This window comes from Prauserella muralis (assembly GCF_003202285.1).
In the GTDB taxonomy this organism is placed as follows: domain Bacteria; phylum Actinomycetota; class Actinomycetes; order Mycobacteriales; family Pseudonocardiaceae; genus Prauserella_B; species Prauserella_B muralis.
The window spans coordinates 892077-1005664 of sequence record NZ_MASW01000001.1 but is presented as its reverse complement, the minus strand read 5'-3'; the positions used below and the strand labels follow the sequence as shown (position 1 = coordinate 1005664).

Sequence of the window (113588 nt, the reverse complement as noted above, 5' to 3'; positions counted from 1 at the left end):
GGTCAGGGGCTGCCTGCGCAGGTACAGGGCCAGGTTGTCGACCAGTTCCACGTGTGGGATGGGGGTGTCGGCCAGCAGTTCGGCGAGGCGGTGGTGGACGGCTCGCTCGTGGTCCGATTCGTGCGGCAAGATCCGGTGGTCGGCTTGATCGTTGATCACGTGGTCTCCCTCGGTGGTGCCCACAGCTGGGCGGGGGCAAGGCGGAAGTCGCTGGCGTAGCCGAAGATGTCGGCGGGGTGGCGGTAGCCGTGGTGCAGGGCGGCGAGGGCGCCGATGAGCAGCCGGTGCGACACGATCAGCACGGGGCCGTGCTGGGTGGCGAGGTCGCTGGCGACGGTCGCGGCTTCGAGTGCGCGTTCGGCAAACGCCCGGAGGCTTTCGCCTCCGGGCAGGGCGCTGTCCGGGTTGTCGGCGCGCTGTTGCCGCCAGTTGATGTAGTCGGGCGGGTACTGGTTGGGGGCGAGGCCCAGCACGCAGTGCGGGGCGCGCCATTCGGCGAACGCGCTGATCGGTTCGGCAAGTCGGCTGTCCGATACGCGGGCGACGATGGCGGCGGTCTGGCGAGCGCGGCGCACTGGGCTGGACGCGATGAGTGCCGGTTGCCAGCGATGGTCGCGCAGCTCGCGGGCGGTCAGTTCGGCTTCGACGGTGCCTGCGATGGTGAGTGGGCTGCTGGGCCGGGCGTGGGCGCCGGGGCGGCAGAGTCCGTCGTCGCAGGTGCCGTGGCGCATCCAGAGCGCGGCGGGGGTCATGTCATGCACCAGCCCCCGTCGATGGTGAGGCACTGGCCGGTGATGAACCCCGCGTCGGAGGAGGCGAGGAAGTCGACGGCGGCGGCGATGTCGTCGGGGTGTCCACGGCGTTTGACGCACTGGCGTTCGAGTTGCCGGGTGATCATCGCGTCGTGGTCGGGGACGACGGCGTGTTCGGCGGGTACTTCGATGGAGCCCGCGCGGACGCAGTTGACGGTGACGCCGTGTGGTCCGAGTTCTCGGGCCAGGGCGCGCACGAGTCCTTCCAGGCCGCTCTTGGCCGCGATGTAGGCGGCGAGGTCGACGCGGCCGAGTTGGGTGAGCACCGAGGACACGGTGATGATGCGGCCGTGGCCGCGCGTTGTGAGGGACGGGGTAACGAGCTGGGCACACGCCGCGTGCGTGATCAGATTGACCTCGATCTGCTCGCGGAAGGTGTCCAGGTCGAGGCTGGTCCAGGGGATGCGCGGATAGGCGCCGGCGTTGGACACGAGGACTTCCAGCCGGTCGGCGGCGTCCTCGACTTCGTGTGCGAGCGTGTCGATCGTCATCGGGTCGGTGAGATCGCCCGTGATCGCCGCTGTGGCAGCCCCGCGTTGTTCAACGGTGGCCAGCACGTTGTGCAGATCCGGGTCGTCGTGGAGGTGGGTGAGGATGAGGTCGTAGCGGTCGGCGAGGCGTGCGGCGATGGCCGCGCCGATGCCGGAACCGGCTCCGGTGACGATGGCGACGGGACGGGCCACGGTCAGTTGACCTCCGCATCTGATGGTGTGAGGGCGAGGAAGTCCGGCAGGGTGGTGTCCGGGTCCAGTGCCTGGGCGAGCAGGGCCAGCGACAGCGCGGCGTCGCGGGGTTCGAGGTCGGCGAGGTGGTAGACGGCGAGCAGCCGCATCACCAGGTACGTGCGCATCCACGCCATCAGGTCGTCGATGCCGAGATGGCGGGCGATGGGCCGGATGATCTCGTCGAGGTAGCGGCGCAGGACATGTCGACGGGCTCGGTTGGGCGTGTGTCGATAGTCGATCACCAGCGATGAGCCGGTGTGTTCGACTTGGACGACGGGCTCGGCGAGGCTCGACGGGGTGAGCGCTGAGGGGTGATCGTCGAACGCGGTCCGGTTGTAGTGCGGGGTGAGCCATGCGCCGTGGAGGCGTTGGTAGAGCAGGAAACAGGCGAACTCGCCGGGTAGCGCGTTGAGTCCTCCGGTGTCGTAGTCGAACCACACCGGTCCACCTGCGGGCGACCAGCCGATGTTGATGTCGGTGGGATCGCCCTGGGTGATGGCGGCCCAGACCGGGCTGTGGCGGGCGAAGTGGACCCGCAGCCTCGTCATTAGTTCGGCGAAGTCAACGGCGTGCTCACGGCCGTTGACGACCAGTCGCACGTTTGCCAGATCCTGTGGGCGGACTCGCCGGTTTCCATTGGTGATCGGCCACGGTGCATTGGGTCTGTAGTACTGGTCGAGGCGGCCATCGGGAGCGGCGCGGTCGCCGTAGAGCTTGCTGATCGTCTCCCCGTTGGTCGTGCGGCGAAGGGTGCCGCCGATGACGTGCTGGTAGTGGCGGAACACGGCAGTCAGGCAGGTGTCGAGGCGCACCATGTCGCCCGTGAGGTCGGCGTGGGTGATCTCGTCGAGCAGTAGGCCGTGATCGTGGCCGAGGTGCGGCCACCGGTCGTAGGCGAGCACGGTCCAGCGGGCGACCCGTCGCGCGCCACGCAGCCCTGGTACGGGGTAGAACTCGCGGATGCGCGCGTGTCCTGCGCGTTCGGCGCGGGCCTCGTCGTGGTTCGGGTTGGCCTTGACGAACAGCGCATGTCCGGCCCAGTCGACGTGCCAGGTGTGGTTGGCCGTGAAGCGTCGGTGGTTGGCGATCCTCAGCATGAGCGGTCACCACCAACCGGCGAGGTCGCTTGCGAACTCGGCAATGATCTCCGCCGGAAGGTCGGCAAAGCTCGCCGACTGTGACCACAGCGCGTCGTCCAGGTGGTCGCGCACCGGGCAGCGGTCGGCGAGGGCCAGCATCTGGGAGAACGTGGTGGCGATGGCGTGGTGACGTGCCCTCCCGGTGGTCCACTTGGTGTAGGCGTGGCGACCGTAGAGCCCCACGACGTGCGGGCCGGTTCCGTCTGGGCGTTCGGTGAGCGCGGCCAGATGGGTCAGGCCCGTGTCGTTGCCGATCACGACCTCGGCCGACGCGAACACGTCCAGGCAGTCCACCGCATCCAACCCGGACAGAACCTTGACGCCGTCGAAGGCCATCGGCTCGGCATCGCTACTGGTGATCAAGGTGAACGTCCACGGCGCCGGGAAGCGCTGGGCGAGGACAGCCGCGATGCGGGCGAAGCCGCTTGCACCGTAGTCCTTCCGGCTTGGCCAACTGGTCGCCGAGACGAACACGACGTGGAACGGTCGTGCCCGCTCCGTCGACATGAACGTCGGAAGCGGCGCGCGGTCGGCGGGGAGGCGGACGCCAAGGGCTTGTTCGGCGGCGAGGTAGTACCGCATCGGCAGAGCGGCGTGGACCTCCACGAGTTCGTCGTCCAGGATGTCCAGCCACGCCTGGGGCCGTTCGGGGATCGCGTGGAAGGTGAATCCCTTGCCGTGCCTGGTGCTAACGGTGTGCGGGCCTTGGGTGTGGCTTGTGCTCCACGGCAGCCGGCAGCGTTGCATCAGGTGTGGACGAGGCCCCTCGTAGTGGAGTTCGGCGTCGCGCCCGGTCCCGTCGGTGAGGGCCTGGACGAGTCCGAGCGCGAGCAGAACATCACCGAGGCCGCGGTCACCGAGGACCACCGACCAGCCGCGTTCGCCGATCATGTCCGCGCCACTGGTGTAGGACGGGAGCTCCCCAGCCGCGCGCCGGAAGGGCAGCGCGCGAGCCAGGGGTGCGTGCTGACGGGGGACGATGACCCGCCCGCCGCGTTGCAGCGTCACCGGCTCGATCGTCCACGGGCTCACAGTTGCGTGAGGGTGCACAGCGGTACTCCCAGCGATTCCAGCAGCGAACGGGCGTTGCCGGCGGTGTCCTCTATCAAGCAGGCGATGCCGGTCACCTCCACGGCCGATTCGCGGAGCACCGTGATCAGGTTGGCCAGCGTGTTCCCGGTGGTGATCTCGTCATCGACGATGAGCACGCGGCTTCCCGCGAGGTCGCCGTAGGTGAAGACCTCGGTGCGGCGGGCATGGGGTTCGGTGAAGCGCCGCTTGTCGGGCAGGTCGAGGTCGAGCTTCCAGGCCAGGCGGTACGGCAGGTCGCTGGCCAGTGCGACGGCGACGGTGGGCAGGATGCCGCCCGCGTCCAGTCCGAGCAGCACATCAGGGGCCGTGAAGTCCGGGTGGCGCGACCACGCCTCCCACAGCGCGCTACCGGTCCGCAGCAACGTCGCGGGGTGGACCTGGTCGAGGATGCCGTCCAGCTCGTGGACGATCCGGACATCCCGAGTCTGCGGGGGCACGCCGAGACGGCGGATGCGCCGGGCCTGGTAGGCGAGGTCTTCGGGAACTGTGGTCATTCGCTGATCCTCACGATGTGGTCGAGTCGGTCGAGGTAGGTCAACAATCGGTCCGTCGCGTCGACGAGTTGCCCGCGCAGGACCGGATCACTGGGGCGGCGGATGAGGTCGGACAGCTCAGGCGGTGCGCATTCAGCGGCGGGGTGAAACTCGCGGAACGCGGCGAGCACGTCATCGGCGTCGTGGAGGTCGTATCCGTCGGCGCGCAGCACGATCTTGGCGAGCAGCACCAGGTGCTTGTGCACGGCGCGCACGTCCAGCTGATCGGCGGCGAGGAGGCGGCGGGTGGTCATCAGCACGAGTCCCAGCTCGCCCCGGCTGGTGCGATCGCCGTGTGCGGCGGCCGGCACCGGCAGCAGATGGCCCGCTCGCCGGTAGAGCACGCCGACCCCTTGGGCGGCGCGGCGCAGCGACTGCACGACGCGCGGTGGCACCCGCAGCGCGTCGATGTCGGCGGTGGTGAAGACGCTGAGGCCGACCTTGATGCCGTCGGGCGAGGAAAGGGTGCCCGCCACCTCCCGCAACCATGTGGCGGGCGCGGTGTCACGAACCACGAGCAGGTCAAGATCGCTCCAACCGTCCCGCCAGCTCGTCGTCCCAGTGCTGCCCGTTGCGAGCACGAGCGCGACCTGCTCGTCACACACGTGGTCGACTGCCTGGCCCAACCACCCGCTCTGAGTCACCGGCCCACTCGCGTGGAGCGTCACCCTGGGCAGGTCCACGGTCGACGCGATTCGGCTCACGGCGAGCTTGAGTGCGCTCAGCGGCCCGGAGTTGTCGATGAGGTGATCGGCGATCTCGGCGATCCGGTCCGCTCCGCGTTCGCGCTTGGTCGCGTCGCGGCCACGCAACCGGGACTCGCTCTCCGCCGCGCGGCTCGCCCGGACGGTCATATCCGCATCGACGTAGACGACCTGGCAGCGGTCACCCCAAACCCGTTTGAGGTGCGCGGTCGCCTCGAAGCGGTGCGCGCTCTCCAGGCTGATCGTGCGTGCCTTGGTCGTCTCGGCAAATCGCAGGATTTCGTCGGTGAGCCGCTCCGCCTGCTCCCGCTCCGACCAGTGCTCGTACGGGTCGGCGACTCCAGCCCGCATGGCGGCGACTTCCACCAGGTAGCCGATCTTCAACCTGGTCACGCCGTGCTCGTCGCGCAACAGTTCGCCGACTGTGCTCTTGCCGCTCTCGGACATGCCGCCCAGCACCCACAGCCGGTCCAACACGTCGTTCGGCAGCGGTTCCACGTTGACACCCGCGTCAGCCAGGCGACTCCGGAGCGTTCGCTGGACCTCCAGGATCGGGGCGTCGCCGACGTCGAGCACGGCGTGGTAGTCCCCGCGCTCGACCTGGACGGCCAGGACGTCCGCGAGCGTGCGCTGGTAGGCGGCGTACCGTTCGTTGGCTGGCTTTGGCTCGCGCCGCAGCGCCTCGGCCGCTTCCCGTGCGGGGTCACCGGACCGGCGTAACAGCACGTGGAATTCGCACCGAGGTGCGGCGGCCAGCAGGTCGGCGGCGAGGCGGTCCACCAGCCGGAGTGCCTTTGTCGGAGACAGTCCGTCCTTGAGCGCTGCGGTGGCGGCGCAGGTCGCTCGGAGCATGGGCAAGCCGCGGTCTTCCAGGGCCAGCGACCCGCTCGCGTCGCGGCGGGCGACGTGGCTGCCCAGCATCAGCCCAACGTGCTCGGCCGTGGTGGAGCCGACGAACCACCAGTGGGCGAAGTTGCCCGCAGCAACCTCGCGCCATCGGGAATCCCAGGAATCCACAGTGCCTACGAGGTGGGCATCGGGCATCCCACGGTGAAGCCAGGCGAGTTGCGTGGTCTTCCCGACGTTGTCGACGCCGTTGAGCGACACCGACAGGTCCTGGTGTGCCTCTGCGGTCATGATGCGCTCCGGTAGGTCTTCAGGGGCCGCCACGCCGGGAGCCGTCGGTGGCCGGTGGCGACGTCGCGGATCAGGTCGTCGTAGGCGTCGGCCAGCTCGGCGAGCTGCCGCAGAGCCAAACGGGCTCGATCCCGGGCGTCGTTGGTGTTGATCAGGCTGTTCGCACGGACCCACGCGATCGCCAGGCGGTCGACGACCGAGCCGAGGGTTTCGGTGTGTAGGGAGGCGTCCGCACGGCTGTGGACTTGAGCCGACACCCACTCGTCGATCCGTTCCACCAGGGTGACGCGTTTGGCGTTGAGGTCGTCGATGAGCCGCTTGCTTTCGGCGATGGCGTCGACGGACGCGCCGGAAGCGCGGCTGACATCCTCGGCTTCCCACTGCTGCTCGTGTTGGGCGGCCAGCTCGTTCGCCGTGTCGAGGACGAGTTGGCCGGGATGATCTTTGCTCGTGGTGTCGCGGAACGCCTCGATGATCGAGGCAGATCGCGGCAGGATCTCCCGCACTCGTGTCACGTGTTGTGTGACCTGTTCACCGCTGTCAGCCATGATCGGCGCCTCCCCTTCGGTCGATTTGGGCATGGGTGCGCCTGCGCCGAGGGCGGTCGGGGCATCCTCGGCGCAGGCGCGGCTTACTCAGGCGAGGCCGGGCTGTGCGCCGCTGGGTTGACGGCTGAGCGAAGCGACCAGCACTCGTTGAACCTCGGCCGAGGCGGGTAGCGCCCAGCCGACGGTGGACGGGGGCACCCGCCAGCGATACGGCAGGCCGTCACGGGCCGTTGGTGGGATGGGCAACCACGCCCCGCTCGCGTGCAACTGCGCATGTGCGTTCGCGGCCAGCTCAGGACGCAGCGGTTCATCGCCGCTGCGCACGAAGAACAACCACGAACCGAAGGGCGTGACGGCGACCGGACCACGCCGGGCCGGCGAGAGCTGCCCCAGCGCGCGTTGACCGTGGACGGCGGGTACCTCAACCCCGTCGACCCCGGCTCCGCACGCCAGCAGCACCGAGTACGGCCGCCGTGTCCACCACTCCATCGCCACTTCCGGGTTGGTCGTCGTGGCCAGTTGCCACAGCGCGGCGACCGGTTCCAGCCCGGCCGCGCCGGACCTGCCCAGCCAGGCCCCGTGCTTGGCAAGCTGGTAGGTTCCCGGCAACACGGGCCAGCCGTGCTGCGCCAGGTCGACGGCGGCGGCACGCGTTTCGGCCCAGGCCAGTCCCGGAATGCCCGGCACCAGAGGTGCGCTCGTCGGTCGCCGAGCGGCGTCAATACGATCACTCACTGGTAGTCGCCTCCGCCTGACGTAGTGTAACTACGTCTACGAGTTCACCAGCCAGCAGGGACGAACACGACCACAGCGAGTGCCCACACTTGGGCCAGATCGGGGACATTGGGGGGACATTCCTGATCTGCGGGTGTGGCACGCCCTACCGTTGGTCCTGTGTCACCCGATGAGCCTCGCGTACCGAACACCGTGCTGATCGCCCTGCGCGAGCGGGGCGGGCTGTCCCAGCAGGACCTGGCTGACGAGCTGACGAGCCTCGCCACCCGGTACGGCAAGCACCCGCAAATCACACGCAAGACCATCGGTCGATGGGAGCGCGGTGAAGTCGTGTGGCCCCAGCCCTTCTATCGCCGGCTGCTCGCCGAGTTCTTCGGTTGCGCGGGCGACGAACTCGGTTTCCGCAGGCCGCGCACTGTCCGACCCGAGCAGGAGCAGACCGAGCCCTTTTCCGCGCCGCTCACGTTCGCCTCCGTGCCCGCAACGGCCGAGCCGCATGTCGAGCGCGACCAGGACGAGTGGCGCCAGGTCCGTTCGGCCTTGGGCAGGCATCGCCGCGATCTCGCGGTGCTCGCCGAGTCGCTGTACCGCGATCATCGCGTGCCAGGACTGAAGAACACAGGCGTCATCAGCGCGCCCAACTGGATTCCTGCCGAGCCCGTCCCGCTGGACGAGATCACACTGACGCTGGACTCCGTGGTCGCCGAGCCCGCGATTACCGGACAAGAACCCGAGAGCGCCCCGGTTCGCCCGCTGACCACCGTCGACGCTCGTTACCGCAGCTACCACGACGCCATCCGCGACCTCGCCGCGCCCCGCCTGTTCGAAAATCGGCTGTGCTTCCGCCTACTCGAACTCGACTGGGCGCAGCCGAGCATGCACTTCGGACAGATGTGTTTCTTCGACGCGGTCGACACCAATGAGGCGCTCGCCCACGAATTCGCCGCTCACCACCTCGCCATCGACAGCGCCCGGGAATCCGTCATGCCGCGCGCCTCCATGCGGCGGCTGACATTCCGCAAGCTGATCGCAGACCCGTTCGACCTCGGCCGCCGACCGCTCATGGGAGCGATCGGCACCCTGACCATCAGGGGCGGCGACAGCCCCAGCGTCGTCCTTCACGAGCGTGACTCCGCCAGCGTCTCAGGCGGCGGCGGTATGGCACACCTGCTGCCCGCGGGTATCTTCCAGCCCTCCTCCGTCATCCCCGCCGCTATCGCCGCCGACTTCTCGATCTGGCGCAACATCCAGCGCGAGTACGCCGAAGAACTGCTGGGCCATGACGAGTACGACGGCTCCGGTAAGCCGATCCGATACGACAAGCTGGAACCGTTCACCACGATGGACGAGGCACTGCGCGACGGTCTCATCCGCCTGTTCTGCCTCGGCGTCACTCTCGACGCGCTCACACTTGCCGGCGACATTCTCACCGTCGCGGTCATCGCCCCGGACACCTACGACGCGCTGTTCGCCAACGCCGTCGAGACCAACTCGGAGGGCTCGATGCCCGCGCGGGCCTTTCCGTTCGAGGAGAACACCCTGACGTGGCTCAGCGAGTCCAAGCGCCTCTCTCCCGGTGCGGCGGCGGCGTTGCACCTTGCCTGGAGCAATCGCAAGGTCCTGCTCGCCTGAGACCGCAATCACTGGGCAGTCGGTGGGCCACTCAGCAGGCCACTGACCGGCCAGTGAGCGGGCCACCTATCATGACTGGCCCGCTGACTGACTCCGCATGGTTCGATGTTTCCGCAGATCAAGAGCCCTACGGACCAGTCAAGCGCCTCGCCCGACATCTGTAGATCCGACCGTTGCGACCAGGAGCGCGATGGCTGCGCACGGCGGCCGATGCCCGCTGCGGCTCGTGCGGCGACGGGTGGTGCTGTGGGTAACAGCCTGGTCTCAGTCGGGTGGGTTGGTGTCCAAAACCGGCCGAAAAATCGGCCTTCAGTAGTGCAGGGGTTCATGGCACGATGGAAGGGACGGTCGATCATGGTCACCACTCGCCGAAGGCGGCGAGATCACCGATCACAACGCGCCGGTCACGGCGAGATCACTTCACGGTCACAATCCACCAGTTTCCGGTCACGTTTTGGTTACGGGCCAGGATTTTGGGGCCGAAATCCGGAGTTCAGGGGTGCCGGGGATCTCTCGGCTGCTCCGGCCGGAAGGTGGCGGTGATCATGGTGGACGGTACTTACCGTGCTGGTGGTCGTGGTGTGGTGGGTGCGGATGGGTTGGCGTCTCGTTCCGCGTCTGGGTCGGCGGGGGCTCGGCGTTCTGAATCCGCCGACCAAAACGCCGAGGCCGCTGGTACTAAGTCCGCTGGTCAGCGGTGGTATCGGCGGGAGAGCGTGGAAGGCCGACTGAGGAGTGATCCTCACCCATCCGCACATCGGGGGCGCGCGGGGCGCGGCGGCCGGCGGGCCGGGGAGCCTGACGCAGCGCTGTGGTTCCGGCTGGTCGACAGGGACCGGCGACTGCTGGCCCTGCTGGCCGAGCACAAGGTGCTGACCACCAACCAGATCGCCGCGATCGAGTTCCTGTCGGTGCGGCGCGCTCAGGATCGGCTGCGGCACCTGCGGGAGCTGGGGGTGGTGTTCGCGTTCCGCGAGTCCTACGTGCGCGGCGGGACGAGCCAGACGCGTTACGCGCTGGGCTACCTCGGCGCGCGGCTGATCGCGGCGCAGCGCGCGGAGAAACCACCGTCGCCGAAGGCGTACACCGAGAGCCTGGAACGGCTCGCGCTGTGGCCGAAGCTGGATCACCAACTCGGCGTGAACGACTTCTTCTGCGCCCTGGCCGCCCACCGCAACCCCGCCCGGCTACGTGAGACGGGCCGCGACGGCGAGGTGAGCGGCCTGACGCAGTGGTGGTCCGAACGCCGCTGCACCGAGTTCTTCTGGAAATACCAGGGCGGCGGCCGGGAAACCCGGCTGCGCCCGGACGGCTACGGCTGCTGGGAAGATGCGGGCCGGACGGTGCGGTTCTTCCTCGAACACGACACCGGCACCGAATCCCTGGCGAAGGTCACCGGCAAGCTCGACGACTACGCCGCCTTCCCGACCGACGCCTTCGGCGTCCTGCTGTTCTCAGTGCACTCGGCCCGGCGGGAGATCGCCCTGCGGGCGGCGCTACGCCGCGCCCTCGGCGGTGGAGATCCTGGGTTTGTGATCGCCACCGCGGCCCGCGACGGCAACACCTTCGGCCACGCCGACGGCCCGGCGGGGCCGGTCTGGGGCCTGTGGACGCCGCAGAGCGGTGACAACGCGCCGCGCCGGTACGGCTTGGCTGAGCTGCCCCAACGTGGCCCCTCCGTCGAACACAGCGCCTCGAACACCGACCAGCCGCTCAACGAGGCCGCGTTCGACCGTATGGACCCGGAGATGTCGCGCCGCATCGACGCACCCCAGCCCGAACCAGCCGACCTCGCGGGCTATGCGGACGACGATGACGACCTCGACGACGTGACGCTCTACGACGACGCGGACGATGACCACGTGTACCGCGCGCCGGTAGCCCCGGCGCGGCCGGACGCGCTGCGGTCCCGGCGGACGCGCTGGGCCGCCTGAATCCGTCTCCCCGCAAGGGGTTCTGCACGCTTTCGCCTGCCCGGAGGAGGTGACGATGATGACGTGATCCCGTGCGAAGGACAGCGACGACGGCCGTGCCGGTCCGCTTGACCTCGGCCCGTCTCTTACGCAGCAGGGAAATCTGAACCCGTTGTACGTCGAGCTGTCCACTCGTCGTCCCGTACCTGGCGAGACCGCACCGGGACACGGAGACGAGCCGAGACACCGAGACCACGACGAGACCGGCGAGACACCCAGTCTCGCACCAGGTCTCGCGGTCCCGGCGGCGGTCTCGCCGAGTGTCTCGGATGGACAGTGGGAAGGGTTCAGTCGACCGGTGATCGCTGGCCCCGACGGGTGCTACGGCAGTCGGGGAGTCGAAGCGGCACAATGGTTGGAGCAGTTCAGACCCAGCCGGTTCTTGAATCGCGCGTAGCGGCGCGGCCATCACCCCCACCACGAACCCTCCCGTGTGGAGGCTTCCGGGGTGCTGGTGACCAGAGGGCCGGCGGGTCCTGCTGATCGACGGTTGCCCAGTGACCGCCCGAACAGCCGCTCGCGACCTCCCGCCCCGTGCGGGCTCGCGGGCACCCGAGGTGCACCCATGCCCCAGCACACACCCGACCACACCGAACACGACGCCGACAACGGTGGCGATGACGCCACCGTGCTCCCGTTCCGCACCACACGATCAGCCACACAGGACACCTGGCGCGTGGAGCGGATCGACACCGAACCGATGACCGCCCAGCAATACGACCTCGCCGTCACCACCCTCGCCACGCTCATCGGCCGGTGGCGAAACCAGGAGAATCCCAAGAAGGGCAACGAAAAAGCCGCGTAGAACGACGCTGTCCCGCTTCCCTTACCGCGCTCGATGAGCGATAATGGAAGCACGACGCACCGTCTGTGAGCTGCGGTTTTAAGTCGACGTTAGTAGTGATCTAGTAGCCGCGTAGTCGCCCTGTAGTAGCCGGAGAAACCGCTACTACAGGGCACGCGGAAATACCGAGCAAGGGGGTCGGAATAATGGCGCGATCGACGACCGCGCAGCGCACCAAGAAAGCCGCGATGACCACACTCGGCGACGACGTGCGGGTGGGAATCTACGTGCGGCGCTCCACCGACGACGAGCACCAGCCCTACTCGATCGAAGCCCAGGACACCCGCCTGGACGCCTACATCGGGTCGCAGCCCGGCTGGCGGCTCGTCGCGCGGTTCCCCGACGACGCCTCCGGCGCCACCACCGAACGCGACGGGCTGCAACGCGCGCTCGCCGCCGCCCGCGCCGGGCTGATCGACGTGCTGCTCGTCTACCGAGTGGACCGGTTCTCCCGCAACCTGCGGGACATGGTGATGCTGCTCGACGAACTCGACTCCGCCGGGGTCGTGTTCCGCAGCGCCACCGAGCCGTTCGACACCTCCACCCCGATGGGCCGGATGCTGGTGCAGATGCTCGGCATGTTCGCCCAGTTCGAGCGCGACACCATCATCGACCGGGTCATCGCCGGGATGGAACGCAAGCACGCCAAGGGAAAGTGGAAGGGCGGCAAACGCCCGTTCGGCTACCAGGTCGACAAGACCACCCACACACTGATCGTCGACGAACACGAGGCGGTGATCGTCAGGTTGATCTTCGACCTCTACACCAAAGACCGGCTCGGCTCCCGCGCCATCGCCAAAGTCCTCAACGACCGGGGCCACCGCACCAGCTCCGGCGGCAAGTGGTCCGGCTACCAAGTCATCCGCGCCCTGAACAACCGCGTCTACCTCGGCGAACTGACGTTCCGGGAGACCACCGTGACCGACACCCACGCACCCATCATCGACCTCACCGCCTGGGAGCAGGCCCAAGCCATCCTCGACGCCCGCGGCGAGTCCCACGCCCACCGGGCCGCGTCCGGCTCCGACTACGTTCTCACCGGCCGCCTGCGCTGCCCCCAGTGCGGCAAGGCCATGATCGGCACACGCGCCACCGGGCGGAACCGCACCTACCGCTACTACACCTGCTGGAACCTCGCCCGCTACGACGCCAGCAAGTGCGACTTCCGCCGTCTCAACGCCGACGCCGTGGACGCAGCAGTTCTGGACGCGCTGGCAGGCTTCTACCGCACCCGGCACGACCTCATCGCCGACGCCATCGCCCACGAACAGAAGCAACATCGAGCGGCGCACGCCGACCGGCACGCCGAACTCGCCACGATCGAGAACGAGATGACCAAGACCGGGGTGGCTATCGACCGGTACCTGACCGCGTTCGAGCGCGGCACGATGGACGAGGAACTGGTCGCCGACCGGCTCACCGAGCTGCGAGCCAAGAGCAAGCAACTCCGCGTTCGCCGCGACGAACTGACTCTCGCGCTGGACGACGAACCCGTCATGCCCGAGCCCGCTACCCTGGCGGCGGTGGCTGATCAGATCGCCGAGATCATCACCAACGGCACCCACAACCAGATCAAGGCACTCGTCGAAGCCCTGGTCGCCAAGGTCACCATCACCGGCCCCGACCGGCTCATCCCGCTCTTCCGCATCCCTCAACCCCGCAACAACGACGGGGCCGCACCCGCCCTACCAGCGGAAACGGCCCCGAACGGAGTGGTTCGCACAATGACTAAATCGGTGGAGCTGAGGGGAATCGAACCCCTGACCTCCGCCTTGCAAAAGCGGCGCTCTACCAATTGAGCTACAGCCCCTGGCCGCGGGCGTCGCCGTCCGCGGGAAGTGAGTCAGTTCCTGCTCGCGGAATCCGAGTTCGCCTTCGTGGGCGTGCTGCCGTTCGAGGACACGGCACCCAGCGGACGCTCGGTCGGTGCGGTGGCCTCACGCCACAGGTCCGCCTCGGCCTTGGCATCCCGGTTTCGCTTGATCACGAAGAATACGCCACCCGCGACGGCCGCGAGTGCCAACAGCTTCTTCACGGTGAATGCCTCCTCGACAACCGGCTGACCCTGCTGAGGCGATGCTACTGCACCGCGCGGCGCCGGGACCAAGCGGCCGGGGGACGGTTCCACGTGGAACAGTGGTCAGAAGTCCCTCGCCGTTTCCGCTGGTCCGTGGGGGTTGAACCGGCGCAGGTACACCCGCCGGTGGAGCCGGATCGCCGGGCGGATCAGCAGCTGGACGCTCCCGAGCAGGAACAGCCAGGTGCCGATCACGGTCGTCGACTCGAAGAAGAACAGGACGCTCCCGACGGCGAACCACACCGCGACGAGCAGGTCGTTGGCAATGCTCAGCACCTCGTAGCGCTTGCGGACCACGAGTTCCTCGTGGCCGATGTGCAGCAACACCGCCCCGCGCTCGCGGCGGGCGAGGACTCGGAGTTCTGACTCGACATCGCACCTACCGTGCCAACAGCCGGCCGGTTCCGCAGCGCAACGCCGACCCGTCGCCCTGTCATGATCGGCGGCATGGAGGACAGCGCGTTTCTCGATCACGTCGCCGGCCGGCTCGCCGCGCTCCCCCGCGTCCGCGCCGTCACACTCGGCGGTTCCCGCGCCCAGGGACACCACCGCCCCGACAGCGACTGGGACCTGGCCATCTACTACCGCGGCCCGTTCGACCCGCAGCATCTGCGCGACGTTGGCTGGCAGGGCGAGGTTTCCGGCATCGGTGAGTGGGGTGGCGGCGTCTTCAACGGTGGCGCGTGGCTGCGCATCGACGACCGGCGGGTGGATGTGCACTACCGCGATCTCGACGTCGTCGAGCACGAACTGGCCGATGCCCGTCGCGGACGGTTCCGCATCGAGCCGCTGATGTTCCACCTCGCGGGTATCCCCAGTTACCTGGTGGTCGCGGAGCTCGCCCTCAACCAGATGCTCCGCGGCGAGTTGCCACGGCCGGAGTTTCCCGCCGCGCTGCGCGAGCAGGCGCCGCAAGTGTGGTGGACCAACGCCGGGCTCACCCTCAGCTATGCGGAGACCAACCACGCACCCCACCGCCGCCTGGCGCAATGCGCGGGGCTTGTCGCGCAGGCGGCGTCACAGGCTGCCCACGCGGTACTGGCCGCGCGTGGCGAGTGGGTCACCAACGAGAAGACGCTGCTCACCCGGGCCGGGCTGCGCCCGGTGGACGAACTCGTCGCCGCCGCCGGGCCGGACGACCTGGCCACGCTGGTCGCCGAGACGCGCTCGCTCTGCGCCCGCGCCGTCGAGCAGGCCACACACGCCGGCTGACGCGGCTACAGCTCCTCGGCGGGAACGCCAAGGTATCGCTCCTGGAGTCGCCGCAGAGCCTGGTGTTGTGCCGGCCAGGTCGTGTCCCCGACCGAGGCAATGGCGCGGACGCCGCTCACGGCGTTCGTCGCGAAGGCCGCGTCCATCGACGACAGGTCGGCCTCCGTCAGCGGTTCCGTCGTGCCCGGCCGGTCGAGGGCATCGTCCAGCAGCGCGCTCGTGACGCCGGGCAGGTGGTCCGAACGTGGCCAAAAGACCCGGCCACCGCGCACGAAGCCGATGTTGGACGTGCTGAGTTCGGAGATCGTGCCGTCCGGGTTCACGAACAGCACGTCGTCGTATCCCGCACGCCGGGCTGTCCGGCGCTGGGCGAGCGCGCCGAACAGCCCCACGTGCTTCACCTCCGGGAGATCGCGGCGGTACTGCACGGCCCGCAGCCGCAGCGGCGTGGGCGTGCCTCGCGGAGCAGGCCTCACGGTCACGAGAACGTGCGGATCGGCGTCGGAACCGATGGCCCCGAGATCGAGGCACGGGTCGTAGACGGTGACCCGCACGACGACCGGCTCGGTCGCGTCCTCGACCGCGCGGCGCACGTACTGCCGCACGCGGCCGCTGTCCAGTCCGGCCCCGAAAAGCTTGCGGCAGTCCGCGGCCAGGCGGCGCAGGTGCAGCGAAAGACCCCGGACCCGCCCGGCTTCGACCAGCATCGACGTGAAATGCCCGTAGTTGGTCAGCGCGAGCGCCGCGAGGTGCTCGGTGCCTGCTGGCGCCCCGTTCAGCTCCATGGGACACCAGCCTGCCAGCTCAGGCCGCTCCCTCGGACACCGCGAGATCCTCGCGCGCCACGGCGAGGGCGGTGTCGCGATGGGCATCGTGCTCGGCAAGGCGGGCGACAAGCGACGCCCGCACGTCACGATAGGTGTCGGGGCCGAGCGGCAGGCGCAGCGGGCGCTTGCCGCCGTCCACCAGGTCGACCATCGCCCGGACGACCTTCTCCGGGTCATTGACGAGAGCGAACGTGCCGTCCGCGATGGCCCGGCGCGTGTCGCCCGCAGGCCCCGCGTCGTACTCGGGCATGATCGGCGCGGTCGCGAGGGCGGAGCCGAACCCGGTGGGTGCCGCGCCGGGTTCGACGATGGTCAGGCCGATGCCGAACGGCTCGATCTCCTGCGCCACGGTCTCGCAGAACCCCTCGATGCCCCACTTCGACGCGTGGTAGTAGCTGAAGTTCGGGTACGTCGTCTGCCCACCCGCCGTCGAGACCTGCAGGAGGTGCCCGTGCCCCTGCGCCCTGAGGTGGGGCAGCGCGGCCCGGATCACCGAGATCGACCCCACCAGGTTCGTGTCGATGACCTGCCGGATCTGCTCGTCACGGGCCTCCTCGACGGCGGCGAACACCGCGAACCCGGCGTTGTTGACGACCACGTCGATCGTGCCGAGGTCGGTGAAGGCCTCCGCCATCACCGTCCTCGCCTGCTCGGCGTCGGTAACGTCGAGCAGCCTCACCCACAGCCGGTCGCCGTGGGCCTCGCGCAGCTCGTCAAGTACCTCCGGCCTGCGCAGGGTCGCGGCCACGCGATCGCCCCGCTCCAGGAGCCGCTCGGTCAGCAGGCGGCCGAAACCCGACGACGAGCCGGTGACGAACCATGTCTTGGTCATTGTCTTTCCTTCCATCGCTGTCACCGATCGACGCTATGAGTTAGAGCCGACTCGAAGTCAAACTCGTAGACTGGTCGACATGACGACCGCGCAGGACGCCACGCTGAGCATCGGAGAGGTCAGCGAGCTGACCGGACTCTCGGCACACACGCTGCGCTTCTACGAGCAGGAGGGCCTGTTCGTGGAACCGGTGCGGCGCAACGCCGCCGGCCGAAGGATGTTCACGCAGCAGGAGGTCGGCTGGCTGCGGGTCTGCGCGAAGCTGCGGTCCTCCGGCATGGCGTTGCCCGACATCCGGCGCTACGCGGAGCTGGTGCGCGAGGGCCCGGGCACCGAGGCAGAGCGGTTCGAGATCCTCAAGCGGCACGAGGCCAAGGTGGCGCAGCAGGTGGCCGACCTGCAGTCGGCCCTGGACGTCATCCAGGGCAAGGTCGCCCTCTACGCCGAGCACCTGGCGGCCGGCTCCGCCGACTCACTGTGGCGCGACGGGCCCACGTGCCCCGCGACGGCCCCCGCCGAGGGCCAGGGCTGACGCCACGACGTTCGCCGGACAGCGAAAGGCTGTTCCGATTTCTCCAAGCCAGCCGACGCGGCAGCTGTGATGCTGGGACCGTGATCGACAGAATCCTCTCCTACGCCGTCGGCGACGACCTGGCGGCCTCGCGTGAGTTCTACGCCGGCCTGTTCGGGCTGGACGTCGCCATGGAAGATCCGGTTCTGGCCCTGCGTTCGCCGGCGAATCCCACGGCCCAGGTTCTGGTCCTGCCCAAGGGAATGGACCGGGTCGCACCGAATCTCGGCATCGACGTCGGTGAACCGGCGAATGTGGACGCGCTCCACGCCGAGGTCGTCCGTCGCGGGCTGGAGGTGGTGTATCCGCTCACCGACGAACCGTGGGGCGTGCGCCGGTTCTTCGTGAGGGACCCCGGCGGCACGGTGGTCAACGTGCTCGCGCACCTCCGCTGACCCACGGCGGGAAGCCGGCGCGGGCAGGGACACCCGAGGCGCGAAACCTCTCCGCCGCCCGCACCGAATCGCCTAATCCGAACGAGCCCCGCCAGGCGCATCGACGGACCGACGCCGCCGTTGCCGGCGCACCGCGAAAGTCACCCACCAGACAACAGCCAACGCGCACCACACGACGGCGAGCAGCACAGTGAACAACCCGGGCTCAAGCAGGCACGCCGCCACCCACAGCAGAGCCACGACCGTGTTCGCGACCGCAAGCCCCAGGTGCCAACGCTGACCGCGCACAAGCTCCACACTCGGCATATCACGCACCCTCGCACAGTCCCGCCGGCCGAGCGGCGTGGCCGCTCACACAGTGCACGAAGGCCGGCTGACTCATTCGTCAACCGGCCTCTGAAGTGTGTGGGCCCAGGAGGACTTGAACCTCCGACCTCTTCGTTATCAGGGCAAATCGGGCGGTTGTTGACCTTGGCGTATGGCCTCTGACCTGGCGTTTCGGGTCCATCAATGTCCGCCAGTGTCCCCAGCAGAACCGCCCCTGTTGTCTCCCACTTTGTCTCCCACCCGAAAGTGTCCAGAAAGGACGGCTGGAACACTCGGGGCGCGAGCGCGAGCGCAACCCCCAGTGTTCCAGCCTCTTGCCCGTGACTGGAGTGACATAGAAAGAGAGTGGGAAGTGACAGCCAGCCACAGGTGTCACTCCTCTGTCACTCACGTTTCCGCAGGTCAAACAGTGAAGAGTGACAGAGTGACAGGTGTGACAGTCGCGAGGTTGCGCGTGCTATCACTCCCGTCGCGGCGGACCCATCGATAGACGCGCGGCTGAGTTGGCCTGCACGAGTTGCGCCCGTGCGAACACACTGCCTCCCCCGTGGCTGTGCGCCTACGGCCAGCTCAGGGCGCCGTTTTGCGGGCGTTGCTGGCGCTCAGTTCACGCCTGAGAGGTCGGGCTTCGTCGCCCACCAAAACCCCGGAGAGTGCTATTCGAACGTCTCAGGAGGGGCTACGCAGCGAAAACCAGTGTCGTCGTCGCACATCGTCTCCGCTGCATCGTTGAACGTCGACGGCGTGCAGCGCTCGAATGGCGTGGTCCACGAGCCACCCTTGAGTTCCCGCCTGCCGTGCTTCGACTCAGTCGAACACCACTCCCAGACGTTGCCGCAGAGGTCGTACACGCCGTACGGGCTAATCCCGGTCTGATAGCAGTCCACGGGTGTCGTCGCTCCGACGCCGTTCTCTCGGACGTTGCACTTGGCCGGGGTCGGCTGGTCTCCCCACGGATACACGGTGCCGCGCGTCCCGCGCGCAGCCTTCTCCCATTGCTGGCTGCTCGGGAGCACCTTACCGGCCCACTCCGCATACGCGTTCGCGTCGCGCCACGTCACGAAGACCACGGGGTGATCATCGAGCCCATCGGGATACTTGCCTTCCTGCCAGCGCTCCGGCGCCTCACGGCCCGTCGCAGCGAGGAGCCGGGCGTACTGAGCGTTCGTCACCGGGTACACGTCGATGTAGAACGCCGGGACGAATTCCGGCTGGTTGCTCGGCCCTGACAGGAAGACGTTGCCTTCAACCTTCACCATCAGACTCGCGTCGTTGGGATGACGTACTTTGCCCTGGCCGATCATCGGCGGCTGATCAGCAGCCTCGGCGGACGGAACGAGCGAATCCTTGGTGAGGAACGAAAAGCGCGCCTGCGTATCCGGGTCAGACCTGCTCAGACACGTATCCAGAGCAGCCTGGTTCACCGGTCGGGGCTTGATGTTCTCGCCGCCTGCTTCCCACTTCGAGATCATGCGCTCGCTGATACCGAGGTGAGCGGCGAACTCCCGGATGCTCATCCGCTTCGCTTCGCGAAGTGCACTCACCTCGACACCTGACCAGCGCTGAACCGTTGCCACCTGCTCATCCCCTCGCACGAACTACGACGTGCCTGAGCGTATCGGTCCGTAACCGCTCCCTCACACAGTTTCGGCCGGAATGTCCGCATACAGCTCGCGGAGCTGCTGCAACACCTTGTGTTCGGTCGGCCATTCGGTGGTGTCCACGGATGCGACGGCACGAATCCCACTCGCCGCGTTCGTCGCGAAAGCGGCCTCCATCGTCGGCAGGTCCGAGAGCGTCACCAGCTCGGTTGAAATTGGCTCATCGAGCCCCTGGTTGATCAGCGTCATCGTTATGCCAGGCAGCCACTCGGAGCGCGGCCACACGACCTGGCCGTCACGCACAAAACCGATGTTCGAAGTGGCGATCTCGGAAATCGTGCCGTCCGGGTTCAGGAAGAGCACATCGTCGTATCCCTCCCGCTGCGCGGCGCGCCGTTGATTCATCGCGCCGAACAGCCCGATGTGCTTCACCGCAGGAAGTTCACGGCGATACGAGGCGGCCTGCAACCGCCACGGCGGCGGCGTAGCGAGCGACCCGGAGCGAGTAGTCACGAGAACGTGTGGATCGGCGTCCCTGCCAATCGTGCCGAGGTCGAGTGCGGGGTCGTAGACCGTCACCCGCACGGTCACCGGCTCAGCCGTGCCAGCAAGTGCGTGCCGGACGTAGGACCGCACTTGTTCCGTGTCGAGGTCCACCCCGAAAAGCTGGCGGCAGTCTCGCGCGAGCCGTTGCATGTGAAGAGAAAGGCCGCGTACCTGTCCATCGCTCACAAGCATCGAGGTGAAGTGACCGTAGTTGGTGAGCGCGAGCGTCTTGACCTGCTCGATTGTCGCGGGGACCCCGTTCAGTTCCATGCGTTCAGACTCCCATCCCAACACGACTTAGCGCGCGCTCTGAGCCGCGTAGTTCAGTGAAAGTTCAGTGCCGCCGGTTCAGCGGGAGTTCAGCGCTGAGGGTTTCTGCGACAGTTCCCGCCAAGCTGCCGCGAGAGCACGCTTGAGACATGACCAAGAGCGGAGCAAGGAACCGGCTCACAGAAGGGATTCCCAATGTCCAAGCAAGCCTTCCCCGGCATCAAGACCGGCAGCGGGCCGCTGCCAAAGATCATCGCCACCCTGGTCGCCCTCGCGTTGCTGGTGATCGTCGTGAAGCACCCCGGCGACGCAGCGACGTTGGTCAAGGACATCGCCAGCTTCGTCGGCAACACGATCGATGGGTTTGTGGCATTCTTCCGGGGCGTCACGGCGTAGTTCGACGCGCCAACTCCGCCAACGTCTTCTCGACTTCGGCGAGCCTCTCGGCAGCCTGCGCAAGCTCAACCTTCAAGGCAGAGACTTCCTCGCCGGTCGCTCGCAGTAGGGCCGAGGTGTCAACGTCGGCCGAACGGTCGCGAACACGAGCCTTTGCGTTCCGTTGGATCGTCACCAAACCAACGTCCTGGAGCAGCCTCACGGCCACCGTCGCAGTGTTGGGCGCGACGCCGTACTCCGCTGCCAGGTCACGACGCGTTGGCAGCGCGTCGCCGACCTTGAACTCTCCCGACTCGATACGAGCACGCAGGTCATCGGCAACCCGCTGGCTCGCCACGGCCTTGTCTTCTGTCTCTGCCACCTGACCACCGTACCCCGAATGTCTTGAGACATCCGTTGACTAAGGAGTCCTATGCCGCTACTGTCTTGCGACAAGACAGATGTCTTAAGACGAGATTGGAGATCGATGAACACCGCAAGGATCACCAAGCGTGCAGCTCAGGCGGCGACTGCCGGTCCCGCTGACCTGGATGGCTGCTACCCGGATGGCCTGACCGAGGCGGCGATTGACGCGCTGATCGAGGAGGTGGACCGGGAGCTTGCCAACGAACAGCAGACGGTCACGGTCCGGATCGAGCACTCGTTCACCGACGCTCGCCGCGCTCGCCGGGCGGAGCGCCGGGCCGGTCGGGAGGCACTGCGGTCGCTCCCGGCTCGTATCGAGCCTGCCGACGTTGCGGGGGAGGTGGCGGTCTGATGGGCAGGAAGGACCAGGGCGTCGTGCACCTCACGGCGAGGAAGTCGTGGTGGTCGGGCCAGATCTGGGCGCTGTGCGGGGCGACGCAGACGGCGGGCAACTACGTGACCGACACGTGGCGGCTGTTCGGTCTGCCGGGCCGGAAGTGCCCGGCCTGCGAGCGGATCAAGAGGGAGGGCAAGCGGCGATGACCACGCGGATCACTGTTGCGGAGCCCGGCCCGGCGCCTTCCGCCAAGAACGTCGCCGGACCGGGTGCCCCCAACCAGCCAGCACACGACTCGAAGGGACACCTCATGGTAGGCACCACCACCCGCTACACCGAAGGGTTGCGGGAGGACATCCGCCGCTACGGCAGCGACCCGGCCTGCGCGTACGCCTTCCTCGCGGCGGCCGTGCACGGCCATCTGCGCGGGGAGCGGCACCCGGAGTGGCTGGGTGTCGTGGTGGCCGAGCTGGACGCTGCGCTGGCCGAGTCCGACGCGGTGGTCTACACCCCGCAGGAGCTGAACGCGCTGATCGATCAGGCCACGACCCCGCTGCGCGCGGAGCTGGCCGAGCTGCGTGCGAGGGCGGGTGAGGTCGCATGAACCCGCGTAACCGCATGCAGCGGCCGGTGACGGTGTTCGACGGCCGCACCCATCACGTGGCGTTGTGCCGGGGCTGGCGGGATGGGCTGCCGGTGTTCGGGTGGGGCGAGGCCCCCTCGACCCTGCTGACCGTCTCGCAGCTCCGCTCCGTGGGGTTGCGGCGCAACGGGCAGGACCCGGTGGCGCTGCTGGTGTTCCGTCACCACCGCCCGTATCGGCGGGAGGAGACCACGGAGTTGTTCTCGGTGGAGCGGGCCGCCCCGGTGCGCGGCACCGAGGCACAGCGCCGGGCCAAGGTACGCAACGCGCTGCGCGCCCGCCGAATCTGCGCCGAGTGCCGCCGGGACGTGGGCTACTACGTGCCCACCTCCACCGGGGTGTGCTGGCAGTGCGAGTCCGGCACGTGGGAGGTGGCGGCATGAACGCGCACCGAACCCGCACCGTGCGGGTCACGCTGCCCAAGCCGCACGAGCAGACCGGACAGGTGGCGCGCTGGCGGTTCGCCTCCCTGGGCGACCTGGTGACGCTGGACGCGCCGCGTGCGGACCGGGAGATCACCGTGTCGGTGCGTCAGGGCCTCGCCCCGCGCGTCGAGGCGATGGTGTTCCTCGCGCCGTCGCTGGCCCGCGAGATCGGGGCGGGCTTCCTGGCAGCCGCTGTGCACGCCGAGGGAGGCGAGCGCTGATGTCCACGTTCGACGTGCTGGAGCGTTTCGGGACGCTCGCGTTGCTGCGGTTCGTGGGCGCGCTGCTGCTGTTTCTGGTGCTGCACCTGGTGCGGATTCCGTTCGTGCTGTTGGTGCGGGTGCTGGAGGGCGTGTTGCGCCGCATCGACGGCTACGCCGCGCGGCAGGCGAGCAGGCCACCAACGCGGCCGGTGAACGACTTCTTCAACCACACCACCGATTTCCGGAAGGGAGAGCGTCATGCCTACGCGTGACACCAACGTCCACACCGGCCAGCCCCGCACCCGCACCGAGATCGCGGCTGAGTGGGTCGTGTGGCACTGCGGGGAACTGGCCGGGGTCACCGGCCCGGCCGTGCTCGCCGCGACGGTGAACGGCTGGTTCGGCCTGGCCTCCGTCGCCGTCGCCGCCGGGTGGATCACCAAGGAGGTCCGGTTCCGCCGCGAGCAGCAGCAGATCCGCGACCAGCGCGCTTTGCCGCCCGCACCCGCCGACCAGGACACCACCGACGACGAGACCGCCGGACAGGTCACTGAGGACGCCGGTGAGGGCCAGCGAGACAAGGGGGTGAGCGCATGAGCTGGGCAGAGCAGCGCCGCGCCGACCGCGCGGCAGCCGCCGAGCAAGCCCGCCTGGACGCCGACGCCGCGTCGGCGCGGCGGATTCGGGAACGGGAGGCGCTGGCCGAGCAGGCCCGCCGTGATGAGCAGGCCCGCACGCAGCAGCGGCAGGCCGAGCGGGCCGAGCGCCGGGCGCGGCGGGACGCGAAGCGGGCGGCGCTGCGCGCGTGGGCCGCGTCGCACACGGTGGATTTGCTGATCTACCCCGCGGTGCTGGTCGCCTTCGCGATGGCCGGGCCGTCGATGGCGGCCTACGGGGCCGAGGTCTACGGCTCCGCGCTGGGCTGGCTGCTGCCCGGCATCAGCGAGCTGCTGATGCTGGCGTTCGCGGTGGCGGTGCTCATCGCCCGCCGCACCGACCCGGCCCGGCCGGTGGCGATGCTGCAGGCCGGAGTCTGGGTGTTCGCCGCGCTGTCGGCCGGGCTGAACTTCCTGCACGGCCTCGATCAGGGTTGGTCGGCCGGGGTGGTGATGGCGATCGTGGCGGTGTCCGGGATCGTGGCCCACCAACTCACCCTCGCAACCCCGCCGCGCCCGGCGGCTGAGCGGGCCGCCGCCCGGATCGCGCGGCGGGAGGCGCGCAAGGTCGCCCGGGTGCGGCGGGCGGCGGTGCGGCACGCGGTCGCCGAGATCGACGCCGACGGCACCGCCCGCCTGGTCTACACCCCCGGCCGCTACGTCCTCACCGGACGTCGTGGGCGCCGTCTGGAGGCCGCGATCGTGCCGGGTCTGCCGGTCGATCAGGACCCGACCAAGGTGGTCGACTGGGACACCGCCCTAGCCGACCTGCTCACCCACGAGCAGCCCGCCGGCATTGCTGATCGGGATGCGGGCGCGGGCGAGTCGACCCTGTTCCGCGGTTCCTCGGTCGACACCCTCGACCGGGACGCTGACCAGCCAAAATCGAGCCCCGATCGGGGCCGGATCGGCGGCCGCGTGGGCCGGTCGATCGAGCAGCTGCGGGCCGAACTGCGCGCGGCAATCGAGGCCGACCCGCACGCGGTCGATCCCACCTCGGCGGAGTCCATCCGCAAGACCCTGCGCTGCTCGCCCCGCCGGGCGCGCCAGCTCCGCGACGAACACCGGGGAGGCCACCAGTGACCACCACCGACAACACCGGACAGCCGATCGAGTCGAGCGAGGAACTGGCCCGCGTGCACTACCTGCCCACCACCCGGCCCGAGGGTCAGACCGCACCGGCCGAGGCCGAGGTCGTGGAAGGCGAGCTGATCTCCGAAGAGGAGTACCGCCGCCGCACCTCGCAGAAGGCGCAGGCCATCGCCCGCTACAAGGGCTACGCCCACGACGCCGTGGTGGTCGGCCGGGTGGTGAAGACGGTGGCCACGCACCGGCACACCAAGACCGCCGGGAAGGCGGTGCTCTCGGCCGGGCTGACCACCGTGCAGGGTGTCGAGTCGTGGGGCAAGCGCGTGTGGGACGCCTCCACGATGGGGGTCTACCGGCGGCAGATCACGGCGGCCGAGGCCAGCGGCGACCGGGAGGCGCTGGCGGAGTGGACCGAGCGCAAGGAGCAGGCCGCCGAGCGGCGCCACCAGCGGTTGATGGACCTGCCCCGGCTGGCGTTGGGCACGGCGAAGGTGCTGCTGGGCAGCCTCGCCGGGTGCGTGGCCCTGGTGCTGCTGGTGGGGCTGTTCGTGCAGCTCTCCGGCAGTGGCGCGTTTGTGGACGTCATCACCGGGGTGCTGTCGGCCATCCGGTGGGTGTTCACCGCCATCGCGGTGGCCTGGACACCGTTCCTGATGGCACTCCCGGCGTTCGTGTTGCTGGCCGCCTACCGGGAGGGCCGCAAGCGCGGCACCGCCCCGGCGTGGCTGGCCTCGGCGCGGGAGGCCGACATGGACACCGAGATCGATGAGACCACCATCGCCCGCGCGCTGGAGGCGCTGCGGATTCCGCAGATCAGCGCCTACCTCAAGCAGGGCCTGCCGTTGCAGTTCCTCACCACCGCCCGCGCGGACGGGCGCGGCACCCACGCGGTGATCCGGCTCCCGGCCGGGGTCACGGCCGAGAAGATCGCCCGCCGCCGTGCCGATCTGGCCACCGGTCTGCACCGGCTGTCCAAGGAGGTGTGGCCCACCACCGGCACCGAGGCCGGAATCCTCGACCTGTGGGTGGCGGACAAGGGCGCCCTGGCCGAGGGCGCGGGCGAATACCCGCTGCTCACCGAGGGCGCGGTGGACGTGTTCAAGGGCGCGCCGTTCGGCAAGACCCTGCGCGGCACACCCCTGCTGGCGCCGCTGATGGAACGCAACACCATCACCGGCGGCATGCCCGGCCAGGGCAAGTCCAGTGCGGCGCGGGTGATCATGGCCGGGGCCGCGCTCGACCCCACCGCCGAGCTGCGCATCTACGTGCCGGACGCGAACTTCGACTTCGAGGCGTTCAAGCCCCGCTGCTCCCGCTACGTCATGGGCGCCGAGGACGAGCGCATCGAAGAGATCCTGGCCGACCTCACGGAGCTGCACGCCGAGGTACAGCGGCGGGGGGAGCTGCTGATCCGCTACGAGATCCCGGCCGTCACCCGCGAACTCGCGTCGAAGAACGTGGGGTTGCACCCGCTGTTCGCCCTGCTCGAAGAGGCCCACGTGGCGATCCAGCACCCCAAGTTCGGGGGCGAGATCTCCAAGCTGCTAGTGGACATCGTGCGGCTGGGCCGCAAGCGCGGCATCCACATGCTCGTGTCCACCCAGGCGCCGACGAAGGACTCCATGCCCCGCGATGTGACCCGCAACTGCTCCAACGGCATCGCCTTCGCCGTGGGCGATCACGTCGCCAACGACGCCCTGCTCGGCCAGGGCGCCTACGCGGCCGGGCACCGGGCCACCGAGCTGATCCCCGGCACCGACAAGGGCACCGCCGTGGTCAAGGGCTTCACCGGCGAGCGCTCCGACATCGTGCAGGTCTACTTCCTCGACGTGTCCAAGGACCACGACCAGATCACCCCCATCATCACCCGCGCGATGCGGGCGATCGAGCAGCGCGGCGGCCGGGTGCCCGGCACCGACCGGCCGAAGCCGGTCATCGCCTCCCGCGACCTGCTGGAGGACCTGGACGCGGTGCTGGGGGCGGACCCGGTGCCCGCCGCCGACGTGCCCGCGCTACTGGCCAAGCACGCCCCCGAGTGGCAGCCCTACAAGCGGCTGTCCGGCAAGGCCCTGCGCGAGCACCTGACCAAGGAGTACGGCATCAAGGTGCCCTCCACCGGCAACCGCTGGCCCGTCGATCCGGTCACCGTGCGTGAAGCCCTCGCCGCGCGGGCGACGGCCGACCTCGACGCCGACGAGACCACATGACCGGCCGCGAGTGAGGCCGGGCCGACCGGCCCGCACACCCCGAAAACCGGGGGTTCGACGGCCCGCAACGGCCCGACCTCACTCGGCTAACTCCCTAACTTTCCGCAGATCAGCAGGTCAATGGCCCCGGTTCACCCACTGAGTTAGGAAGCTAACCCACTCCGGCCGACCTCACCGGTCGAGCTAACTCCACACCACCCGCCACGGCGGCGCCCGCACCGGGACGCCGCCCCGGCACCCCCATGCCAAAAACCGGCACACAGCGTGACCACGGAAAGGCTCCACGATGGACACCCACACTCAGCTCACCCGCTCCGCCCTGGCCGCCGCCGGGCGCGGCTGGCACGTCTTCCCGCTCATCCCGCACGGCAAGCGCCCGGCCCTGCACGGCGCCGACCGCTGCCCCGGCACCGGCCCGTGCGCCGAAGGCCACGCGGGGTGGGAGCAGCGGGCCACCACCGACCCGGAGCGGATCCGGGCCGCCTGGTCGGCTGGGCCGTTCAACATCGGCATCGCCACCGGCCCGTCCGGGCTGTGCGTGCTCGACCTCGACACCGCCAAACCCGACGACGACCCGGTGCCCGAGCGGTGGGCGGCCGAGGGCGCCCGCTGCGGGGAGGACGTGCTCGCCGTCGTGGCCGAGCGGGCCGGGGCCGAGCTGCCCGGCGACACCCTCACCGTGGCCACCCCCTCCGGTGGGCTGCACCTGTACTACACCGCCCCCGAAGGCGTGGAGTTGCGCAACACCAGCGGCGACACCGGCCGGGGACTCGGTTGGAAGGTCGACACCCGCGCGTGGGGCGGCTACGTCGTGGCCCCCGGCTCGACCACCCCGGCCGGGACCTACCGCTACGTGCACGACGGCGCGGTGGCGGCGCTGCCCGGCTGGCTGGCCGAACGGCTCGCCCCCGTACCGCCGCCCCCGGCGCCGGTCACCCCGATCCGGCCGTCCACCGGGCGCCGCTCGCGGTACCTGGAGGCTGCGTTGCGGGAGGAATGCCGCCGAGTCTCCGACGCAGCCAGCAACCGCAATGCCACGTTGTACGGCGCCGCCGTCGCGCTCGGCCAGCTGGTCGCCGGGGGCGCGCTGCCCGAGGACGAGGTGCGCGCGGCGCTACGCGCCGCGTGCGGGCGGCACCTCGGCTCCCGGCAGTTCACCGCACGCGAGGCCGACAAGACCATCACCTCCGGCCTGCGGGCCGGGGCCAACCGGCCGCGCCGCGTCGCCTGACCGCCCGCCTTCTGGAGGTTCGATCATGACGAGTGTTCGTGCTCTGAGCGCGGTGCCGGATCACCCGGCCCGCCGGACCCGGTGGACCGACGCCGAACTCCTGGCCGTCGACTTCCCCGAACCCCGGTGGGCCGTGCCCGGCCTGCTCTGCGAAGGACTCAACCTCTTGGCCGGGGCGCCCAAGCTCGGCAAGTCCTGGCTGAGCTTGGGCCTCGGCGCCGCGATCGCCAACGGCGACCCCGCGCTCAACGCCATCGAGGTCGAGCGGGGGCCGGTGCTGTACTGCGCGCTGGAGGACACCGGCCGCCGCCTGCAACGCCGCAGGAGGCAGATGCTCGCCGCCGGGGGCCGCCCGGCGGCGCTGCTCACCCTGGAGACCGCCTGCCCCACGATGAGCATGGGAGGGGCCGAGGTCATCACCGAATGGCTGGAGGACAACCCGCACGCCCGCCTGGTCATCATCGACACCTTCGCCAAGATGCGCGGCGCCGACCCGCACGGCATGACCCAGTACGCCGCCGACTACGCCGCCGCCTCCCGGTTCAAAGACCTCGCCGACCGCTACAGCGTGCCGTTCCTGCTGATCCACCACGTCCGCAAGCAGGCCGCCGACGACTTCCAGTCACTGGTGTCCGGCACCAACGGGCTGACCGGCGCGGTGGACGCCACCTTGGTGCTGGAACGCGCGCGGGGGCAGGCGGACGGGGTTCTGCACGTCACCGGCCGCGACGTCGAAGAGGCCGACTACGCGATGAGCTTCGACGCCCACGCCGGGGCGTGGACCAAGCTCGACGGCCCCGCCGGGGACTACCTCATGCAGGACACCCGCGCCCTGGTCATGCGGTTCGTCCGCGACTACCCCGGCAGCAAACCCGCCGACATCGCCAAAGCCCTTGACCTCAACCCGGGCACCGTGCGGCAGACCTGCAAGCGCATGGCCGACAAAGGCCAGCTCCACGCCGCCCCCGGCGGCACCTACCACCCACCCGACACCGGTGACAGCAGCGGTGACACCCCCGAACTGTCACACCTGTCACTCCGTCACTCAACCACCTCTGACCAGGGAGAACACCTGTGACACCTGCTGTGACACCCCCGCCACCTGTCACACCTTCCAACCGGAGGACACGCATGGACGCGCTACCGCCCACGCCGGACCAAGTGCCCACCAAGCATCTGTACCGGGTCACCGAGGCCATGCGACTGCTCTCGCTCAGTCGATCCGTGCTCTACGAGGAAATGCGCGGTGGCCGGTTGGGATTCGTCAAGCGCGGCAAGTCGCGGCTCATCCCCGCTAGCGCCATCGACAACTACGTGCAACTGCTCATCACCGAGACCGAGGAGGAACTTCGTGACCAAGCGGCGTAGCCGAGGCGACGGCGGCCTGTTCTGGGAGGAGTCCCGGCAGCGCTGGCGGGCAGAGATCACGATCGGCTACAGCCCGTCAGGGAAACGGAGGACACGGAGGTCCTACGCGAAGACGAAGACCGAGGCTCAGAGCAAGCTGCGCGACATGCGCCGCGAACTCGAGGAGGGCGTGACCGAGGACCGCCGGTACACGGTCGCTCAAGCGGTCCAAGACTTCCTGAAGTACGGGCTTCCGCGACGAAGCATCGGGACGGTGGACAAGCTCACGACCCTGGCGAACAAGCACATCATCGCTGATCTCGGAGCGCGCAAGCTCCGCGAGCTGAGCCCCGAAGATGTCGATCAGTGGTTGGCGGGCAAGGCAGAAGTGCTTTCCACGCGGTCGTTGCGCGAAGTCCTCTCGCTACTCCGCAGGTCCATCGCTCGCGCGCAGAAGCGCGAGAAGGTGCGCCGGAACGTAGTGCTGCTCTGCGAGATTCCCGAGGGGCGACCGGGCCGACCGTCGAAGTCACTGACGTTGGCACAGGCCGAGGCCGTGCTGAGGGCTGCCGAGGGGACTCCGATGCGCGCCTACATCGTTGTGTCGCTGCTCACCGGCGCCCGCACCGAGGAGATGCGCGCGCTCGCCTGGTCCCACGTCGATCTGGTCGGCAAGCCGGACGCGGACCCGCCGGTGCCACCGCACATGATGGTATGGCGATCCGTGCGCGAGCATGGCGACACGAAGACCAAGAAGTCTCGCCGATCGCTCGCGCTGCCTCAGCGGTGCGTGGAGGCCCTGCGAGCACACCAAGGCAAGCAGGCGTACCTGCGCAGGTTGGCGGGTGACCGGTGGAAGGAGACCGGGTTGGTGTTCTCCTCGGCCGTAGGCACCGAGTTGGACGCGGCGAACGTCCGGCGGGCCTTCCGCAAGGTGCTCGACAAGGCGGGCCTGGTGGCGAAGGACTGGACACCACGCGAGCTACGGCACAGCTTCGTCTCACTGCTGTCCGACAGCGGTATGCCGATCGAGCAGATCTCTCGCTTGATGGGCCACAACGGCACGGCCGTGACCGAGCTGGTCTACCGCCATCAGCTCCGGCCGGTGGTCGAGCACGGCGCTGAGGCGATGGACCGGATCTTCGCCGGACCGGAGGGAGATCGAGCGGCGTAGTCGCTCACTTAGACGCACAGAGGCCGGTTGACTTACATGTCAACCGGCCTCTGATCTGCTGTGGGCCCAGGAGGACTTGAACCTCCGACCTCTTCGTTATCAGCGAAGCGCTCTAACCGCCTGAGCTATGGGCCCCGGAACACAGAAAAGAGTACAGGACGGCTCGCGGCCGTCCTGCACCGGGTCACTCCCGCTCGGAGAGCGTCACCTCCAGGCCACCGGCCAGGTCGGCGGACACGTTGTAGATGAACGCGCTCACCGTGGTGAGCGCCGAGATCAGCACGATGTTGATCGCCCCGACCACCGTCGCCACCAGGAACACCCTGCCCGCGCTGATCAGCGGCTCGCCCGCGCTCTCCGCCGAGTCGCCCTGGACCAGCGAGGTGTAGGTGCCGTTGACCTTGTCCCACACCCCCATGCCGTCGAGCACGGTGTAGAGCACGCCGACCGCGACGAGCCACACGAGAAACATGGCCACGCCGAGCACCAGCGACAGCTTCAGCACCGACCACGGGTCGAACCGCTTGATCTGCAGGCTCGCCCTGCGCGGGCCGCGGCCCGGCCTGCGGAGCGCGCTGACCGGCGTCGACCGCGACTTGCCGCTGCCCTGCGGCTGGGTCTCGTAACCGCCCCGCGGCTGCTGCGCGGTCTCCTGCTGGCCCCCGAACAGCCGGTTCGCCGCGCTGCCGGTGACGAACTGCGTCTCCTCGGCGTTGCCGCTGCCCTGCTGCTGCCCCAGGTACGTGGTGTCCTGGGTCGAGAGCTGCCCGGCCGACCACCGGTCACCGAAGCCGTCGCTGTCCGCACCGGTGGTCTCGCCACCGGTGTCCTTGGCCACACGCTGCCACGGCGGGGCGACGTCTCCGGAGTTCGTCTCGGTCGCGCCGCCCCCGGTCCCGCGCCGCTCGGTGTTCTCAGGTGGTGTCACAAACGGTCAGTCCCTTTGTCAGATCCGCGCCGTCACTGCTGTTCCGTTGTCTCGCCTGCCTCGCCGGCTTCGCCGTCGTCCGCCTCCCCGTTGGGGACGTCCGACGGCCGGTCGGCGTTGCGTGCCACCGCCAGGAGCGTGGTGCCCTCGTCCAGGTTGATCAACCGGACGCCCTTCGTCTGGCGGCCCGCCTTGCGCACCTGATCGGCCGGGGTACGGATGACCCCACCGCTCGAGGTGATGGCGTACAGCTCGTCGTCGGCCTCGACGATGAGCGCCCCCACCAGCCTGCCACGTTTCCGGTCGTGCTGAATGGTGAGCACGCCCTTGCCGCCACGGCCCTGCACCGGGTAGTCCTCGATCGCCGTGCGCTTCGCGTAGCCGCCGTCGGTCGCGACCAGCAGGTACGTGTTCTCCTTGACCACGCTGATGCTGAGCAGCTCGTCGCCCTCGTTGAACCGCATGCCCAGCACCCCGGACGTCGCCCTGCCCATCGGACGCAGCGCTTCGTCGGTGGCGTGGAACCGGATCGACTGGCCGTCCGACGACACCAGCAGCAGGTCGTCGGACGACGAGGCCAGCACCGCCCCGACCAGCTCGTCGCCCTCACGCAGGTTGATGCCGATGAGCCCGCCGGCCCGCGGCGAGTCGAAGTCACTGAGCTTCGACTTCTTGACCAGGCCGTTCCGCGTCGCCAGCACCAGATACGGCGCGACCTCGTAGTTCGGGATCTGGATCACGCTCGCGATGTGCTCGTCCGGCTGGAACGCCAGCAGGTTCGCCACGTGCTGACCCCGCGCGTTGCGGTTGGCCTCCGGCAGGTCGTACGCCTTCGCCCGGTACACCCGGCCCTTGTTCGTGAAGAACAGGATCCAGTCGTGCGTCGAGCAGACGAAGAAGTGCTGGACGATGTCGTCCTGCTTGAGCGTCGCGCCCTGCACACCCTTGCCGCCCCGCTTCTGCGAGCGGTACAGGTCGGTTTTCGTTCGCTTGGCGTAACCCGTGCGGGTGATCGTGACGACGACGTCCTCGACTGCGATGAGGTCCTCGACCGACACGTCCCCGTCGAACGGGATGATCTGGGTCCGCCGGTCGTCGCCGTACTTGTCGACGATCTCGGTCAGCTCGTCGCGCACGATCGTGCGCTGCCGCTCCGGCTTGTCGAGGATGTCCTGCAGGTCGGCGATCCTGGCCTCGATCTCGGCCAGCTCGTCGACGATCTTCTGCCGCTCCAGGGCCGCGAGCCTGCGCAGCTGCATGTCGAGGATCGCGGTCGCCTGGATCTCGTCGATGTCCAGCAGCTCGATCAGGCCCGTGCGGGCCTCCTCCACGGTCGGCGAGCGCCGGATCAGGGCGATGACCTCGTCCAGGTGGTCGAGCGCCTTGACCAGACCACGCAGGACGTGGGCCCGCTCCTCCGCCTTGCGCAGCCGGTAGCGGGTGCGCCGGACGATGACCTCGATCTGGTGCTTGACGTAGTGCCGCACCAGCTGGTCGAGCCGCAGCGTGCGCGGCACACCGTCCACCAGCGCCAGCATGTTGACACCGAAGTTGTACTGCAGCTGGGTGTGCTTGTAGAGGTTGTTCAGCACCACCTTGGCGACCGCGTCCCGCTTGAGCGTGATCACGATCCGCATGCCGCTGCGACTGTTGGTCTCGTCGGCGATGTCGGCGATGCCGGTGAGCTTGCCGTCGCGGACCAGCGCCGCGATGCTCTCCACCAGGTTGTCCGGGTTCACCTGGTAGGGCAGCTCCGTGACCACCAGGATGGCCCGGCCCTTCGTGTCCTCCTCGACTTCGACGACGGCCCGCATCCGCACCGAGCCCCGGCCCGTGCGGTAGGCGTCGGCGATGCCCTGCGTGCCGAGGATGAGTCCCTTGGTCGGGAAGTCCGGGCCCTTGATCCGCTGCATCAGCGCGGCCAGCAGCTGGTCGTCATCGGCGTCCGGGTTGTCCAGCGCCCACACGACGCCGTCGGCGACCTCCCGCAGGTTGTGCGGCGGGATGTTGGTCGCCATGCCCACCGCGATGCCCGAACCGCCGTTGACCAGCAGGTTCGGGATGCGGCTCGGCAGGACGTCCGGCTCCTGCGTGCGGCCGTCGTAGTTGTCCGAGAAGTCGACGGTCTCCTCTTCGATGTCCCGCAGCATCTCCATCGCCAGCGGGTCGAGACGAGACTCGGTGTACCTCATCGCGGCGGCCGGATCGTTGCCAGGTGAGCCGAAGTTGCCCTGGCCGTCGATGAGCGGGTACCGCATCGACCACCGCTGCGCGAGCCGCACGAGCGCGTCGTAGATCGCCGAGTCGCCGTGCGGGTGGTAGTTGCCCATCACGTCGCCGACGACGCGTGAGCACTTGTTGTAGCCGCGGTCCGGCCGGAAACCGGAGTCGTACATCGAGTACAGGACGCGCCGGTGCACCGGCTTGAGGCCGTCGCGCACGTCGGGCAGCGCCCGCGAGACGATCACGCTCATCGCGTAGTCGATGTAGGAGCGCTGCATCTCCTGCTGGATGTCGACCGGTTCGACCCGGTCACCCTCCGGCGGCAAGGTTTCCGTCATAGGTCCTTCTCGGTTGGACAGTTCTTGGTGGATGACGACCGGGGCGCTACACGTCCAGGAACCGAACGTCCTTGGCGTTGCGGGTGATGAACGAGCGGCGGGCCTCGACATCCTCGCCCATGAGCACGGAGAACAGCTCGTCGGCCGTGGCGGCGTCGTCGAGGGTCACCTGAAGCAGGACGCGGTTGGCCGGGTCCATCGTGGTCTCCCACAGCTCCTCGGCGTTCATCTCGCCAAGACCCTTGTACCGCTGGATGCCTTCTTCCTTCGGCAGCTTCCTTCCTGCCGCGGCGCCGGCCTCCAGCAGACCGTCGCGCTCCTTGTCGGAGTAGGCGTACTCCGGCTCCGCACGCGGCCACTTGATCTTGTACAGCGGCGGCTGTGCCAGATAGACGTAGCCCTGCTCGACCAGCGGGCGCATGAACCGGAACAGCAGCGTCAGCAGCAGGGTCCGGATGTGCTGACCGTCCACATCGGCGTCGGCCATCAGCACGATCTTGTGGTAGCGCAGCTTCGAGATGTCGAACTCGTCGTGGATGCCGGTGCCCAGCGCGGTGATCAGCGACTGGACCTCGTTGTTCTTCAGCACCCGGTCGATGCGCGCCTTCTCGACGTTGATGATCTTGCCGCGGATCGGCAGGATCGCCTGGAAACGCGAGTCGCGGCCCTCCTTGGCGGAGCCGCCCGCCGAGTCGCCCTCGACGATGTAGAGCTCGCACTCCTCCGGGTTGGTGGAGCGGCAGTCCTTGAGCTTGCCGGGCAGGCCGCCGATGTCCATGGCGCCCTTGCGGCGCACCAGGTCACGGGCCTTGCGGGCGGCCAGCCGCGCCTGCGCGCTCGACACCGCCTTGTTGATGATGATCTTCGCTTCGGAGGGGTTGCGCTCGAACCAGTCCGACAGCCACTCGTTGGCGGTGGTCTGGACGAACGAGCGGGCCTCGCTGTTGCCGAGCTTGGTCTTGGTCTGTCCCTCGAACTGCGGCTCGGCCAGCTTGATCGAGATGATCGCGGCGAGCCCCTCCCGGACGTCGTCGCCGGTGAGGTTGGCGTCCTTCTCCTTGAGCAGCTTCTTGTCGCGCGCGTAGCTGTTGACCACGCGGGTCAGCGCCGCGCGGAAGCCCTCCTCGTGGGTGCCGCCCTCGTGGGTGTTGATGGTGTTGGCGAAGGTGTAGACCGACGGCGTGAAGCCGTTGTTCCACTGCATCGCCACCTCGACCTCGAGGCCCTCGCCCTTGGCCTCGAAGGAGACGACGGAAGGGTGGATCGGGTCCTTGCTGCCGTTGATGTGCTTGACGAAGTCCTCGAGCCCGCCCGGGTAGTGGTAGGTGCGCTCCTTGATCTGCGCCCGCTCGCCGGAGGCGTCCTCGCCGTTCTCGTCGGAGACCCGCTCGTCGCGCAGCACGATGGTGAGCCCCTTGTTGAGGAACGCCATCTCCTGCAGCCTGCGCGCCACGGTCTCCGCGCTGTAGTACGTGGTCTCGAAGATGTCCGGATCGGCCCAGAACGTCACGCTTGTGCCGGTCTGGTCGGTGGGACCCTTGTCCAGCAGCTCACCGGGCACCGAGCGGTCGTAGCGCTGGGCCCAGACCGTGCCGCCGTAGTGGACCTCGACGTCGAGCGCCGTGGACAGCGCGTTCACCACGGACACGCCCACGCCGTGCAGACCACCCGAGACCGCATAGGACTCGCTGTCGAACTTGCCGCCCGCGTGCAGCTGGGTCAGCACGATCTCCAGGGTCGGCTTGCCGTACACGGGGTGCATGTCGACCGGGATGCCACGGCCGTCGTCGACGACCCGGACGCCGCCGTCGGCGAGCAGGGTGACCTCGACCCTCGTGGCGAAGCCCGCCATGGCCTCGTCCACCGCGTTGTCGACGACCTCCCAGATCAGATGGTGCAGACCACGCTCACCGGTGGAACCGATGTACATGCCGGGGCGTTTGCGGACCGCTTCGAGGCCCTCGAGCACCGTGATGGAGGACGCCGTGTATTCGCTCTTGTTGTCTGCCACCGGCCTGATTTCTCCTCGTCTCGCCCCACGACAACGCGCGGGGCGCGCTCCGTGTCGGGCACACCAGTTGATACACGTCCGGCACCAATCCGGCCTGCTTCGACAAGTTTACTTGGCCAGTCGCGCTCCAATGCACCAAGGACACCCCTGATTTCGTCACAGAGCGCCGAACTCGAATACAGGTGGGTCCGGACGCGCGTCACGCAGGACATCTACCCGTACGTGTCACGAGGCCCGCGGCCCGAGACGTGCCGGGGACCCTTGCGCCAGCTGGGCGCCGTGGGGCCCTGGATACGCATGCGTTTGACGACACCGTGTCCCACCCCCGCCGCGATCTTCGCCAGCAACTGGCGTTGCAGCAACCGCAACTGTGTCGCCCAAGCGGTGGAGCTGGCACGGACGGTGAGCTCACCATCCTTGAGAGTGACCGGCTGGGCGTGTTCGGCGACCTCCTCACCGACGAGCCGTACCCACTGGCCGAACACCTGGCCGTTCGCCAGCCGCTCCGACCAGCCGAGCTGGGTGGCCAGCCGGGAGGCGAGCCTGCCCAGCGGCTGCGGGTCGCGCTCGTCGACACCGGGGCCTGACCAGCGGCGCCTGCGCGGACTCTGCCGGGAACCGAACCCGGCCTGCGAGACCGGCTTGCGGTAGCCCGGCGCGGTGCCCCGCGCGGCCGCCCGTTCCTTGGCCGCCGCGAGTGCCGCGTGCGCGAGGTCGCGCCCCTGTGGACGGCCGTCCGACGGCGCGTCGTGGCCCCCTGCCTCGTTCGGCCCAGCCGCGGTGCTACGCTCAGTGTCTCGATCGGGGGAATCCGTGGGGGAACCGCCTACCTGAGGGGTATTGACCGCCTCATTCGGGCCTTTAGTCACGCGCGGCGATAACGCGTTCCTGGTGTTATCCACACTATCCACAGACTTATCCCCAGATCGGTGGGTAACTGGTGTGGCGCCGGTCACGCGGCGTCGCCGCGACGACGCCGCGTCGCTGTGATCAGGCACGTCTCACCTCTCCGTGGGTCACCGCGAACCGCACACCCTCCAGCTCGGCGGGCACGTCTTCATCCACAGCCGCCGTCACGAGCACCTGCTCGGCGCTCGCCGCCACCTCCGCGAGCCGGGCCCGCCTGCGCCGGTCCAGCTCCGCGAACACGTCGTCCAGCAGCAGCACCGGCTCCCCGCCGGACTCCGCTCTCAACAGCTCGTACGACCCGAGCCGCAGCGCCAGCGCGAACGACCACGACTCGCCGTGACTCGCGTACCCCTTGGCCGGGGTCTCACCGAGCGTGAGCTCCAGCTCGTCGCGGTGCGGTCCGACCAGGCTTACCCCACGTTCCAGCTCGGCCGCCCGCGACTCGCCGAGCGCGTCGAGCAGGATCTCGGCGAGCTTCTCCGGCTCGGCCCGCTCCCCGCCCGGCACGCCGTAGCCCTCCGGAAGCGCCGCGCCGAGGCTCGAGCGGTAGCCGATCGTCGCGGGCCGCGAGTCGGGCGCCACGCCCGCATAGGCCGCCGACGTGTGCGGGCCCAGGTCGGCGACCAGGTTCAGCCGTGCCGCGAGCAGCTGCGCACCCGAGGTCGCCAGATGGTTGTCCCACACCTCCAGCGTCGACGCGGCGTACGGGTCGTCGCCGCGCCGCTTGCCCGCGGTCTTGAGCAGCGCGTTGCGCTGGCGCAGCACCTTCTCGTAGTCCGAGCGCACCCCGGCGTAGCGCGGTGCGCGCTGCACGAGCAGGTCGTCGAGGAACCGCCTCCGCTCGCCGGGGTCACCGCGGACGAGCGCCAGGTCCTCGGGTGCGAACAGCACCGTGCGCAGGATGCCCAGCACGTCCCTCGGCCTGCCGACCGCTCCCCGGTTGACGCGGGCGCGGTTGGCCCTGCCCGGGGCGATCTCCAGCTCGACCGTCAGCTCGCGGCCCTCGTTGACGACGGCGAGGCGCACGAGAGCGCGCTCACAACCCTGCCGGATCAGCGGCGCGTCGGTGGCCACCCGATGTGAGCTGAGCGTGGCCACGTACCCGACGGCCTCGAGCAGATTGGTCTTGCCCCGCCCGTTGGGCCCGACCAGCACGGTCGGGCCGGGTTCCAGCGGCAGGTCGACGTGCTCCCACGAACGGAAGTCGGTCACCTGGAGGTGACGGAGGTACACGCGGCACCCGGGCCTACTCGCCGACCTTCTTGACCGCGTGCCCGCCGAACTGGTTGCGCAGCGCCGCCACGGCGCGCATCGCCGCGGAGTCCTGCTGCCGGGAGGCGAACCGCGCGAACAGCGCCGCCGAGATCACCGGCGCGGGCACCGCGTTGTTGATGGCCTCCTCCAGCGTCCAGCGGCCCTCGCCGGAGTCCTCCACGTAGCCTTCGAGGTCGTCGAGCTCCGGGTCCTCGTCGAGCGCGCGGACCAGCAGGTCGAGCAGCCACGACCGGACGACGGTGCCCCGCTGCCACGCCTTGATGACGGCGGGCACGTCCTCGACGACCTTGGCCGCCTCCAGCAGCTCGAAGCCCTCGGCGTAGGCCTGCATCAGCCCGTACTCGATGCCGTTGTGCACCATCTTCGCGTAGTGACCCGCGCCGACGGAGCCCGCGTGCGCGAAGCCCTCCTCGCGCGGACCCTCCGGGCGCAGCGCGTCGAAGATCGGCATGGCGCGCGCGACGTCCTCCTTGGCGCCACCGGCCATGAGGCCGTAGCCGTTCTCCTTGCCCCACACGCCGCCGGACACCCCGACGTCGAGGTAGCCGATGTTCTTCTCGGCGAGCAGCGCGGCGTTCTTCTTGTCGTCGCTGAAACGCGAGTTCCCACCGTCGATGAGCAGGTCGCCCGGGTCGAGCAGCTCCCGGAGCTCCAGCACGGTCTCCCGGGTCGCGTCGCCTGCCGGCACCATCACCCACACGATGCGCGGGGCGTCGAGCGCGGACACGAGCTCGGCCAGCGAGGCGGTGTCGGTGACCTCCGGGTTGCGGTCGTAGCCGACCACCTCGTGGCCCGCGGCCCGCAGCCGCTCTCGCATGTTGAAGCCCATCTTGCCCAGGCCGACCAGTCCGAGCTGAACCATGGAAAACGTCCCCTTCGCGATACGTGCCTTTGTCGGTGGTGGGTTACCCGCGAGGCTCAGCCGGGAAGCCGGACCGGCATCAGCAGGTAGAGGTACCCGGGCACGACGTCGCCGTTGTCGTCGGCGGGCTTGATGAGGGCCGGGCGGTTCGGAGTCGTGAAGGTCAGCTCGGCCCGGTCGGCGTGCAGCGCGCCGAGACCGTCGACGAGGTAGCCCGGGTTGAAGGCGATGGTCACCGGCTCGCCCTGGTAGTCCACCGGCAGCTCCTCCTCGGCGCTGCCCTCGTCGTCACCGCCCGCGGACAGGCGCAGCGAGCCGTCGGCGAACTCCAGCCGCACCTGCGTGCCGCGCTCGGCGACCAGCGACACCCGCTTGATCGCCTCGGCCAGCGCCGACACCTGGAGCACCGCGCGGGAGGTGTGGTCCGACGGCAGCAGCTGACGGTAGGGAGGGAACTCCGCGTCGAGCAGCCGCGTGGTGGTGTAGCGGCCGGAACCGGCGAGGCCGAGCAGGCCGTCGCCGCTGGCCAGGCCCACGCGCACGGTGCCGCCGCCTGCGCCGAGCGACTTGGCGGCGTCGGCCAGTGTCCGCGCGGGCGCCAGCACGGCCGCGTCGCCGAGCCCCTCGGCAGGCTGCCAGCTGAACTCGCGCATGGCGAGCCGGAACCGGTCGGTCGCCACGAGCGTGAGGGTGCTGCCGGTGATCTCCAGTCGCATGCCGGTGAGCATCGGCAGCGTGTCGTCCTTGCCCGCGGCGACGGCGACCTGCGACACGGCCTGGGCGAACGCCTCGCCGGTGACCTCGCCGGCGAGTTCGGGCTGCGCCGGCAGCTGCGGGTAGTCCTCCACCGGCATGGTGGGCAGGCTGAACCGCGCGTTGCCGCAGGTGATGGATGCGCGTGCGCCGTCGACGGCGATCTCGACCGGCTGAGCGGGCAACGCCTTGGTGATGTCGGCGAGCAACCGGCCGGAGACGAGCGTGCGGCCGCCGTCGGCGATCGTCGCGGGCACGCCGACCGTCGCGGACACCTCGTAGTCGAACCCGGAGACGGTCAGCGCGTCGGAGCCGCCTTCGGCCCCGGCGTCGAGCAGCACCCCGCCAAGAACCGGGACCGGTGGCCTGGAGGGCAGGCTGCGGGCCACCCAGGCGACGGCGTCGGCAAGCCCGTCGCGCTCGACGCGGATTTTCATGCGCGCATCCTTTCGACAGCCGAGCCGGTTCGGCTCGAAAGATCGACAAACCGCCCCGCCACCCACCCGTGAGCAGGGAAGGAGGCGGGGTCGTGGCTGTGTGGGTTCGCCCGAGCGCGGTGCGTCGCAGACGGCGGCACCGGTGCCGAGCGGACCGGGTGTGGGTTTCCACGTTAGAGCGTGAGGGCCTGCCGCGTCATCTCGGCCCGGCGAAGCGAGCGAGCGGATGTCCCCAGCTTCGCCGCTCGCCTGTTTTTGGTTTGTTCTTCTTCGAAGAAGATTTTGTTCAGCCGTAGTAGTAAGGGCTGTGGGTTGTGTGGACAGGCGGCGTCGTCGCAGGTCCGTACGCGCGGCGCGGTGTGGACAGCCATGGTGGCGGATCGGTGGACCGTTCGGGCGGCCGGTGGACGGATTTCGGTTGTCCGCAGCGGATCCACAGCCATCCCCAGGCTTCCACAGGATTGTCCCCAGCTGTGGGTCAGGCTGTGCCCAGGATTCCCACCGGCAAAACGTGACCCGGATCGCCCTGATGAGTGACGAAAACCTAGGTGACAGAACGGTTTCTGGCCCCCTGCTCGGTCGCCACGGCACCCGCGCCCGCCGCGCAGACGCACCCGATCGCCGCCCACTGCGGGGCCGAGAGCACCTCCGCGAGCACCACGACACCGGCGATTCCGGCCACCGCGGGCTCGAGACTTTCCAGTATTCCCACCGTTCGTGGCGGCAGACGGCGTAACGCGGCGAGGTCGAGCGAGTACGGAATCACCGCCGACAGCACCGCCACGGTCGCTCCGGTGAGCAGTACGGCGGGCCGGTACAGCGTCGCGCCGTCGACGGCGATCCCGGCGGGGAGCCACAGCAGCGCCGCCCAGCAGACGGCGAGCGTGAGCGTTGCCGCGGGCGCCTCGGCGCGCCCGGCGTTGCGGCTCAGCAGAAGGTAGGCCGCCATCGCGGTGCCGGACGCGAGCGCGAACAGCAGCCCGTCGAAGGGCGGCGCGCCGCCGGGACCGTGGAACAGCCAGACCCCGCACGCGGCGAGTGCCGCGAAGGCCGCGTCGGCGAGGCGGCGGGAGCACAGCAGGGCGAGCGCGATGGGACCGAGCAGTTGCACCGACACCGCCGTGCCGAGCGGAAGCCGCGCCAGCGCGGGATAGATGAGGTTCATGCCCGCGATGGCGGTTCCGAAGCCGAGCGCGGGCAGGGCGCCGCGCGGTGTGCACGGCAGGCGCGGCCGGTGCAGCGCCACGAGCGCCGCGGCGGCGATGCCCAGTCGCAGCGCGACAACACCGGACGGACTCAGTGCCGAGAAGAGGCCCTTGCCGAGCGCCTGCCCCAGCTGAACGCTGACGACACTGCCGAGCACCAGAACCGGTGCGGTGCGGACCATACCGGCAGTCTCGGAGCGGGCGGATCGTCGCGTCCAGCTCAAGAATGCGCACGAATTCCTTTAGTGTCGGCTACATGATTGACCTGCGGCGGCTGCGCGTACTGCGGGTGCTCGCCGACGAGGGCACCATCACCGCGACAGCGGACGCGCTGTACCTGACGCCGTCGGCGGTCTCGCAACAGCTGCGGCAGCTCGGCCGTGACCTCGGCGTGGAGCTGCTGCGCCGAGAGGGACGGCGGGTGCGGCTCACCGCGGAGGCGCAGATTCTGCTGCGGCACACCGAAGAGCTGTACGCGCACTGGGAACGCGCGCGGGCCGAACTCGCCGCCCACGGCGGCACGGTCTCCGGCGAGCTGCGCGTGTGCGGGGTGTCGTCGGTGCTCGCCTCACTCGTGGCGCCCTCGCTGCCTGTGCTGCGGCGCTTGTATCCGGAACTCGCCGTGCACGTGAGAGAGGAGGAGAGCCGCGACTGTTGCGAACTGCTGCTCTCCGAGGACGCCGACATCGCGGTGGTGCTGCCGACCATGGACTCACCGGCCGAAGGTGATCCGCGCTTCACCCGCGAGCCGCTGCTCGACGACCCGCAGGATCTCCTTGTGCCGGAAGGACATCCGCTGACCGCCGCCCCCGACGGTCCCCGGCTCGCCGACGCCGCGGCCGAGCCGTGGATCGTCAAGCCGCACAACAACGACACCTACCCGTTGCTCGTCGCCGCATGCACGGCGGCCGGCTTCACGCCGCGGATCGCCCACCACGCCAAGGAATGGTTCGCCGTCTCGGCGCTCGTCGCCGAAGGCGCCGGCGTGTGCCTGCTGCCGAGACTGGTGCCGATTCCCGAACGACATCGCGTGGTGCGCCTGCCGTTGCAGGGCCACCCGCGGCCGTCGCGGCGGATCGTCACGGGTGTCCGCAGGGGCAGCGAGACGGCGCCCGCGATCGCGGCGGGACTGGCGGTGTTGCGGGAACTGGCCGGAGGGTTCTACTGACGCGCGCGCTGCTTGATGCGCGAGGTCAGCTCCTGCACCTGGTCGTAGATCCGGCGCCGTTCCGCCATTTCCTTGCGGATCTTCTTGTCCGCGTGCATCACCGTCGTGTGGTCCCGGCCGCCGAAGGTCTGCCCGATCCTCGGCAGTGACATGTCGGTGAGCTCGCGGCAGAGGTACATGGCGATCTGCCGCGCGGTGGCCAGCGCCTTGGTCTTGCCGGGGCCGCACAGGTCTTCCATGGTCACGTCGAAGAACTCCGCCGTGACGCCCATGATCGTGGACGCGCTGATCTCCGGCGCCTGCGAGTCCGGAATCAGGTCCCGCAACACGATCTCGGCGAGCCCGACGTCCACCGGCTGCTGGTTGAGCGAGGCGAACGCGGTGACGCGGATGAGCGCGCCCTCGAGTTCCCGGATGTTGGCCTCGATGCGCGCGGCGATGAACTCCAGCACCTCGCCCGGCACGGCGAGCCGGTCCTGCGCCGCCTTCTTGCGCAGAATGGCGATGCGGGTCTCCAGCTCGGGCGGCTGGATGTCGGTGATGAGGCCCCATTCGAACCGCGTGCGCAGCCGGTCCTCCAGCGTCTCCAGCCGTTTCGGCGGCCGGTCTGAGGAGACGACGATCTGCTTGTTCGCGTTGTGCAGCGTGTTGAAGGTGTGGAAGAACTCCTCCTGGGTTCCTTCCTTGCCCTCCAGGAACTGGATGTCGTCGACGAGCAGGATGTCGATGTCGCGGTAGCGCCGCTGGAAGGCGACCTTGCGGTCGTCGCGCAGCGAGTTGATGAAGTCGTTGGTGAACTCCTCCGTCGACACGTACCGCACGCGCATGCCGGGGAAGAGCCGTTGTGCGTAGTGGCCGACGGCGTGCAGCAGGTGCGTCTTGCCCAGCCCGGACTCGCCCCAGATGAACAACGGGTTGTACGCGCGCGACGGGGCCTCGGCCACGGCGACGGCGGCGGCGTGGGCGAAGCGGTTGGACGCGCCGATGACGAAGGTGTCGAAGGTGTACTTCTCGTTGAGCCGGGTCTTCGAGGTCTGCGGCTGGGCTGGCGCTGTGTACGGCTGGCCCGCGATCGGCTGCCCGGAGAAGGTCGGCCAGATCTCGTGGACGGCGGCGAGCGCCTCGCCTTCCTCGTCGACCTCCTCGTCGCCGTCCGGATCGGCGGTGCCGCTCTGTTCCTGGGCCTGCCTCGGCAGCGGTGGCGGATCCGGGGTGTCGGCGCGCGGGTGCCGGACCGCCGTGACGGTGTCGTCGGCAGGTGGCAGCGGGGGCGGCTCGGGGCGCGCTCCGTTGCCGCTGTCGACCCGTCCGGGTGAGGAGGCGTACCGACCGGGTGCGCTCGGGGCGGGAGCGCTGTCGGCGGTGTCGACCTTGACCGCCAGCGAGACGTCGCGGCCGAGCCTGCGCGACAGGGCGGTGGTGATGGGTTCCCGCAGCGCGCGCTCGATGGCCTCCTTGGCGAAGTCGCTCGGCGCCGCGAGCAGCGCGGTGCCGTCGAGCAGCCCGATGGGACGCGTCACCCGCATCCACGCTCGCTGCTGGGGGGACAGCGTGCCGTCGGCAAGTTCCCTGACGACTTGCTCCCACACCACAGCCAGATTCAGCTGGTGCTCAGACACCCTGCTCCGCTCCCCTCCCCTCGACCTCACCCTGTCTGACGGTCCCGCGGAGCGTCATAGCAGGTCCACGTGGCACCTGCGCAGCAGGCATCCACATAGTTGTCCACAACTGTGCATCAATGTACGGCGATCCGGGGGCACTCCACCCCGCGGGATCAAGGTACGCCAGCCGGAGTCTCCCACCTTCCGGCGGCGTCAGAGCACCCCTCGTTCGTCGAGCCGAGAAGGAGCCACGCTAACAAGCCCCGCTTGATGCCACAAGATGTCCCTCCGGGCAAGGATCGCATGGTCTACGGCGTGTTGCCATTCGGCCATCGTGCGTGCTGTTGATCATTAGTGCAGGTGGTCGCACAGCGCTACTCGAGGGGCCGGTTTCGGTGTCACCAGGACGGGTGCGTACCCTCATAAGGTCTGCCGCTGCCAGCGGGCCCGTTCTGCCTGCCCACGTTCGACGCTTCGGCGAGGTGGGGCCGCCGACGTTGGCAGCAGACAGTACGACCTGACGTTGAGACCGGGAGAACTGAGTCGTGAGCAAGGGCAAGCGCACCTTCCAGCCGAACAACCGCCGACGCGCGCGGACCCATGGGTTCCGGCTGCGGATGCGCACTCGCGCAGGCCGCGCCATTCTGGCGGACCGTCGTCGCAAGGGCCGCCAGCGGCTGTCCGCCTGACTCCGCGGCTGCGAGGCGTGGCGTGCTTCCCGTCGACGCTCGCCTGCGGCGGAGTGAGGAGTTCCGTGCGGTCATGCGCGGCGGCGCCCGAGCCGGGCGCCGCCGCCTTGTGCTGCACGCGCTCGCCGGATCGGGCGGGCAGACGAGGGCAGGCTTCGTCGTGAGCAAGGCCGTCGGCAACTCGGTGGTCCGGCACCGGGTGGTCAGGCGGCTGCGCCACCTTGTCGCCGACCGGCTCGGAACCTTGCCGGACGGCAGCGCGTTGGTTGTGCGGGCACTGCCGCCCGCGGCCACCGCGAGCAGTGCGGAACTCGGCGCCGATCTCGACGCGGCGTTGCGGCGGTTGAGCCTCGCGCCCTACTCCGCCACGACCAATGGAACAGCAGTGTGAGTAACGAGTGTGTGGCCGGCACCGACACGGCCGAAACCCAGGAGCCGAGCAGTCCGGCGCGCCCGACGCCGGTGGCCTGGGTGCTGCTGCTTCCCGTCCGGTTCTACCGGAAGTGCATCTCCCCCTATCTTCCCCCGATGTGCCGGTTCTACCCGAGCTGTAGCGCGTACGCGGCGGAGGCGCTGACGCGGCACGGAGCCGCTCGCGGTACCTACCTCGCCCTGCGACGCCTGCTGCGGTGCGGTCCGTGGACCCCGCCGGGGCGTGACCCCGTGCCGGAGAGGTTCAGCTTCCGGCACCAAAGCCCTGGTATGTCTACCGAGGAGTAGCTCAGTGCTCGACTTCATCTACTACCCTGTGTCGTTCATCTTGTGGTGCTGGCACAAGGTCTTCGGGTTCGTCTTCGGCGACGACAACGCGATCGCCTGGATCCTCGGCATCGTGTTCCTGACGTTCACGGTCCGCGGCATCATGTTCAAGCCGTTCGTGAACCAGGTCCGGTCGATGAAGAAGATGCAGGACTTCGCGCCGGAGCTGAAGAAGGTCCAGAAGAAGTACGCGAACGACCGGCAGCGCCAGGCGCAGGAGATGCAGAAGCTCCAGCGCGAGCACGGGGTGAACCCGCTGGGCAGCTGCCTGCCGCTCCTGCTGCAGATCCCGGTCTTCATCGGTCTGAACCACGTGCTGCGGATGTTCGCGCCGGGCCGGGAGAGCAACTACTTCTTCGACGCGGCGGGGGTCAACTCCTACGTCAACGCGAAGATCTTCGGCGTCAACCTCGGTGACGCCATCAACCACGTCTCGGCGCTGGGCGGCGGCGCGGCGGTGGCCGAGCCGGGCTGGCACTGGAACGTCGCGGTCGTCGCCGTCCCGCTGATGATCGTCGCGAGTGTCGCGACCCACTTCACCGCCCGGCACTCGGTCGCGCGGCAGAACCCGGCCTCGGCGACCCCGCAGACGGCCATGATGAACAAGCTGACCCTCTGGATCTTCCCGGCCGGTGTGCTGATCTTCGGTGCCTTCTTCCCGATCGGTCTGCTCATCTACTGGCTCGCCAACAACGGCTGGACCCTGATGCAGCAGCGGCTGGTCTACACCAAGATCGACAAGGAAGAAGAGGCGAAGAAGGCCGAGGCCAAGGAGAAGCGCTCCAACCTCGGCCCGAAGCCGGGGCAGAAGCCGCAGCCCGGCCAGAAGCCCCAGCCGGGGCAGAAGCCCAAGGCCGGCCAGAAGCCGGCACAGCAGCAGAAGGCCGGCGACACCGCCGCCTCCGAGGCCACGCCGAAGGGCCAGGCCAAGACGGAGTCGAAGGGCAGTGGCACCGCGGCCAAGAACGGCAAGTCCCCGAAGGGTGGCAGCAGCGTCCGGGGAGGTGCCTGGGCGAAGAACGGCGGCAACCAGCAGAAGCCGGTGACCCAGGGCAAGAAGACACAGGGACGCAAGCGGCGCTGACGCCACCAGGCTGGAGAGGAGAAAGACATGTCGGAAACAGCCGAGGTGGTCGGCACCGAACAGGACGACGACGCTGTCGTGGCGACGGCCGCCGACGAGACGGCGAACGACGAGGCGATCGAGGACGCTCCGGCGGACGACGACGATCTGCTCGTGCAGGAAGGTGACATCGCGGGCGACTACCTGGAGCGCCTGCTCGACATTCTCGACTACGACGGCGACATCGACCTGGACGTCGAGGCGGGCCGGGCGATCGTCAGCATCGACGGCGGGGAGGACCTGGACAAGCTCGTCGGGGCCCGCGGCAACGTCCTGGAGGCGCTGCAGGAGCTAACCCGCCTGGCCGTGCAACAGGAGACCGGCTCCCGGAGCCGTCTGATGCTCGACATCGCGGGCTGGCGGGCGAAGCGCCGCGAGGAGCTGCGTGAGCTCGGCCGCTCGACAGCCGAGTCGGTGGCGTCGTCGGGCGAGCGAGTCCGGCTGCAGCCGATGAGCCCGTTCGAGCGGAAGGTCGTGCACGACGCGGTCGCGACCGTCGAAGGAGTCACGAGCGAGAGCGAGGGCGAGGAGCCCAAGCGCCGCGTCGTCGTGCTCCCCGCGTAGCGGATCGACAGGAGACGGCCCGCCGGTCATCCGGCGGGCCGTTTTTGTGTCCTGGTTTCACGTGAAACGGCGGGCGCTCGGAATTCACGCAGTGGACTTCTCCACAACTGCGGACTGTCGCGTCGTTCCCGGGCGGCCATCGGGGACAATCGAGGCGAGCTCGTTTCACGTGAAACGCGTACCCCTTGAGGAGTGGTTCAGTGGGCCTGGAGGGACTGGAGTCCACCACCCCGGCAGCGGCCGTCGCCGTGTTCGGCGATCGGGTTCGGCAGGCGGAGCGGTACGTCGAGCTGCTGCGGCGGCACGGTGTCGAGCGCGGGTTGATCGGCCCCCGCGAGGTGGACCGGCTCTGGGACCGGCACGTGCTGAACTCCGCGGTGATCGGCGAGGAGGTCCCCCGCGATGCCCGGGTGATCGACGTCGGGTCGGGCGCGGGGTTGCCAGGCGTCCCGCTGGCCCTCAGCCGGCCGGACCTCGCTATGGTTCTGCTGGAGCCGATGGCTCGCCGCGTCGACTGGCTGACCGAGGTCGCCGAGACGCTGGCACTCGCGGTGGACATCGAACGTGGGCGAGCGGAAGAGAAGCGCGTCCGTGCGCGGCTCGGTCTCGCGGATGTGGTGATAGCGCGGGCGGTGGCTCCTCTGGCGCGCCTGGCGGCCTGGTGTCTTCCGCTCGTCCGTCCCGGCGGCCGTCTCGTCGCGTTGAAGGGCGCCAGCGCGGCCGACGAGATCGAACGGGACCGTGGGGCGATACGGAAGGCGGGCGGCGGCGAGCCGACGCTGACGACGTGCGGCGAGGACCTGCTGGAGACGCCGACCACCGTGGTCGTGATCGAGCGCGAGGAGCCGGGGAAAGCGGGACCGTCGTCGCGGTGGCGGCCGGGCTCACGTGCGAGATGAAAGGATTGGCCGAGCGAATGACGACCGGTACTGAGCGAATGTTCCACGTGAAACGAAGCGGTGACGACCACGTGGCCGCAGGAAGGGATGGCGTCCGGTGAACCCACCTCGCGAGACGAGCACGGAGCACAGCGGCGGATGGACGCCCATCGCCGAGGAGGCGGAGCGCGCGGCCAGGGTGCTGCACCCCGACGAGAACTTCATGCCGCGGCCGACGCGGCGGCGAGTGCTGACGGTCGCGAACCAGAAGGGTGGCGTCGGCAAGACCACGAGCGCCGTCAACCTGGCGGCGGGCCTCGCCCTGCACGGCGTGAAGACTCTCGTGATCGACCTCGACCCGCAGGGCAACGCAAGTACGGCGATCGACGTGGACCACCGCTCCGGCACACCGTCGGTCTACGAGATGCTGATCGGTGAGGTGTCGCTCGTCGACGCGACGCAGGCCAGCTCCCAGACCCCCAACCTGCTGTGCGTCCCGGCCACGATCGACCTCGCCGGCGCGGAGATCGAGCTCGTCTCGATGGCGTCGCGCGAGTCGCGGCTCAAGGAGGCACTGTCCCGGGAGGCGCTGGACCAGCTCGACGTCGACTACGTCTTCATCGACTGCCCACCCTCACTGGGTCTGCTCACGGTGAACGCGCTCGTCGCCGCGCACGAGGTGCTGATCCCGATCCAGTGCGAGTACTACGCGCTGGAGGGGCTCGGCCAGCTGCTCAGCAACATCGAGCTGGTGCAGAAGCACCTGAACCCCGCTCTGGTGGTGTCCACCATCCTGCTCACCATGTACGACGGCAGGACCAAGCTCGCCGACCAGGTGACGCAGGAGGTGCGGAACCACTTCGGTGACGTCGTCCTCAAGACGATCATTCCGCGCAGCGTGAAGGTCTCCGAGGCGCCCGGCTACGGGCAGACCGTTCTGGCTTACGACCCCGGGTCCCGGGGTGCGATGAGTTACCTGGATGCCGCACGGGAAGTCGCCGAGCGGGGAGTGAGTAGGGAGCAACGATGAGCGAGCGCAGAGGCGGTCTCGGCCGTGGCCTGGCGGCACTGATCCCCACCGGGCCGGTGAGTTCGGAGGGCACCGTCACTGCCGAGGTGGAGCATCCGCCTGCCAACGGCGACAACGGCGACTCCGGCTGGTTCGCCGCCAACGGCTCGGTGAAGCCGCACGGCGGGGAGGTCGCCGGCGCCGTCTACCGCGAGGTGCCGGTGGAGGCCATCAAGGCCAACCCGAAGCAGCCGCGCCAGGTCTTCGACGAGGAGGCGCTGGCCGAGCTGGAGCATTCCATCCGTGAGTTCGGGCTGATGCAGCCCATCGTCGTCCGGCAGCTGCCGGAGGACCAGTTCGAGCTCGTCATGGGTGAGCGCCGGCTGCGCGCCGCACAGCAGGCCGGTCTGGAACTGATCCCCGCGATCGTGCGCCAGACGGCCGACGAGGCCATGCTCCGCGACGCGCTGCTGGAGAACATCCACCGCGTGCAGCTGAACCCGCTGGAGGAAGCGGCGGCCTACCAGCAGCTGCTCGACGAGTTCGAGGTGACACACGAGGAACTGGCGTCGCGGATCGGTCGCAGCAGGCCCGTCATCACCAACACGATCCGGCTGCTGCGGCTGCCCCTCCCGGTGCAGCGCCGCGTTGCCGCGGGCGTCCTGTCGGCGGGGCACGCGCGGGCGCTGCTCTCGCTGGAGGACGCGGAGAGCCAGGAGGAGCTGGCCGCCCGCATCGTGGCGGAAGGGCTGTCGGTGCGCGCGACCGAGGAGGCGGTCACCCTCTCCAAGAGCGACGCCAAGCCGAAGCAGAAGACGCCCGCGCGCAAGCCGATGCAGGCGCCAGGACTACAGGACCTCGCCGAGCGGCTCTCCGACACCTTCGACACGCGGGTCAAGGTGGACCTCGGCCGCCGCAAGGGGCGCATCGTCGTCGAGTTCGGCTCGGTGGACGATCTCGAGCGGATCGTCTCGCTCATGGACCCGAAACAGGCAAATCGGGCACGTCAGATCAACGAGGAATGACACCGGGGTATTTCGTCACGGTGATGATTCCGATTCGAGGGTGTCAGCTCGCGCGCCGCACGGCGCGCGAGACCAGATCGGCGAACACCGCGCCGAGCGAGGTGCCCGCGGCCTCCATCGCCATCGGGACGGTGGAGGTCTCGGTCAGTCCTGGCGAGGAGTTCACCTCCAGGAAGTACACCGTGCCGTCGGCCGCGACGATCGCGTCGGTGCGGGAGATGTCGCGCAGCCCCAGCAGGCGGTGCGCTCCGACGGCCAGCTCGCCGACGGCCTTGGCGGCCTGATCCGACAGCCGAGCCGGGGAGAAGAAGTCGGTGAGCCCGGCCGTGTAGCGGGCGGTGTAGTCGTACACCCCGCTCTCGGGAACGATCTCGACGGCAGGCAACGCCCGCGGACCCTCGTCGCCCTCGACGACCGTCACGGCAACCTCGACGCCGTCGATGAACCGCTCGGCCAGCACCGTGTCGCCGTAGGCGAAGCAGCCGACCATCGCGGCGGGCAGTTCCGCGGCGTCCCGGACGACCTGCGTGCCGAGCGCCGAACCACCCTGGTCCGGTTTGAGGATGAGCGGCAGGCCGAGGCTGTCGACCATCGCGTCCAGCACGGCCTGCGCGCCCAGCTCGCGGAACGTGCTGTGCGGCAGGACGGTCCACTTCGGAGTGGCGAAGTCGGCCTTGGCCACGAGGGCCTTGGCGATGGGCTTGTCCCAGGCGCGGCGGCAGCCCTGCGAGCTGGTGCCGACGTACGGGATGCCGAGCATCTCCAGCACCGTCTGCACGGAGCCGTTCTCGCCCTCTCCCCCGTGCAGCGCGACGACGGCGGAGTCGGGGCGCTCGTCCCGCAGGCGGGCCAGCAGGCTGGCGTCGGTGTCCCACTCGTGCACCGTCAGGCCCTGCTCCCTCAGGGCGACGGACAGCCTGCGGCCCGATCGCAGCGAGACGTCCCGCTCGTGCGACAGACCGCCGGCGAGCACGGCAACAGTACGTTCGGCCACCCGGCTACTCCCTCAGTGCTTGGTGATCAGGCCGTGTCGGGCCCGGGGAACTGGGGCCCGGACACGGCGCGCGTGGTGACGCTACCGAACGTGCGCACCAGTTCCATCTCGGACTCCAGCACGCCCGCGAGCCGCCGCACGCCCTCACGGATGCGTTCGGGCGTCGGGTAGCAGTACGACAGGCGCATCTGCCTGCTGCCGAAGCCGTCGGAGTAGAAGCCCGTGCCCGACGCGTACGCGACCCGGGCGGTGACCGCGCGCGGCAGCATCGCCTTGGTGTCGACTCCCTCGGGCACGGTCACCCAGACGTAGAAGCCGCCGTCAGGCCGGGTCCAGGTGCAGCCGGGCGGCAGGTGTTGCTCCAGCGCCGACAGCATGGCGTCGCGGCGCTCGCGGTAGTTCTCCCGGAACGTCTTGATCTGGCCCTTCCAGTCGTGTGTCGACAGGTAGCGCGATACCACGAGCTGGTTGAGGGTGGGCGGGCACAGCGTGGCCGACTCGGCGGCCAGCACCAGCTTCTCGCGGACGGCGTGCGGCGCGAGCACCCAGCCCACCCGCAGGCCGGAGGCGAACGTCTTGGAGAACGAGCCCAGGTACACGACGTTGTCCGGGTCCATCGACCGCAGCGCCGGGTAGGTCTGGCCGTCGAAGCCCAGCAGCCCGTACGGGTTGTCCTCGATCACCAGCACCCCGTGCTCGGCGCAGATCTCCAGGATCTCGGCGCGGCGTTCCGTCGCCAGGGTCACGCCTGCGGGATTGTGGAAGTTCGGGATCGTGTAGAGGAACTTCACCCGCCTGTCGTGGCGAGCGGCTTCGGCCAGCGCCTGACGCAGCGCCTCGGGCACCAGGCCGTCGTCGTCCATCGCGACGTGCACGACGTTCGCCTGGTACGCGGCGAACGAGCCGAGCGCGCCGACGTAGGACGGGCCCTCGGCGATGACGACGTCGCCGGGATCGCAGAACAGCCGGGTCACCATGTCGAGGCCCATCTGCGAGCCGACGGTCACCACGACGTCGTCAGGATGGGCCGAGATGCCCTCCATGGCCATGATCTCGCAGATCTGCTCACGCAGGCCGGGGACGCCGTGCGCGGAGCCGTACTGGAGCGCGACGAGGCCGTCCTCGGCGATCAGCTCGGCCATCTGCCTGGACAGCGAGTCCAGCGGCAGCGCGGCGAGGTTCGGCATGCCTCCGGCCAGCGAGACGACCTCGGGCCTGCTCGCCACCGCGAACAACGCTCGGATCTCGGACGCCGTCATCCCCGCGGTACGCGCGGCGTAGCGGTCGAGATGCGGGTCGAGGTTGTGTCGGCCGGGCTCGGACCCCGGTCTGTGCTCGGGCGGCTGAGAGGCAGTCATCGCATACTTCTGTCTGCTTCGAAAAGCTCCGTCGGCTGTCGGTCGATCCACCTGCGGGTAGACCCTGACGAGTGTAACGTCAGGCGGTTGGGCCACTCCCGGCTTTCCGTGCCTTGTCACATCGGCCTATGCTCGTGCCCGGGTCCTGTTGCCGCGCCGTGCGTGCGCGCCGGGCCCGGATCTGCTCAGGCGTCTCCCGGGGAGGTTTGGTGTCGCGACGCGTCGTGGGCGTCACGCTGGACAACCTGGAGCAGCTGCCGCTGCACTGCCGTCGTTGCGTGTACTGGGAGCTCGCTCCGCATCTGCGGGAGCAGGCCGAGGAGTTCGGCGAGACCGAGGTCGAGAAGGAAGCCTGGGTGTCCGGCGTGCTCCTGGAGTGGGGCTCGTGCGGGCGCATCATCCACAGCGGCGAGCTGCCGGTCGGCTTCGTGTTGTACGCCCCGCCGAGTGCGGTGCCGAGGGCGCACGCGTTCCCCACCTCTCCGCCCAGTGCCGACGCCGTGCTGCTGACGGCGTTCCACGTGGCGCCTGAGTTCCGCGGTGGCGGGCTGGGCCGCGTGCTGGTGCAGGCGGTGGCCAAGGACCTGACGCGGCGCGGTGTGCGGGCCATCGAGGCCTTCGGTGACGCCCGGCCCGACGACGACCCCGGCGAGCACACGTGTGTGGTGCCCGCGGCGTTCCTGCAGAGTGTGGGCTTCAAGACCGTGCAGCCGCATCCGCGCTGGCCCCGGCTGCGCCTGGAGCTGCGCTCGGCGATCTCCTGGAAGGAAGACGTGGAGGCCGCGCTGGAGAAGCTGCTCGGCCAGGTGTCGGTCACGACGGCGACCGCGAGCACCGCGCGTGCCTAGTGATCGTCGTGCAGCGCATCGGGCGGAGATCCACACCTCCCCAGCCTGAGTTGTCCACAGATCTGTGCACAACCCGCCCGGTTGTCCACAGCCCGGGTGTGGAGGGTGCGGCTACTCGGCCTTCAGCAGTTCGTGGGCGAGCACGTCGGCGAAGGTGAACGTGCCGGTCGGCTGGTCGTTCTCCCCGAGCAGGTAGAGCCGCTTGACGGCGACGAGGATGCCCTCGGCCACCACGTCCCGGAACGACGGGTCGGACAGCCTGCGCCGGTCCTCCTGGTTGGTCAGGTAACCGATCTCCACGCGGACCGCGGGGCAGCGGGTACGGGTGAAGATGTCCCACGTCTTCGGGTGCGTGCGGCAGTCGAGCATGCCCGTCCGTGCCGCCAGCTCGCGCTGGATGTAGCCCGCGAGCAGCTCGCCGACCGTCGACGTGGTGCCGTTGCCGGTTCCGAAGTGGAAGCTCGCCACACCCTGGGCGAACGGCGAGCGGTTGCCGTCGCAGTGCAGGGACAGGAACAGGTCGGCGCCCGCCTCGTTGGCGAACTGGGCGCGCTCCAGCTCGGAAGGGCTGTGCCCGGGGCCACGGGAGATGAGCGCCTCCATCCCGGTGGCCTTCATCCGGCCCTCCAGGCGGCGCGCGAGGTCCCACGCGACCTCCGACTCGTGCACGCCGTTCACGGCGACGCCGAGGTCGGGGCCGCCGTGACCGGGGTCGATGACGATCCGCTTGCCACGCAGCCTCGGCCCCGCCCTGCGGACCTGCTCCTGCTCCCGCAGGAACACCGGCCGGCCACCACGCGCACGCGGCGAAAGCTGCCGCAGCGCCCGCACGGTGGCCGGGCCGCAGATGCCGTCGACGGTGAGGCCGTAGTCGCGCTGGAAGTTGCGCAGGGCCCGCTCCGTCTGCGGGCCGAAGCCACCGTCCGGCCGGCCCGCGTCGTAGCCCAGTTCGGTGAGCCGCTCCTGCAGCGTGAACACGTCGTCGCCGTGCACCGGCGAGGAGATGAGGTAGGCGAGCGGCCTGCTGCCCAGGTGGTAGCTCGACCCGCGCAGCGCGCGATAGGTCGCGGGCCCGACGATGCCGTCCGTGATCAGGCCCCTACGCTGCTGGAACGCGCGGACGGCGTGCTCGACCACCGCGTCGAAGGTCCCATATCCGTCGGACCCGTCACCGGGAGGCAGCAGATCCAGACCCGAGAGCATGGACCTGATCTCGGCGACCTCCGGTCCGGTGTCGCCGCGGCGGAGTACCCGCATGCACTCCTCGCTCTTCCTTGGGCACCAAGTGCGCTCGATGCTGTCCAAATCGGTTACAGGACCAGGCGGCCCCGCGGCCCCTATTGTGCCTTGCGAACTCTCCGTAAGCGCGTAGGCCCGGTCCGTGCGTCACCTGGGCGGAGGCGTCCACATCATGAGAAAACCCGGGGGCGCGGTCAGTGCGCGCCGCCCGGGTTCCCGGCGAATTCGTGCCGCTCAGAGCACGTCGGACAGGTCGGACAGCAGCGCGGCCTTGGGCTTGGCGCCCACGATCTGCTTCACCGGCTTGCCGCCCTGGAACAGGATCAGGGTCGGGATCGACATCACCTGGTAGTCACGAGCCGTGTTCGGGTTCTCGTCGATGTCCAGCTTGCCGATCTTGATCTTGTCCTTGTGCTCGGTGGCGATCTCCTCGAGCACGGGGGCGACCATCTTGCACGGCCCGCACCACGTCGCCCAGAAGTCGACGAGCACCGGCTTGTCGCTGGTCAGCACCTCGTCGGCGAAGCTCTGATCGGTCACCTTCACGGTGTCGCTCATGAATTCTCCTGTCGTCTTTCAGTTGGCGCGGGCCGCGTAGCCGCCGCCCACAAGTTCGGATGCCTCGCTGGCCTCTTCCACCCCGGCGTTCTCGGCGAGCCAGCGCTCCGCGTCGATCGCGGCCGCGCAGCCGCTGCCCGCCGCGGTGATGGCCTGCCGGTACGTGTGGTCGACGAGGTCGCCGGCCGCGAACACGCCGTCGAGGCTCGTGTAGGAGCTGCGGCCCTTGGTCAGCACGTACCCGGCGTCGTCGAGGTCCACCTGGCCGCGCACCAGTTCGCTGCGCGGGTCGTGGCCGATCGCGACGAAGAAGCCGGTGACGTCGAGCGTGGACTCCTCGCCGGTGACCGTGTCCTTCAGCTTCAGTCCGGACACCTTCCCGTCGCCGAGCACCTCGCTGATCTGCGAGTTCAGCTTCCAGCGGATCTTCTCGTTGGCCCTCGCCCTTTCGAGCATGATCCGGGAGGCGCGGAACTCCTCCCTCCGGTGCACGATCGTCACGGAGCGGGCGAACTTGGTGAGGAAGGTGGCCTCCTCCATCGCCGAGTCGCCGCCGCCGACCACGGCGATGTCGTGGTCGCGGAAGAAGAAGCCGTCGCAGGTGGCACACGAGGAGACCCCACGGCCGAGCAGCTCCTGCTCGCCGGGGACGCCCAGGTAGCGGGCCGCCGCACCCATGGCGAGCACCACGGCCCTGGCCGCGTAGCGCTTGCCGTTCGCGGTGACGTACTTGACCGGGCCGGTGAGCTCGAGCTCCTCCACGTCCTCGCTGCGCAGGTCGGCGCCGAAGACCTTGGCCTGCTCGCGCATCTCCTCCATCAGCTCCGGACCCTGGATCCCGGAGCGGAAGCCCGGATAGTTCTCGACCTCCGTCGTGGTCATCAGCGCGCCGCCGAACTGCGAGCCCTCGAAGACCAGCGGCTCCAGTTGTGCTCGCGCCGCGTACACGGCAGCCGTGTACCCAGCGGGACCCGACCCCACGATGATCAGGTTCCGAACGTCCTCTCCAGCCACCCGTGACCTCCGCTTCGACAGACCTGGCTACCAGCCTCAACACGATCGTAGGCGTGGGTGTTCCCTACGGTGACGTGTGCCGCCGCGAAACGGGCCCGTCCTCCCACGACGTGGAAAGACGGGCCCGTGACGTGCATGTTCGTGTCAGTTGCCGCCCTTGCCGATGATCTCGTCGCGCAGCAGGCCGGGGTTGTCCTGACCACAGTCGGCGGCGAGCGCCACCAGGCGGTACTGCGCCACCTGGCCGGTGGTGTAGAGCACGATGACGGCGGGCTTGCCGTCGATCGTGGCGGGCCGGATGCCCGCGGGCTTGCGGTCCGGGTCGATGCTGTTGGCCTCGAGACAGGCGTCGAGCCGCTGCTCGTTCTCCAGCGGCCCGAAGTCGCGGACGCCGAGAATGCCGCCGGGGGCCGGCAGGTCGCCACCGGTGCTGCTGGGAGCGGGCTCGGCGATACCACCCGTCTCGTTGCCCGTGCCGTCCGGCACCGTGATGAGCACACCGGCCACCACGGCGGCCGCGGCGGCGAGCAGGCCCGCTCCCCAGCCCGCGCGGCGGTTGCGGCGCCTGCGCGCGGCGTCGATGCCGACGACGTTCGACGACCCTCGCGCCTGCGCCTCCTGGGCGAGTGCGGCGTCGATCCGGGCCGCGACGTCGGCGGGCATGGGCTCGGCCGGGGCGGCCGCGAGCGTGCGGAGGTCCGTGGAGGTGGCCTCGAGCGCGTCGATGACGGCGCGGGCCTCGGGGTCGGCGTTCACGCGTGGCCACAGTTCGGCCGCCTCGTGCTCGTCGAGCACTCCGGCATGCAGGTCGGCGAGCACGTCGACAGACCACGGGGGGCCGACGGCCCCACCCGACCCCCTGTACTCGTCCGTCATCGTCCCTCCCCGTGTTTGCTTTCGTGAGTTGGGACGTCGCCGGTCGAGTCCGGGTTCCGCAGATGCCCGAGAAGTTTGGCGAGTTTGGCACGGCCCCGGGCGCACCGGCTTTTCACGGTTCCCTCGGCGATGTTCAGCAGTTTCGCCGTCTCGGCCACCGAGTATCCCTCGACGTCCACCATCACGATCGGCACGCGCTGGTCGTCGGGAAGCTGGTCGAGTGCGTCGGCGATCACCAGCCTCGTCTCGCGTTCGGCCATCGAGTCGCGCGGCACGGCGGGTTCGTTGTGGCCCTGCTCGGGCAGCGGCACCGTCGGTCTGGCCTGCCGCCTGCGCACGCGGTCGAGGCAGGCGTTGACCACGATCCGGTGCAGCCATGTGGTGACCTGCGACTCGGCGCGGAAGTTCGCGGCCGCCCTGAACGCGGAGATGAACGCCTCCTGCAGCGCGTCCGCCGCCTCCTCGGGGTCGCGCACCGTCCGCAGCGCCACGGCCCACATGCGGTCGCGATGCCGCCGTACCAGTTCGTTGAACGCCTGCGGGTCACCGGCTGCGTGCGCGGCTATGAGATCGGCATCAGTGGGCGCTGCTGCGGTCACCCGGAGAGACTACTAAGGGTCGGCGTGCGGGTTCATGCGGCAGGCAGGAAGGTGACCTCGCCGATTTCCGAGGCGTGCTCGGGTGCCTCGCCGGACAGCGTCGTGATCCACACGAACACGTACCGCGTCGACGCAGGCTGTTGCAGGGACAGTTCGGTCTCGGTGCCGTCGAGCGAGCCGGAGGCCACGACCCGTGTGGCGTCCAGCGGCGGGTTCGCCTCGTCCGCGACCCGGATCTCCACGGCGGTGCCAGGGCTCTCGGCGGTGATGCGCACCTTCGACAGGTTGATCGGCTGCTCGAACGTCGCGACGAGCCCGACGCCGGACTTGAACGTGGGGAACTGCTGCTTGTACTCGTCGGTGCGCCAGGCCGTCGCCGGGTCGCCGTCGATGGCGAGACCCGCCTCGTCGACGCTGTCGCCCTCGCCCTCCGGGTTGTAGACCGCGACGTCCGCGGGCGTCACCGGCTGCCCGGTGGCACCCGCGGGCGGCTTGGCCGGCTGCTGCTTGTCCTCCGGCGGTGGCTGCTGCCGGGCCGTGCTTTGCTCGGCCAGGTTCACCTTGGGCCCGCTGGCGCCCGGATCGTCCTGGAAGAAGCTGATGGCCATCATGCCGAGCCACGCCAGGATGCCCACGGCGGCGACCACGAGCACGGTGACACCCAACGCGAGCTTTCGGCGTCTCGCCGCGTCCTTGACCGGCCGTTTCGTCGTCCAGACGGTGCCGTCCGGGTCGACGCTGGGGTCCTTGCTGATGAGCCTGGTGCGCTCCTCGGCCTCGGCGGCCTGCTCCAGCATCCGGAGGATGGCGGCACTGGTCCGGATGCCGCCGTGCCCGCCGTCCTCGATGGTGCGTACGGCCAGCGCCGAGAGTTCCTGCGGCACGCGCGGCTCCAGCGACTTGGGCGGCACGACCCTGCCGGTCGGGGAGCGTGGCGCGGCCGGCACGGCTGGAGGTCCGCCCTGCAGCGCCCAGCGCCCGGTGAGCAGCAGGTACAGCACGGCGCCGAGCGCCTTCACGTCGTCGCGCAGCGTGGCGTCGGGCAGCGGGCCGGGAAACGCCAGCCGCAGCCTGCCGTCCGGGGTGAGCCGCAGCCGCTGCGGGTGGTCGAGCCCGAGCACGAGCCCGGACTGGTGGGCCAGCTCCACGGACTCGGCGAGTGCCTGCACCATGCGCGCGGCGGTGGCCGGCTCCGCGGGCCGCTCGGCGACCAGGTCGATGAGGTCGGTGCCCTTCGTCCATTCGGCCACGACGATGCCGAGCAGCCCCTCGCTGGAGCTGATGCCGTTGCCGAGGCTGAGCACGTCGAGCACCCGTGCCACACCGGGATGGTTGAACTTGGCGGCGTGGGCGGCGCGTTCGAGGGTCCGCCGCCCGAGGCGGGCCGCCTCGGCGTCGGCCGGGTCGCCGACCAGCATCGTCAGCGCCACGTCGCGGCGCAGCTGCCCGTCCCGCGCCCGCCACAGGTGGGCGCCCGCGCGCTCGTCGATGCCGAACTGGGCAAGCAGCCGGTAGCGGCCGTCGCCGACCACCCCACCGGGCGCCAGCGATCCACCCCGTGTACTCGTGCCCACTCGGGTCGGACCCCCTGCCTTCGCTCGCCTCCAACTCCTCGTGCACGAGGGTACGTGAACCCGGCCCCGGACGTGCGATGTGCGGCATGCGGACGGCAACCGCGTCCGCACGGACGGGCTACGCGCGGCGGAGCAGCCGGGTGATCCGGCGGGTGACCGGGGTGAGCTCGTCCACCTTCAGCGCGATGAGGACCCCGAACGAGACGGCGATGCCGACGATGCCCTGCAACACGAGTTTCACCCAGGCGCCGAGGATCGCGCCGAGGGCGTCCGGCACGACCATGCCGACGAGGGAGGCGGCCAGCGCCCCCAGACCGCTCGCGACGACGGTGAACAGGATGACGCCGAGCACGCGCTTGCTGCGCAGGTTGCCGAGCTTGACCCACAGCCACACCTGGCCGAGCACCGCGCCGACGACGAACACCAGCGAGTTCACCATCATCACGCCGAGCACCACGTTCACCGGGTGCAGCACACCCGAGGCGAGGTAGAGCAGCGGGATCTTGACCGCGGTCATCACGACCATGATCAGCGTCGGCGTGCGGGAGTCCTTCATCGCGTAGAACACGCGCATCTGCAGCATCACCAGCGCGTACGGCAGCAGCCCGAACGCCGAGATCGCGAGCGCCTGGCCCAGGCGTTCGGCGTCGGCGACCGAGCCCTTGCCGAGCGCGAACAGCGCGATGCCGATCGAGGTGCCCGCCACCGCCATCACCGCCGAGACGGGCAGCAGCAGCAGGGTGGTCAGCCGTGAGCCGTAGGAGAGGTCGCCGACGAGCCTGCGGTAGTCGCCGTCGGCGGCGGCCCTGCTCATCTTCGGCATCAGCGCGGTGAGCAGGGACACGCCGATGACGCCGTACGGCAGCTGGAAGAGCAGCCACGCGTTGGAGTAGATCGAGGGGCCGCCCGCGGCGCCCGCGGTGAGCACCCTGGTGTTGACGACCATGCCGATCTGGCTGACCACGACGTAGCCGAGGATCCACGCGGCGAGCCCGCCGAACTCCTTGAGCCGCTCGTCGATGCCCCAGCGCCAGCGGAACCGGAAGCCGGAACGGCGCAGCGCCGGGATGAGGAACATGGCCTGCGCGACCATGGCGGTGAGCACGCCGATGCCGAGTACGAGCACCTTCGGATCGCTCATCCGCGTCGGGATGATCGTCGGGTCGCCGGGCACGATCGCGAAGGTGCCGATGGTGGCGAAGATGACGAGGTTGTTCACCACCGGAGCCCACTGGGCGGGCCCGAAGATCTGCTTGGCGTTGAGCACGGCCGACAGCACCGCGAACAGCCCGTAGAACAGCAGGCCGGGCAGCAGCAGGTAGGCGAACCACGTGGCCAGCTGTGGGTTGGCGTCGCCGGTGTCGTCCATGAGCAGGCTCGTGAGCCACGGTGCGCACGCCGTCGACACGACGGCGCCGACCCCGAGCACGGTGAGTGCCATCGTGACGAGCCGCTGGGTGTAGGCCTCGCCGCCGTCCTCGTCGTCCTGCGAGCGCACCAGCAGCGGCACCACCACACTGGTGAGCACGCCGCCGAGCAGCAGCTCGTTGATGATCAGTGGCAGCGTGTTGGCGACGGTGAACGAGTCGTACAGCACGCCGAGCGTGGCCACCCACGCCAGCATCACCTTCCACGCGAAGCCGGTGATGCGGCTGGTCAGCGTGGCGATGGCCATGCGGCCGCTCGCCTTGGCCAGCGACGGGGCCTTGGCGGGCTCCTCCTTGGGCCGCTCCAGCTGGACGGCGGGCAGCCGGTCGCCGATCGGCTCCGACGGCCGTGGCCCGTCCAGGATGCGCGGCATCATCCGCGTGGCGAGCTCGTCGTAGGGCCGCAGCACGTCCGGATCGGCCGCGGGCCACCGGACCCCGGGCGGCACTCCCCGGTCGCGCGGGATGAACATCGTCGCGTCGCCCTGCCTGCTGGGCGGGGGCGTCTGCGGGGGCGGCTGCCGCCGCTGTTCCTCCTGCCGCCACGGGCGCACCGGCGCCTGCCTGCGCGGCGGCGGCTCGCCAGGCCTGCCCCGGCGCGGGGGCGCGGCCGGGGGTTGTGCGGGCGGCTGCGCGGGCGGTGGCTGCTGCCGGGCGGGTACCTGCCTGGTGCGGGGCGGAGGGGGTGGCATGCGCCGCGGCGGCTGGCCGTTGCTCCGGGGATCGGGCTGCCCCTCGCGGCCCCGTTCGGCAGGGGGCGGCTGCCTCCTGCGTTGCGGCGCAGGAGGCTGCTCCCGGCCGTCGGGTGGCGGCCTGCGTCCTGAACGGCCTGGTGGAACACGGTCCGGACGCGGAGGCCTCCCCGCACGCTCGGGCGGCAGGCCCGGCTCTCTGTCCAACACGCGCCCCATCACTCAGCGGTCAAGCGGTCGCTTCAGGGTAATCCGGGTCGGCCCGAAACTCAGGACCGATCGGCCTTACGGCGGCTTACCCGCTGGTAGATCCGGCGGGCCGAGAGCAGGACCAGTGCGCCGGCCGCCGTCGCGGTCAGCACGACGGTGACCACGCCGAACTCGTTGGACGTGAGTTCGAGCCGTGCGGGCGAGCCCAGCCGTGTGCCGCCGGGTGTCACGAGCGACACGTCGATGCTGAACCGCCCTGAGCGCAGCGCCTCGGCCGGGATGAGACGCGGCACACTGCTGTTGGCGGCGAGCACCGTGTCGGGCACGCGGGCAGGCCGCAGCCCGGCGAAGTTCTCGAGCCGGATCCGCACCGTGACGGCCACCGGCAGCGTGTTGGTCAGTGTCACCGGCAGCGGGCTCGACCCGGAGGCGAGCGAGATGGGCTGCGACGGCGTGGCGACCGTCACCCGGCCCCGCAGCGCGTCCGCCTGGTGGGTCGCGTCGGCAGCGGCCGCCTGCCTGGCCCGGGGGCCGCGCCAGGTGGTCGAGGTGGCCCGCACCACGGCGTTGTGCAGTGGCTGGATCACCGACACCGGCTGCACCTGCCGGGTGGCGTCCACCGACATCGCGCCGCGCAGGTCGGCGGCGGTGTGTTCGACGGCCGACAGTTCCGCGATGACCCCGGAGCTGATCCCCGAGGTGCTTTCGACGGCCTCCTCACCCGCGGCCAGCGTGGCGCTGCCCGCCTGCGGGGCGGCGAGCACCTGCTCCAGCGGCGTCGGCTGGAGCATCCCGGCCGCGACCATCGCACCGAGCGAGTCCAGCAGCGCGCCGAACTCCCCGACCGGCGCGTCCCAGGCGTGTGGTGGGGCCGCGAGCACCGTGCCCCCCGGCTCTCCCTCGCCGAGACCGGCGCGGAAGGCGATGGCCGCGATGCCGTTCTGGGTGGCCACGTTCGGTTGGTCGGCCGGCGCGGTGGCGCTGGTGCCCCTGCCCCGGTCGCCCGCGAACGCGGCGGCGACGGCGGGGTCGTAGGGCACCACGGTGACGCCGGTGCCGTCGACGGTCGTCGGCCCGGCGAGGCCCTCCTCGCCCGACTCCAGCTGGGTGGGGTCGGCGACGATCGTGCGCGCGCCCGCGTCGGCGGCCCTGCGCAGGGCGGCGGTGTCCAGGCTGCTGCCCGGCCAGAGCACGCCGGGCCGCTGCTGCACGTCGAGGGTGCTCAGGATCGAGGCGCCGTTGAGTGCGTGCCGCACCAGATCGGTGCCCGAGCGCACTCGGGACAGTGCCGTCAGGTCCGCGTCGGCGTACGGGATCTGGATCACGCAGTGCCCCGCGACCAGGCTCTTCAGTGAGTCCAGCCAGCGCTTCGCGTGCTCGCGTCCTGTGCCGTCGACCCGCCCGCCCGGCGTCTCGACCTGGTAGCCCTCACGCATCGCGGCCACCGTGTCGAGCAGGTCGGGGTCGACGGCGAAGCACAGCGAGCCGAACAGGGGGCTGTCGCGCCGGGCGGCCGCCGCCGCGACGAGCGCGTCCAGCCGCCCGCCCGGCCGCAGCTCGTCGGCCAGCGCGTCGTCGGAGAGCACGACCCTGCCCTCGTCGGTCGTGCCCACGACGCGGGGCCGCGCGCCCGCGATCGGCCACAACATCGACAGCGGAGCGGGCCCGGCCTCGCTCGGCGGGTCGAGCACCGGCATCAGCAGGTTCAGCTCCGCCAGCCGGGCGGCGCCGCCGTAGTCGGGGGTGCCGTTGACGTTGACCAGCAGCGGGTAGACGCCGGGCGACGAGAGGCCCAGCTCCGCGGCGGGGACGGTGAGGGTGAACGACTTCCGCTGCCGCGGCTGCAGCTCACCGGTGATGCCGACCCATTCGGAGGCGCCCGCGTCGGCGGGGGGCGCCTCGGTGACGGACTGGGCGAGCTCGTCCTCGGTGGTCAGCGGCGCGCCGACCTGAAGCCGGGCCACCACGTCGGAGACGCGGCGGTCGCCGACGTTGGTGATGGTCGCGGTGACGGTCACCTGGTCGTCGGCAGGCGTCACCATGCGCGGAGCCAGCTGCTGGACCTCCAGGTGGAGCCGCTCGGGTGGCGGCTCGATGGTCTGCGCCGAGACCGGCCCGCCGAACAGTCCCTGCGCGAGGAGGAACACCAGCGCAAGCACGAACGCGCCGCCCCTCGTCACTCCGTAGCTCCCTCGAACATCTCTCGCGCCTTGCGGACCAGTTTGCGCTCGTCGGCGTAGGCAAGCCTGCTCTCGAGCTCGGGCAGCGGCACCCACGCGACCTCGGTCACCTCGACGTCCTCGTCGGACAGTTCGCCGCCGCCCGCCTCGAGCACGAAGTGGTGCACCGTCTTGTGCACGCGGCGCCGCTCGGCGACGAACCAGTAGTCGATGGTGCCCAGCGGATGCAGCACGTGCGCGGTTATACCGGTCTCCTCCTTCACCTCGCGCACGGCGGTCTGCTCGGTGGTCTCGCCGTCCTCGATGTGGCCCTTCGGCAGCGACCAGAGCAGCCTGCCCTGACGGTCGAGCCGCCCGATGAGCACGGCGTGCTCACGTTCCGGATCGACCACCAAGCCCCCGGCGGAGGTCTCGTTCACCGTGGTCAGCCGCCTGCCACGGCGGCGCCGGGACCGGCGTCCCGGTTTCGCGCCACCGGAGCGACCGGCCGATCCAGGCATGCTGCGATGCTAGAGCAAACGGCGGCGCCGGTACGCTGGCTTCTCGTGTCCGTGTTGATCCGCGTATGTAGTAAGAGCACCATGCCGGGGGTGGGATTCCGGTGAACGCCACCGCCGCCAAACAGAACGCGGTGACCGAGCTGATGCGCATCTCTCCGGTCGCCGACGAGCTGGCCGCACGGTTCGCCCGTGCGGGCCACCGGCTGTACCTGGTCGGCGGCAGCGTGCGCGATGCGCTGCTCGGAAGGCTCTCCCCCGACCTCGACTTCACCACGGACGCGCGCCCTGATGCCGTACAGCGGATCCTCGCCGGCTGGGCCGAGGCGGTGTGGGACACCGGCATCGAGTTCGGCACGGTCGGCGCCGCGAAGAAGGGCGCCACGCTGGAGATCACGACGTTCCGCGCGGATTCCTACGACCGGGTGAGCCGCAACCCCGAGGTGTCGTTCGGCGACACGATCGAGGGCGACCTGGTGCGGCGGGACTTCACGGTGAACGCCATGGCGATCGACCTGGCGGAGAAGAAGTTCGTCGACCCGTGTGGCGGGCTGGCGGCGCTGGGCCGCCGGTCGCTGGACACGCCCGCCACGCCGGAGGAGTCGTTCGCCGACGACCCGCTGCGGATGCTGCGGGCGGCGCGGTTCGTGGCGCAGCTCGGGCTCGAGCCCGCGCCGAGGGTGGTCAGGGCCATGACCGACATGGCGGGCGAGCTGGCCAGGATCACCGCGGAGCGGGTGCAGACGGAGCTGAGCAAGCTGGTGCTGGGGGTGGCGCCGAGGCGCGGCATCGAGCTGATGGTCGACACCGGGCTCGCCGAGCACGTGCTGCCCGAGGTGCCCGGGATGCGCTTGGCGATCGACGAGCACCACCAGCACAAGGACGTCTACCAGCACTCGCTCACCGTGCTGGAGCAGGCGATCGAGCTGGAGACCACGCACGAGCCCGCGACCGAGCCCGACCTCGTGCTGCGGCTGGCCGCGCTGCTGCACGACATTGGCAAGCCCGCCACCCGCCGGTTCGAGCCGGGTGGCGGCGTGAGCTTCCACCACCACGAGGTGGTCGGCGCCAAGATGACCCGCAAGCGCTTGCGGGCTCTGCGGTACTCGAAGGACATCGTCAACGACGTGTCCCAGCTCGTGTACCTGCACCTGCGCTTCCACGGCTACGGCAAGGGCGAGTGGACCGACTCCGCGGTGCGCCGCTACGTCACCGACGCGGGCGACCTGCTGCCCCGGCTGCACAAGCTGGTGCGCGCCGACTGCACCACCCGCAACAAGCGCAAGGCCGCCGCGCTGCGCCGCGCCTACGACGACCTGGAGGAGCGCATCCAGCGCATCGCCGCGGAGGAGGACCTCGCGCGCGTGCGGCCCGACCTCGACGGCAACGAGATCATGCGCATCCTCGGCATCCCGCCGGGACCGCTGGTCGGCAAGGCGTGGAAGCACCTCAAGGAGCTGCGGCTGGACCGGGGCCCGCTCGACCACGACGAGGCGGTGGCCGAACTCCACCGGTGGGCCGCCGAGCAGGGGATCGAGCGCGCCGAGTGAATCCGGACGGGCCCGCGCGAAGACGGGGCGGCTTCCTCGCCTCCCTGCTCCGGCGCGGCGCGCCCGCGCTGGCGACGGCAACCACGGAGCTGCCGGACGAGGTCGCCGACCCTGCTCCGATGCGGGCCCTGCGGCGGATGCAGCACATGGCGGCGGGGGCCGCGGACGGCGCGTTCCAGGACACGCTGCTGCTGCGGGCCGCCCGGTACGTCGCGCTCGTGCCGCTGGCCTACCGGCTCGTCGCGGTGCCGGGTGCCTTCGCGGCGTTCGCCGCGCGGGGCGGAGGGGGCACGCGAGCGCTGGTGGTGGTCGGCGCCGTCGCCGCACTGTCCTTCGCGCTGAACGCCGGTGGCGCGTGGTGGCTGCTGCGCAGGGCCCCGTTCCGCGACCGGGCGGCGGGCAGGCTCCTCGCGCTGGACGTGGCGTTCACACTCGCCGCCAACCTCGCCGTTGCCGCGGCCGTGCCCGCGGAGGTCTTCGCCGCCGCCACGGAGGTCACGAGCAAGCACCTGCTCGGCGCCGTCGCGCTGCTGACCCTCGCCGTCGGCCTGCCCGCAGGCGCGGCGCTCGCGCTCGCGAGCATCCCGCTCGGAGCCGGCATGGCGTGGGCCTCGGGCGGAGGTTTCGACCTCACGGCGGGGTTCGCCGTACTGGGCACCGTGCTCGGCGTGCTGCTGACCGCGACCGGCGCGCTCGTGCTGCTCGGCCTCGGCACCCGGCTCGCGCTGGCGTACGGCATCCGCACCGGCAGGCTGGCCGAGCGGGCCGTGCAGCACCGCAGGTTGCACGACACGGTGCTGCAGGCCCTGGAGGCGATGGCGCTGCCGGACAGCGGCGACGCGGACACCCTGCGCAGGACGGCGCGCGCGGAGGCCACCGCACTGCGCCGCTACCTGGAGTCCGACAGCGGCGCCGAGGGCGGCCCGCTGGCCGAGAAGCTGGCCGCGCTGGCCGCGGAGATGGCGCGCGACGGGTTGCGGGCCCAGCTCGTCGCCGCCGAGCTGGACGACGCGACGCTGTCGGAGGTGCGCCAGCTCGCCGTGCGCGACGCCGTCCGGGAGGCACTGCGGAACACGCTCAAGCACTCGGGCACCGACACCGCCGTCGTGCGGGTCGAGGAGCGCGACGGCGGGATCGCGACGATCATCCGCGACCACGGCACCGGGTTCAGCCCCGGCGAGCGAAAGGCGGGGTTCGGCATCAGCGAGTCGATCACGGCCAGGCTCGCCGAGGTGGGCGGCACCGCCACCGTCGAGTCGACGCCCGGCAGCGGCACCCGCGTCACGCTCTGGGTGCCTCGCTGAGCCGCTCCATCGCCCCCGACTCGACGTGGTGGCCGACGGCCCGCGGCAGGAGGTAGGCGACCGCTCCTCCTGGCAGCGGCCCCCAGGGCAGCGTGACGCCGGTGAGCACGTGCACCGGGCGCCGCAGCACGTAACGATGCACGTCGAACTCGCGCTCGAACGCCAGCGACGTCTGCGCAAACGGCGTGCCGTCGGGATGCACCAGGTTGCCGCTCTCGTTGCCGTAGCGCTGCACGGTCGTGCCCTCCGGGAGCACGACGAGCCGCTTGCCGCGGTAGTAGGTCAGCGGCGGCTCGCCCCGCAGGGGAAGGATCGGCCAGTCCGTCGCGGTGGCGGGCGGTTCGTGTGCCTCGGCGTCGGCGGGCACGCCGAGCCGGGACCGGCCCGGTGCCAGCAGCAGCGCGCCGAGCAAGGCCTCGGCGGCGTGGTGCACGGAGGCGAAGGTGCGGGGGTCGACGGGCTCGCCGTTCGCGTGCCGCGCCACCTCCCAGCCGCCGGGCACCCGGCGCAGGCACCACGCGCCGTCGGCCTGCTGCCCGATCCGGTAGGCGCTGTCCGCGACGCCGTGCTCGGCGAGCCGTCTGCGCAGCACGGTCAGCACCTCGGAGGCGCGCAGGGGCCGCTTCGGCTCGCCGCCCCGCTCCAGCTCCTCCAGCGGGTCCCGTTCCGGCAGGTCGTCCAGGGTGCGTGGCGGGCGCGGCTGGCCGAGCAGGTCCGCTTCGGCGGTCGCCCGGAGCCGGGCGCCGACGTAGGGCAGCCGGTAGTCGTGCGCGCGGATGTGGTCGAGCAGTTCCTGCTGCGGCGGCACCCCGTACAGGCGCAGGTAGTGCGGCACGGCGGCGGGCCAGATCCAGGTGCCGTCGGTGTGGAAGGCGTCGGGCACTGCCGGCGGCGTTCCGGGCACGAAGATGTCGCGCAGCGGGCCCGGCCTGCTCACGGCCACCGGCGCACGGTAGAGGTAGCCGAGGATGCGCGGCACCTCCTCCTGCGGCACCGGTGGCCGGTTGACCACCGGCTTCTCGCCCTCGACGTGGCTGTCGACCACGGCGGCGTGCTGGAAGGCCACGTCCAGGGGCAGCCCGGCCTTCACCGCCAGCCAGGTGGGGACGTTCTTGCGCGGGAAGTAGCCCAGCTCGGCGTCGTAGCTGCGCGCGGTGGTACGGCCCAGCGGAGGCAGCCGCCAGTCCGGCTCGGTGTCGCCGTCGTAGTCGAAGTCGAAGTTCGACGCGTCGTCGAGGGTGAACGTGCCCTGGAACCACGTGCCGGTGTCGGGCTCGTACATCGCCGAGCGGAGCTGGCCGAAGAGCTGGCCCAGCTCGGGCGGGGCCGACAGTGACACGGCGACGTCGCCCGCGACGGCCCTGACCTCGAGCTCGGAGTAGTCGCCGACCTGCCGGAACTGCGCGCCGACCCGCTGCCAGCCCGGCGGAAGGAAGCCCAGCAGCGTGCGGCCGATGGCCCGCAGCAGTGCCTGGGTGTCGCCGCTTCCCGGCTCGCTGCGCGGCGCGGACGCCTCGGCGAAGTCGTGACGTTCCTGCCACAGCGCGGTGATGGTCTCCGGGTCGTCGGTGGTCGTGGTGAAGCCGGTGAGGCCCAGCTCCGCCGCGAGCCGCTCGTCGCGGCCCGCCCAGCGCAACGTCAGCTCCCCGTCGCCCGAGCGTGGCTCGACCCGGTAGGCCTCGTCGTCGAAGTAGCAGTAGGTGTGCAGCCCGAACGTCGCGGGCGCCTCGGCAGCGGGCACGACCTTCGCGGGCACGCCCTGCCATTCGGTGTCGAAGCCCTCCGGGGTTTCCTCCCCGTCCCGGACGGCCAGCAGCACGGTTCCGTCCGCCGTCGATCGTTGCGCGCGGAAGATCCCGCCGTTCCACAGCGCGTACAGCCCATCGGGGCGATCAGCCACCTCTACCCGGTAGCGCACGCCGGTTCCCCCCTCGTCAGTCCCCACAGTCGGCCTTCACACCAATTAAACCTGGCGTGCGGGCCGGGCGCGCTTCCGTGTCGGGCGGGGCGGAACCGGTGGCGGGGCCGTGGCCTCGGGCCGCTCCCTGGCTCTGCGCGTGCCCTCGCGGACCAGGTCGAGCACGGTCCGCGCGAGCGAGGCCGGGTCGGTGCGCTCGAACGCGGTCGGCGCGAACTCGAGCCCGGTGAGGGTTCCGGTGCCGTCGACGGTGGCCTGGACGAGCCCGTCCCGCGAAAGGACGGTCTCCTCCACCACGCGATTACCAGCCGTGGTCACAAGCGCTCACCCTAACGGGTGGCGACGAGGTATCCGGCGAGACCGACCAGGTAGAGCCCGATCGCCGCGCACAGCAGACCTGCCGAGTGCCCGTCGAGCGGAGCGAGCAGCGCGGCGAACGACACGGCGGCCACCTGGGTGACGTTGAACAGCGTGTCGTAGAGCGCGAAGACCCGGCCGCGGCTCTCGTCGCCGACGTCGGCCTGCACGGCGGCGTCCACGCACAGCTTGAGCACCTGGCCTGCCGCCGTGATGACGAACGCGGCGGCCAGCACGGTGGGCAGCACCATGGGCAGGCCGAGCACGGCCTGGGCCACGGCCGCCGTCAGCAGGGCTCCGGCCACGGCCCTGCGCCTGCCGAACCGCGCGACGAGCTTCGGGGTGAGCAGCCCGGCGAGCAGGATGCCCGTCCCGCCCATCAGCGCCAGTTGGCCGAGGCCCGGCAGCCCCGCCTTGAGCAGCCCGGCGTCGGTGAAGGAGTAGCGCATGAGCAGCACGGTGAGCATAGTGAGATGCCGAAGGCCGCGCGATGGGCCAGCAGCGCGAGCAGCCCGGCCCGCACGCTCGGGGTGTGTGCCGTGGCGCGGACGCCCGCGGCGAGCCCGGAGGCCACGGCCGTCACGGCGTTGGCGGGTTCGTCGACCCGGTCCGGGCCGAGGCTGCCGCCGGCGAACCGGGCGGCGAGCGCCGCGCCGAGCAGGGAGCCGAGCACCGCGAACGACGTCGTCCACGCCGAGCCGGTGTCCCCCGCGCCGAACAGGGCGCGCAGGCCGATCGCGGACGCCCCGCCGAGCACCGCCACCACGGCGCCGAGCGTGGCGGACAGGGCGTTGGCCGTGACGATCCGCGCGGCGGGCACCACGTGCGGCAGGGACGCCGAGAGGCCCGCGCCCGCGAACCGCGAGATGCCCATGACCAGCAGGGCAAGGCCGAACAGCGGCAGCCCCTCGACCCCGGCGCCGACGGCCGATGCGGCGGCGACGATGGCCAGGCCACGGGCGAGGTTGGCGACCAGCAGCACGCGCCTGCGGTCCCAGCGGTCGAGCAGCGCCCCCGCGAACGGACCCACCACCGAGTACGGCAGCAGCAGCGCGGCGAAACCGCCCGCGATGGTGAGCGCGTCCGCGGCGCGTTCGGGATTGAACAACACGGCGCCCGCGAGCCCGGCCTGAAAGGCGCCGTCGCCCCAGTGCATGGAAAAGCGCAGGTAGAGCAGCTTACGGAAGGCCGGGATGGCGAGCAGCGCGCGCGGAACGGCCAGTTTGGTCTTCACCTGCGTTCCCGCTGTCACGTCTTCTCAGCTTACGGGTTCCGCTGCCCGCCGCAGACCGCCGAAGCGACACAGCACCGTTACTCGCAGCGACCAGGCGGGTGGGATCATGTACGCGTGCGAGCGGACGCCGAGGTTGAGCCAGGCACACTCCTGGTCGCTGCCCCCACGATGTTCGACCCGAACTTTCGCCGGACCGTGGTGTTCGTGATCGACCACCGCGACGAGGGCACGCTCGGCGTCGTCCTGAACCGGCCCAGCGAGGTACCGGTGGACGAGGTGCTGCCCAGCTGGGGCGAGCACGTCGTCGAGCCGCAGTCGGTGTTCGTGGGCGGGCCGGTGGAGAAGAAGACGGCCCTGTGCCTCGCCGCACTGCGCACCGGCGAGACCGCGTCGAGCGTGCCGGGCGTCATCGCGGTGCGCGGACCGGTCGCGCTGGTGGACCTGGATGCCGACCCGGACGCGCTGATGCCGAAGGTGCGCGGGCTGCGGGTGTTCGCGGGCTACGCCGGGTGGGACTCGGGGCAGCTGGCCGGTGAGATCGACAGGGGCGACTGGCTGATCGTGCCCGCGCTGCCCGGTGACGTGCTGGCGACGCCGAAGCGGGACCTGTGGGGTCAGGTGCTGCGCAGGCAGGGCCTGCCGACCGCACTGCTCGCCACCCACCCCGGCGACCTGCAGCGGAACTGAGCGCTCGGCCGTAGACGAAGGAGACAGTGTTGAGGCCGCGGGGTCAGGAGGCTGGCTCGGCGGTGCTTCCCGTCAGCGCGGAGCAGCCGCCGCACGCGCAGCCCGCGCACCCGGCCGGTGCCTCGGGAGCCGGCGGGGCAGGCACCGCGGCCGCGGCCCGGTGACCGAGGATCCCACCGCCTGCCACCAGGGCGAACATGCCGAGCAACCCGATGACGGCGGCGACGATCGTGCCCGCCGTGGTGGGCATCGCCAGACCGGCCGCGCCGCCCGCGACACCGATGGCGCCTCCCGTCAGCGTCGGCAGCCCGGCGACGCGGTTGGCCACCCGGAACGCCTCGTCGCTGCGCAGGGTGGCCGGGGTGCGCACACCCGCGCCCCGGTCCCGGGGCAGCTTTCCGCGCAGACCGAGGATGCCACCCCAGCCGACGAGAACACCGAGCAGCATCGGAACGAGCGCGACCACGAACACGAGCCGAGAATACGTGCCATCTGGCCGACACCTTCCCGACACCCTGATGCGCTGTGCTGCACGCCATGCGCAGCAGAGCTCTCCTCACCGCCGTCCTCGGCGCACTGCCCCTCACCCTGGCGGCCGCCCCTGCCTCCGGCGCCGACCCCGGCCCGGTCCGGGTGCTCGGCGAGCGGACCATCGCCCACGGCCTCGCCTTCGCGGGCACCACCGTCGGCGGGCTGTCCAGCATCGACTACGACCCCCGCACCGGGCGGTACGTGCTGCTCAGCGACGACCGCTCGCAGGTGCAGCCCGCCCGCTTCTACACCGCCTCGATCGACGTCCGCGCCGACCGGCTCGGCGAGATCGCCCTCACCGGCACCCACCCGCTGACCGGAGCCGACGGCAGGCCGTACGCGCCTGCCACCGTCGATCCCGAGGAGCTGCGGGTGGACCCGTGGCGCGGCACCTACTACTGGAGCCAGGAGGGCGAGCGCAGCGGTGGCACCCTGCTCGACCCTTCCGTGCGCGAGGCGACCCGGACCGGCGGATACGTGCGCGACCTGCCCATCCCGGACAACGAGCGCATGAAGCCGGAGTCCGGGCCCCGGCGCAACCAGGTGCTCGAGGCCATGACGTTCGCCGCTCACGGCGCGCTCGTCGTCACCGCGCTGGAGGGCCCGCTGCTCCAGGACGGCCCCGAGGCCACGCCGGAGCACGGTGCGCTGTCCCGCGTCACCGTGCAGACCCGCATCGGCCGGGTGCTGGCGCAGTACGCGTACGAGCAGGAGCCGGTGTTCGCCACCCCCGCGCCCGGCGGGTCGGCCAACAACGGCGTGGTGTCGATACTCGCGGCCGACCGGCACGACCCCACCCGCTTCCTCGTGCTCGAACGGGCCTACGTCAGCGGCGTGGGCAACCGGGTCCGCATCTTCGAGATCGACACCAGCGGCGCGACCAACGTGCTGCGGGTGGCCTCGCTCGCGGAGGAGGAACGGATCACGCCGGTGCACAAGCGGCTCGTCGCCGACCTGGCCGACCTGCCACTGGAGCACGTCGACAACATCGAGGGCATGACCTGGGGGCCGAGGCTGGTCACCGGGGAGCGCAGCCTGCTGCTCGTGAGCGACGACAACTTCTCCGGCGGGCAGGTGACGCAGGTCATCGCGCTGGCCGTGGACGAGGGGCTTGGGAAAACGCGGTGGTCCGGGCGGCTACGATGAGACCGTGAGTACGGCCAGCCTGCTCCTTAGCCGGCCGCGCTGACCGGGCATTTCCCGGCCGGCGCGGCGAACCCCTCACGCCCTTGCGGCTGGGGGGTTGCGTTCTTTCTGGAGCGGGGCAGGTACACGGAAGGGTTCGGCGATGACAGAGGGCACCGAGGCGACTCCGGCACACCGCTACACGGCGGCGATGGCCGGCGAGATCGAGCGGCGCTGGCAGGACTACTGGACCGACCACGGCACGTACCACGCGCCGAACCCGAACGGCCCGCTCGCCGAGGAAGCGACGCAGATCCCCTCGGACAAGCTGTTCGTGCAGGACATGTTCCCGTACCCGTCGGGCTCGGGCCTGCACGTCGGGCACCCGCTGGGCTTCATCGGCACCGACGTCTTCGCGCGCTACCACCGGATGACCGGCCGCAACGTGCTGCACACGATGGGCTTCGATGCGTTCGGCCTGCCCGCCGAGCAGTACGCGGCGCAGACCGGCACGCACCCGCGCACCACCACCGAGGCCAACATCGAGCGGTACCTGAGCCAGATCCGCAGGCTGGGGCTGGGCCATGACGAGCGCCGCCGCATCGCCACCACCGACGTCGAGTACTACCGCTGGACGCAGTGGATCTTCCTGCAGATCTTCAACTCGTACTACGACGAGAAGCAGGACAGGGCGCGGCCCATCGCGGAGCTGGAGAAGGAGTTCGCCGACGGCACGCGCGCCACGCCCGACGGCAGGCCGTGGGCCGAGCTGTCGCGCGTCGAGCAGCGGCGGATCATCGACGAGCACCGCCTGGTGTACATCTCGGAGGCGCCGGTCAACTGGGCGCCGGGCCTGGGCACCGTCGTCGCCAACGAGGAGGTCACCGCCGACGGCCTGACCGAGCGCGGCAACTTCCCGGTGTTCCGCAAGAACCTGCGCCAGTGGATGATGCGGATCACCGCCTACGCCGACCGGCTGCTGGACGATCTGGACCTGCTGGACTGGCCCGAGAAGGTCAAGACCATGCAGCGCAACTGGATCGGCCGGTCCCGCGGCGCCAACGTGCGCTTCGCCGCGGGCGACGAGACGATCGAGGTCTTCACCACCCGCCCGGACACGCTCTTCGGCGCCACCTACATGGTGCTGGCGCCGGAGCACCCGCTGGTGGACAGGCTGGCCGCCCAGCAGTGGCCGGAGGGCACCGACGAGCGCTGGACCGGTGGCGCCGCCACCCCGGCCGAGGCCATCGCGGCGTACCGGGCGGAGGCGGCCCGCAAGTCGGAGCTGGACCGCCAGGAGAGCCGGGACAAGACCGGCGTGTTCACCGGCGCCCACGCCGTCAACCCGGTCAACGGCGAGCCGATCCCGGTGTTCATCGCCGACTACGTGCTGATGGGCTACGGCACGGGCGCCATCATGGCCGTGCCCGGCCAGGACCAGCGGGACTGGGACTTCGCCACCGCGTTCGGGCTGCCGATCATCCGCACCGTCGACCCCGGCGAGGGCTTCGACGGCGAGGCGTTCACCGGCGAGGGCCCGGCGATCAACTCCTCGAACGAGGACCTGAGCCTCAACGGGATGGGCGTCGACGACGCCAAGAAGGCGATCATCGGCTGGCTGGAGGAGAAGGGCCACGGCGAGGGCACCGTGCAGTACAAGCTGCGCGACTGGCTGTTCGCCCGGCAGCGGTACTGGGGCGAGCCGTTCCCGATCGTCTACGACGAGAACGACCTGCCCGTGGCGCTGCCGGAGAGCCACCTGCCGGTGGAGCTGCCGGACGTGCCGGACTACGCGCCGACGACGTTCGACCCGGAGGACGCCGACTCCGAGCCGCAGCCGCCCCTGGCCAAGGCCACCGACTGGGTGGAGGTCACCCTGGACCTTGGCGACGGCCCGAAGAAGTACCGGCGCGACACCAACGTGATGCCGCAGTGGGCGGGCTCGTGCTGGTACCAGCTGCGCTACGTCGACCCGACCAACGACGAGCGGTTCGTCGACCCGGAGAACGAGCGCTACTGGATGGGCCCGAGGCCCGCTGAGCACGGCGTCAGCGACCCCGGCGGGCTGGACCTCTACGTCGGCGGCGTCGAGCACGCCGTGCTGCACCTGCTGTACTCCCGGTTCTGGCACAAGGTGCTGTACGACCTGGGCCACGTCTCGTCGCAGGAGCCGTACCGCAGGCTCTACAACCAGGGCTACATCCAGGCCTACGCCTACACCGACGCGCGGGGTGTCTACGTGCCCGCCGACGAGGTGACCGAACGCGACGGGAAGTTCTTCCACGGCGACGAAGAGGTCACCCAGGAATACGGGAAGATGGGCAAGAGCCTGAAGAACGTCGTCACCCCGGACGAGATGTCCGAGAACTACGGTGCCGACACCTTCCGGTTCTACGAGATGTCCATGGGCCCGCTGGACGACTCCCGCCCGTGGGCCACCAAGGACGTCGTCGGCGCGCAGCGCTTCCTGCAGCGGCTGTGGCGGCTGGTGATCGACGAGGAGACCGGCGCGCTGCGGGTGTCCGACGCCGAGCTGACCGAGAGCGACCTGCGGCAGCTGCACCGCACGGTCGCCGGGGTTCGCGACGACTACGCCAACCTGCGGTTCAACACGGCGGGCGCCAAGCTCATCGAGCTGAACAACTACGTCACCAAGGTCTACGGTGCCGCCGGTGCCACACCGCGCGGGCTGGCCGAGCCGCTCGTGCTGATGCTCGCGCCGATGTGCCCGCACCTCGCCGAGGAGCTGTGGAACCGGCTGGGCCACCCCGACTCGCTGGTGCACGGGCCGTTCCCGGTGCCCGACGAGAAGTACCTGGCCGACGAGACCGTCGAGTACCCGATCCAGGTCAACGGCAAGGTGCGCTCGCGGGTCACCGTCGCCGCCGACGCGGGCAAGGACGACGTGCAGGCCGCGGCGCTGGCCGACGACAAGATCGCCGCGCAGCTCGGCGGCAAGGAGCCGCGCAAGGTGATCGTGGTGCCCGGCCGCCTCGTCAACGTGGTGGTCTGAGCGGCGCAGCTCAGGCGGGCGGCAGGCCGATCTCCCTCGCGAGGTCGGCCAGCAGCGCGTCGAACAGGGCGTCGGGTTTGGACACCGGGATCGGGTAGTTGCCGAAGACCTCGAGCGTGACGTGCCCGTACAGCCGCGCCCAGAACTGCATCATCAGGTACGTCGTGCCGAGCGTGAGGCGGTCGGCGGGCACGGTGACGCCGGACGACGACAGGGCCGACACCAGCGAGTCGCGGTAGGCGGCGAGGTCCTCCCGCAGCTCCGGCGGCACCACGTCGTCGGAGGGCAGGGCGACGTCGTGTGCCGAGAGCACCTCGCCGGCCGCCAGCAGGAACACCCGGCCGAACGGCTCGCTGACCTGCTTCAGCGTGGCGACGCTGCCCTCGGCGGAGCCGGTGCCACCGGTGGGCGAGGCGAACACGAGCGTGAACTCGCTGGTGTGCGTGAGCGCCCACCTCCGGAAGCCCTTGCAGATGGCGAACAGCTGCTGGGTGCCGTCGTCGGCGAGGCCGGTGATCTCGGCGGCGAGCTGGTCGCCGAGGTCGGAGATGACGTCGAGCCGCAGGTGCTCCACGAGGTCGTCGCGGGAGCCGTAGTAGCGGTAGAGGGCGGGCGCGGTGATGCCGAGCTCGCGGGCGATGGCTCTCAGCGTGACGGCCTCGGGTCCGTGTTCGACCAGCAGCGCCCGCGCCGTCTGCCGGATCTCCCTGTCGGTCGCCGCACGTTCGCGGCCCCGCCGTGCGGGCCTGTTCATGACGCACCCCGTCGAGCTGGCCGAATCCTCATGATCCCGGATCCGGGCAGTGTAGGACGTGGAACCGACGATCAGGGCGCCGCCGGCACCGATCACTCGGGGGGCTACGTGACCGGTGCCGGCGACCCGATGTCCGACCGGTCCTGGGGACCGGGGCCGGACAACACCCCGCGCGAACGCGTGGTGTCAGGGGAGAGCCCACCTCGCCGCGACGATGACGCCTCGACCCCGAACTCACTCGAAAGAGTGAGCCGGGTGGTGGACGCTCGCCTGATTGTCGCATCCCGCACCCGGAAAGTTACAAAGTGATTCATGTCTGTGTCTCCCCGCGGCTCGTGGCAGGCTGGCACCGTGCAGACCCAGGTGCTCGTCGTCGGTTCCGCGAACGCCGATCTCGTCGTGGCCACCCAGCGCCGCCCTGCCGGCGGTGAGACGGTACTGGGCGGCGACACGCGGACACTGCCAGGAGGCAAGGGCGCCAACACGGCCGTGGCGGCGGCGCGGCTGGGTGCCGACGTCGCCCTGCTCGGCGCCGTCGGCGACGACGGCCATGGCCGCCTGCTGCTCGACTCGCTGCGCGGCGCGGGCGTGCGGACCGGGCTGGTCCGGGTCGTCGACCGGCCGACCGGCGTCGCCTACATCACCGTGACCCCGGACGGCGAGAACGCGATCCTCGTCTCGCCGGGCGCCAATCAGGAGGTCGAGCCGTCGGCGGTCGACGCGGCGCTGCCCGGCGCGGGCGTCCTGGTGGCGTCGATGGAGATCCCGCTGCCGACCGTCGAGCACGCCGTCACCGCGGCCGCCGAGGCGGGCGTCCGCACGGTGCTCAACCTGTCTCCGGTGGCGAAGGTCGCGGGGGCCACGCTCGCCGCGCTCGACGTGCTGCTCGTCAACGAGCACGAGGCGGCCTGGCTGCTCGGTGCCGAGTCGGCCGACCCGGCCGGGCTGCTGGAACTGGGCCCGCGCTCGGCCGTGGTCACCAGGGGACCGCGGGGCGCCGTCGTCGTGACGGCCGAAGGACTTACCGAGGTGCCGTCGCCGGAGGTCGAGGCCGTCGACACAACCGGAGCGGGCGACGCCTTCGCCGGTGCGCTGGCCACGGGAATCGCGAGGGGGGCCGCGCTTGCCGACGCCGTCCGCACAGCTGTGCGCGTGGCCGCCATCTCGGTCACCCGGCATGGCGCCCAGCCTTCGTATCCGGCCGCGTCCGAACTAGAGTGATCCGGCACAGTCCAGAGGAGGATCATGTACCGGTATGGTCTAGACCATGTCTAGCGGGAGTCTTTCGGGAGTCGGCGTCAGCCCCGGCCGTGCGAGTGGTCCCGTCGTCAAGGTCACGGAGTCGATCCGCGAGCCCGCGAGCACCCCGGGTCCCGAGGACCCGTACGCCGAGGCCGCGCTGATCGCCCCTGCCGCGCAGACCGTCGCTGCCCGGCTCGAGGCCATGGCGGCATCCGCCACCGGCGACGCCTCCACGATCCTGACCACGACCGCCGCGATGGCCGACGACCCGGCACTCGTCAGCCAGGCCGAACAGCTGGTCACGGCGCAGCGCATCCCCGCGGCGCGCGCGGTCTACGAGGCCGCCGGCAACTTCGCCCACGCACTGGCCAGCGCGGGCGGGTACATGGCCGAACGCGTGCGCGACGTCGAGGACGTCCGCGACCGGATCATCGCCGAACTGCTCGGCATCGAGCCGCCCGGCGTCCCCCAGCTGGACTCGCCCAGCGTGCTCGTGGCCAGGGACCTCGCTCCCGCCGACACCGCGAGCCTGGACCCGGCCAAGGTGCTGGCCCTCGTCACCGAGGAGGGCGGCCCCACGAGCCACACGGCGATCCTCGCCCGCTCGCTCGGCATCCCCGCCGTGGTCGCCGTGCGCGGCGTGCTCGCCTACGACGCCGAGGCCGTCGCGGTCGACGGCGACACCGGCGTCGTCGAGGCCGTCGACCCGGGCGCGCCGGTGGTGGCCGCCACCGCCGGCGGCGCCGTCGAGTGGGACGGCACCGGCCGCACCTCCGACGGCCACATGGTGAAGGTGCTCGCCAACGTGGGCGCCCCCGCCGACGCGCGTGCCGCCGCCGAGGCGGGCGCCGAGGGCGTCGGGTTGTTCCGTACCGAGTTCAGCTACCTCGACGCCGACGACGAGCCCTCGGTGGAGCAGCAGCGCGCCGCCTACGTGGCCGTGCTCGAACCGTTCCGCGGCAAGCCGGTCATCGTGCGCACGCTCGACGCGGGTGCCGACAAGCCGCTGGCGTTCCTCGACCCGGACGTGGAGCCCAACCCTGCGCTCGGCGTGCGCGGTGTGCGGGTGGCGTTCGACCGGCCCGGCGTGCTGGACCGCCAGCTGGAGGCCATCGCCGGTGCGGCAGCCGAGTCGGGGGCCGACGTCTCGGTGATGGCGCCGATGGTCGCCACGGCCGAGGAGGCAGCCTGGTTCGCCGAGCGGGTCCGTGCGGCGGGCATCGCCAGGGCCGGAGTGATGATCGAGGTCCCGGCCGCCGCGCTCACCGCGCGGGAAGTGCTCGACGCCGTCGACTTCGTCTCCATCGGCACCAACGACCTCGCCCAGTACACCTTCGCCGCCGACCGCCAGCTCGGCGCGGTGGCGAAGCTCAACGACCCGTGGCAGCCGGGGCTGCTGCGCCTCATCGCGCTCGTCGGCGAGGCCGCGAAGGCCACCGGCAAGCCCGCGGGCGTGTGCGGTGAGGCGGCGGCGGATCCGCGGCTGGCGAGGGTGCTCGCCGGGCTGGGCGTGACGAGCCTGTCGATGAACGCCGCGTCCGTGCGGGCCGTGGGCGCGAGCCTGGCGGGCGCGTCACTGGCCGACTGTGAGCGGGCGGCGCAGGCCGCGGTGGCGGCCCCGACCGCGGCCGACGCGCGTACCGCGGCGAAGGGCGCCTGACTCGCGGCTCAGCCGAAGAGGCCCCTGCGCGGGTAGCGGATCGTCAGCGAACCGCCGTGGACCCGGCCGGTGAGCACGAACCTCGGCGTGCCGGGCCTGCCCGTGGAGTTGGTCTTGTCGTCGATCGAGGCCCACTTCAGCTCGGTGACGCCGTTGAGGTCCACCGCGGCGTGCTCGGGGATCGTCACGGTCACCGAGCACCATTTGGTGTCCAGCTCGACGTGCACCACCGGGCTCGCCAGCTCCGCCTCGGAGAAGTCCAGCTTGGCGTCGCCGTACTTGTTGCGCACGACGAGCTCGGCGGGCACGTACCAGCGGCCCTTGCGCACCAGCGACGAGCCGTGTGCCTTGAGCTCCAGCACGTCCCCCTGCGGCCGCGGGCCCGGCGGCGGAGCGGCAGCCGGTGCCGCGAACCCCGTGACCACCGCGTCGGTGTGCATCAGCCCGGGCAGATCGACGAGGACGGCGTTCAGCTCGCCCCGCGTCCGCGCCGCCAGTGCGATGTCGGTGCGCTCGGTGAACTCGTCCAGGTCGAGCATCCCCCGCCCGATCGCCTTCTGCAGCAGCTCGACGACGTGTTCGCGCTCCGCGTCGGACACCCTCAGATTGCGCTGCCGCTCCTGCTCGCGTGTGAGCGCCTGGCCCGCAGCGTCTTCACCCTCAGCCACGACCTCGATGCTAGGGGCGCGCGGGACCGCGCGGATCCGGGAAAACCCCGAGAGCGTCCCTTAACCCCGGCCCTCCTGCTCCTGGTCCAGCCCGTGCTCGATGGCGTAGCGAGCGAGCTCCACCCGGTTGTGCAGCTGGAGCTTGCGCAGCGTCGACTGGACGTGGTTCTCCACGGTGCGGTGCGAGATCACCAGCCGGTCGGCGATCTGCCGGGCCGTCAGTCCCTTGGCGACCAGGCGCAGCACGTCGGTCTCGCGCTCGGTGAGCCGGGGCGCCTGCTGGTCGGAGGGCGCGTCGGCCATGCGGCGGTACTCGCCGAGCACCATCCCGGCCAGCCCCGCCGTGAACACCGGGTCGCCGCCCGCGGTGCGGCGCACGGCAGCCACCAGTTCCCGCACCGACGCCGACTTGACGAGATAACCCGACGCGCCGGCCTTCACCGCCTCCAGGACGTCGTCGTGCTCGCCGCTGGCCGAGAGCACCAGCACCCTGGTGTCCGGGAGCTGCGTGGTGATCTCGCGGATCGCGGCGACGCCCGAGCTGCTGCCGAGGTTGAGGTCCATCAGCACCACCGCGGGGCGCACGGCACGGGCGATGCGCACGGCGGCGTCGCCGTCGGCAGCCGTGGCGGCCACCTCGAACCCGTGTTCGCCGAGGTCGCGGGCCACCCCGTCCCGCCAGATCGGATGGTCGTCGACGATCATCACCGACACCGTCATCGCCGGTCCCTTCCCCTCTCGGGCCGGGGCACGCGAATCTCCCATTCGGTGCCCGCGTCCGGCCCGGTCTCCAGTACGCACGTGCCGCCCAGGTGCCGCACGCGGCCGCGGATGGACGAGGCGACGCCCAGCCGCCCCTCGGCCTGCGCCTCGGCCAGCCTGCCCTCGGCGATGCCGGGGCCGTCGTCCCTCACCGAGAGCACCACCTCGCTGCCCAGGTCCTCCAGCAGCACCCACGCCTTCGCCTCCGGTCCCGCGTGCTTGTCCACGTTGGACAAGGCCTCCCTGGCCACGGCCACCAGCTCGGCGACGTGCTCGGTGGGCAGCCGCACCTCGCCTGCGGGCCCGGACACCTGCACCCGCGACGTGGCGAGCAGCTGCAGCGCGGCGCGCAGGTCGGCCGCACCGCCCGAGGAGCCGGCCGTGCCCGTGGTGACCAGCGCCCGCAGCGCGATCTCCTGTTCACCGGCGAGCCTGGCCAGCTCGGCCGCCTCCCCGCCGAGCTCGCCGCCCCGGCGGCGTACCCGCGCCAGCACCTGCAGCACGCTGTCGTGGATCGAGCGGGCCAGCCGCTCCCGCTCGGCCGTCGCCGCCTCGGTGCGCAGCGCCTGGGCCAGCGCCGCCTGCGAGCGGCGTGCGGTGGTGGCGGTGATGCCGATGAGCAGGCCGCTGGCCGTGAGCAGCACGCCGTCCCTGGCGACGTCGAGGTCGACGTCGAGCCGGGCGACGCCCGTGGACACGGCCGTCACCAGCCCCACGAGCACCCCGCCCGCGGCGCCGAACCGGGCGCCCGCCGTCAGCGGTGGCACGGCGGCCCACACCGTGGTGACGAGTGGCGCCACCTGCTCGTACTGCTCGGTGGAGAGCACGAACGGCGAGGTCAGCATCACCCCGCAGGTCACGAGGACGTCGGCCACCACGAGCCAGGGCCGCCGCAGCCGCTGCCTGCCGAAGGTCACGCTGGTCACCACGGTCCAGGCGAGCATCATGCCGAACGCGGCCAAGGCCAGGTCCGGCCGCCGGTAGCCGTCCAGGTGCACCAGCAGCGCGCCGAGGGCGAAGCCCAGCGTCACCCAGCGCAGCACGATCGTTCCCCACCACAACGGCGTGGCGGGGTCACGCTGAGGCTGGGCGACGGTCATCGGTCGTCCGGTCTCGCCTCGCCGCCGGCCTCGGCGTCGCCGCCGGCGTCCTCGTCGGGGCTCGCCGCGGCCGGCGGGTCGGCGAGCACCCCGACCGCCGCCGGGTCGGGGTCACGGTCGCTGACGAGCGACTTGATCCCGGCATTGAGCACGGCAAGCAGCGGAACGGACAGCAGCGCACCGGGGATGCCCGCCGCAACGAGACCGGCGGTGATCGCGAGGATCACCGCCAGCGGATGCAGCTTGACCGCCCTGCCGAGCAACAGCGGCTGGAGCACGTGGCTCTCCAGTTGCATCACACCGACGACGATGGCGAGCACCACCAGCGCCGTGACGAACCCGTTGGTCACGAGGGCGACGAGCACGGCGACCGCGCCCGCGACGACCGCACCGACGATGGGCACGAAGGCACCCAGGAACACCAGGGTCGACAGCGGGATCACCAGGGGAACGCCCACGATCCACAGCCCGATGCCGATGCCGACGGCGTCCACGACGGCCACGGCCGCGGTGGCGCGGACGTAGCTGACCAGGGACGCGAATCCCCTGCGGCCCGCGGTGTCGGTGCGGGCGCGCACGGCCGCGGGCACGCCGCGCATCAGGAACGTCCAGATCTGCTCGCCGCTGGTGAGGAAGAAGATCAGCACGAACAACGTGAGCAGGAAGCCGGTGAGGATCTCGCCCACGGTGCTCGCGGTGGTCAGCGCGCTCGCCGTCAGCGACGCCTGGTTCTCCTGGATGAAGCCGATCGTGTTGTTGATGAACTCCTCGATCTGGGTCTGCCGCAGGTGCAGCGGACCGTTGATGAGCCAGTCCTCGATCTGGGTCAGGCTCTCGTTGAGTTGCCGCTGCAGGGCGGGCAGCCCGCTGGTGAACTGCACGACGACGAACGTCAGCAGCCCCCCGACGGCGCCGAGCCCGCCGATCAGCACGATCGCCGTGGCCAGCCCCCGCGGCAGCCGCACCTGGACGAGCCTGCGCACGGCGGGCGCGAGCAGCGCCGCCAGCAGCATGGCGATGGCGACCGGGATCACGACGACCGACAGGTAGCCGATGATCTCCACGATCACGTACAGGGCGGCCGCCACCACCAGGAATCGCCAGGCGAGTGCCGCGCTGATTCGCAGCCCCCTCGGCACGGTGCTCGTGACGTCCACGTCCTCGGAGATCAGCGGCACCTTCGGCGTTTTCTCGCTCACGGGCTCAACCGTATCGGTGATCTCGGACGACGCTGTGCGAAAACCCCCCGGCCACGCCGCCTGCCCACCCACCCGATGTTCGACAGGTTCGCGGCGGGGCGTCACTCGATACGGGAAGACCGGGCGTGTGCTCCCTGCGGAGTTCGGCGAGGAGTTCGAAAATCCTCCACGTACGACGGCGAAGCTGTAGTCGGGGGGCTACCGGTGACCGGACGACCGATGCGGCAGCGGCTGCGCGACAACGCGCGCCGTGCCGCCGTCGTGCTGGCGCTGGCCTTCGGCGCCGCCGTGCTGGTGACGGTGGTCTCCTGGCTGTTCGCGGCCACCGAGGCCGCCGCGGAGTCCACGGCGGGCCCGCCACCGCTCGACGACGTGGTCGGCGATCTTTCGGCGGCCGTTGCCGACCCGATCGAACGCCCGCTGCGCACCGTGTCCCAGGCCGAGCGCCCGCTGCACACGGTGTCCCAGGCCGTTCCGCGGGTCGCCACGGCCGCGGTGGAGCCCGTGCGCGCCACCGTCCGCGACGGACTTCCCGCCGTCGGCGAGCCCGTCGGCACGGTGTCGGCGCTCGTGGCGAGAGCGGACCTCGTTCCGGCCTCCGGCAGCGGTGGCGTTCAGGCCGCGCACTCCGGCGTGGACCAGGCGGCGCCGAAGCCGCCGCCCGCTGCCCGGCCACAGGCGATGCCACACCCCGTGCCGCGGCACGATCCGGTGGCCGTGACGCCCGGCGCGCCCGCACCGCCTGCGCAGCACGACGCGGGCGAGCCCACGGGGCCGGATGTCCCGGTGCCCGCGCCTGTCGCGCAGCACACGCCCGCTCCCGCCGCTCCCGCGTCCCCGGGCGGCTCGACGGCAGGCCACCCGTCCGACCTCGGCACCGTCGGCGGCCGCATCCTGCCCTCCCCGCCTGTCGACGGCCTGCCCGGCGGACGCCTGCCCGCCGCGTCCACCATGGCGCACCCGGTGCACGCCCAGCCCGGCGTGACCCCCGACTGACCTCTTCGCACTCTCCGCTCCGAGCCGAATTCCGGCGTTTTCGTGCGCAGTTGCCGAGGTGAGTCCCGTGTGAGTTGCCGATGACATTTCCATGACCGGATTCCGGGCTGTTGGGCCCGGTTTTGATGCCGCATTTTCGTGTCGGATGCGGTTGTTTTCGCATGTCTTCTGTCAGGTGTATTAGCTGGTCAAAGGTGTAGGACCCGGCCAGAAAACCGCCGCACACACGATCGGGTAATGGAACTGGATAAATGTTCAAGACTGTGTTTAGGGTCGAATTCGCCGGCATGCGGTCGTCCGTGATTCCCGGGTATGGACGCACCGCTCACCTGTCCCCGTAGGAAAGAGAAACAGTGAAACTCGGCAAGTTCTCAAGGTTCGCCGCCACCGGCGTGCTGGCCGTGGCGGGCTTTCTGGCCCTCGGGTCGTTCGGCTCCACCGCGATGGCAGCCGAGAGCGACCAGGTGCCGCAGCCGGCCCAGGCGGTGACCAACGTGGTCGGGCAGGTCGCCGGAGCGAGCCCGCTCGGCGATGTCGCCGACGTGGGAGCCATCGCCCCGCTGGCCGAGCGCTCCGGGGGCGACGCTCTCGGCTGCCCGGCCCAGGTGCCGTCGCACCCGACCGGCGCGGACTACGTCAACGCCTGGAACACCTCCGGCGCCTGCTTCGGCGCAGGGGCGGCCGGGCTGGTCAGCTCCGCGTGGGCGGGCGCGTTCCCTTCGATCGCCCAGGGCGCGATGGGCGGGCTCGGCTGAGCCCGGCGACACCACCTGACCGAGCCACCCGGCAACCGAACCGAATCCGCACACACCCGAAACGACAGCAACCAAGGAGAGTTCTCATGCGCAAGCTGCTGACCCGTACCGCCGCCGCCGCGATCATGACCGTCGCCGCCTTCGGGCTGGGAGGCGGCATCGCCTCCGCCGACGTGATCGACACCGTGGAGGTGCCGTCGCACCCGACCGGCGCCGACTACGTCAACGCCTGGAACGAGTCCGGCGGCCTCGCCGGTGCCGGTGCCGCCGGCCTGGTGAGCTCGGCCTGGGCTGGCGCGTTCCCCTCCATCGCCCAGGGCGCGATGGGCGGCCTCGGCTGAGCGGGCCGCTGACGTAGACGCGGCGTACCCGGCGGGTCCCGGCCGCCTGGCCACCGGACCGGTCCCGCCGGGTGCGCCCAGCCATCACCACGAGGCGTCACAACCGCGCACACAGAGTGTTCTTCACACGATCGTGCAGTCAAGTCGTGTTGAACGTGCGCCCGGCGCCGTCGGTTTGCCAGTCTCAGAACCACGCGAGCGTTGTGTGTCCGCACGACCACGTCTCGTACGCATCGCGTCCCACAAAGGACAGACCACCGGCAGGAGAACCGTGGCCATGACGGCAGCGACGACCAGCGAAGGCGCAGGACGCGCCCGCCGTTGGCTGTCGCGTGCGCTGGCCGTCGCCGGTGGCGCCGTCGCCGCAACGGCGGCAGCGTGGCTGGTGTCCACCGCGACCGCATCCGCGTCCACAGAGGACACTCACCTGCCGGAGCTGCGCACCGAGAAGGTCAGCGAGGTCGGCGATGCCCTGACCGGCGCGGCCCGCGAGGCCACCGCGGGGCAGGACGAGCCTGCCGGTTCCGGCTCCGGTGAGGCGAAGCCGTTCGGGCGCGACGCGTTCCGGCTGCCCGACGGCAAGGCGGCCGGTGCGATGCTGAAGGACTCGGCCCAGCACTTCTGGGACGAGCGCCTGGCGAAGCCGGTCAACGACACGCTCGACACGGTGAGCGGCCTCGTGCGCGCACCCGAGCGGCCGCGTGAGCTCGGCAAGGAGTTCTGGAACATCCTCAAGCCGGGAGGCGACGACCTCGTCGACCTGCCGCAACTGCCGGGCCTTCCGGACAACGCCGCCACGGACGGCACCTCGGCGCAGCCCGCCGCACCGGTTCCGTCGGCCGACACCGCGCTGTCGCTCGACGCCGCCGCGCAGTCCGATGCCGCCGACCGCTCCCTCGAGCAGCGTGCGGCCGACCGCGAGCCGGACGGCTCCGGCGCCGCCGCGCCCTCCGGCGCGACACATCCGGCAGCGCACGACGACCGCTCCGCACCGGAGAGCCCGCTGCGCCTGCCCACTCCGAAGCCGTCTGCGCTGCCCACCTCCACGGGCGGCACGATGGGCGGTTCGCACATCGACGGCCCGCTGTTCGGCGTCCCTGCCGGCAGCCTGTCCGCGTTCCACGAGGCCGAGGCCGGCGCTGTCCGTCTCGGTGCTCGTCACCTGCCGACGCAGCCGGGCGCGCAGCCCGGTGTGACGCCGGACTGATTTCCGCCGCGGGGTAGCTGACGCGACTCCTGCGGCCGTTTCTCTCGCGCCGCTCGCGCGTCACCTGAGTTCCCCGCATCTGCTGCGGCACGCCAACGCGTCCCGCCTTCCGTCATTCATCCCCCGTGCGCCCGACGGAGCGCCGCACAGACCCCGCAAGGGAACCAAGGAAAAGGAGAACACCTCACTATGCAGACCTGGGCGAAGCGCGGTATTCAGACCGCGCTGGTCACCGGTGGTTTGCTGATGCTGGGTACCGGCATCGCTTCTGCCAACGAGAAGGTCGACCCGGACTCCCCGGCCGGGCCACTGGACCTGACCGCCAGCGTTCCGATCGACATCAAGGACAACGCGATCGGCACGCCGGGCGGGCAGGTGAACCTCCCCGGCTACCAGGGCGAGGTCAGCACCAAGCCGGTCACGGACGTGGTCAACAAGGCCGCCGCTCCCGTGCAGAAGGCCGCCTCGCCTGCCGCGAAGGCCGCTGCCCCCGTCACCGCTCCGGTGCAGAAGGCCGTCACCACGGCCGGGCAGGCCGCCTCGAAGGTCAACGGCCTCGCCGCGAAGGGCGCGCCGGCACAGCGCACCGCTGCCCAGCAGGCGCCCACCGCGCCCTCGGTGGAGCCGACCGACGACCCGTTCATGGGCAACAAGATCGTCGGCAACGTCGCGCTGCCGATCCAGATCACCGGCAACGCGGTGGGCGTCCTCGGCGACGCCGAGGTGTCCTCGGACGCCGAGCAGACCTACGCGCACAACTCCGACGTGAGCACGAGCGGGGCCGGGGGCGGCCTCGCGGGCAATGTCGTGGCCCTCAACTGGGCCCTGCCCGTGCAGATCTCGGGTAACGCGGGTGGCCTCGGCGGCAGCGGCAAGTCCTCGGGCAGCGCCTCGCAGAGCGCGGCGACCACGGGCGACATCGAGACCGACGGCACCAACGGCGGGCTCGCGGGCAACGTCGTTTCGCCGCAGTTCGCCTCCCCCGTGCAGCTGTCGGGCAACGCGCTCGGCTGGTTCCTCGGGCACGCCGAGACCGACTTCGACGCCGAGAGCGAGGCCGACTCGGGCGGCTACATCGTCACCCACGGCGACAGCGGCGCCGGTGCGGGCAACGTCGTCGGCGCCCCGATCGGGCTGCCGGTGCGGGTCGCCAACGACGCTGTGTCCTGGGGCGGCGACGCCGACGCGACCGGCTCCTCCGAGGTCGAGGCCAACGCCGGGGACACCACCCCCGGCCTCAACGACATCCCGAGCTACATCCAGACCGACGGGGACAACTCGTTCCTGTCCGGCAACATCGCGCAGCCGCAGGGCGCGCTGCTCGCCTCGGTCACCGGCACCGCCGCCGCGTGGATCGGCAACTCGCTCACCGAGGACACCGCGTCCGAGGCCGAGATGACGGCGGGTGGGTTCTCCAGCACGACCGGCCAGGACGCGGCCGGGTCCGGCAACATCGCCGACCTGCCCGTGGCGCTTCCGGTCGAGGTGTTCGGCGTCGGCGGCACCTGGATCGGCAACGCGCACGCCAAGGGCCACGACAACACCACCAGCGCGGCCGCGGGCGACGGCACCTACAGCAACGGCGACGGCTCGGTCGTCTCCGCCAACACGGTGACCGGCCAGGTCGCCTCCACCGTCGAGGCCTTCGGCATCGGCGGCAGCTGGATCGGCAACGCCTCCGGCCACGCGACCGAGGAGAAGGTCGTCGACGCGGGCGGCTACAACGGCACCCGGGGCAACGACTCGGGCGGCTCCGGCAACCTCGTGCAGGTGCCGATCGCCGCGCCGGTCGAGGTGTTCGGTGTCGGTGGCAGCTGGATCGGCCAGGGCATCGGCACCGCCGAGGAGACCAAGGTCGTCAAGGGCGGTGGCGGCGGCAACACCGAGGACGACAACGGCTTCCTCGCCGCCAACCTCATCTCCACCCCGGTGTCGCTGCCCGCGCAGGCGTTCGGCATCGGCGGCACGTGGATCGGCAACGGCTTCGGTGAGGCCACGGCCGACACCATCTCCCAGGCCGGTGACGACGTCCACGCCAACGGCGAGAAGGGCACCGGCGCGGGCAACATCGGCTTCGTCCCGGTGTCGCTGCCGGTGCAGCTGCACGGCATCGGCGCCAGCTGGATCGGCAACGCCGGTGGCACCAGCGACAACCTGACCGACTCGCTCGCGGGCGGCGACGCCAGCACCACGGGTGAGGGCGGCTCGGTCGCAGGCAACGTCGTCCAGGCTCCGGTGGGTGCCGCGGCCGGCGTGTTCGGCCTCGGTGCGAGCTGGGTCGGCGTCGTCTCCGGCGAGGCCGCCAACGACGTCGTGTCGGAGGCCGGTGGCGACACCACCACCAACGGCGACGGCGGCTCCATCGCAGGCAACGTGCTCAGCGCCCAGGCGCTGCCGGTGGCCGAGGTCTTCGGCTCCGCGGCCAGCCTGACCGCGGTGGCCACGGGCACCGGCGAGAACAGCACCGACGTGGCCTCGGGTGGGGACATCACCACCTCGGGTGTCGGCGGCGCGCTGTCCGGCGACATCTTCGACGTGCCGGTCGCGGCTGTCGCCCAGGTCTTCGGCGTGGCGGGCTCGGTCGGCGGCGTGGCGCACGCGGTCGCCGACAACACCACCACCGGAACCGTCGGTGGCGAGACCACCACGGCCGGGGCGCAGGAGGCTCTGTCCGGGCTGAACCACCAGCTGCCGCTCGGTGCGCTGGTGCAGATCTACGACATCCCGCTGAGCCTGGCCGGTGTCGTGTCGACGACCACCACCAACCTGACCGACATCTCGGTGGCCGGCGACGAGCCGATGATCAACATCCCGATCACCGGCGCCGAGCTGCCCGCCACGGGCCTGCCCGCGCTGTCGCGGTCGGTGCCTGGCCTGCCCGGGGCCGACGGCCTGCCCGAACTGGGCGGCCTGCCCGTGGGCGGTGCCGGTCTGCCCGAGCTGGGTGGCCTGCCGGTGGCCGGGGGCCTGCCCGCGGCCGGTGCTCTGCCGCTCGCCGCCGGTGCGCTGCCCGGCCTGGGTGGCGGCCTGCCGGAGGTCAGCGGTCTGCCCGTCGGTGATGCCGGTCTGCCGCAGCTGAACACGCTGCCGGTGCAGGTCCTGCCCACCGAGCTGACGACGACGCTGCCGGGTGCGGGCGAGCGTGCCGACCTCCCCGAGGCCGGTCTGCCCGAGCTGCCGGGCCTGCCGGAGCTGGGCTCGCCGCAGCTGCCGGAGCTGCCCACCTCGGAGCTGCCCACCACGATGCTGCCCGCGCTGGACGCCGGCTCGCTCGCGCCGCAGGCTGACCTGCCCGCGCTGGCCCAGCTGGACAGCGGTTCGGTCGGCGCCTTCCAGGGCGTCCTCGACGGCTTCAACGTCAACGGGAAGTCGCTGGGCATCTGAGCACTCGACGGTTCGCTGAACTGACGAGGCGCTGACACCACACGGGCCGGGCCCGGAGGACCACGAATCCTCCGGGCCCGGCTTCGTCATGTCCGGCTGGTCAGCCCAGCTGCACGGACCGCTTGGCCAGCCCGTACCAGTAGCCGTCGATCACCGTGCGCGGCGCGGCGTCCCCGGCGCCGAGTGAGACGAACAACGGTGCGAAGTGCTCCGTTCGCGGGTGCGCGAGCTGGGCGGCCGGCGCCTTGCGCTGGAAGTCGAGCACCGCGTCGAGGTCGCCGGAATCCAGTGCCCTCGCACCCCACTCGTCGAACTCGGCCGACCAGGTGGGTGGAGCGCCATCGACACCGTCGACGGCACGCATCGCGCTCAGGTTGTGGGTGAAGAAACCGCTGCCCACGATGAGCACGCCCTCGTCGCGCAGCGGAGCGAGCTTGCGGCCGAGGTCGTAGAGCTCCCCGGGGTCCAGAGACGGCATCGACACCTGCAGGACCGGCACGTCGGCGGCCGGGAACATCTCGGCGAGCGGCACGTAGGCGCCGTGGTCGAGGCCCCGTTCGGGAGCGTCGTGCACCGGTGTCCGGGTGCTGTGCAGCAGCGTGCGGACCGAGGCGGCAAGCTCGGGTGCGCCGGGCGCGGGATAGGTCACGCGGTAGTAGCGCTCCGGGAAGCCCCAGAAGTCGTAGACCAGCGGCACCGTGGTGGTGGCGCCGAGCGTGAGCGGCGCTTCCTCCCAGTGCGCGGACACGATGAGGATCGCCGTCGGCCGTGGCAGCCGCTCCGACCATTCGGCGAGCTGGCGGGTCCAGGTCGCGTCGTCGGCCAGCGGCGGCGCCCCGTGGCTCAGGTACAGCACGGGCATGCGTTCTGCGACAGTGGTCATCAGCACGGCTCCAAGATTGAATGTTCAACTACAAGTATACGGAACAACCGCCGTCCGCGCGATATTCGTTCCGTCGCCGCCCCGCGACGGGCTTACGATGAGGCATGGTCGGGAACGTCCTGATCTACCTGGGAGTCGTCGTCACGCCGACGCTGGTGGCGGGGCTGGTGCTGGCCCTGCCGAAGCTCGGGCGTGCGCTGGCACGTCGCCGCCCACCGGCGCCCCCTGGTGCGCCGGTGGAGCGCATCGCCGCCGATCTGCGCCGGGTCCATCGCTCACTCACGACGCTGGCGCCGGACGCACCCGTCGTGCGGCGCCGCGCGACCTGTGAGGCCTACGACGCGCTGCTCGCGCAGGCGTGCCGGGCGGTCGGGGTGGAGCAGCGGCTCGGCGCGGTCGCGGGCGTGGACCGCGAGATCGAACGGCTGCGCCTCGAGGAGGAACTGCGCGCGGCTGGGCTCGTCATTCGCTGACCGGTCGCCGCAGCGGGCTACTGTCGTGATCATGACCGAGTCCCCGTCGTTGCGCGAGACCCGCACGTTCTACGACGCCGTCGCCGCTGACTACACCGAGATGGTTCGCACCGAGCTGGACGGCGAGGTGCTCGGCCGCGCGATGCTGGCCGCGTTCGCCGAGCGGGTGCGCGCGGCAGGCTCCGGGCCGGTGGCCGAGGTCGGCTGCGGGCCTGGCCGGATCACGGCGCATCTGCACGAGCTCGGGTTGGCCGCGTTCGGCGTCGACCTCTCACCGGCGATGGTGGCGATCGCCCGCCGCGAGTACCCGGGACTGCGCTTCGACGAGGGGTCGATGACGGCCCTCGACATCGCCGACGGCACGCTGACGGGCCTGGTGGCGTGGTACTCGCTCATCCACTCGCCACCCGGCGGGCTGCCGTCGGTGTTCGCGGAGTTCCGCCGGGTGCTCGCGCCGGGAGGGCAGCTGCTGGTGGCGTTCCAGGTCGGCGACGCGCCACTGCGGGTGGAACAGCCCTTCGGCCACGCCGTGTCCCTGGACTTCCAGCGGCTGCGGCCGGAGCGTGTCGCCGATGCGCTGGAGGCCGCGGGCTTCTCGGTGCGAGCCCGGCTGGTGCGCGAGCCGGAGGAGTCGGAGAAGGTGCCGCAGGCGTACCTGCTGGCGAGTAGAGCGTGATCACGGCATGGCGCCGGCCAGCACCGTGGTCACGACCTTGCGCACCGCCTCGGCCTCCGGTGGACTGTCCTTCCGCTCGGTGAACAGCAGATGGGCGGCACCGATCAAGGTGGGCGCGAGCGTGTCGATGTCGGCTTCGGCTGCGATGCGGCCACGGTCGCGCTCGGCGGCCAAGTAGTCGGCGACCATGGCCGTGTTCTCGCCGACCAGCGGGAATCGGGCCGCGCCAGCCGCCCGCAGCCGCCTGCGCAGCTCGTCTCTGGCGATGACCAGCACCACGATCGCCACCGTGGCCGGCTCGAAGCTGGCCAGCAGAGCCCCGGTCAGGTTGTCGGCGACGGTAGCTGTCCCGGCGGCGTCCCGGAGTGACGTGGCGCGAACCGTGATCCGCCCGATGCGGTCGAGCACCAGTTCGGTGAGGAAGGCGTCGAAGTCAGCGAAGTGCCTGTGCAGGACCCCTTTGGCGACGCCCGCCTCGGTGGCGACCGCCCGGCTGGTCAGGCTGTTGGCCCCGTCCCGGACAAGGATTCGCTCGGCAGCGTCGAAGAGCTGCTTGCGCGGGTCACGTAGCGCCAGGCCAGTCGGCACCGCACCTCCCTTCTCTCGCTGACAGCGAACGACCTTGCCGCGGGTGGGCACGTGCCCACTACAGTGGGCGCATGCCCACTATATCGCCCTCACCCGCGCCGGAACCGCACCGGCACCGGCAGCTGGCCGAGTCGTTCGGGATCGACCCCGAGCGGTACGACCGCACCAGGGCGGCATATCCGGAGGCGATGATCGAGCGGATCGCGGCCGCCAGCCCGGGCCCGCACTTCCTCGACGTCGGCTGCGGGACCGGTATCGAGGCCCGTCAGTTCCGGGCCGCGGGCCGCACGGTGCTCGGTGTCGAGCCCGATCAGCGGATGGCCGATGTCGCACGGCGTGCCGGATTCGAGGTCGAGGTCGCGACCTTCGAGGCGTGGGAGCCGGCAGGGCGCACCTTCGACGCTGTCGTTTCCGGTACGGCCTGGCACTGGGTCGACCCGGTCGCGGGTGCAGCCAAGGCGGCGCGGGTCCTGCGGCCTGGAGGCGTGCTGGCGCCGTTCGGACACGTGTACCAGCTTCCACCAGCCGTGGCGGAGGCCCTTGCCGCGGCATACCGGCGGATGGCGCCTGACTCGCCGCTGGGATTCAGCGGCTCGTCCGGGGCGTCGATCCTGGACGCTTACCAAGGGCTGTACGCCAAGGCCGCGGACGGAATCCGCGAGGTGGGCGGGTTCGACGAGCCCGTGCTGTGGCGCTACGACTGGGAGCGCACGTACAGCCGCGACGAGTTGCTGGACCTGATACCGACCTCGGGGGGTATCACCAGCCTGCCGCCGGACAGTGTGGCGGAGGTGCTGGCTGCCGCAGGCGCGGCGGTCGACGAGCTGGGCGGCATGGTCACCGTGCCGTATGCCACGTGGGGCCTCACCGCGACCCGCGCGGCCCGGCCGTGACCGGTGCCCACGTCCCACCGCGTGTGACGTGTCGATCTTGATTGACCTGGAGCTTTCGCGTTTGCCTCGCGGCGATGTCACCGAGTCCGGACCGACCAGGTCACATGGTGAACCGACATACCCACGTCACTCCTGAGCGAGGTCGGCGAAGCGGCTGTAGTGCAGCTGGTGCGCCACGCTGATCGTGCTGGTCGGGCCCGCGCGGTGCTTGGCGAGGATGAGGTCCGCCTCGCCCGCACGCGGGTCGTCGCGTTCCCACGCGTCCGGGCGATGGATCAGCAGCACCATGTCGGCGTCCTGCTCCAGCGACCCGGACTCGCGGAGGTCGGCGAGCATCGGCCGCTTGTCGGTGCGCTGCTCGGGGCCACGGTTGAGCTGGCTGATCGCGACCACCGGCACCTCGAGCTCCTTGGCGAGCAGCTTGAGCTGACGGGAGAACTCCGAGACCTCCTGCTGCCGGGACTCGACGCGCTTACCGGAGGTCATCAGCTGCATGTAGTCGACGACGATGAGCTTCAGGTCGTTGCGCTGCTTGAGCCGCCGCGCCTTGGCGCGGATCTCCATCATGGTCAGGTTCGGCGAGTCGTCCACGAACAGGGGCGCCTCGCTGATCTCGCTCATCCGCCTGGCGAGCCGCGTCCAGTCGTCGTCGGACATCCGGCCACCGCGCATGTCGGCGAGCCGGATGCGCGCCTCGGCCGAGAGCATGCGCATGACGATCTCGACGCGGCTCATCTCCAGCGAGAAGATGACGCTGGTCATGCCGTGCCGGATCGAGCACGACCTGGCGAAATCCAGCCCCAGCGTCGAGTTGTGCGTCGGAATCATGGTCCGGCCAGCCAGGTACAGGTGGTCGTCGGCCGCGACCTCGACGCACCGCACGGGCACGCTCGGTATCGCCCGCACATCCACGATGTACCGGTGGTGAGGCCGTGGCAGGCGTCCGGCGAGCCGCTCCTTCTGCTCCAGGTGCTTGCGCTCCAGCCAGAACACCCGGTCGTGCGTGGTGAAGTGCAGGGTGTACGCGGTCGAGCTTCGCTCGCCGCGTCCGCGCACCGCCTTCGTCGTCATCGTGCACCGATAGCCGAGGCTCGCGATGAGCTCGTGCACGTCCTCGGCGAGCCTGCGGTTGGTGACCGAGAGCTGGACGGCGCCGGACGCTGCCACGGTGCCGTCGGTGTCCAGCAGACCCGCCAGCAGGGCGCGGCGCTGCTCGACGGAGGCTCGCAGGTACTCCGCCGGAATGTGCTTGTCACCGAGTACGCCCAGCGTCCGGAGGACGGCTTGGACCGTGCCGTGACCGGACGAGGCATCGTCGACCGGCTCCGGCGGCGGGAACTGCAGGCCGTACAGCAGGTTGCCGTACGGTCGCGCGGACAGGCCGGCCTCGCCTTCGAGATACCAGATGATCTCGCGATCGGCCGTGGTGAACCTGGCGCAGTGGGAATGGCCGTCCCCCAGCCACGCACCGAGTGCGTACGGATGCAGCAGCAGATCCCGCTCCGGCAGGTCGATCGGCGCTGCGAGACGGACCGCATGATTGACCCTGCGATCCGCCGTGTCGCACCGCAGGGTCGCCGCGATCTGCTCGGTGGTGCGGACCTCAGCCGGCCTCCCGGCCCGGCGGGACGCGCGGGTGTCCGTCAGCCACTGGTGCCGCGCGTCGGCGACGAGCACGGAGCCGTCCGAGAACTCCACCTCGTAGCAGGGGCGGCCGTGCATGACGTCGGTCGCCGCGACGACGGTGGTCGGCCGTCCGTCCGCGCCGATCAGCTGGTCGCCGGGCCGCACCTCGCCCATCGTCGTCCAGCCCTGCGGAGTCGGCAGTGGCGTGTCGAGCGCCAGCGCCTTCCCGACGCCGGGCCTCGCGGCCACGATGATCATCTGTCCGGCGTGCAGGCCGTTGGTGACCTCGTCCAGGTCCACGAACCCGGTGGGGATGCCCTGCGCGGTGCCGCCCCGCGAGGCGATCGCGTCGATCTCGTCCATCGTGGGCTGGAGCAGTTCCTCCAGCGCGACGTAGTCCTCGCTCGTGCGACGCTCGGTGACGTCGTAGATCGCCGCCTGCGCGCGGTCGACCACCTCGTTGATGTCGCCGCCGTCGGAGCCGTCTGCCCCGTAGCCGTACTGCACGATGCGCGTGCCCGCCTCGACGAGCCTGCGCAGAATCGCCTTCTCGGCGACGATCTGCGCGTAGTAGCCGGCGTTGGCCGCGGTGGGCACCGTCGCGATGAGGGTGTGCAGATACGGCGCACCGCCGACCCTGGACAGCTCCCCGCGCCGCTCCAGCTCCGCCGACACGGTGATGGGGTCGGCGGGCTCACCCCGGCCGTAGAGGTCGAGGACGCAGTCGTAGACGGCCTGGTGCGCCGGGCGGTAGAAGTCGCCGGGGCGCAGCACCTCGACCACGTCCGCGATGGCGTCCTTGGACAGCAGCATGCCGCCCAGCACGGACTGCTCCGCCGGAACGTCCTGGGGCGGCTGCCTGTCGAAGCCGCCCTGTTCGGACGAGGCGAATGCGGGACCGCGGTCGTCGGTGATCGCCACCGGTGCGGGCACCTCCTCAAGACAGGGAATCGAACATCAGTTCGATGATATCGGATCTCGGCGGCGGGGCACCGGTGCGCCGGGCGCCGTGTCCACTGGTCCGCCGGAGCACGCTAGATCGCTCGGACGGACGAGTGCAATTCGGCTTGGGGACCGTCTTGTGCACTACCTGTGGATGAAGCCGTCCAACGAGTCACAAGCGAGCCGTGCCCTGTGTACAACGTGGGGAAGAACTGGGTGCATGTATCCGAATCCCCTGGTCAAGGCCTGTGTGTAAGGTGTGGAGAACTTTGTTGTAAGCCGTGCGGCGTGTCGCGTCGAGTCCCGTCGTCGGCGTGTCGCGCAGGGGCTTGTCACCAGGTGCGGGTTCCGCCTGTGGATGGAAACTACGCAGCGTTGAGTCGCCACTCGTTGGGCTGAACGGGTGGGGATGCCGCGGCGGCCTCAGCCGACGGGAAGCTTGCTCTGTGCTGTCCGCAGGCGCTCCACGAGCAGTTGCGGTGTGCCCGGGGTGAACGCGATGACCGGCTCGCCCGCGCCCGGCACCTCCTCGGTGAGCCAACGCCCCTCGGTGGTGTCGATGTAGTTCACCGGCCGCGCGACGCGCTCCCGCCTGCCGCTGCGTCCCCGCGCCGCGACGTAGAGGCTGCCGCCGCCGAGCCTGCGCAGGCCCAGCACGCGGCGCAGCTCGTCGGCCTCGCGGCTCGCCGCGCTCGGCCTTGCGCTGTGCAGGACCGCGACGTCCTCGCCGTCCGAGCGCCGCCGGCCGCCGGTCACCTGGCTCTTCGGTACCCGCAACGGCTGGCCGCGGCCAGGGCCGAGCCGAGGGATCTGGGCGACGAAGTTCTCCAGTACCTCCTCGGGACGCAGCGACACCAGCACCACACCCTCGTGCTCGGTGTTCCGCGCGAGCAGGAAGCCCTCACCGCCCGCGCTTCCCGCGAGCAGGGTGTAGTTCATCGCCCTGCCCTCGTGGCCCCCGTTGATCCAGGCGTAGTACTCCAGCGCGGGCCTGCTGAGCGCCTCGACCGTGGCCAGCAGGCCACTGTGCACCCCACCGCGTCCGGCCAGACCGTAGCGGGCCAGTTCGGCGTCCGCCCGCTCGTCGGCGGCCCTGCGGGCGCCCTCGTCCTCCCATACCGGGGTACTCGCCAGCACGGTGTGCGGCTCCGCGCCGCCACGGCGGATCAGATTGAGCAGGGTGCCCGTCGACAACGTCACCTGCCGGTCAAGCACGATCGTGTCCCTTTTCTCTTGTCGCCGACAACGCCCGCTATTCGCCGATCACCGGCGGCGCGGTCAGTTCGTCGGTGCCGAACAGCGAGTCGCCGTCCTCCTCGATGAGGAACTTCGACTGGCGCTCCTCGTCGTCGCTGCCCTTGCCGCCGCGGCCCGCGCCTCCCATGGCGCCCATGGGCATGCCGCCCGCCATGCCGCGGCCGCCCGCGGCACCCGCCGCGGCCGCACCGCCCGGCAGGCCCCCACGGCCCGCGCCTGCCGCGGCGCCGGGCGCGGAACCCGTGGACGACCCGGGGGTACCGGCCCCGCCCGCGCCGAAGCCGCCGCCGGGCCCGAAGGCGCCGCCGACGCCGCCCGCACCCGACCCGGAGCCGCCACCGCCGCCGAACCCGCTCGTCCCCGGGGTGCCGAAGCCGCCGCCGGAGAAATCGGCCGAGGGCACCTTCGGCGGGGTGTAGCCGGAGATGCTGGTGCTGTCGTCCCACTCCGGCGAGGTGTAGCCGCCGCCAGGGCTGCCGCCGGGGCCATAACCCCCGCCGTACCCGCCCGGCCCGCCCGGCCCGCCGATGTCGGGGATGCCGCCGGGTGGGTAGGCGCCGCCGCCTGCGCCGCCGCCCGAGCCGGACCCGGAGCCGCCGGGGCCCGGGATGCCGCCCGGGTAGCCGCCACCGGGCACACCCCCGCCACCGGGCAGACCTCCGCCACCCGGAACGCCTCCCCCTCCGGGAACGCTGCCGCCGGGTACGCCGCCACCCTGCCCGTCGCCGTCGTCACCGGGCCTGCCGTCGTCGCCGCCCGTGCCGTCGTCCACGTCGACGTCGCCGATCCGGCCGTCCAGGCCGGTGTAGGTCGGCAGGTGCTTGCCGTTGGACGCGCTCGCGTGGAAGTAGTCGTTGAACGCGTCGACGTTGGCCTGTGCCTTGGCGTTGTAGTCCTTGATCGCCCTGTCGGTGTCGGTCTCCCACGGCGTGACGTCGTTGAGGAAACCGCTCTCCGGCGGCTCCTTGGGCACCGGCTGCACCTTCGAGTACGCCGTGTTGAAGGCACTGGTCTGCTCGCCGAGATAGCGGTCGCTGTCCTGCAGCTTGGTGTGCGAGTCCTGCATCCACGCCTTCAGCGGATGTGCGCCCGCCTTCGCGGCGTCGGCGCTGTCGCCCTGCCACGCCTGGTCCATCAGCCTGTTCAGCGCGTCGATCTGCTCGACCCGCTGCGCGTACACCCGCTGCAGCGTGTTGGCCGAGGTCTGCCCTTCGGCCAGCGAGCCCGCGCCGGGGCCGGTCGTGATCTGCTCCCAGATCTGGTAGGCGTCGATCCGGCGCTCGCCCTCACCCGCCGAGTAGTTCCCGGCCTCGTCCTGAGTGGCGGCACCGTAGGCGGCCGCGCCGGCGATGATCGGTACGAGGAACAACGGCATGTCGGTCAACCCCCCAGGTTGGTGATGGCGGCCTCGGCCACCCGGTCCGCGACCGAGCACGGGTCGCTCACACCGGGGCCGTAGTCGTAGTTGGTGAGAACGAACAGCGTGTCGCTGTCGTTGAGCCCGACCCACAGTCCGCAGCCACCGTCGTCACGCTCGTCCAGGGTGGCCGTGTAGACGGCGGGGTACCCCGCGATCTCGGCGGGTTCGAAGTAGGCGTTGCTCGACCGCTGTTCGTAGACGGCGTCGAGCCCGTTCGCGTTCTCGGTGACGACGGACAGATCCACGCGGTTGCCGCGCTCCTGCTCCTCGTGCCACACGCACGCGGTGCCGCTCTCCCCCGATGGCCGCTGCTCCCCCTCGGCGAAACCCAGCGTGGCGAGGTCGGCCGCCGACAACGCCTCGCACGGGGAGGACGCGAGCGGCGCCGCGTCCAGCGGATCGGCGACGTCCGGCGCCTGCCCGCCGGCGCTGGTGGCTGGGCTGCCGCCCGCCGCGCTGGTGGGGGCGCCGGTCTCGGGTGTACCACCGACGTCGGATCCGCACGCGCCGAGCACGAGCGCGGCGGCGAGCACGCCGGTGGCAAGGCCGATGCGCGACCGTCCCATCAGGCCTGCTCACCCGCCCTGCTGATGTCGCTCTGCGACTGCTCGTCGCGAGTGGTGATCTTCTGCTTGGCCGCGCGCAGCGCCTCGATGTACTCGCCGACGTACTTCTGCATGCGCTGGTTGGCCTCCAGGAACGCCTTGCCCGACGGGTTCGCGAACTTCGCGAAGTCGCCGCTGGCGAACTCGCGACCGGGCGGTTTCACCGTGGCCATGCGCTCGGCGTCGTACTCGTCGGTCTTGAGGGCGTCGCGCAGGTCCTCCCACTGCCGGATGACGCCGTCGAGTTCCTCGGCCTTGAACGTGAAGCCGCCGCCGCCCGCGGGAGCGGGCGCTCCGGCCACACGGGGAGCCGCCATCTTCACCAGGCCGCCGACCGCCTTGCCCACGGCCGCGCCGCCACCACCGCCTGCGTCCAGCATCGCCCCGGAGTCCCCCTTCACCCTCAGTGATAGCCAAGTTTTGCCAGGCGGCGAGTGCTCGTCAAGCGGCACCCGTCCGCACCCGTTCACTCTGACGTGTGTACGGCCCCGCGCGTTCCCTCCCGGAAACGACGAACGGCGGGCCTCCCGTGTCCGGGAGACCCGCCGTTCGATGGTTCGTGAGCCGGCTCGACCGGCCTACTTGGCCGTGACCTCGATGTTCACGTCGGCGGTCACGTCCGGGTGCAGGCGCGCGGTCACCGCGTGCTTGCCGAGCGTCTTGATGTGCTCGCGCAGCACGATGGTGCGCTTGTCCAGCAGCGGCCCGCCCGCCGCCTTGATGGCACTGACGACGTCGGCCGTGGTGACCGAGCCGAACAGCTTCTGCGAGCCCTGGGCGGCCTTCGCGGAGAGCTGGATGGGGCCCAGCTTCTCCAGCGTCGCCTTGATCTCCCTGGCGTGGTCGAGGTCGCGGATGCGACGGCTCTCCTGTGCCCTGCGGATGGTGCGGACGTTCTTCTCCGCGCCCTTGGTCGCCTGGATCGCGAACCCACGCGGCAGCAGGTAGTTGCGCGCGTAGCCGTCCTTCACCTCGACGATGTCGCCGGGGCCACCGAGGTTCGCCACGTCGGTCGTCAGGATGATCTTCGCCATGTCTGACTCCCTTCTCAGCGAGCGGTGGAGGTGTAGGGCAGCAGCGCCATCTCGCGCGAGTTCTTCACGGCGATGGCGATGTCGCGCTGGTGCTGGCTGCAGTTGCCGGTGACCCGGCGGGCGCGGATCTTGCCGCGGTCGGAGATGTACTTCCGCAGCAGGTTGGTGTCCTTGTAGTCGATGTGCTCCGGGTGGCCCTTCTTCTCGGCCTTGCAGAACACGCAGACCTTCTTCTTCGGCTTACGAATGGGTGGCTTCGCCACGGTGATACTCCTGGGGAACTGGGTTGGTCTTGACGAGGACGAGGGTCAGAAGGGCGGCTCGTCGGAGAAGCCGCCTCCGCCGCCTGCGGGGGGCGCCGAGCCCCACGGGTCGTCGGCGGGTGCGCCGGCACCGCCGCCGCCGAATCCGCCGCCGCCTCCGCCGCTGCCGCGGCTCACCTTGTTGACCTTCGCGGTGGCGTAGCGCAGCGACGGGCCGATCTCGTCGACCTCGAGCTCGACGACCGTGCGCTTCTCGCCCTCTTTGGTCTCGAACGAACGCTGCTTGAGCCTGCCCTGCACGATGACCCGCGCGCCCCTGGTCAGCGTCTCGGCGACGTTCTCAGCCGCCTGCCGCCAGATGTTGCAGCGCAGGAACAGCGCCTCGCCGTCCTTCCACTCGCCGGTCTGGCGGTCGAAGGTGCGCGGGGTGGACGCGACCGTGAAGTTTGCGACCGCCGCGCCGGACGGGGTGAAGCGCAGCTCCGGGTCGGCCGTCAGGTTGCCGACCACCGTGATGATGGTGTCTCCAGCCATCGTGGGCCTCAGGCCTTCGCGGCGATCTTCTGGGCGGCCTTCGTGCCACGCGGGACCGTGCGCCGCACGACCTTGGTGCGCAGCACGGTCTCCTGCAGCGAGAGCTGACGGTCCAGCTCCTTGACCGCGTCCGGGTCGGACTGCAGGTCGAGCACGGCGTAGATGCCCTCGGCGTTCTTCTTGATCTCGTAGGCCAGCCTGCGACGGCCCCAGACGTCGACCTTCTCGACGCTGCCGCCGGAGTTGCGGATCACGTTGAGGAAGTTGTCCAGCGTCGGCGCGACCGTGCGTTCGTCGAGCGACGGGTCCAGGATGACCATTACTTCGTAATGGCGTGACACAACCACTCACCTCCTATGGGCTCATGCGGCCACGGACGATCCGTGACAGGAGGGTTGTCGGTTGTCCAGTGTAGAGATGGCCTACGACACCCTGCGCAGCACCCAGGTCCGCACCAGCGCCGCGGTGACACCGGCCAGCGCGACCACCGCCAGGAGCATGGGCAGCTGGACGGCACTCGCCGAGGGCCCGGCCGCCAGCGCGTCGGCGTTGCCGGCGTTGCGCACGTCGGCGGACTGCCCGCCGCCGGAGCCCTCGCCCGCGCCGTCGGCGCCGAGGATGCCGAACTCCGGCGACGACGGCTGGCCGGGAACCCCGCTCGACGGCGGGTAGCGCAGTCCCGGCGGTGCGGAGATGCCCGCGGCCGGCGCGGTCGCGGTGGGGATGCCCGTGTAGTCGCGCGGGGCCACCCTGGCGTCCCCGGTGCCCGCCACGCCACCGGGGCCGGCGTCCGTCCCCGCAGGGGAACCGCCGGTCCGCGGGGCGGGCGTGCCGCCCGGGTGGCCCGTCGAGGGCGGCGGCTGCGACGGTGACGACGGCGCCACGTAGTTGGCGGCGAACACCGGCAGCCCGCAGTAGCCTGCGACCTTGGCCGCGATCTTGTTCAGCGTCGTCTCCTGCGTGGAGGGCAGGGCGCCCAGTCCGGCCTCGTCCTTCAGCGCCTGCCGCACCGCGGCGCCGACGACGTCGCCCGCGACGACGGCGCGTTGCGCGTTGGGCACGGTGCCGACCGTGAGCTGCTCCTTGGCCACCTCGTTGGCGAGGTGATCGGGCCAGATGGTGATGTCGTGCACCAGGAAGATCGACTTGGCCTCCCTGGCGCCCTGGCGGACGAGGTCCTTCACCGTCGCTCCGGGCACCGCCACGGTGTCACCGATGCGTCCGGTGACGCTCGCCGTGCACGAGTCGGCCTGCAGCGTCGTCGCGGATGCCGTTCCCGCGCCGAGGACGGCGGAACCGGTGACCACGGCCGCCACTGCCGCCGTGGTGAGAGCCTTCCGGGCCAGGGCGGTCGCGGTGATCCGCACGTGAGCAGTCCTTTCGGGGGTTCGCCGTGAGCTGCCGAGATGTCGACATGAGTAACGAGACGGGTACGGACAAGATACGCGAAGAACCTTCAGCCTTCGCCGGTGTGCCTGCTCGCCGGTCTCAGTGGTTGGTCCGCAGCACCCACGTCCGCACGAGCGCGGCCGTGACGCCGGAGAGGGTCAGCACGGCCAGCAGCAACGGCAGGGTCGCGCCGTCCGCTGCGTCCCCGGAGCCCGACGGCAGCGCGTCGGCGCTGCCCGCGTTGCGGACACCGTCGCCGTCGCCGCGGCCACTGCCACCGTCGTCGGCGCCCAGGATGCCGAACTCGGGCGAGTAACCCGGGATCTGCCCGCCGTAGCGCACGCCGGGCGACACCGAGAACAGGCCGGGTGTCGCCATCGGCAACCCGGTGTAGTCGCGCATCGGCGCCCAGCCGGTGGTGTAGCCGAGCCAGGCCGCACCGGGAAGGGCCGAGCCGCCCAGCACGGGGCTGTTGGGCGCGGGCATCCCAGCCTGCCGGTTCCCGGACTGCGCCGGGCCCGAGGGGCCGGGCTGCCGCTGCTGGTCGGGCGGGGTGGCGGGGGCGGGCTGTCCGGGAGCGGGGTTCCGCGGCGCGGGCTGGGTGCCTCCGCTGCCGGACAGCGCGCCCGTCACCGTGCCGACGGCCTCTCCAGCGGTACGCGTGGTGCCCTCGACGGCTCCGCCGACCGCGTCGGCGACGGGCTCGCCGACCTCGGGCACGGGCGCGACGACCGTGTCCACCACTTTGACGGTGACCTTGCAGACGCCGCTGAGCAGCGAGCCGATCCCGTCGGTGACGATGCCGAGGTCGAGTTTGAGCCCGAGCGGCGTGACGCCCACGATGCGGTCACCGGGCGCCGCGGTGACCGTGCCGCCGCACGGCACCGTCTTGGTCTCCGCCATGGCCGTGGCCGGCGCGGCGAGCGCCGCCGACCCTGCCAGCACGAACGCGGCGGCTCCGACGGCGGCCACCCTGCTTCCGGACGCACGCATACCACAAGCCTCCCGGTTCCCTCTGCAGGGGACAACGAACCGGGAGGCCGAACGTGACGCGAAAGGTCCGGGTTCGCCCGTCTGGCGCTCCTACAACGCCTTCCGGCGCAGCCAGGTCCTGGCCAGGGCGGCGATCACCAGCACGAGGGCGACCACGGCCAGCAGCAGCGGCAACCGGTCGGGAGCCTCGGCGGACGGCAGGGCCTGGGCGGTTCCGGAGTCCTCCGTCCTGACGTCGGGCCCCGCGCCCGCGTCCGGCTGGCCGAGGTCGGGCGCCGCGGGCGGCGCCACCGGCGGGATCGACGCGGCGGGCGGAATGGTGATGGGGTCGAGCCCGGAGAAGGCGCTGACCGGTGTGAGCGGCCCGCCGAAGGGCGAGCCGCCGAAGGGTGAGCCACCCTGCGGGTTGCCCGAGCCCGTGCCGCCAGGGAGGTTCTCGTCTGGGCCGGTGCCGGAGCCGCCACCAGGGGTTTCGTCGCCGGGAGCGCCGGGGTCCGGCGCGGGCTCGTCGCCACCCGGGTCGCCGGGGTCGTCCGGCTCGGGCTCGTCGGGGCCCTCCGGCGGTGGCGGCGGCGGGACGACGCCCTCCTCCGGAAGGGCCTGCTGCACCGGCGCGGCAACCGTGTTCAGGGTCCGCTGCCCGGTGTCGCAGATACGGCCCGCGGGGTCGACCACCAGGTCCGCCCTGCTCACGCCGAGCCGGTCCAGCGCATCGGAGACCGGCAGCGACACCAGCGCGCCGGAGCCGGACCCGAGCCCGACGTCGAGCACGCCGGGCGAGTTGGCGGCCGCGCCGAGGTCCACGGTCAGCGGCTTGCCGTCCTCGCCCTTCAGCGTGGCGTCGCAGCTGCCCGCGACCACGGGCTCGGCGGCGTGTGCGCTGCCGGGGGAGGCCAGCAGGAATGCGGCTGCCAGGACGACGCCCGCGGTGCCGACCCGCCTGACCTGCCGTCGAAACCCAGACCCCATGAGTTCCTCGCCTTCACGCCGTCAGGACCCGCCCCGGGTCCGTGGAACTCCGGTCACCGTACTCGATCCGATCGGTCGCGAATCGTTACCCTCTTCCCATGCTGATCGGCGCGCATGTCCGCGATGACGACCCGCTGTCCGCGGCGCGGGAGCGCGGCGCCGACGCGGTGCAGTTCTTCCTCTCCGACCCGCAGGGCTGGAAGAAGCCGCAGCCGCATCCACAGGCCGCCGAGTTCGGCCCCGCCGGGGTGACGGTGTTCATCCACTCGCCCTACATCGTGAACGTGGCGTCGCTGAACAACCGGATCCGGATCCCGTCGCGCAAGATCGTCACGCAGCACGCCGACGGCGCCGCGCACGTCGGGGCCAAGGGCCTGATCGTGCACGGCGGGCACGTGCGCAAGGGCGAGGACGTCGCGGAGGGGCTGGCCAACTGGCGCAAGCTGTTCGAGCGCCAGGCCGAGCAGGGCGGGTTCGCCGTGCCCCTGCTCATCGAGAACACGGCGGGCGGCGAGGGCGCGATGACGCGCGACCTCGACATGATCGCCCGGCTGTGGGACGAGGTGGGCTCGTTCGGCGCCGGGTTCTGCCTCGACACCTGCCACGCCTACTCGGCGGGCTGGGACCTGGAGCAGGCCGTGGACAAGGTCCTGGCCATCACGGGCCGCATCGACCTCGTGCACCTGAACAACTCGCGCGACGAGTTCGGCTCGCAGCGCGACCGGCACGCCAACGTGGTCGGCGGCGACGGCACGATCGACCCGCGGGTGCTCGCCGGGGTGGCGAAGGCGGCGGGCGCTCCGGTGGTCGTCGAGACCCCCGCCGACGGCCAGGCCGCCGACATCGAGTTCCTGCGTGAGTTCGGCTGAACAGCGCTCGCCGCACCGGGTGCGGGTCGCGGTGCTGGTGTTGCTGTGCGGGCTGACGCTCGCCGCGGGACTGGCCAACAAGCTGCGCTGCACCGGGCCCGGCTTCGACGCCTCCGGCCGCAGCACGCCGGGCTACGCCGAACGCAACTTCACCGACGTCTGCTACTCCGACATCCAGTTCCTGTGGCTCGGCCGTGACCTGGACCGGCACACGTTTCCCTACGTGCACGGCGACCTCGAAGGGGACACGCTCGTCGGCGGCGCACTGGAGTACCCGGTGCTCACCGGGCTGCTCGCGTGGGCGGGCGCGGCGTTCGCGTCGAACGACGCCGAGTTCCTGCTGTTCTCCGCGGTCCTGCTCGCGCCGTTCGGCCTGCTCACGGCGTGGTTGCTGGGCAGGCTCGCCGGCTGGAGAGCCCTGCTGTGGGCGCTCGGTCCCCCGCTCGTGCTCTACGCGTTCCACAACTGGGACCTCGCCGCCGTCGCGTGCGCGGTGGGCGCGTTCTTCGTCGTGTACCGCGGCCGCGGCTCGAGCGCCACGCGGCTGGGGTGGGCGGCGGCGCTGCTCGGGATCGGGTTCGCGCTCAAGCTGTATCCCGGGCTGTTCGTGGTGCCGCTGGCCCTCTACGCGCTGGCGCACGCGGGACGGCAGGACGCCGCGCGTGTCGTGGCTATCGCCGCGGCGACGGCGGTGGGGATCAACGTGCCGTTCGCGCTCGCCGGGTTCGAGGGCTGGTGGGCGTCGTTCGAGTTCCAGGGGCAGCGAGCGGTCGACGGCACCACGAACTCGGTGTGGTTCTGGGGTGTGCGCCTGCTGTTCGGCAGCGGAGCCGAGGGTGCCGAGGCCTTCCAGTCCTTTGCCGACGTCGCCTCGCCGCTGCTGGTGCTCGGCTCACTGACGCTGGCGTGCCTGCTGGGCTGGCGCCGCTACCGAAGGGAGGGCACCTACCCGCTGCTCGCGGTGTCGGCCGCGGCGCTCGCCGGGTTCCTTCTGCTGCACAAGGTGCACTCACCGCAGTACACGCTGTGGCTGCTGCCGATGTTCGTGCTCCTGCGCGTCCGGTGGGGGTGGATCCTGGGTTACCTGCTCGCCGACCTGGCGATGGGCATCGGGATCTTCCGCTGGTACGGCGCACTCGGCGAGGGCGCGGGCGGCATCCACGAAGGCTTCGCCGCGCAGGCGGTGGTGATCGGCGTGTGGGGCAGGGCCGCGCTGCTGGCGGGGCTGTTCGTGGCGTTCCTTGCGGCCGAGCCCGCTCACGCCCTCGCGGACCGGCGGCGGACCACCACCACGTCGGGGGCGCCGTCGAGCACACCGCCTGCCGGGTCGTCGTCGCCGCTGGTGCGCACGACGTCCTCGGAAGGCCGGTAGATCTCCCGGATCACCAGCGCGCAGACCAGCACCACCACGAGGTCGCGCACCACCACGGTGCCGAGGAACCAGCCCTCGGGAAGCCCCTTGTTGTCGACGCCGAGGTAGTAGAACATCCTCGGCGCCCACACGAGCGCGTCGACGACCATCCACGCCAGCAGCAGGCGCCAGCGCGGGATCGCCAGCACGGCGAGCGGGACGAGCCACAGCGAGTACTGCGGGCTCCACACCTTGTTGGTGAGCAGGAACGCGGCGACCACGAGCAGGCACAGCTGGGCCACCCTCGGTCTGCGGGGCGCGGTGAGGCCGATGTAGGCGATGCCGGCGCAGCAGAGCAGGAACAGCGCCCCGCTCACGGCGTTGAGCCAGGTCGGCGTCTCACCGAACGACAGCGCACCGTCGAAGCCCGCCCACCCGGTGAAGTAGGACACGACGTTGTAGATCGAGTCGGGGTCCATGCCGCGCTCGGTGTTGAGCCGGAAGAACTCGGCCCAGCCGTCGGGGGTGAACACCATGAACGGCAGGTTCACCGCCAGCCAGGTGCCCGCGGCGGCCAGCGCCGTCCTGCCCCACTCGCGCACTCTGCCCGCGCGCAGGCACAGCACGAGCAGCGGCCCGAGCAGGAACAGCGGGTACAGCTTCGCCGCCGCGCCGATGCCGAGCAGGACCCCGGCGAGCGCGGGTCTGCGGCGGGCCCACGCGAGCAGGCCGACGGCGGCGAACGCGGTGGACAGCGTGTCGAAGTTGGTGAACGCGTGCACGATCACCAGGGGGGACGCGGCGACGAGCGCGGCGTCCCACGGTCGTCGTCTCGCCGTTCTGGCGACGGCCCACACGGTCACCAGCCAGGCCACCGCCAGGAACAGGGCCGTGAGGTTGAAGTAGACCGCCACCGGCAGCGCGCCGGGCAGCCAGCCTGCCGCCGCGACGCCGGTCCAGGCGTGCGTGAGCTTGGCGTTGACCCACTGGAACAGGCCGGTGAGCACGGGGTACTCCATGTAGCGCACCTGCTCGCGCTCCGTGCCCGCGTTCTCGACCCAGCTGGTGGCGTAGGGGAAGGTGTCCTCGCGGTCCAGCCGCTCCGCCGCGTACAGCGGGACGATGTCGGAGTAGCACATCGCCACGTACGGCCTGCCCGAGCGCCAGTCGAGCTCCGCCTGACCCTGGTCGTTGACGTACTGCTGGATGCAGGCCGCCTTGCCGAACCAGCCGAGCGTCAGCGCGACGACGGCGAGCAGGAGGCCGACCCGCAGCGGGGACCAGAACCAGTGCCTGCCCACGGCGGCGTGCTCGCCGAGCGGTCCGCCGAGCGGGCGGGTCGCCGCCGCGAGTGCGGGGTCCTCCCGGCTCGGGGCGACCCGCTGTGAAGGGTCCAGCGACATCGTGTCGGGCGTCGGTGCCGGACGCGGATCACGCATATCGCTGGACACCCGCCGCATGTTACGGCGTGGGCGCCCGGCCCGGTGACCACCGGGTGCCGGGTGCCCACAACCGGCGCGTCAGTTGTTGCCGCCGCCGCCCTCGGACGGATCGCGGCCCCACTCCCCGCCGGGCAGGATGCCGGTCGGCCGGGACGGGTCGTCGGTCTCCGTCTCGTCGGTGCTGGTCTCCGTCTCCGTGCTGGAGGTCGGCGTTGGCGTCTCCGTGGTCGGGCTCGGGGGCGGGGGCGGTGTCGTCGTCGACGACGTGCTGGACGGGGCGCTCGACGTGGGCGACGAGTCGTCCTCCTCCGGCACCGTCGGCACCTTGCCGATGGGCTCCACCTCGGGGAACTCGGCCTCCGGCATGCCCTCCAGGTAGAGGTTCATGAACTCCTGCCAGATCTCGCCCGGTAGGCCACTGCCGTAGATGGGACTGCCGCTGGCGTCGCGGATGGCGACCGTGTTGCGGTCGGCGCCCACGTAGCTCGCGGTCGAGATCTGCGGCGTGTAGCCGACCATCCAGGCCTGCGAGTTGTCGTTGACCGACTTCTCACCGTCCGGGCTCACGTACTGGTGGGTTCCCGTCTTGCCCGCGCACGGCCTGCCGTCGGCGCACGCGATCTCCGACGAGATCGGCACGGGCAGCAGCGACTGCGTGACGTTGCCCGCGATCTGCTTGCTCTTCTCCGGGTCGGAGCTGAACGCGGGTTCGCCCTTGGTGGCCGCCTTGGTGGTCTCGTCGAAGATCACGTCGCCGTCGGAGGTGGTGAGCTTCGCGACGAAGTGGGTGTCGTGCCGGACACCGTTGGCCGCGAACGTGGCGTACGCGCCCGCCATGTCGGTGGGCGTGACCAGCGTGTCACCACCACCGATGGAGATGTTGCCGTCGAGGCTGCCCATCGTGGCCAGGTCGCCGTGCTTCTCCGGGATGCCGGCGTCCAGCGCGGCGTCCACGACGGCCTTCGGGCCGAGTTCGTTGACCACCATGTCGTAGAACACGGTGTTGATCGAGCGTTCCATGGCCTCGGCCACGGTGCACTGCGGGCACTGCGCGTTCTCCGAGTTGCTCACCGTGACGCTGCCGAACTGGCGGGGCGAGCTGCCGTCGTAGACCTCGCCGAGCCCCTTGCCGCGTTGCAGCAGCGCCACGAGGTCGAACGGCTTGTACGCGGAACCGGGGTTGCGCGGGGTGTTGGCCCAGTCGATCTCGTCCACGCCCGGCTTGTTGGGACCGCCGTAGTAGGCGAGGACCCCGCCGGTTCTCGGGTCGACGGCGACCAGTGCTCGCTTCAGCCCGGCGGGCTGGTCGGCCATCACCTCGTTGACGGCGCGCTTGGCGAGCCGTTGCGCCCGCTCGTCGATGGTGAGGTAGACCTTGTAGCCGCCCGACTGCAGCTTCTCCTCGGGATAGCCCTTGGCCTCCAGCTCGGCCTTGACCCGCTGCTCGATGAACGCGTCGGGGCCGGTGATGGCGTCGGGCTTGGACTGCTCGACCGGGATGGGTGTGGGGACCTTGGCCGCGCGCCGCTCGGCTTCGGTGATCCACCGGTTCTTCACCATCTGGTCCATCACGTAGGTCCAGCGGCTCAGGCGCACCTCGGCGTTCTCGGAGCGGCCCGGCTGCTGGATCATGCCGGCCAGCAGCGCCGCCTCCGAGGCGTTGAGGTCCTTGGCGTCCTTGCCGAAGTAGGCCTGCGCGGCGGTCTGGATGCCGTAGGCGCCACGTCCGAAGTAGATCGTGTTGAGGTACGCCGTGATGATCTCGTCCTTGGACTGCTCGTTGTTCATCTTGAACGCCTTGACGAGCTCGGTCCACTTCCGGGTGTAGGAGTACTCCTCGTTCTGCGTGGCCTTCTTGATGTACTGCTGGCTGATGGTCGAGCCACCGCCGACACCGCCGGTGACCTGGTTCCACGCGGCCCGCATGATGCCGCTGATGTCGAAGCCCGCGTTGGTCTCGAACGTGGCGTCCTCCGCCGCGTACACGGCGTGCCGCACGACGGGGGTGATGTCCTCCGGCTTGAGGATGATCCGGTTGCCGCCGTCGGGCGGGATGTCCCTGCCCATCTCCTTGCCGTTGGCGTAGTAGAAGGTCACGACCTTGCCCTGTTCGGCGGCGACCTCCTCGGGGCTGGGCACGTCCACGAGGAAGTAGGTGATCGTGAACGCCAGCGCGGGCAGCACGAGAAAGATTCCGACGCAGGCGTACAGCGTGCGCCGGATGCGGCGCCAGCGGCGCTTCTTGCGCTGGGCGGGGGTCAGCGGGGCCTTGTCCGCGCCGGTCCCGTCGGGGTCCTCGTCGAACCCGCTCTCGTGGAACCGCTGGTCGTCGTCGGACCAGCGGTCGTCGTCGTAGCCGTACCCGTCGTGGTCGTCGTAGCCGTAGCCGTCGTGGTCGTCATGGCCGGTGCCGTTGTGGGCACGGTGTGTGATGAGTTCGGGTTCGCGGTCCTCGGGCGCGCCGGGTGCGGGCGGGACGAGGCCGGTCGGCTGGTCGGCGGCGGACCGTCCGCCCTGCTGCCGCGGAGGGGGCGGTGGCTGCCGCCGGACGTTCTGCGGCGGGCCGCCGGGAGGCCGGGACCCGGGAGGCGGCGGACCCTGCTGTCCCCTGCCGGGAGGGGGCGGCGGCATCGGCCTTCCGCCCTGGGGGTGGTGCGGAGGCACGCCCTGCCGGGGACCCGCGGGAGGCCTGCCCCCGCCGTCGGGCCTGCGGGGCGGGTGCTGTCCCTCGCCGCCCGGCCACTGTGGCTGCTGCGGGGACTGCGGGGGTTGCGGCTGCCGGGGCTGGCGCGGCTGCTGGGGGCGGACGTACCGCGGGGGTCGTTGCGGCCGGACGGGCTCGTCGCCCGAGGGCCACTGTGGCCCGGGCTCGTCACCGGACGGCCACTGGCCGTGCCTGCCGGACGGAGGCTCTTCCTCCGGCCAGCCGTGATTACCGTGGTCGTTCACTACAAGACCCTCCCAGATCGGCGCGTCGGGGTACGCCGTTCTGCGGACCGAACCCTAACTGCGTGGCGGGACTCCGCACCCAAGCCCGTGTGTGCCGTCACTGCCCTGCGGTCCTCCGCGGGCGGGGGTGCGGTGTTCCGGTACCGAGGACGTACGACTGGACCAGGTGGTTCCAGCCGCACGATCGGCAGACTTCCACTACGTAGACGGTGAACTCGCCGAAGAGGTTGGCCATGCGCTCCAGTTCCTCGGGCGCGCGGGCCGAGCCTGCCGCGTGCTTGAGCTCATCGCCGTAGACCCAGGAGACGTGGGTGAGGGTCTCCTTGCGGCACACCGGGCACGAGGTCTTGCTGGGCTGGCCGTGGAACCGGGCCGCCCTGAGCAGGTACGGGGTGGCGTCGCAGACGTCCATGGTGCTGACCCGGCCGGAGTGGAACTCGGCCAGCAGCGCACGGCGCTGTAGCGCGTAGTCGACGACCTGCCGCTGGTTTCGCACCACAACAGAGTACGTGGTTCGAGGCCGACGGTGACGGGGCGTTGGCCGAGGTGACCGCTGCGTGCCGCTCGACACGCCGCGCCGTTGATAACGGTTCGGTTAACTTGGCCAGGCCGAGGGGTGGATCGGAGGTTATCTGCGCCACTCCGATGTATCACCTCGATATAATGGGTAGGTAGGTTAGTGACGTCGCCAGCGTTTCACCGGCAACGCCGGGTGGTGGCGTTTCGTTCCCGGGAGGGGGTGCATCGTGCTGGAGTTCGCGATTTTGGGGCTGCTGCACGAAGCGCCCATGCACGGCTACGTGCTGCGCAAGCGTTTGCACGAGACGTTGGGCATGTTCCGGACGTTCTCGTACGGCTCGCTGTATCCGACACTGCGCCGGATGCTGCGGGCAGGCTGGATCGTCGAGGAGCCCGCCGACCCGGTCGCGGGATGGAACCGCAGGGCGAAGCGCGTGTACAAGCTCACCGCGGACGGCAAGGAGCGCTTCGCCGAGCTGCTTTCCGACGCCGGCCCGCAGACGTGGGACGACGAGGGCTTCGGTGTCCATCTGGCGTTCTTCTCGAGGACACCGGCCGACGTCAGGATGCGCATCCTGGAGGGTCGGCGCCGCCGGGTCGAGGAGCGCCGCGAAGGTCTTCGGGCAGCGTTGGCCAGGGCCGAGGAGAAGATCGACCGCTACACCCGTGAGCTGCACCAGCTCGGCCTGGAGACCAGCGAGCGGGAAGTGCGCTGGCTCAACGAGCTGATCGCGCACGAGCAAGCCGAGCAGCGAGGGACGCAGACCTTCAACGGTGGCTCGGCACGACCTACCCACACGGAAGACGAGTAAGGGAGATACCGGCATGGGCGAGAACCGCCGCGTAAGGGTGGCCATCGTTGGCGTCGGCAACTGTGCGGCATCGCTGGTCCAGGGCGTTCACTACTACCGGGACGCCGACCCGAGCGCGCGCGTGCCCGGCCTGATGCACGTTCAGTTCGGGGACTACCACGTGCGCGATGTCGAGTTCGTCGCCGCGTTCGACGTGGACGCCAAGAAGGTTGGGCAGGATCTCTCCGACGCGATCCTCGCCAGCGAGAACAACACCATCAAGCTGTGCGACGTGCCGCCGCTCGGCGTCGCCGTGCAGCGCGGGCACACGCTCGACGGGCTCGGCCGCTTCTACCAGGAGACGATCCAGGAGAGCGACGAGGCGCCGGTGGACGTCGCCGCGGCACTGAAGGCCGCCGAGGTCGACGTCCTGGTGTCCTACCTGCCGGTCGGCTCCACGGAGGCCGCGCGGCACTACGCGCAGGCCGCCCTCGACGCCGGTGTCGCCTTCGTCAACGCCATCCCGGTGTTCATCGCCTCCGACCCGGAGTGGGCGGCGAAGTTCGAGCAGGCGGGGGTGCCGATCGTCGGCGACGACATCAAGTCGCAGGTCGGGGCGACCATAACTCACCGGGTCCTCGCGCGGCTTTTCGAGGACAGGGGTGTCCAGCTCGACCGCACCATGCAGCTCAACGTGGGCGGCAACATGGACTTCAAGAACATGAAGGAGCTGGAGCGGCTGGAGTCGAAGAAGATCTCCAAGACCCAGGCCGTCACCTCGCAGATCGACCGCGACCTCGGCAAGGCCAACGTCCACGTCGGCCCTTCCGACTACGTGCAGTGGCTTGACGACCGCAAGTGGGCCTA

Annotated in this window: 109 protein-coding genes, 2 tRNA genes and 3 pseudogenes (2 of these 114 cut by a window edge); 50 read left to right on the top strand and 64 right to left on the bottom strand. The window is 70.7% G+C overall.

What is annotated here, in order from left to right:
* The 9 genes from BAY60_RS05755 to BAY60_RS05715 all read right to left on the bottom strand — a co-directional run.
* A protein-coding gene (locus BAY60_RS05755) for a TylF/MycF/NovP-related O-methyltransferase (RefSeq protein ID WP_112280742.1) crosses the window boundary here: on the bottom strand, positions 1-159 show its 5' end (the start). Its footprint begins 609 nt before the window's first position; only the first 159 of its 768 coding nucleotides appear in the window; it begins with the start codon at positions 157-159; the stop codon falls past the left edge of the window.
* Positions 156-752: a histidine phosphatase family protein gene (locus tag BAY60_RS05750; protein ID WP_112279738.1), complete on the bottom strand. Its 597-nt coding sequence runs from the start codon at positions 750-752 to the stop codon at positions 156-158. The genes BAY60_RS05755 and BAY60_RS05750 overlap by 4 nt, the downstream gene beginning before the upstream one ends.
* A complete protein-coding gene (locus BAY60_RS05745) occupies positions 749-1495 on the bottom strand; it encodes an SDR family NAD(P)-dependent oxidoreductase (RefSeq protein WP_112279737.1) in 747 nt (248 codons plus the stop codon). Before BAY60_RS05745 ends, BAY60_RS05750 begins: the two co-directional genes overlap by 4 nt.
* Before the next feature lie 2 nt (positions 1496-1497).
* A complete protein-coding gene (locus tag BAY60_RS05740; RefSeq protein WP_112279736.1) occupies positions 1498-2634 on the bottom strand; it encodes a hypothetical protein in 1137 nt (378 codons plus the stop codon).
* Positions 2635-2640: 6 nt separating this feature from the next.
* Positions 2641-3684 carry a glycosyltransferase family 9 protein gene (locus BAY60_RS05735; protein ID WP_245992339.1) on the bottom strand — a complete coding sequence of 348 codons (1044 nt, stop codon included), beginning with the start codon at positions 3682-3684 and terminating at the stop codon, positions 2641-2643.
* A gap of 20 nt (positions 3685-3704) precedes the next feature.
* A complete protein-coding gene (locus BAY60_RS05730) occupies positions 3705-4262 on the bottom strand; it encodes a phosphoribosyltransferase (protein ID WP_112279735.1) in 558 nt (185 codons plus the stop codon).
* Positions 4259-6142: an AAA family ATPase gene (locus BAY60_RS05725; RefSeq protein WP_245992338.1), complete on the bottom strand. Its 1884-nt coding sequence runs from the start codon at positions 6140-6142 to the stop codon at positions 4259-4261. Before BAY60_RS05725 ends, BAY60_RS05730 begins: the two co-directional genes overlap by 4 nt.
* Positions 6139-6690, bottom strand: a complete 552-nt coding sequence (locus BAY60_RS05720) for a DUF4254 domain-containing protein (RefSeq protein WP_112280739.1) — start codon at positions 6688-6690, stop codon at positions 6139-6141. The genes BAY60_RS05725 and BAY60_RS05720 overlap by 4 nt, the downstream gene beginning before the upstream one ends.
* 87 nt (positions 6691-6777) lie before the next feature.
* Positions 6778-7377, bottom strand: a complete 600-nt coding sequence (locus BAY60_RS05715; RefSeq protein ID WP_245992337.1) for a bifunctional DNA primase/polymerase — start codon at positions 7375-7377, stop codon at positions 6778-6780.
* A 240-nt stretch (positions 7378-7617) separates the two neighbouring features.
* Here BAY60_RS05715 and BAY60_RS05710 point away from each other — a divergent pair, with 240 nt between their 5' ends.
* The 4 genes and pseudogenes from BAY60_RS05710 to BAY60_RS37780 all read left to right on the top strand — a co-directional run.
* Positions 7618-9057 carry a helix-turn-helix transcriptional regulator gene (locus BAY60_RS05710; RefSeq protein WP_112279734.1) on the top strand — a complete coding sequence of 480 codons (1440 nt, stop codon included), beginning with the start codon at positions 7618-7620 and terminating at the stop codon, positions 9055-9057.
* A 716-nt stretch (positions 9058-9773) separates the two neighbouring features.
* Positions 9774-10991, top strand: coding sequence for a replication-relaxation family protein (locus BAY60_RS05705; RefSeq protein ID WP_245992336.1), 1218 nt, complete (start codon positions 9774-9776; stop codon positions 10989-10991).
* 604 nt (positions 10992-11595) lie between these two features.
* Positions 11596-11835: a hypothetical protein gene (locus BAY60_RS05700; protein ID WP_112279733.1), complete on the top strand. Its 240-nt coding sequence runs from the start codon at positions 11596-11598 to the stop codon at positions 11833-11835.
* A gap of 185 nt (positions 11836-12020) precedes the next feature.
* Positions 12021-13028 (top strand): annotated as a pseudogene (locus BAY60_RS37780) (recombinase family protein); the annotation flags it as partial.
* Positions 13029-13611: 583 nt separating this feature from the next.
* Here BAY60_RS37780 and BAY60_RS05690 read toward each other — a convergent pair.
* The 3 genes from BAY60_RS05690 to BAY60_RS05680 form a co-directional block, all read right to left on the bottom strand.
* A tRNA-Ala gene (locus BAY60_RS05690) sits at positions 13612-13684 on the bottom strand.
* A 33-nt stretch (positions 13685-13717) separates the two neighbouring features.
* Positions 13718-13909, bottom strand: a complete 192-nt coding sequence (locus BAY60_RS05685) for a DLW-39 family protein (protein ID WP_112279732.1) — start codon at positions 13907-13909, stop codon at positions 13718-13720.
* A 105-nt stretch (positions 13910-14014) separates the two neighbouring features.
* On the bottom strand, positions 14015-14278 hold the full coding sequence (locus BAY60_RS05680; RefSeq protein WP_112279731.1) for a YrhK family protein: 264 nt from the start codon (positions 14276-14278) through the stop codon (positions 14015-14017).
* A 120-nt stretch (positions 14279-14398) separates the two neighbouring features.
* Here BAY60_RS05680 and BAY60_RS05675 point away from each other — a divergent pair, with 120 nt between their 5' ends.
* The gene (locus BAY60_RS05675; protein WP_112280736.1) at positions 14399-15163 is read left to right on the top strand and encodes a nucleotidyltransferase domain-containing protein; all 765 of its coding nucleotides are present in this window, start codon (positions 14399-14401) and stop codon (positions 15161-15163) included.
* 5 nt (positions 15164-15168) lie between these two features.
* Here the strand turns inward: BAY60_RS05675 and BAY60_RS05670 are convergent, their stop codons facing one another.
* Positions 15169-15948, bottom strand: a complete 780-nt coding sequence (locus tag BAY60_RS05670) for an aminotransferase class IV family protein (RefSeq protein ID WP_112279730.1) — start codon at positions 15946-15948, stop codon at positions 15169-15171.
* A 19-nt stretch (positions 15949-15967) separates the two neighbouring features.
* Positions 15968-16822, bottom strand: coding sequence for an SDR family oxidoreductase (locus tag BAY60_RS05665; protein WP_112279729.1), 855 nt, complete (start codon positions 16820-16822; stop codon positions 15968-15970).
* 79 nt (positions 16823-16901) lie between these two features.
* On the opposite strand from BAY60_RS05665, the gene BAY60_RS05660 reads away from it, so the two are divergent.
* Positions 16902-17354 (top strand): MerR family transcriptional regulator, encoded by a 453-nt coding sequence (locus BAY60_RS05660; protein WP_112279728.1) that lies wholly within the window; start codon positions 16902-16904, stop codon positions 17352-17354.
* Positions 17355-17434: 80 nt separating this feature from the next.
* Entirely contained in the window at positions 17435-17788 is a 354-nt protein-coding gene (locus BAY60_RS05655) for a VOC family protein (RefSeq protein ID WP_112279727.1), read from the top strand.
* Positions 17789-18771: 983 nt separating this feature from the next.
* Here BAY60_RS05655 and BAY60_RS05645 read toward each other — a convergent pair.
* Entirely contained in the window at positions 18772-19692 is a 921-nt protein-coding gene (locus tag BAY60_RS05645) for an SUMF1/EgtB/PvdO family nonheme iron enzyme (protein WP_112279725.1), read from the bottom strand.
* Positions 19693-19752: 60 nt separating this feature from the next.
* Positions 19753-20532: an aminotransferase class IV family protein gene (locus tag BAY60_RS05640; RefSeq protein WP_112279724.1), complete on the bottom strand. Its 780-nt coding sequence runs from the start codon at positions 20530-20532 to the stop codon at positions 19753-19755.
* A 195-nt stretch (positions 20533-20727) separates the two neighbouring features.
* Here BAY60_RS05640 and BAY60_RS05635 point away from each other — a divergent pair, with 195 nt between their 5' ends.
* Positions 20728-20928, top strand: coding sequence for a hypothetical protein (locus BAY60_RS05635; protein ID WP_112279723.1), 201 nt, complete (start codon positions 20728-20730; stop codon positions 20926-20928).
* On the opposite strand, the gene BAY60_RS05630 is transcribed toward BAY60_RS05635, so the two are convergent.
* Positions 20918-21289 (bottom strand): winged helix-turn-helix domain-containing protein, encoded by a 372-nt coding sequence (locus tag BAY60_RS05630; protein ID WP_112279722.1) that lies wholly within the window; start codon positions 21287-21289, stop codon positions 20918-20920. The two genes, BAY60_RS05635 and BAY60_RS05630, sit on opposite strands and share 11 nt — an antisense overlap.
* A 105-nt stretch (positions 21290-21394) precedes the next feature.
* Between BAY60_RS05630 and BAY60_RS05625 the strand changes: the two genes are divergently transcribed.
* The 13 genes from BAY60_RS05625 (at position 21395) to BAY60_RS05565 (ending at position 30645) form a co-directional block, all read left to right on the top strand.
* Positions 21395-21685 (top strand): hypothetical protein, encoded by a 291-nt coding sequence (locus BAY60_RS05625; protein WP_112279721.1) that lies wholly within the window; start codon positions 21395-21397, stop codon positions 21683-21685.
* On the top strand, positions 21685-21876 hold the full coding sequence (locus BAY60_RS05620) for a hypothetical protein (protein ID WP_112276427.1): 192 nt from the start codon (positions 21685-21687) through the stop codon (positions 21874-21876). Before BAY60_RS05625 ends, BAY60_RS05620 begins: the two co-directional genes overlap by 1 nt.
* Before the next feature lie 104 nt (positions 21877-21980).
* On the top strand, positions 21981-22274 hold the full coding sequence (locus tag BAY60_RS05615) for a hypothetical protein (protein WP_146770973.1): 294 nt from the start codon (positions 21981-21983) through the stop codon (positions 22272-22274).
* Positions 22271-22696 (top strand): RRQRL motif-containing zinc-binding protein, encoded by a 426-nt coding sequence (locus BAY60_RS05610; protein WP_112279719.1) that lies wholly within the window; start codon positions 22271-22273, stop codon positions 22694-22696. The genes BAY60_RS05615 and BAY60_RS05610 overlap by 4 nt, the downstream gene beginning before the upstream one ends.
* The gene (locus tag BAY60_RS05605) at positions 22693-22959 is read left to right on the top strand and encodes a hypothetical protein (RefSeq protein ID WP_112279718.1); all 267 of its coding nucleotides are present in this window, start codon (positions 22693-22695) and stop codon (positions 22957-22959) included. The genes BAY60_RS05610 and BAY60_RS05605 overlap by 4 nt, the downstream gene beginning before the upstream one ends.
* Positions 22959-23213, top strand: coding sequence for a hypothetical protein (locus BAY60_RS05600; RefSeq protein ID WP_112279717.1), 255 nt, complete (start codon positions 22959-22961; stop codon positions 23211-23213). The genes BAY60_RS05605 and BAY60_RS05600 overlap by 1 nt, the downstream gene beginning before the upstream one ends.
* On the top strand, positions 23200-23538 hold the full coding sequence (locus BAY60_RS05595; RefSeq protein WP_112279716.1) for a hypothetical protein: 339 nt from the start codon (positions 23200-23202) through the stop codon (positions 23536-23538). The genes BAY60_RS05600 and BAY60_RS05595 overlap by 14 nt, the downstream gene beginning before the upstream one ends.
* Entirely contained in the window at positions 23535-24680 is a 1146-nt protein-coding gene (locus BAY60_RS05590; protein WP_112279715.1) for a hypothetical protein, read from the top strand. Before BAY60_RS05595 ends, BAY60_RS05590 begins: the two co-directional genes overlap by 4 nt.
* Positions 24677-26893, top strand: coding sequence for an ATP-binding protein (locus tag BAY60_RS05585; RefSeq protein ID WP_245992335.1), 2217 nt, complete (start codon positions 24677-24679; stop codon positions 26891-26893). Before BAY60_RS05590 ends, BAY60_RS05585 begins: the two co-directional genes overlap by 4 nt.
* A gap of 286 nt (positions 26894-27179) precedes the next feature.
* On the top strand, positions 27180-28124 hold the full coding sequence (locus BAY60_RS05580) for a bifunctional DNA primase/polymerase (RefSeq protein WP_112279714.1): 945 nt from the start codon (positions 27180-27182) through the stop codon (positions 28122-28124).
* A 25-nt stretch (positions 28125-28149) separates the two neighbouring features.
* A complete protein-coding gene (locus BAY60_RS05575; protein ID WP_112279713.1) occupies positions 28150-29202 on the top strand; it encodes an AAA family ATPase in 1053 nt (350 codons plus the stop codon).
* Between the two features lie 53 nt (positions 29203-29255).
* Entirely contained in the window at positions 29256-29492 is a 237-nt protein-coding gene (locus BAY60_RS05570) for a helix-turn-helix domain-containing protein (RefSeq protein WP_112279712.1), read from the top strand.
* Between the two features lie 145 nt (positions 29493-29637).
* Positions 29638-30645, top strand: a complete 1008-nt coding sequence (locus BAY60_RS05565; protein WP_245992334.1) for a tyrosine-type recombinase/integrase — start codon at positions 29638-29640, stop codon at positions 30643-30645.
* Positions 30646-30706: 61 nt separating this feature from the next.
* Here BAY60_RS05565 and BAY60_RS05560 read toward each other — a convergent pair.
* The 9 genes from BAY60_RS05560 to BAY60_RS05520 all read right to left on the bottom strand — a co-directional run bounded on the left by BAY60_RS05560 (position 30707) and on the right by BAY60_RS05520 (position 41768).
* Positions 30707-30780, bottom strand: a tRNA-Ile gene (locus BAY60_RS05560).
* A 49-nt stretch (positions 30781-30829) separates the two neighbouring features.
* A complete protein-coding gene (locus BAY60_RS05555; RefSeq protein ID WP_112279710.1) occupies positions 30830-31573 on the bottom strand; it encodes a DUF3566 domain-containing protein in 744 nt (247 codons plus the stop codon).
* Between the two features lie 32 nt (positions 31574-31605).
* The gene (gene gyrA / locus BAY60_RS05550) at positions 31606-34134 is read right to left on the bottom strand and encodes a DNA gyrase subunit A (protein WP_112279709.1); all 2529 of its coding nucleotides are present in this window, start codon (positions 34132-34134) and stop codon (positions 31606-31608) included.
* Positions 34135-34180: 46 nt separating this feature from the next.
* Complete coding sequence (gyrB, locus tag BAY60_RS05545; RefSeq protein WP_112279708.1) at positions 34181-36145, bottom strand: DNA topoisomerase (ATP-hydrolyzing) subunit B; 1965 nt, start codon at positions 36143-36145, stop codon at positions 34181-34183.
* 212 nt (positions 36146-36357) lie between these two features.
* Positions 36358-37014, bottom strand: a complete 657-nt coding sequence (locus tag BAY60_RS05540) for a DciA family protein (RefSeq protein ID WP_112279707.1) — start codon at positions 37012-37014, stop codon at positions 36358-36360.
* A gap of 121 nt (positions 37015-37135) precedes the next feature.
* A complete protein-coding gene (recF, locus tag BAY60_RS05535; RefSeq protein WP_112279706.1) occupies positions 37136-38287 on the bottom strand; it encodes a DNA replication/repair protein RecF in 1152 nt (383 codons plus the stop codon).
* Between the two features lie 13 nt (positions 38288-38300).
* Positions 38301-39191, bottom strand: a complete 891-nt coding sequence (gene gnd, locus BAY60_RS05530) for a phosphogluconate dehydrogenase (NAD(+)-dependent, decarboxylating) (protein ID WP_112279705.1) — start codon at positions 39189-39191, stop codon at positions 38301-38303.
* A 56-nt stretch (positions 39192-39247) separates the two neighbouring features.
* Positions 39248-40381, bottom strand: coding sequence for a DNA polymerase III subunit beta (gene dnaN / locus BAY60_RS05525; RefSeq protein ID WP_112279704.1), 1134 nt, complete (start codon positions 40379-40381; stop codon positions 39248-39250).
* 544 nt (positions 40382-40925) lie between these two features.
* A complete protein-coding gene (locus tag BAY60_RS05520) occupies positions 40926-41768 on the bottom strand; it encodes an EamA family transporter (RefSeq protein WP_112279703.1) in 843 nt (280 codons plus the stop codon).
* A 74-nt stretch (positions 41769-41842) separates the two neighbouring features.
* Between BAY60_RS05520 and BAY60_RS05515 the strand changes: the two genes are divergently transcribed.
* Positions 41843-42754, top strand: a complete 912-nt coding sequence (locus BAY60_RS05515) for a LysR family transcriptional regulator (protein ID WP_112279702.1) — start codon at positions 41843-41845, stop codon at positions 42752-42754.
* On the opposite strand, the gene dnaA is transcribed toward BAY60_RS05515, so the two are convergent.
* Positions 42748-44373: a chromosomal replication initiator protein DnaA gene (dnaA, locus tag BAY60_RS05510; RefSeq protein ID WP_112279701.1), complete on the bottom strand. Its 1626-nt coding sequence runs from the start codon at positions 44371-44373 to the stop codon at positions 42748-42750. The genes BAY60_RS05515 and dnaA overlap by 7 nt on opposite strands.
* Positions 44374-44900: 527 nt before the next feature.
* On the opposite strand from dnaA, the gene rpmH reads away from it, so the two are divergent.
* The 8 genes from rpmH to BAY60_RS05470 all read left to right on the top strand — a co-directional run bounded on the left by rpmH (position 44901) and on the right by BAY60_RS05470 (position 50402).
* Positions 44901-45044 carry a 50S ribosomal protein L34 gene (gene rpmH / locus BAY60_RS05505; RefSeq protein ID WP_112279700.1) on the top strand — a complete coding sequence of 48 codons (144 nt, stop codon included), beginning with the start codon at positions 44901-44903 and terminating at the stop codon, positions 45042-45044.
* A gap of 22 nt (positions 45045-45066) precedes the next feature.
* Positions 45067-45435 carry a ribonuclease P protein component gene (rnpA, locus tag BAY60_RS05500; protein WP_112279699.1) on the top strand — a complete coding sequence of 123 codons (369 nt, stop codon included), beginning with the start codon at positions 45067-45069 and terminating at the stop codon, positions 45433-45435.
* Between the two features lie 11 nt (positions 45436-45446).
* Complete coding sequence (yidD, locus tag BAY60_RS05495) at positions 45447-45764, top strand: membrane protein insertion efficiency factor YidD (protein ID WP_112279698.1); 318 nt, start codon at positions 45447-45449, stop codon at positions 45762-45764.
* A gap of 4 nt (positions 45765-45768) precedes the next feature.
* Positions 45769-46887, top strand: a complete 1119-nt coding sequence (gene yidC / locus BAY60_RS05490; RefSeq protein ID WP_112279697.1) for a membrane protein insertase YidC — start codon at positions 45769-45771, stop codon at positions 46885-46887.
* Between the two features lie 27 nt (positions 46888-46914).
* Entirely contained in the window at positions 46915-47490 is a 576-nt protein-coding gene (locus tag BAY60_RS05485) for a Jag family protein (RefSeq protein ID WP_112279696.1), read from the top strand.
* A 200-nt stretch (positions 47491-47690) separates the two neighbouring features.
* Entirely contained in the window at positions 47691-48389 is a 699-nt protein-coding gene (rsmG, locus tag BAY60_RS05480) for a 16S rRNA (guanine(527)-N(7))-methyltransferase RsmG (RefSeq protein WP_112279695.1), read from the top strand.
* 97 nt (positions 48390-48486) lie between these two features.
* Positions 48487-49398 carry a ParA family protein gene (locus BAY60_RS05475; RefSeq protein WP_112279694.1) on the top strand — a complete coding sequence of 304 codons (912 nt, stop codon included), beginning with the start codon at positions 48487-48489 and terminating at the stop codon, positions 49396-49398.
* Positions 49395-50402, top strand: a complete 1008-nt coding sequence (locus BAY60_RS05470) for a ParB/RepB/Spo0J family partition protein (protein WP_112279693.1) — start codon at positions 49395-49397, stop codon at positions 50400-50402. Before BAY60_RS05475 ends, BAY60_RS05470 begins: the two co-directional genes overlap by 4 nt.
* A gap of 43 nt (positions 50403-50445) precedes the next feature.
* On the opposite strand, the gene BAY60_RS05465 is transcribed toward BAY60_RS05470, so the two are convergent.
* A complete protein-coding gene (locus BAY60_RS05465; RefSeq protein WP_112279692.1) occupies positions 50446-51396 on the bottom strand; it encodes a D-alanine--D-alanine ligase family protein in 951 nt (316 codons plus the stop codon).
* A 26-nt stretch (positions 51397-51422) separates the two neighbouring features.
* Positions 51423-52754 carry an aminotransferase-like domain-containing protein gene (locus tag BAY60_RS05460; protein ID WP_112279691.1) on the bottom strand — a complete coding sequence of 444 codons (1332 nt, stop codon included), beginning with the start codon at positions 52752-52754 and terminating at the stop codon, positions 51423-51425.
* A gap of 209 nt (positions 52755-52963) precedes the next feature.
* Here BAY60_RS05460 and BAY60_RS05455 point away from each other — a divergent pair, with 209 nt between their 5' ends.
* Positions 52964-53602 (top strand): GNAT family N-acetyltransferase, encoded by a 639-nt coding sequence (locus tag BAY60_RS05455; protein ID WP_112279690.1) that lies wholly within the window; start codon positions 52964-52966, stop codon positions 53600-53602.
* A 111-nt stretch (positions 53603-53713) separates the two neighbouring features.
* Here BAY60_RS05455 and BAY60_RS05450 read toward each other — a convergent pair whose 3' ends face one another.
* From BAY60_RS05450 to BAY60_RS05410, 9 genes are all read right to left on the bottom strand, one after another.
* A complete protein-coding gene (locus BAY60_RS05450) occupies positions 53714-54859 on the bottom strand; it encodes an N-acetylmuramoyl-L-alanine amidase (protein ID WP_112279689.1) in 1146 nt (381 codons plus the stop codon).
* A gap of 216 nt (positions 54860-55075) precedes the next feature.
* Positions 55076-55399 carry a thioredoxin gene (gene trxA, locus BAY60_RS05445; RefSeq protein WP_112279688.1) on the bottom strand — a complete coding sequence of 108 codons (324 nt, stop codon included), beginning with the start codon at positions 55397-55399 and terminating at the stop codon, positions 55076-55078.
* Between the two features lie 18 nt (positions 55400-55417).
* Complete coding sequence (gene trxB / locus BAY60_RS05440; RefSeq protein ID WP_112279687.1) at positions 55418-56413, bottom strand: thioredoxin-disulfide reductase; 996 nt, start codon at positions 56411-56413, stop codon at positions 55418-55420.
* A 144-nt stretch (positions 56414-56557) separates the two neighbouring features.
* Positions 56558-57289: a hypothetical protein gene (locus BAY60_RS05435; RefSeq protein ID WP_112279686.1), complete on the bottom strand. Its 732-nt coding sequence runs from the start codon at positions 57287-57289 to the stop codon at positions 56558-56560.
* On the bottom strand, positions 57286-57888 hold the full coding sequence (sigM, locus tag BAY60_RS05430) for an RNA polymerase sigma factor SigM (protein WP_112279685.1): 603 nt from the start codon (positions 57886-57888) through the stop codon (positions 57286-57288). The genes BAY60_RS05435 and sigM overlap by 4 nt, the downstream gene beginning before the upstream one ends.
* Before the next feature lie 32 nt (positions 57889-57920).
* Positions 57921-59462 (bottom strand): protein kinase family protein, encoded by a 1542-nt coding sequence (locus BAY60_RS05425; protein WP_112279684.1) that lies wholly within the window; start codon positions 59460-59462, stop codon positions 57921-57923.
* Positions 59463-59580: 118 nt separating this feature from the next.
* The gene (gene murJ, locus BAY60_RS05420) at positions 59581-61443 is read right to left on the bottom strand and encodes a murein biosynthesis integral membrane protein MurJ (RefSeq protein ID WP_112279683.1); all 1863 of its coding nucleotides are present in this window, start codon (positions 61441-61443) and stop codon (positions 59581-59583) included.
* A 407-nt stretch (positions 61444-61850) separates the two neighbouring features.
* A complete protein-coding gene (locus BAY60_RS05415; protein ID WP_112279682.1) occupies positions 61851-63971 on the bottom strand; it encodes a DUF6049 family protein in 2121 nt (706 codons plus the stop codon).
* Complete coding sequence (locus tag BAY60_RS05410; protein WP_112279681.1) at positions 63968-64471, bottom strand: NUDIX hydrolase; 504 nt, start codon at positions 64469-64471, stop codon at positions 63968-63970. The genes BAY60_RS05415 and BAY60_RS05410 overlap by 4 nt, the downstream gene beginning before the upstream one ends.
* A gap of 101 nt (positions 64472-64572) precedes the next feature.
* Between BAY60_RS05410 and BAY60_RS05405 the strand changes: the two genes are divergently transcribed.
* Together BAY60_RS05405 and BAY60_RS05400 are read left to right on the top strand one after the other, a co-directional pair.
* Complete coding sequence (locus BAY60_RS05405) at positions 64573-66018, top strand: CCA tRNA nucleotidyltransferase (RefSeq protein WP_112279680.1); 1446 nt, start codon at positions 64573-64575, stop codon at positions 66016-66018.
* A complete protein-coding gene (locus BAY60_RS05400; RefSeq protein ID WP_112279679.1) occupies positions 66015-67322 on the top strand; it encodes a sensor histidine kinase in 1308 nt (435 codons plus the stop codon). The genes BAY60_RS05405 and BAY60_RS05400 overlap by 4 nt, the downstream gene beginning before the upstream one ends.
* On the opposite strand, the gene BAY60_RS05395 is transcribed toward BAY60_RS05400, so the two are convergent.
* The 3 genes and pseudogenes from BAY60_RS05395 to BAY60_RS05385 form a co-directional block, all read right to left on the bottom strand.
* Positions 67300-69240, bottom strand: coding sequence for a TNT domain-containing protein (locus BAY60_RS05395; RefSeq protein WP_112279678.1), 1941 nt, complete (start codon positions 69238-69240; stop codon positions 67300-67302). The two genes, BAY60_RS05400 and BAY60_RS05395, sit on opposite strands and share 23 nt — an antisense overlap.
* Before the next feature lie 45 nt (positions 69241-69285).
* Positions 69286-69558 carry a YbaB/EbfC family nucleoid-associated protein gene (locus BAY60_RS05390; RefSeq protein WP_112279677.1) on the bottom strand — a complete coding sequence of 91 codons (273 nt, stop codon included), beginning with the start codon at positions 69556-69558 and terminating at the stop codon, positions 69286-69288.
* Between the two features lie 11 nt (positions 69559-69569).
* A pseudogene (locus BAY60_RS05385) lies at positions 69570-70753 on the bottom strand (MFS transporter).
* A 186-nt stretch (positions 70754-70939) separates the two neighbouring features.
* On the opposite strand from BAY60_RS05385, the pseudogene BAY60_RS05380 reads away from it, so the two are divergent.
* Positions 70940-71518: pseudogene (locus tag BAY60_RS05380) on the top strand (YqgE/AlgH family protein); the annotation flags it as partial.
* Positions 71519-71561: 43 nt separating this feature from the next.
* On the opposite strand, the gene BAY60_RS05375 reads toward BAY60_RS05380, so the two are convergent.
* Complete coding sequence (locus tag BAY60_RS05375; RefSeq protein WP_112279675.1) at positions 71562-71990, bottom strand: SdpI family protein; 429 nt, start codon at positions 71988-71990, stop codon at positions 71562-71564.
* 65 nt (positions 71991-72055) lie between these two features.
* On the opposite strand from BAY60_RS05375, the gene BAY60_RS05370 reads away from it, so the two are divergent.
* A complete protein-coding gene (locus BAY60_RS05370; RefSeq protein WP_112280734.1) occupies positions 72056-73195 on the top strand; it encodes an esterase-like activity of phytase family protein in 1140 nt (379 codons plus the stop codon).
* Positions 73196-73337: 142 nt separating this feature from the next.
* Entirely contained in the window at positions 73338-76187 is a 2850-nt protein-coding gene (gene leuS / locus BAY60_RS05365; protein ID WP_112279674.1) for a leucine--tRNA ligase, read from the top strand.
* Between the two features lie 10 nt (positions 76188-76197).
* Here leuS and BAY60_RS05360 read toward each other — a convergent pair whose 3' ends face one another.
* On the bottom strand, positions 76198-76941 hold the full coding sequence (locus BAY60_RS05360; protein ID WP_112280733.1) for a TetR/AcrR family transcriptional regulator: 744 nt from the start codon (positions 76939-76941) through the stop codon (positions 76198-76200).
* A 312-nt stretch (positions 76942-77253) separates the two neighbouring features.
* On the opposite strand from BAY60_RS05360, the gene BAY60_RS05355 reads away from it, so the two are divergent.
* Together BAY60_RS05355 and ptsP are read left to right on the top strand one after the other, a co-directional pair.
* Positions 77254-78162: a ribokinase gene (locus BAY60_RS05355; RefSeq protein WP_112279673.1), complete on the top strand. Its 909-nt coding sequence runs from the start codon at positions 77254-77256 to the stop codon at positions 78160-78162.
* Positions 78163-78208: 46 nt separating this feature from the next.
* Positions 78209-79843: a phosphoenolpyruvate--protein phosphotransferase gene (gene ptsP, locus BAY60_RS05350; protein WP_112279672.1), complete on the top strand. Its 1635-nt coding sequence runs from the start codon at positions 78209-78211 to the stop codon at positions 79841-79843.
* Positions 79844-79851: 8 nt separating this feature from the next.
* Here the strand turns inward: ptsP and BAY60_RS05345 are convergent, their stop codons facing one another.
* Genes BAY60_RS05345 through BAY60_RS05330 form a run of 4 tightly spaced genes read right to left on the bottom strand, consistent with a single transcriptional unit; the run spans position 79852 to position 83572 of the window.
* Positions 79852-80511, bottom strand: coding sequence for a DUF1707 SHOCT-like domain-containing protein (locus tag BAY60_RS05345; protein WP_112279671.1), 660 nt, complete (start codon positions 80509-80511; stop codon positions 79852-79854).
* 60 nt (positions 80512-80571) lie between these two features.
* Positions 80572-81231: a response regulator gene (locus BAY60_RS05340; RefSeq protein WP_112279670.1), complete on the bottom strand. Its 660-nt coding sequence runs from the start codon at positions 81229-81231 to the stop codon at positions 80572-80574.
* Positions 81228-82373 carry a MacS family sensor histidine kinase gene (gene macS, locus BAY60_RS05335; protein WP_112279669.1) on the bottom strand — a complete coding sequence of 382 codons (1146 nt, stop codon included), beginning with the start codon at positions 82371-82373 and terminating at the stop codon, positions 81228-81230. Before macS ends, BAY60_RS05340 begins: the two co-directional genes overlap by 4 nt.
* Complete coding sequence (locus tag BAY60_RS05330) at positions 82370-83572, bottom strand: AI-2E family transporter (RefSeq protein ID WP_425466444.1); 1203 nt, start codon at positions 83570-83572, stop codon at positions 82370-82372. Before BAY60_RS05330 ends, macS begins: the two co-directional genes overlap by 4 nt.
* Positions 83573-83776: 204 nt before the next feature.
* Between BAY60_RS05330 and BAY60_RS05325 the strand changes: the two genes are divergently transcribed.
* The 5 genes from BAY60_RS05325 to BAY60_RS05305 all read left to right on the top strand — a co-directional run bounded on the left by BAY60_RS05325 (position 83777) and on the right by BAY60_RS05305 (position 90255).
* Positions 83777-84568 (top strand): hypothetical protein, encoded by a 792-nt coding sequence (locus BAY60_RS05325; RefSeq protein ID WP_146770972.1) that lies wholly within the window; start codon positions 83777-83779, stop codon positions 84566-84568.
* A 353-nt stretch (positions 84569-84921) separates the two neighbouring features.
* Positions 84922-85323 carry a hypothetical protein gene (locus BAY60_RS37775; RefSeq protein ID WP_245992333.1) on the top strand — a complete coding sequence of 134 codons (402 nt, stop codon included), beginning with the start codon at positions 84922-84924 and terminating at the stop codon, positions 85321-85323.
* 86 nt (positions 85324-85409) lie between these two features.
* Positions 85410-85664, top strand: a complete 255-nt coding sequence (locus tag BAY60_RS05315) for a hypothetical protein (protein ID WP_112279667.1) — start codon at positions 85410-85412, stop codon at positions 85662-85664.
* A 277-nt stretch (positions 85665-85941) separates the two neighbouring features.
* Entirely contained in the window at positions 85942-86871 is a 930-nt protein-coding gene (locus tag BAY60_RS05310; protein ID WP_112279666.1) for a hypothetical protein, read from the top strand.
* Between the two features lie 189 nt (positions 86872-87060).
* Complete coding sequence (locus tag BAY60_RS05305) at positions 87061-90255, top strand: beta strand repeat-containing protein (RefSeq protein WP_112279665.1); 3195 nt, start codon at positions 87061-87063, stop codon at positions 90253-90255.
* 100 nt (positions 90256-90355) lie between these two features.
* On the opposite strand, the gene BAY60_RS05300 is transcribed toward BAY60_RS05305, so the two are convergent.
* Positions 90356-91138, bottom strand: coding sequence for a dioxygenase family protein (locus tag BAY60_RS05300; protein ID WP_112280730.1), 783 nt, complete (start codon positions 91136-91138; stop codon positions 90356-90358).
* Positions 91139-91242: 104 nt separating this feature from the next.
* Between BAY60_RS05300 and BAY60_RS05295 the strand changes: the two genes are divergently transcribed.
* Positions 91243-91611: a hypothetical protein gene (locus tag BAY60_RS05295; protein ID WP_112279664.1), complete on the top strand. Its 369-nt coding sequence runs from the start codon at positions 91243-91245 to the stop codon at positions 91609-91611.
* A 31-nt stretch (positions 91612-91642) separates the two neighbouring features.
* Complete coding sequence (locus BAY60_RS05290; RefSeq protein ID WP_112279663.1) at positions 91643-92287, top strand: class I SAM-dependent DNA methyltransferase; 645 nt, start codon at positions 91643-91645, stop codon at positions 92285-92287.
* Here the strand turns inward: BAY60_RS05290 and BAY60_RS05285 are convergent, their stop codons facing one another.
* Complete coding sequence (locus BAY60_RS05285) at positions 92288-92875, bottom strand: TetR/AcrR family transcriptional regulator (RefSeq protein ID WP_112279662.1); 588 nt, start codon at positions 92873-92875, stop codon at positions 92288-92290.
* A gap of 71 nt (positions 92876-92946) precedes the next feature.
* On the opposite strand from BAY60_RS05285, the gene BAY60_RS05280 reads away from it, so the two are divergent.
* Positions 92947-93768 carry a class I SAM-dependent methyltransferase gene (locus BAY60_RS05280; RefSeq protein ID WP_112279661.1) on the top strand — a complete coding sequence of 274 codons (822 nt, stop codon included), beginning with the start codon at positions 92947-92949 and terminating at the stop codon, positions 93766-93768.
* Positions 93769-93894: 126 nt separating this feature from the next.
* Here BAY60_RS05280 and dnaB read toward each other — a convergent pair whose 3' ends face one another.
* The 12 genes from dnaB to BAY60_RS05220 form a co-directional block, all read right to left on the bottom strand.
* Complete coding sequence (dnaB, locus tag BAY60_RS05275; protein WP_112279660.1) at positions 93895-96315, bottom strand: replicative DNA helicase; 2421 nt, start codon at positions 96313-96315, stop codon at positions 93895-93897.
* Positions 96316-96759: 444 nt separating this feature from the next.
* Positions 96760-97551, bottom strand: coding sequence for an ESX secretion-associated protein EspG (locus tag BAY60_RS05270; RefSeq protein ID WP_112279659.1), 792 nt, complete (start codon positions 97549-97551; stop codon positions 96760-96762).
* 37 nt (positions 97552-97588) lie between these two features.
* Entirely contained in the window at positions 97589-98968 is a 1380-nt protein-coding gene (locus BAY60_RS05265; protein ID WP_112279658.1) for a PPE domain-containing protein, read from the bottom strand.
* 5 nt (positions 98969-98973) lie between these two features.
* On the bottom strand, positions 98974-99579 hold the full coding sequence (locus BAY60_RS05260) for a DUF3558 domain-containing protein (protein WP_112279657.1): 606 nt from the start codon (positions 99577-99579) through the stop codon (positions 98974-98976).
* The gene (locus BAY60_RS05255) at positions 99579-99998 is read right to left on the bottom strand and encodes a hypothetical protein (protein WP_112279656.1); all 420 of its coding nucleotides are present in this window, start codon (positions 99996-99998) and stop codon (positions 99579-99581) included. Before BAY60_RS05255 ends, BAY60_RS05260 begins: the two co-directional genes overlap by 1 nt.
* A gap of 198 nt (positions 99999-100196) precedes the next feature.
* The gene (gene rplI, locus BAY60_RS05250) at positions 100197-100652 is read right to left on the bottom strand and encodes a 50S ribosomal protein L9 (RefSeq protein ID WP_112279655.1); all 456 of its coding nucleotides are present in this window, start codon (positions 100650-100652) and stop codon (positions 100197-100199) included.
* Between the two features lie 14 nt (positions 100653-100666).
* Positions 100667-100915 (bottom strand): 30S ribosomal protein S18, encoded by a 249-nt coding sequence (gene rpsR / locus BAY60_RS05245; protein WP_112279654.1) that lies wholly within the window; start codon positions 100913-100915, stop codon positions 100667-100669.
* A gap of 45 nt (positions 100916-100960) precedes the next feature.
* On the bottom strand, positions 100961-101449 hold the full coding sequence (locus tag BAY60_RS05240) for a single-stranded DNA-binding protein (RefSeq protein ID WP_112279653.1): 489 nt from the start codon (positions 101447-101449) through the stop codon (positions 100961-100963).
* Positions 101450-101457: 8 nt separating this feature from the next.
* Positions 101458-101790 carry a 30S ribosomal protein S6 gene (gene rpsF, locus BAY60_RS05235; protein WP_112279652.1) on the bottom strand — a complete coding sequence of 111 codons (333 nt, stop codon included), beginning with the start codon at positions 101788-101790 and terminating at the stop codon, positions 101458-101460.
* An 81-nt stretch (positions 101791-101871) separates the two neighbouring features.
* Positions 101872-102816: a hypothetical protein gene (locus BAY60_RS05230; RefSeq protein ID WP_112279651.1), complete on the bottom strand. Its 945-nt coding sequence runs from the start codon at positions 102814-102816 to the stop codon at positions 101872-101874.
* A 121-nt stretch (positions 102817-102937) separates the two neighbouring features.
* The gene (locus tag BAY60_RS05225) at positions 102938-103831 is read right to left on the bottom strand and encodes a hypothetical protein (RefSeq protein ID WP_112279650.1); all 894 of its coding nucleotides are present in this window, start codon (positions 103829-103831) and stop codon (positions 102938-102940) included.
* 90 nt (positions 103832-103921) lie between these two features.
* A complete protein-coding gene (locus BAY60_RS05220) occupies positions 103922-104800 on the bottom strand; it encodes a hypothetical protein (RefSeq protein WP_112279649.1) in 879 nt (292 codons plus the stop codon).
* A gap of 98 nt (positions 104801-104898) precedes the next feature.
* On the opposite strand from BAY60_RS05220, the gene BAY60_RS05215 reads away from it, so the two are divergent.
* The gene (locus tag BAY60_RS05215; protein ID WP_112279648.1) at positions 104899-105669 is read left to right on the top strand and encodes a deoxyribonuclease IV; all 771 of its coding nucleotides are present in this window, start codon (positions 104899-104901) and stop codon (positions 105667-105669) included.
* Positions 105656-107041: a glycosyltransferase family 87 protein gene (locus tag BAY60_RS05210; protein WP_245992332.1), complete on the top strand. Its 1386-nt coding sequence runs from the start codon at positions 105656-105658 to the stop codon at positions 107039-107041. Before BAY60_RS05215 ends, BAY60_RS05210 begins: the two co-directional genes overlap by 14 nt.
* Here BAY60_RS05210 and BAY60_RS05205 read toward each other — a convergent pair.
* From BAY60_RS05205 to BAY60_RS05195, 3 genes are all read right to left on the bottom strand, one after another.
* Positions 106927-108459: a glycosyltransferase family 87 protein gene (locus BAY60_RS05205; RefSeq protein ID WP_112279647.1), complete on the bottom strand. Its 1533-nt coding sequence runs from the start codon at positions 108457-108459 to the stop codon at positions 106927-106929. The two genes, BAY60_RS05210 and BAY60_RS05205, sit on opposite strands and share 115 nt — an antisense overlap.
* An 81-nt stretch (positions 108460-108540) precedes the next feature.
* Positions 108541-111411 carry a transglycosylase domain-containing protein gene (locus tag BAY60_RS05200; protein ID WP_245992331.1) on the bottom strand — a complete coding sequence of 957 codons (2871 nt, stop codon included), beginning with the start codon at positions 111409-111411 and terminating at the stop codon, positions 108541-108543.
* Positions 111412-111508: 97 nt separating this feature from the next.
* Positions 111509-111907 (bottom strand): DUF5318 domain-containing protein, encoded by a 399-nt coding sequence (locus BAY60_RS05195; RefSeq protein WP_112280729.1) that lies wholly within the window; start codon positions 111905-111907, stop codon positions 111509-111511.
* Between the two features lie 250 nt (positions 111908-112157).
* Here BAY60_RS05195 and BAY60_RS05190 point away from each other — a divergent pair, with 250 nt between their 5' ends.
* Positions 112158-112742, top strand: a complete 585-nt coding sequence (locus BAY60_RS05190; RefSeq protein ID WP_112279645.1) for a PadR family transcriptional regulator — start codon at positions 112158-112160, stop codon at positions 112740-112742.
* A 13-nt stretch (positions 112743-112755) separates the two neighbouring features.
* Positions 112756-113588 carry the 5' portion of an inositol-3-phosphate synthase gene (locus BAY60_RS05185; RefSeq protein ID WP_112279644.1) on the top strand. The gene runs 256 nt beyond the window's last position, so 833 of the gene's 1089 nt are visible here — the first part of the coding sequence; it begins with the start codon at positions 112756-112758; its stop codon lies beyond the right edge, outside the window.

Bases quoted from the DNA above. Each gene is read 5' to 3' on its own strand.
- BAY60_RS05750 (WP_112279738.1), bottom strand. From the start codon at position 752: ATGACCCCCGCCGCGCTCTGGATGCGCCACGGCACCTGCGACGACGGA.
- BAY60_RS05740 (WP_112279736.1), bottom strand. From the start codon at position 2,634: ATGCTGAGGATCGCCAACCACCGACGCTTCACGGCCAACCACACCTGG.
- BAY60_RS05730 (WP_112279735.1), bottom strand. From the start codon at position 4,262: ATGACCACAGTTCCCGAAGACCTCGCCTACCAGGCCCGGCGCATCCGC.
- BAY60_RS05725 (WP_245992338.1), bottom strand. From the start codon at position 6,142: ATGACCGCAGAGGCACACCAGGACCTGTCGGTGTCGCTCAACGGCGTC.
- BAY60_RS05720 (WP_112280739.1), bottom strand. From the start codon at position 6,690: ATGGCTGACAGCGGTGAACAGGTCACACAACACGTGACACGAGTGCGG.
- BAY60_RS05700 (WP_112279733.1), top strand. From the start codon at position 11,596: ATGCCCCAGCACACACCCGACCACACCGAACACGACGCCGACAACGGT.
- BAY60_RS05675 (WP_112280736.1), top strand. From the start codon at position 14,399: ATGGAGGACAGCGCGTTTCTCGATCACGTCGCCGGCCGGCTCGCCGCG.
- BAY60_RS05670 (WP_112279730.1), bottom strand. From the start codon at position 15,948: ATGGAGCTGAACGGGGCGCCAGCAGGCACCGAGCACCTCGCGGCGCTC.
- BAY60_RS05665 (WP_112279729.1), bottom strand. From the start codon at position 16,822: ATGACCAAGACATGGTTCGTCACCGGCTCGTCGTCGGGTTTCGGCCGC.
- BAY60_RS05660 (WP_112279728.1), top strand. From the start codon at position 16,902: ATGACGACCGCGCAGGACGCCACGCTGAGCATCGGAGAGGTCAGCGAG.
- BAY60_RS05640 (WP_112279724.1), bottom strand. From the start codon at position 20,532: ATGGAACTGAACGGGGTCCCCGCGACAATCGAGCAGGTCAAGACGCTC.
- BAY60_RS05635 (WP_112279723.1), top strand. From the start codon at position 20,728: ATGTCCAAGCAAGCCTTCCCCGGCATCAAGACCGGCAGCGGGCCGCTG.
- BAY60_RS05625 (WP_112279721.1), top strand. From the start codon at position 21,395: ATGAACACCGCAAGGATCACCAAGCGTGCAGCTCAGGCGGCGACTGCC.
- BAY60_RS05620 (WP_112276427.1), top strand. From the start codon at position 21,685: ATGGGCAGGAAGGACCAGGGCGTCGTGCACCTCACGGCGAGGAAGTCG.
- BAY60_RS05615 (WP_146770973.1), top strand. From the start codon at position 21,981: ATGGTAGGCACCACCACCCGCTACACCGAAGGGTTGCGGGAGGACATC.
- BAY60_RS05610 (WP_112279719.1), top strand. From the start codon at position 22,271: ATGAACCCGCGTAACCGCATGCAGCGGCCGGTGACGGTGTTCGACGGC.
- BAY60_RS05605 (WP_112279718.1), top strand. From the start codon at position 22,693: ATGAACGCGCACCGAACCCGCACCGTGCGGGTCACGCTGCCCAAGCCG.
- BAY60_RS05600 (WP_112279717.1), top strand. From the start codon at position 22,959: ATGTCCACGTTCGACGTGCTGGAGCGTTTCGGGACGCTCGCGTTGCTG.
- BAY60_RS05595 (WP_112279716.1), top strand. From the start codon at position 23,200: ATGCCTACGCGTGACACCAACGTCCACACCGGCCAGCCCCGCACCCGC.
- BAY60_RS05590 (WP_112279715.1), top strand. From the start codon at position 23,535: ATGAGCTGGGCAGAGCAGCGCCGCGCCGACCGCGCGGCAGCCGCCGAG.
- BAY60_RS05580 (WP_112279714.1), top strand. From the start codon at position 27,180: ATGGACACCCACACTCAGCTCACCCGCTCCGCCCTGGCCGCCGCCGGG.
- BAY60_RS05575 (WP_112279713.1), top strand. From the start codon at position 28,150: ATGACGAGTGTTCGTGCTCTGAGCGCGGTGCCGGATCACCCGGCCCGC.
- BAY60_RS05570 (WP_112279712.1), top strand. From the start codon at position 29,256: ATGGACGCGCTACCGCCCACGCCGGACCAAGTGCCCACCAAGCATCTG.
- BAY60_RS05565 (WP_245992334.1), top strand. From the start codon at position 29,638: ATGCGCCGCGAACTCGAGGAGGGCGTGACCGAGGACCGCCGGTACACG.
- gyrA (WP_112279709.1), bottom strand. From the start codon at position 34,134: ATGACGGAAACCTTGCCGCCGGAGGGTGACCGGGTCGAACCGGTCGAC.
- gnd (WP_112279705.1), bottom strand. From the start codon at position 39,191: ATGGTTCAGCTCGGACTGGTCGGCCTGGGCAAGATGGGCTTCAACATG.
- dnaN (WP_112279704.1), bottom strand. From the start codon at position 40,381: ATGAAAATCCGCGTCGAGCGCGACGGGCTTGCCGACGCCGTCGCCTGG.
- BAY60_RS05520 (WP_112279703.1), bottom strand. From the start codon at position 41,768: ATGGTCCGCACCGCACCGGTTCTGGTGCTCGGCAGTGTCGTCAGCGTT.
- BAY60_RS05515 (WP_112279702.1), top strand. From the start codon at position 41,843: ATGATTGACCTGCGGCGGCTGCGCGTACTGCGGGTGCTCGCCGACGAG.
- BAY60_RS05485 (WP_112279696.1), top strand. From the start codon at position 46,915: ATGTCGGAAACAGCCGAGGTGGTCGGCACCGAACAGGACGACGACGCT.
- BAY60_RS05470 (WP_112279693.1), top strand. From the start codon at position 49,395: ATGAGCGAGCGCAGAGGCGGTCTCGGCCGTGGCCTGGCGGCACTGATC.
- BAY60_RS05460 (WP_112279691.1), bottom strand. From the start codon at position 52,754: ATGACTGCCTCTCAGCCGCCCGAGCACAGACCGGGGTCCGAGCCCGGC.
- BAY60_RS05450 (WP_112279689.1), bottom strand. From the start codon at position 54,859: ATGCGGGTACTCCGCCGCGGCGACACCGGACCGGAGGTCGCCGAGATC.
- trxA (WP_112279688.1), bottom strand. From the start codon at position 55,399: ATGAGCGACACCGTGAAGGTGACCGATCAGAGCTTCGCCGACGAGGTG.
- BAY60_RS05435 (WP_112279686.1), bottom strand. From the start codon at position 57,289: ATGACGGACGAGTACAGGGGGTCGGGTGGGGCCGTCGGCCCCCCGTGG.
- BAY60_RS05410 (WP_112279681.1), bottom strand. From the start codon at position 64,471: ATGCCTGGATCGGCCGGTCGCTCCGGTGGCGCGAAACCGGGACGCCGG.
- BAY60_RS05370 (WP_112280734.1), top strand. From the start codon at position 72,056: ATGCGCAGCAGAGCTCTCCTCACCGCCGTCCTCGGCGCACTGCCCCTC.
- leuS (WP_112279674.1), top strand. From the start codon at position 73,338: ATGACAGAGGGCACCGAGGCGACTCCGGCACACCGCTACACGGCGGCG.
- BAY60_RS05360 (WP_112280733.1), bottom strand. From the start codon at position 76,941: ATGAACAGGCCCGCACGGCGGGGCCGCGAACGTGCGGCGACCGACAGG.
- BAY60_RS05355 (WP_112279673.1), top strand. From the start codon at position 77,254: ATGTCTGTGTCTCCCCGCGGCTCGTGGCAGGCTGGCACCGTGCAGACC.
- ptsP (WP_112279672.1), top strand. From the start codon at position 78,209: ATGTCTAGCGGGAGTCTTTCGGGAGTCGGCGTCAGCCCCGGCCGTGCG.
- BAY60_RS05340 (WP_112279670.1), bottom strand. From the start codon at position 81,231: ATGACGGTGTCGGTGATGATCGTCGACGACCATCCGATCTGGCGGGAC.
- macS (WP_112279669.1), bottom strand. From the start codon at position 82,373: ATGACCGTCGCCCAGCCTCAGCGTGACCCCGCCACGCCGTTGTGGTGG.
- BAY60_RS05315 (WP_112279667.1), top strand. From the start codon at position 85,410: ATGCGCAAGCTGCTGACCCGTACCGCCGCCGCCGCGATCATGACCGTC.
- BAY60_RS05310 (WP_112279666.1), top strand. From the start codon at position 85,942: ATGACGGCAGCGACGACCAGCGAAGGCGCAGGACGCGCCCGCCGTTGG.
- BAY60_RS05305 (WP_112279665.1), top strand. From the start codon at position 87,061: ATGCAGACCTGGGCGAAGCGCGGTATTCAGACCGCGCTGGTCACCGGT.
- BAY60_RS05300 (WP_112280730.1), bottom strand. From the start codon at position 91,138: ATGACCACTGTCGCAGAACGCATGCCCGTGCTGTACCTGAGCCACGGG.
- BAY60_RS05295 (WP_112279664.1), top strand. From the start codon at position 91,243: ATGGTCGGGAACGTCCTGATCTACCTGGGAGTCGTCGTCACGCCGACG.
- BAY60_RS05290 (WP_112279663.1), top strand. From the start codon at position 91,643: ATGACCGAGTCCCCGTCGTTGCGCGAGACCCGCACGTTCTACGACGCC.
- BAY60_RS05280 (WP_112279661.1), top strand. From the start codon at position 92,947: ATGCCCACTATATCGCCCTCACCCGCGCCGGAACCGCACCGGCACCGG.
- BAY60_RS05265 (WP_112279658.1), bottom strand. From the start codon at position 98,968: ATGCCGTTGTTCCTCGTACCGATCATCGCCGGCGCGGCCGCCTACGGT.
- BAY60_RS05260 (WP_112279657.1), bottom strand. From the start codon at position 99,579: ATGGGACGGTCGCGCATCGGCCTTGCCACCGGCGTGCTCGCCGCCGCG.
- BAY60_RS05255 (WP_112279656.1), bottom strand. From the start codon at position 99,998: ATGCTGGACGCAGGCGGTGGTGGCGGCGCGGCCGTGGGCAAGGCGGTC.
- rplI (WP_112279655.1), bottom strand. From the start codon at position 100,652: ATGGCGAAGATCATCCTGACGACCGACGTGGCGAACCTCGGTGGCCCC.
- BAY60_RS05240 (WP_112279653.1), bottom strand. From the start codon at position 101,449: ATGGCTGGAGACACCATCATCACGGTGGTCGGCAACCTGACGGCCGAC.
- BAY60_RS05225 (WP_112279650.1), bottom strand. From the start codon at position 103,831: ATGCGTGCGTCCGGAAGCAGGGTGGCCGCCGTCGGAGCCGCCGCGTTC.
- BAY60_RS05220 (WP_112279649.1), bottom strand. From the start codon at position 104,800: ATGGGGTCTGGGTTTCGACGGCAGGTCAGGCGGGTCGGCACCGCGGGC.
- BAY60_RS05215 (WP_112279648.1), top strand. From the start codon at position 104,899: ATGCTGATCGGCGCGCATGTCCGCGATGACGACCCGCTGTCCGCGGCG.
- BAY60_RS05205 (WP_112279647.1), bottom strand. From the start codon at position 108,459: ATGCGTGATCCGCGTCCGGCACCGACGCCCGACACGATGTCGCTGGAC.